This window comes from Corynebacterium vitaeruminis DSM 20294, from assembly GCF_000550805.1.
GTDB lineage: Bacteria > Actinomycetota > Actinomycetes > Mycobacteriales > Mycobacteriaceae > Corynebacterium > Corynebacterium vitaeruminis.
Window position 1 is genome coordinate 2,454,724 of the sequence record NZ_CP004353.1, and the last position, 115,343, is coordinate 2,570,066.

Here is a 115,343-nt window from a genome sequence, read left to right on the forward strand (position 1 = left end):
CATGACCGCCAGCCGCATCCGGCTGTTCGCCCACGTCGGCGGCAACTCCCACCACCCGGTGGCCCACGTGCGCGTCATGCGCGGCGGGGCCCAGGACTTCGATCGGCTGGAGAAGGTCGACCAGCTCATCCGCGACATCCACGCCGGGCGCTGCTCGCCGGCCGAGGCCCGGGACCGCCTCGACGCGATCGAGTCGGCGCACGCGCCGCTGGGCCTTGCCGGGGTCACCGCCGCGTGGGCGGGCATGGGCGGCGCGGTGGCCTTCCTGCTCGGCGGGGACTGGCCGGTGGCCGTCATCTCCACGCTCGCGGCCGCCGTCATCATCCTCATGTCCGCCTTCCTCGGCCGCCACGGGCTGCCCCTGTTCTTCCAGAACACCGCGGGTGGGGTCTTCGCCTCCCTGCTCGCCTCCGCCAGCTACCACCTGGGCAGCCACGTCGGGCTCACGCTGCGGCCGAGCATGGTCATCGCCACCTCCATCGTGGCGATGCTCGCCGGGCTCACCCTCGTCCAGGCCATCCAGAACGGCGTGACCGGCGCGCCGGTCACGGGCACCGCGCGCTTCTTCGACACCGCGATGATCACCGGCGGCGTGGTCGCGGGCGTGGGCATCGGCATCGTCGCCTCCGGGCTGGTGGGCTTCAGCCTGCCCCCGATGGAGACGACCGCGGCCCCGAACCTCGCCTCCGCCACGGTGCGGGTGCTCGGTTCGGTGGGCGCCACCGCCGCCTTCGCGCGCGCCTGCTACGCCGCCTGGGACTCGGTGTTGCTCTCCGCCGCGACGGCGGCCATCGGCTCGAGCCTGTATTACTTCCTTCTCATCCCGCAGGGGTTTGGCTACATCTCCGCCAGCGCGGTGATGGCCATCCTCATCGGCCTCATCGGCGGCCTGCTCGGCCGTTTCTTCCGCGTGCCGCCGCTCATCATCGCCATCGCGGGCATCACCCCGCTTTTGCCGGGGCTGTCGATCTACCGCGGGATGTACGGCCTGCTTCACGACCAAACACTCATCGGCTTCGGAAACCTCACCGTCGCGCTGGCCACCGCCACCGCGCTGTCCGCGGGCGTCGTCCTGGGCGAGTGGATAGCCCGCCGCTTCCGGCGGCCCCGCTTCGCCAAGCGCGGGCAGAGCTAGATCCGAATCCCGCCGCCTCCGGCCACCGCGTCAAAGAAACGCTTGTTTGACCACAACCGCGCCGCAAACGCCCAGGCGGTCACATCTGAAGCCCGTCAACAAAGCGCTCCTTTGCTGGCGGGGGGCACCGCGACACCGGTGGGAAGCTCAGCCTGCCTCGGGCACCCCGGAAACGCCGTCGCAGGACAGGAACTGCCCAGCTGAAAGCGCCCGCCGCTAAAAGCCGGAGGGTTTTCGTGGGCGTGCACGCCACCAGGCCACAGCGACAACGCTGTGGCCTGCGGATTTTGGAGCTGAAGATGGGACTTGAACCCACAACCTACGGTTTACAAGACCGTTGCGCTACCAATTGCGCCACTCCAGCACGGTCATCGGCCAAGGTAGCGGCCGCGACTGCCCCATGATACTAACCCACGGCCTGCAAAAGAACCAAGGTGCCAACACCGCCCTCGCGCGGCGCGGGGATTCTCTATTAGGTTAGGGGTGGTCAGGCCATAGGCGTCGGAAAGCGAAAGCGATGGGAATGAGTCTTAGGGAAACACTGCGCGGCCTCAGCCAGCGCGCGGGGCGCATCGCGACGATCGATGCGATCAAGGCCGCGCCGCCGCCGTCGCCGCTGGCCCCGGTCGATCTGACGGATCCGGGGCAGGTCGCGGCCGTGATGGACGTGGCCGCGCGCGTGGGCGACATCCTCTTGTCCTCCGGAACGTCCAACCGCGACACCGTCGTGCAGATCCACGCGGTGACCTCGGCGTACGGCCTCGTGTACTGCCACGTGGACATCACGCTCAACACGATCACGGTGTTCGCGAACATCGGGCACGAGAAGAAGACGCCGGTGAGCGTGTTCCGCGTGGTCAGCAAGATGACCACGGACTTTTCCAAGCTCACGGCCGTGGACCGGCTCATCCGCTCGATCCAGGCGGGCGCCACCCCGCCGGACGTGGCCGCGAAGATCCTGGACGACCTCTACGCGGCACCGGCCAGCTACGGGTTCAAGACCTCGCTGGTGGGCTGGGGCGGCATGGGCGCCTCGGTCGCGGTGCTGCTCGGCGGCGGGTGGCTCCAGGCGGTGCTGGCGCTGGTCGTCGCCGTGCTGATCATGGCGGGCAGCGCGTGGCTGGCCAAGCACTCGCTGCCGCTGTTCTTCCAGAACGTCTACGGCGGGTTCGTGGCCACGCTGCCCGCGGCGATCGCGTACTTCGTCGCCACCGGGCACGGCCTGCACGTGGTGCCCAGCCAGATCGTGGCCTCGGGCATCGTGGTCATGCTGGCCGGGCTGACGATGGTGCAGTCGCTCCAGGACGGCATCACGGGCGCGCCGGTGACGGCGTCGGCACGGTTCTTCGAGACGCTGCTGCTCACCGGCGCGATCGTGGCGGGCGTGGGCATCGGCATCCAGGCCGCGGAGCTCATGGGGATCTCCCTGCCGCCGCTGGAATCGGCCGCGGCTCCGAACTACGCGTCCTCGCTGGCCAAGGCGCTGGCGGGCGCGGTTGCCTCGGCGTCGTTCGCGCTGGCCTGCTACGCGGAGCTGGGCTCCGTGATCGTCTCCGGGCTCACGGCGCTGGCCGGTTCCGTCCTCTACTACTTCGTGCTCATCCCGCTCGGCATCGGCGAGGTCATCTCCACGGCGCTCGCCGCCACGGTCATCGGCCTCGCCGGCGGCCTGCTCGCGCGCCGCTTTCTCATCCCGCCGCTCATCACCGCGATCGCGGGCATCACCCCGATGCTGCCGGGCCTGTCCATCTACCGCGGCATGTACGCCGCACTCAACGAGCAGATGCTGGTCGGCTTCACCAACCTGGCGCTGGCCCTGTCGCTGTGCTCGGCGCTGGCCGCGGGCGTGGTCCTGGGCGAGTGGGTCGCGCGCAGGCTTCGCCGCCCGCCGCGCCTGAACCTCTACGGCGCCTTCCGCCGCGCGCGCCGCAACCCGTTCCCCGCCACCGACACCGGCAGCTTCAAGGTGGTCAAGGCCCCCAACGAGGGTCGCGGTTAGCGCGTGTGCTTTTCGCTTGTCGACGCCTTCGGCCCCCGCCGCTATCCCTCCCCTGGCCGCTCGCGGGCGGCGGCGATGGGCTACAATAGGCGACCTAGACTGTCTATAGCCCGTCGCTCATTCGCACACAGGAGGGGACCCTTGCCACCCAAGGTCACTGACACCCGCACCACTTCGGCCGAGGCGCTGCACGCCGTGGAGGCCGAGACCGGAGCCGCCGCCCGCCGCATCGTGGCAACCTACGCTGAGGACTTCTTCGACGGTGTCACCCTCATGTGCATGCTCGGCGTGGAGCCGGAGGGGTTGAGCTACCGCAAGGTCGCCGCCGAGTTCGAGGAGGCCGCCGCCCCGAAGAAGGCCGCCAAGAAGGCTGCTAAGAAAACGACCAAGAAGGCGGCGAAAAAGACGACCAAGAAGGCGGCAAAGAAGGCCACCAAGAAGGCGACCAAGAAGGTCGCGAAGAAGGCTGCCAAGAAGACCACAAAGAAGGCGTGATTCTTCCATGAGCGGTGACAACACATTCGTGGTGGTGGCCAACCGGCTGCCCGTGGACATCAGTGTCGCCGCCGACGGCACCCGCACCTTCAGCCCCTCGCCGGGCGGCCTGGTCACGGCGCTGAGCCCCGTGCTCGAGCGCCAGCAGGGCTGCTGGGTGGGCTGGCCCGGCACCGTCGAGGAGGTGCCCGAGCCCTTCTACACCGACGGCGGGGTGCTGCTCCACCCCGTGGCGCTCAACGCCCACGACTTCGAGGCCTTCTACGAGGGCTTTTCCAACGCCACCCTGTGGCCGCTCTACCACGACCTCATCGTCCCCCCGATCTACGACCGCGAGTGGTGGGTCTCCTACCGCGAGGTGAACCTGAAGTTCGCCCACGAGGTCGCCGAGGTCGCCGCCGAGGGCGCGATCGTGTGGGTGCAGGACTACCAGCTCCAGCTGGTCCCGGGCATCCTGCGCCAGATCCGCCCGGACCTGACCATCGGATTCTTCCTGCACATCCCATTCCCCTCGCCCGACCTGTTCCGCCAGCTGCCCTGGCGCGAGGAGATCGTGCGCGGCCTGCTCGGCGCGGATCTCCTGGGGTTCCACCTGGTCTCCAGCGCCACCAACTTCCTCGACCTCACTCGCGAGGTCGCGGGCGGCATCGGCTCGCACACCGGCCAGCCCGACGAGCTGGAGGTCTCCGGCCAGGCGAGCGTGCGCGAGGTGACCGCGCACATCACCACCAACGACAACCGCGAGGTCGGCGTGGCAAGCTTCCCCATCTCCATCGACGTCGACGAGGTCCTAGGCCTGCTCCCCACGCCCGAGAAGGTCGCGGAGGTCCGCCACGACCTGGGCGACCCGCAGACCCTCATCCTGGGCGTCGACCGCCTCGACTACACCAAGGGCATCCTCCAGCGACTGCTGGCCTTCGAGGAGCTGCTCGAGGCGGAGGCGCTGGACGCGAGCAACACGGTGCTCGTGCAGGTCGCCACCCCCTCGCGCGAGCGCATCGACCACTACAAGCGCACCCGCTCTCAGGTCGAGGAGGCCGTGGGCCGCATCAACGGCCGCTTCGGCTCGCTCGGCAAGCCGGTGGTGCACTACCACCACCAGTCGCTGTCCAAGAAGGCGCTGCTGGAGCTCTACTCCGCCGCCGACATCATGCTGGTCACCCCGTTCAAGGACGGCATGAACTTGGTGGCCAAGGAGTACGTCGCCTGCCACGGCGACGGCAGCGGCGCGCTCGTGCTCAGCGAGTTCGCGGGCGCGGCCCACGAGCTGTCCGAGGCGTTCCTGTGCAACCCCTTCGACATGGAGTCGATCAAGCGCCAGCTGTCCAACGCCGCGACCATGCTGCAGGCCGACCCCGAGACCGCCGCCCGCCGCATGAACGCGCTGCACGAGCAGGTCATCGAGCACGACGTCAACCTGTGGGCGTCCTCGTTCCTGGGCTGCCTGCACGACATCCACGCGGAGACGAAGCACTGATGCGCGGCGGAATGCGGCTGGCCGCCGCCGGGGCGATCGCGGCCGCGGCGGTATCCCTTGCCGCCTGCTCCAACGACACCCAGCAGGTGTCGGACTCCAACTGGCAGGTCACGGACGTCTACACCACGCCGGGCACCCCGAGCGCCGTCGACGACTCCGTCGCTGGCGCGGTGACCTTGAACTTCGGCGACAAGACGGTCTCCGGCTTCACCGGCTGCGCGCCGCTCAACGGGATCGTGAAGTTCACCGGCGGCGACGGCGACCAGCTGGCCGCGCCCGAGGACGCGACGAAGGTCGAGTTCACCCAGGTAAAGTTCAAGCCCATCGAGGACGACCAGTGCCAGGGCAAGGTGCGCTACATGCACGACGCGCTGGTGAACATGCTGGTCGACGGCTCCTTCACCATCCGCCACGAGGGCGACGGCGTCATGGTGCTCACCGAGCAGTCCGACGCGGTGGACCCGCGGGCCATCCGGCTCATCGTCGGGTAGCGAGCCACAAGCGGCCACGAGCACCTCGCGCGTAGGATTGCCTTCATGAGTGCAACCCTTCTCGAGCTAGCTTCGACCCCCCACCTCATGGTGGTCACCGACTTCGACGGCACCCTCGCGGGCATCAGCAAGGACGCCTACAACGTCCCCATCAACCAGCGCTCCATCGCGGCGCTGGAGGCGATGGCCGACCTGCCGCTGACCACGGTGGCCATCCTCACCGGCCGCCACCTCGAGGGGCTGCGCCAGGCCAGCGGGTTGGTCCCCGGCAAGCTCATCATCGCCGGCTCCCACGGGGCCGAGTCGAGCGACCAGCCGATCGCGCTGACCGACGCCCAGGTGACCGCGCTAGCCGCCATCACCAAGGAATTCGACCGCCTCGCCGACGGCATCCCCGGCGTCTTCGTCGAGCACAAGCCCTACCACCGCGTCCTCCACGGCGTGCGCGCCACCGACCTCGAGGCCCGCGACAAGGCGATGGAGGAGGCCCTCAAGCTGAACATCGATGGTGTGACGATCAAGCCTGGAAAGTTCATGGTGGAGGCCAGCGTCACCGACGTGACCAAGGGCGTGTGGATCCAGCGCGCCATCGAGTCCCACCAGCCCACCGCCACCGTGTTCATCGGCGACGACACCACCGACGAGGACGGCTTCAAGGTGCTCGGCGACAGCGATCTCGCGGTCAAGGTCGGCGAGGGGGACACCGCCGCCGACATCCGCGTGGCCGACACCGACGCCGTGGGCGACTTCCTCACCGAGCTCGCCCGGCTGCGCTCGGAGAACTTCGCCGCGAAGTAACCCCTACTGCGCGACCTCGATGCCGTGGGCCTGGGCCCAGCGCAGGATGGGGCCGCGGATCTCCACCACGTCGCCGACGGTCTTCTGCACGAGGACCGGGTCGTTGGGCAGCTTCCGCGAGGGGTCGCCCACCGGCAGCACGTCGAGGACGGCTGGCTCCGTGAGGTGCAGGACCGCCAGCCCGATCATCTCGACGTTGGTCTGCTCGCAGACCGCCCACGTGTACATGGTCTCCTGCGCCCACTTCTCGCGCAGGGAGTCCACGCTCTCGGGCTCCATCGCGCCCGGGTTGCAGACGGCCAGCGCCGGGGTGTCGTCGATGCGTTCGTCGTTGTGGAGCGGGCGGGCGTAGAAGCGCCCGCCGTTGATCTCAGTTGGTTCCATAGCTACCTAGCTTAGAGCGCTTTCGCGCCGAAAGTGAACGTTGTTCAATTTCGATTCTGCGAGGCCTGCTAGGCACGGGGCGCGGCGATCGTGGCCCCCTCGTTGTAGGTGGTCTCCAGCAGCACGCGCTTCGCCGCGGTCTCGTCGTCGAGAAGCGAAGCAAGCATGCGGCCGGCATTGAGGCCCTTTTCCTTGTTCGGCTGGATGACCGTGGACAGCCCCATGGCCAGCGCGGGCTCGATGCCGTCGAAGCCGGTGACGGAGAGATCCCCCGGCACGCTCAAGCCCTTGCCGCGCGCGTACTCGAGCACGCCGAAGGCCATGGTGTCGGTGCTGCACAGCACGGCGGTGAGCTCGGGGTTGGCCTCGAGCAGCTGGCGGGCGGCGTCGACGTTGTTCCTCGGGTCGTTGATGTGGCGCTCGACCACCGGCACGGAGGCGCGGTCGATGCCGGCCTCGGCGAAGACGTCGAGCGCGCCGAGCACGCGGGAGCGCTGGACGTGGTGGTGGGCGTTATCGAGGCGCTCGGCGCTACGGGGCCGTTGTTGGGCACGGTGTCGAGGCGGATGCACAGGATGCCGATCTTGGTGTGGCCGGCGTCGACCAAAGCCCGGGCCGCCGGGGCGATCGCCGCGCGGTCGTCGATGCCCACGAACGGCAGCTCGAAGTCGTCGGCGGGCTGGTCACAGATGACGATGGGCAGACCGCGGGTCTTGGCCGCCTCCAGGTAGGGGTCGTTCTTGGCCACCGAGTAGACGACGAAGCCGTCGACCACCGCGGAGTTGACCAGCTGGCGCGCGGAGAGCACGTCGGTGGTGTTGGGCCCGACCGGGACCAAGGTCATCGAGGTCTGCGAGCCGTAGGAGGCCTCGGCCATGCCCGCGAGGAAGTCCAAGGATGCCCGGTCCTCGAAGGCGTAGGTGAGGTGCTCGGTCAGCAGCACGCCCAGGGCGTTGACGCGCTTGGTACGCAGGGATCTCGCCGTGGGGTCCGGGCCCGGGTAACCCAGGCGCTCGGCGGTCTCCAGGATGCGCTCGCGCAGGCTCGCGGAGAGCTGCTCCGGGTGATTGTAGGCATTGGACACGGTCGTCCGAGATACCCCCAGCTCCTTGGCCAGGGACGCCAGGGACGTACGCTTTACTCGCTTCGACATGAATTCAACCTAGCCCACCTCCGAACTTTCTCCCAGATGCTGAAGCGTTTAGTGACCTGCTTTTCCCTCATTCGGGGGCAAATTGTAGAGCAATTACCATTCTTAACTCAGGTTCTTTCTGTCCGATTCGGGGGAAGATTCTCAGGTTTCTTCTCAAGCAGCGCGCGGAATAGGATGGTTCGGGTGACCGAGATGAGCCATTCCAAACCGATCAAGTGCACCCTCGACGTGGGCGGCTAGGAGCGAAAATTCCTGCGCATCGAGCCGGAGTCGCCCACCGGCGAGCTGTTCATCTGGTTCCACGGGTCCACCCAATCGGCGTCCGTGACCAGGCGTTTTACGGACAACACCTTCGACCGGCTGGCCGCGCACGGTACCACCGTCGTCTACCCGGAGGGCATCGCGCGCCACTGGAACGACTCCCGCGCGCAGCTTCCTGAGAAAACCCGCGAGTTGGGCACCGACGACGTCGCCTTCGCCCGCGCGCTCGTCGAGGCCCACTCCCCCACCCGCGTCGTCGCCGCCGGGTATTCCAATGGCGGCCAGATGGTCATGCGCTTGCTTCACGACGCCTACGGCTTGCTGGACGCGGCCGCCATCGTCGCCGCCAACCAGCCAGCCCCCTCGAACTTCCTGTCGAGCGCGGAGGGCTTTCGCCCGACACCCATCCTGCTCATGCACGGCACCGCCGACCCCATGTCGCCCTTCGGCGGCGGCATCGCGGCGCCCAAGACCGGCCACGAGCGCTGCGACGTCCTCTCCTTCGCGGAGACCGCCGACTACTACGCTGGCCTCAACGGCGCGACGCTCCGCGAGGTGCGCAGCTACGCGGACTCCCTCGAGCAGGCCGCGGTGGTGGCCACCTACGAGGGCGCCGAGGGCGCCGAAACCACAGCCTCGGTCGAGGCGTGGGCGCTGCACGGCGTGGGCCACGTCGTCCCCGCCCCCAAGCAGGTGCCTTCGCGCTACCTTGGGCCGTCGACACGCCTGCTCGTGGCGGCGAAGGAGATCGCGCGCTTCTGCGGCCTGGAGTACTAGCTCCTACTTCGCCGCGCGGCGCTGGCGCGCGAACTCGCTTAGGACCACGCCCGCCGCGACCGAGGCGTTGAGCGACTCGACCCAGCCGGTCATCGGGATGGACATGATGGTGTCGCAGGTCTCGCGCACGAGGCGGGAGATGCCCTTGCCCTCGGAGCCGACGACGATGACCACGGGGCCGCGGCCGTCGTAGGTGTCCAGGGTGTGCTCGCCGCCCGCGTCGAGGCCGACGACCTGGTAGCCGTTCTGTTGGAACTCCTTGAGCGTGCGGGTGATGTTGGTGGCCTTGGCCACCGGCAGTCGCGCGGCCGTGCCCGCGGAGGTGCGCCACGCCACGGCGGTGACCGACGCCGAGCGGCGCTCCGGGATGACCACGCCTTGGCCGCCGAAGGCCGCCACCGAGCGGATGACCGCGCCGAGGTTGCGGGGGTCGGTGATGTTGTCGAGCACCACGATCATGCCCTTCTCGCCGGAGTCGTTGACCTTGGCGATGAGGTCGAAGACCTCGGCGTACTTGAACGGCGGGATCTGCAGGCCGATGCCCTGGTGCAGCCCGTTGCCGGTCATGCGGTCCATCTCGTGGCGCGGGACCTCGATGAGCGGGATCGAGCGCGAGTGCGCGATCTGCACGGCCTCGCTCAGGCGGTTGTCGTTGCCGGTGCCCTCCACGATGTACATCGCGGTCGCGGGGACGCGGGCGTGGAGGCACTCGATGACCGGGTTGCGGCCGACAACGAGCTCGTTCTGCTCCTCCTTGACGTGGCGGCCGCGGTCGCGGCGCTCGCGCTCCTTCTTGCGCTTGTACGCCGCGTGGTACTCGCGGTCCTCCGCCTTCGGGGTCGGGCCCTTGCCACGCAGGGAGCGGCGGGCGTGCCCGCCGGTGCCCTTGACGGCACCCTTCTTGTTGGTCTTGCGCAGGCCCGGGCGCTTGGGATCGTTACCAGCCATGAGTCCTTCTTCTCTTCTTCTCGGGCGCTCGCGGCGAGTGCCCCTTGTGGAAAGCGCCCGGGCCGGTATCGACAACTAACCTCGGCTTCAGGGCCAAAGCGTGAATGTTACTTCCTCCCGCGCGAACGCACAAGCCCGCGCGGGGTGGCGAGCTTGGTACTACTTCTCCTCGAGGGACCAGGTCGGACCCTCGGCGGTGTCGGTGACCACGATGCCCGCCTCGGCAAGCCGGTCGCGGACCTCGTCGGCCACGGCCCAGTCCTTCGCGGCGCGGGCCTCCGCTCGGCGCACCAGCTCCGCCTTGACCAGCACGTCGAGGGCGTCCTCCGCCTTCGCGGAGGTGCCACCTGCCGCCGCGCCCTGCCACTGCTCGTCGAGCGGGTCGAAGCCCAGCACCGCGGCCATCGCCCGCACCGAGGCGGCGAGCGCGCGGGCCTCGTCGGCGTTGCCCTCGGCCAGCGCGCGGTTGCCCGCGCGGACCGTGGTGTGGATCTCCGCCAGCGCGCGGGGCACCGCGATGTCGTCGTTCATGGCGTCCTCGAAGCCCTGCGTCCACTCGCCCGCCTCGAGCCCCTCGAAGCGGGCGACGAAGTCCTCGATGCGGCGGTAGCCCGCCGCGGCCTCCTTGAGCGCCGCCTCGGAGTACTCGAGCACGCTGCGGTAGTGGGCGCTGCCCAGGTAGTAGCGCAGCTCGACCGGGCGCACCAGCTCCAGCATGTTGGGAACGGAGAGCACGTTGCCCAGCGACTTGGACATCTTCTCGCCCGACATGGTCACCCAGTGGTTGTGCATCCAGTAGTTGGCAAACTTGTCGCCCGCCGCGTGCGCCTGCGCGATCTCGTTCTCGTGGTGCGGGAACTGCAGGTCGAGGCCGCCGCAGTGGATGTCGAACTCGCCGCCCAAGTAGTAGGTGCTCATCACCGAGCACTCGAGGTGCCAGCCGGGTCGGCCCGCGCCCCACGGGGTGGGCCAGCTCGGCTCGCCGGGCTTGGCGCCCTTCCACAGCGCGAAGTCGAGGTGGCTGCGCTTGCCGCCGCCGTCGGTCTCGCCCTGCTCCATCTCCTCGACCTTGTTGCCGGACAGGGAGCCGTAGTCGGAGCCCTCGGCGGCGGTCCAAGCGGCCACGTCGAAGTAGACGCTGCCCTCGGACGGGTAGGCGAAGCCGGCGTCGATGAGCCGCTGCATGTACTCGACCATCTGGGTGACGAATCCCGTGGCGCGCGGCTCGACCGAGGGCGGCAGAACGCCCAGGGTGTTGTAGGCCTTGGTGAACTCACGCTCGTAGGTGGACACCCACTCCCACCAGGGGCGGCCGTTCTCCGCGGCCTTGGTGAGGATCTTGTCGTCGATGTCGGTGACGTTGCGGACGAACGCGACGTCGAGCCCCTGGGCCAGAAGCCAGCGGCGCAGGATGTCGAACGCTACGCCCGAGCGCAGGTGGCCGATGTGCGGCTGCGCCTGCGGGGTGGCACCACACAGGTAGATGGAGGCGTGCCCCTCACGGACGGGCACGAAGTCGCGCTGGCTACGGGTTGCGGTGTCATAGATGCGTAGGTTGCTCACCCGTACAGTCTAAAGCACGCGGGCGACGAGTCCGCCCAAACGCCGCCGCGCCGGCCTAGGCCTTCCAGACCACCGCCGTGGCCACGGCCGCCCGCCCCTCCGAGCGCCCGGTGAAGCCGAGGTGGTCGGTGGTGGTGGCGGAGACGGACACCGGTGCGCCGATGATGTCCGACATGACCTTCTCCGCCTCGAGGCGGCGCGGCCCCATCTTCGGGGTCTGGCCCACCAGCTGTACCGCGCCGTTGCCGATGGTGAACCCGTTGGATTCGAGCAGCTCGCGGCACTCGCGCAGCAGGCGCTCGCCGGAGACGCCGTCGTATTCCTTGCGCCCCACGCCCACGAAGGAGCCTAGGTCGCCGAGGTTCGACGCCGAGAGGAGGGCGTCGACAAGCGCGTGGGCGACGACGTCGCCGTCGGAATGGCCTTCGCAGCCATCGGCGCCGTCGAAAAGCAAACAGGCGATCCAGCAGGGCTTGCCCTTCTCGATCTGGTGGGCGTCGGTGGCGATCCCCACGCGGGGGATGATCGGGTTACTCATCGGGCACCTCGAAGATGGTCGGCTCGGCCTCGTCGGTGACCGCCTTGGCCAGCGCGTAGTCGAGCGGAGTGGTGATCTTGAACGCCATGGGATCGCCCTGGACGCAGGCGACCGGCGCGCCGAACCACTCCATGAGGCTGGCGTCGTCGGTGGCGGCGAAACCGGGGTTCTCCTCGGCGAAATAGGCCTCGTTGGCCGAGCGCAGCGCCCGAAGCGAGAACCCCTGCGGGGTCTGCACCGCGCGCAGGTCCTTGCGGGCCGGGGTGTCCACCACCTGGTCGTCCTGGACCCGCTTGATGGTGTCGGCCACCGGCTGGACCGGGATGACCGCGGGGCGGCCCTCGAGCACGGCGCGGGCCACTCGGGCGATCATGCCGGGCGGGGTGAGCGCGCGGGCGGCGTCGTGGATGAGCACCACGGCCTCCTCGTCGGCGACGGCCTTGAGCCCGGCCCACACGGAGTCGGCGCGCTCCCCGCCCCCGTAGACCAGCCGCACGGGGATCTCGGCGTCAAGCAGCCCGGCGTTTCCGAGCAGCGTGCGCGCGTAGCCCTCCATCTCGGGGCTGACCAGCACGATGACCTCGTCGACCACCTCGGAGGTGATCATGGCCTGCACGGAGCGCACCACGAGGGCGCGGCCGCGCAGGGCGACGTAGGCCTTGGGGATCTCGGCACCCAGGCGGGTGCCCTTTCCGGCCGCCGCGACGAGCGCGATGACCCGGGGCGCGGCGTCGGCTGCCGTGGGCATTAGCGCGCGTTCCTTACTAGTCTTCGTCGTCGAAGTTGAGGTCGTCGAGATCGACGTCGAAGTCGTCGTCCGCGGCCTTCTTCTCCTCGACGTCGGCGCCGCCCGCCGCGCGGTGGCGGTCGATGGTCTCCTGGACCTGCGCGAGCAGCGCGTCGGCCTTCTCGTCGTCGACGTTGTCGGCCAGCGCCAGCTCGCCGACCAGCACCTGGCGCGCCTTGGCAAGCATGCGCTTCTCGCCGGCGGACAGGCCGCGGCCCTGGTCGCGGCGCCACAGGTCGCGCACGACCTCGGCCACCTTGTTCACGTCGCCGGAGGCGAGGCGCTCCTGGTTCGCCTTGAAGCGGCGGGACCAGTTGCCCGCCTCCTCCACGTCGGTCTCGCGCAGGAAGCCGAAGACCTTGCGCAGGCCCTCGTCGTCGACGACGTCGCGCACGCCCACGAGCTCGGCGTTCTTGGAGGGAACGCGGACGACCAGATCCGACTGGTAGATCTGCAGCACGAGGTACTCCAAGGTCTCCCCACCCATTTCGCGATTCTCAATCGCCGAAATGACAGCCGCACCGTGGTGCGGATAAACGACGGTATCGCCGACCTTGAATTCCATCTACACTCCTTGTTAGGCGTTTTCAGACTGACCCATTCTAGCACGTCAGCGCCCGCAGGCTCCGTTGCGGTCGCCCCGCTTGCGCACGCTTGTCGACGCCTACGGCTCGCGGCCTCCCGGCCCTTACCGCCCGCGATACGAGCACTAAAGTGTGAATCACGCCACCCAGCCGTAGGCGTCGACAAGCGAAAAAGCGGCCTTTAGCGGGCGTGACCTGCACGTTCACAAAACCACATTTTGCGTTTGATTGGCTCGCGAATGCGTCTTTCGTTTCCCCCCGTTTGGCCACCTTCGTTGGCGACTAAGTGTGTGCCGAAAGACCAAAGATACTAGAGTGATAAAGGAAAAACTGGCTTAGAAAAGGCATTCCCTCGTTGCCCGCACCGGTGCTGAGGTCCCCCTCTTCTACACCTTTACACATACTCTCACCCCCGATGGAGGACGAACACGTGAAGTCCCTGAAGGCCACCGCCCGCCGCGGCGCACTGATCTCTGTTGCTGCAGCTTCTGCCCTTGCTCTGGCATCCTGCTCCGCAGGCCAGATCACCCAGACCTCTTCCCAGGTCGCCGCCGTTGATGGCGCCGCGGGCAGCACCAGCGACAACGCTGTCGCCGTTCGTGACGTCACCGTCATCGTGACCTCCGAGGGTGAGACCGGTCTGAAGTTCACCGCCGTGAACCAGGACCCGTCCGACAAGGACCACACCCTCAAGTCCGTCACCGTCGGCGGCGAGAAGGTCACCCTGAGCGGCGACACCACCTTCGCCTCCGACACCTCCCTGGTCGCGGACGTCGCCTCCCAGATCGAGAACCTCCCGCAGGGTGACACCGGCAACCTGAAGTACGTCAAGACCTCCCTGACCAACAACGGCCTGGCCATCGGCGGCACCAAGGACGTCGTGTTCACCTTCGATGACGGCGAAGCCAGCGTCACCGCCACCATCGCCGAGCCCCCGCTGAAGTCCGGCACCGAGGACCGCGACGTCACCGGCGGCGAGGAGTAATCCTTCCTACAAAGTGCAGATGGCGCCCCTCGGGGCGCCATTTTTCTTATTCTCGTGCCGCCAGTATCTCGCCAAATAGCAACGTGGCGGCACTCTAGTTAGCGGACGACGGTGACCAGCGCGGCGACGCCGCCGACGACCACGACGAGGGCCGCGACGTTGAGAACTAGGTCCACGACGGGGATCTCGAACCCGCCGATCTCGACGGTGCGCGCCTCGTGCATCTCGGCCGCCGAGTCCTGCGGCTTCCCGGTGTCAGGCTGGGGCTGCGCGGGCTGGGTCGCGGGCGCGGGCTGCGTGGGTTGGGGGGATGCCGGGGCCACGGTGGCGGAGGCGCTGCGCAGCACCGTCACGCGAGGGGCCACAGGGACGGCGTTCTCGGCGGCGATCGCGCTGGTCACGGGAGCTGGCGCAGGCGCAGGAGCAGCAGGCGCGGGCGCCTCTGGGACGGTCACCGGCGCGGCGGGCTCCGGCTCGCGGGTCCGCTTCGGATCCGGCTCGGAGTCCTCGGTGGTAGTGGTCGTCGTCTTAGCGCTCGTGGTGGGCTGCTGGGTCTCGGTGAGCGCGGGCTCCGTGGTGGTGGGCTCCGGGGTCACCGAAGGGGCGTCTTCGACGTACGTTTGGCCGCGCAGCCAATTGCCCAAGACGTCGTTGCCCACGACGACGCCCGCCTTCGGACGGGAGCCGTCATGGTTGGTGGCGGTGCCCGGAATCGTGATCGTCCTAGACTCGCCGGCCGCCACCTTGTCGACGGACAGCACGACCTCCTTGTCGCTGACGCTCACGACCGTCACCCCGGGGCCGAAGTCGTAATCAGCGATGGCCGCCGGATCGAGCTCCCAGTTCTTGCCCAGCGGGGTGAGCGTGACCTGCACGTTCTCGGCGTCCTCGCTCGGGGCGGGGATGACCACCTTCCACTCGATATCGTCCCCGGTTCGGGTGCCGGTGAACCCCAGATCCTCGTTGGCGGCCGCGGAGGTCGACGCTGCGGTGGCCGGCGCGGTTGCCGTGGCGCTCACTGTCGGGGAGGCAGCAGTGGTGGCGGAGACAGAGGTACCCGTCGACTGCGGAGCAACCACAGCCTCGGTTGTTTCCGGGGAGTTAACCTGGGTCTCGTCGGGCGCGTCTGTGATTTTCTCAGCAACCGCGGGCTCTTGGGTGGCCTGGGCGGTCTCATCGGCGAAAGCGTGGGGGGCGATGGCGGGGCTGAAGGCAAGCTGAAGCGACATTACCGCACCCAGTGCGGCAATTCCGGCTACCTTTTTGCCCATTCTGTTAACCACCATTGTTTGAGGAACCCGAAGCCTGCGCAGAGAAAAGCACACAAACTCTCAGGGGAAAGTGTACCCCTCTAGCACCTTTTCCTTAAAGTATATTAAGTTTTTGCTGCCACGAGGAACGCCAGCAAACATAGAACGATTCTAAATCCTATCTTAATTACCGAAAAACGAACAACTATTTAGTTAGTTGAGATAACACCTATCTAATATAAGAATGTAGTCGACAATTCATTGCGCGCCAATACCAATAAGGTTAAAAGTTAAGACCTATGGACTGCTGGTAGCGGCTTTTTCCTCACAACTCCCGTGACCTACGCTTCAGTAGCAAACACTGTTTTCGATAGCAAAAACACCATCCCACCTATCAGATACCGTCCCATACCTGAGACGCACCGGTGACGAAACCACTTCCGGCCCGCGCTCAGGGGCCACCTCGCGCGCCTGAAGAATCGCCTCGCCCACTCCCCACGCAACCCCGGCGACGCCGCAAATGAACCTTAATCCTCTTCTTACAAAAGCCCAGCGCAATACGGCGAAACTAAGCAAACCGGGCGTCCGCCCAGCCGGTGTCGGGTGCACCCTCTAGGGTTTAAGGCATGGCAAAAAAGGTACGCAGCATCCACACGTGCTCGGAGTGCGGTTATTCCTCCCCCAAGTGGCTCGGCCGGTGCCCCGAGTGCGGCGCGTGGGGAAGCATGGAGGAAAAGCGGGCGGTTTCGGGCGGCGCAACAGCCGCGCAGGCCGCCCAAACGGGGGTAGCCCCGGTCGGGCTTACGCCCACCTCCCCGGCGCGGGCGATCACCGCGATCGACCCCACCGTCGCCACCGCCTGCACCACCGGCATCGGCGAGCTCGACCGGGTCCTAGGCAACGGCGTGGTCCCAGGTTCTGTCATCCTCTTGGCGGGCGAGCCGGGCGTGGGCAAGTCGACCCTGCTGCTGGAGGTGGCCAACCGGTGGACCCAGCAGAAGGAGGCGGATGGCACGGCCCGCACGGCGCTCTACATCACCGCCGAGGAGTCCGCGGGGCAGGTGCGCATGCGCGCCCAGCGCACGGGCGCGCTGCAGGAAACGCTCTACCTCGCCGCCGAGTCCAACCTGGATGTCGCCTTCGGGCACGTCGAGCAGCTAAAACCCAGCCTGCTTATCGTGGACTCCGTCCAGACCATGCACGCGGCCGGGGTGGAGGGCGTCGCGGGCGGCGTCGCCCAGTCCCGTGCCGTTACAGCCGCGCTGACCACCTTGGCCAAGACGAGCGGGATCCCGGTCCTCCTGGTCGGGCACGTCACCAAGGACGGCAACGTCGCAGGCCCCCGCGTGCTCGAGCACCTGGTGGACGTCGTGCTGCACTTCGAGGGCGACCGGCACTCGAGCCTGCGGATGCTGCGCGGCATCAAGAACCGCTTCGGGGCCACCGACGAGGTCGGCTGCTTCGAGCAGCAGTCGGACGGCATCAAGGAGGTGCCGGACCCCTCTGGGCTCTTCCTCTCCCACCGCGGCACCACGCCGGACGGCACGGCGGTGACGGTGGCCATGGACGGCGTGCGCCCCATTGTCGCGGAGGTGCAATCACTCGTGGTTCCTACTGAGTCGAAAAATCCCCGGCGCGCGGTGACGGGCCTCGACGTGCAGCGGGTGCCCATGGTGCTCGCGGTGCTCTCCGCGCGGGCGGGCAAGCGCACCCACAACCAGGAGGTCTACGTGGCCACCGTGGGCGGCATGAAGGTGGGCGAGCCCGCAACCGATCTCGCCGTCGCGCTGGCCACCGCGAGCGCGATGATGAAAAAACCGCTGCCGCCGAAGTCCGTCGTGCTCGGCGAGGTGGGGCTCGCGGGCGAGATCAGGCGGGTACCCAACGCCGAGCGCCGCGTGCAGGAGGCCGCGCGGCTGGGATACACGCGGGCCTTTGTCCCGGCGGGATCGGGCATCAGCCGCATCGAGGGCATCGCGGTCACGGAGGTCGCCGACATCAACGACGCCCTCGTGGCCACGCTCAAGGCATGAAAACGGCCCCTCTATGAAAGAGGGGCCGGAAGGCGCGTGTCTACTTCAGCGTGAAGGTGGCGGGCTGGGAGGCGTTAATTCCCACGACGGTGTGGAGGTAGTAGTCGGCGGCGGGGACGGCCGGGCGCTGGGAGCACTGCTGGGGCGCGGAGGAGGTGCGCGACCACTTGGCCTGGAAGTAGATCTCCTCCCCCGCCTTGAGCACCTGCTCGCCGGTCTTCACGGCCGGGTTGCAGTCCACGTCGGACCAGACTCGCTGGTTGGTGGCCAGGTCGTAGACCTCGAAGCGCAGCGTCTCCTGGTCGAAGTTGATCGTGCAGTCCGCGGGGGCGTTGTTCTTCAGCGCCATGTAGAAGGTGGGCAGCTCGCCTGCCGCGTAGCTGGAGTGGTCGGTGCTCGCGGTCATGACCAGCTGGTCGAGCTGACACGCGACGCCTGCCGCCTGGGGCTCGGACGTCGTAGAGCTGTGCGCCGAGCTGGATTCCGCCGCGCTCGAGCTGGCGGAGGAGCTCGCATGGGAGGACGAGGTGGCCGACGAGGAGGTCGGCGTCGTCTCGGCCGCGGTGGTGGCCACGTCTGCGGCGTTGTCGCTGTTGTTCCCGCCGAGCGAGGACAGCAGCCACACGAGCAGCAGCACGACCACGACAAGCACGACCACCGCGGCTACCCGGCGTCGCTGGTAGTACACCTCGGGCAGGCGGTCACTGTTTCTATTCTGCACGCGTCGATCCACGCCTTAAGCCTAAAGGCATCTGGTGGCAGAAAAGGTCAAGCGCCGCGGTGTGTCTCCACCGCGGCGCTGCATGAGGCGCCTTTTGGGGGCGCTCGAAGTGGGGTTAGATCCCGATGGTCTTGACGGTCTCGACTGCGCCGTCGCTCAGGCGGTAGCGCGCGGCGACGAGCGCGGTCTTGCCCTCGTCGACGGCCTGCTTGATGGCCGGGGAGATCTGCAGGATCTTGGACACGGTGGCCGCCGCGTGGTGACGCTCGTAGTCGGCGTGCTCGGTGTGGCCGGCCACGCGGGCCTCGAGGATCGACGGGGCGATCTGCTCGACGAGCGTGCGCTGGTGCCCGCCGGGGACCTCCGCGCCGTCGAGGACGTCGGTGGCCGCGCCGACCGCGCCGCAGTTCTCGTGGCCGAGCACGACGAGCACGTCGACGCCCAGGCCGAGCACGGCGAACTCGAGGGAGCCCATGACGCCAGCGTCCACGACCTCGCCGGCGGTGCGGACGACGAAGAGGTCACCCAGGCCCTGGTCGAAGAGGATCTCAGCGGGAACGCGGGAGTCACCGCAGGTGAACACGCACGCCCGCGGGTACTGGCCGTGGGTCAAAGAGGCGCGGCGTTCGAGATCCTGGTTCGGTCGCTGCGGCTTGCCAGCGGCGAAACGCGCATTTCCCTCGAGGAGGGCTGCCCATACTTCCTTGGGGTAGTGAGATGTGTCAGCAGTCATACTTTCATTCTGGCACTTTCGCTGCTAGTTTTAACATTTTTGCACCGTCGCGCGGCCCGAAGGGTGTATGACTTCGGTGACACCGCACCATCGACGCGACACCCGCTCAGCACCGCAAACCTTCAGGGCATCCTACTTGATGAAAGACATTACCAAATACCGTTCTACCCCCGCGGAAAACGATCCAGACGTGGCCAGCCTCCTCATCGACTGGTACGAGGCCAACGGCCGCGACATCGCCTGGCGCCACCCGGGCACCAGCCCCTGGGGCGTGCTCCTGTCCGAGGTCATGAGCCAGCAGACGCCGGTCGTGCGGGTGGAGCCGGCATGGATCGCGTGGATGGATCGGTGGCCGACGCCCGCCGCCTTGGCGTCGGCAAGCAACGCGGACGTGCTGCGCGCGTGGGACAGGCTGGGCTATCCCCGGCGCGCGCTGCGCCTGAAGGAGTGCGCGCAGGCGATCGTCGAGGGGTACGGCGGGGAGGTGCCCTGCGACGTGGACGCGCTGCTGGCGCTGCCGGGGATCGGCGACTACACCGCGCGCGCCGTCGCCGCCTTCGCCTTCGGCCTGCGGGTGCCGGTGGTGGACACGAACGTCCGCCGCGTCTACGCGCGCCTCATGAAGGGACAGCTGCTTCCCGGCCCCGCGCGCAGGCAGGACCTCGCCGACGTCGCGGCGCTGCTCCCCGAACGCCGCGCGCCGGAGTTCTCCGTGGCGATCATGGAGCTGGGCGCTCTGGTGTGCACGACCAAGCCAGCCTGTTCTTCTTGCCCGCTTATCGACGTCTGTAGCTGGCAGCGCGCGGGCCGACCCGAACCGGCCGCGCACGAGATTGCCGCGGCGAAGAAGCGGGTGCAGAAGTTCGAGGGCACCGACCGCCAGGTGCGCGGCAAGATCATGCGGCTGCTCCGCGAGGCCCACTCCCCCGTGCCGCTGGCCCAGATCGACGCAGTCTGGGAGGACGCGGCCCAGCGCAGCCGCGCCCTGTTCTCGCTGGTCGAGGACGGGCTCGCGGTGCAGGTGGGCGAGCAGCACTTCGCGCTGCCGGACTAGTCACTACAATGGCGTTCGTTTAACATCCCTTCACTTTCCTTAGGAGGCAGACGGTGCGCTTTCTCAACGACGCCCAGGCTCCCTACGAGTTGACCTACTCCGACGTGTTCATGGTGCCCTCGCGCTCCGACATCGGATCGCGCATGTCGGTGGACCTGTCCACCCACGACGGATCGGGCACGACGATCCCGCTGGTCGTGGCCAACATGACCGCGGTGGCGGGCCGGCGCATGGCGGAGACCATCGCCCGCCGCGGCGGCATCGCCGTCCTGCCGCAGGACGTCCCCGCCGACATCGCGGCGGAGACGATCGCCAAGGTCAAAGCCGCCGACCTCGTCGCGGACACCCCGATCACGGTCAAGCCGCACCACACCGTGGGCTACGCCTCCAACCTGCTGCACAAGCGCGCCCACGGCGCGGCCATCGTCGTCGACGGCACCCGCCCGGTCGGGCTTATCACCGACGGCGACCTCGCGGACAACGACAACTTCACCCAGGTGGGCACGCTCATGAGCTCCGACCTCATGACCCTGCCGGTGGGCATCGACCCGCAGGAGGCCTTCCGCCTGCTGCGCGCCTCCTCCCGCAAGCTCGCTCCGGTCATCGACGCCGAGGGCAACCTCGCGGGCATCATGACCCGCCGCGGGGCGCTGCGCGCCACCGTGTACACGCCCGCCACCGACGGCGAGGGCCGCCTGCGCGTGGGCGCGGCGATCGGCATCAACGGCGACGTCGCAGGCCGCGCCCGCACGCTCGTCGAGGCGGGCGCGGACGTCCTGGTCGTGGACACCGCCCACGGCCACCAGCTGTCCACCCTGCGCGCCATCGAGGCCGTGCGGGCGGTGGGCGCGGACGTGCCGATCGTGGCGGGCAACGTCGTCTCCGCCACGGGCGTGCGAGACCTCGTCAACGCGGGCGCGGACATCGTCAAGGTGGGTGTGGGCCCGGGTGCCATGTGCACCACCCGCATGCAGACCGGCGTGGGCCGCCCGCAGTTCTCCGCGGTGCTCGAGTGCTCCGCCGCCGCCCGGGAGCTGGGCGCGCATGTGTGGGCCGACGGCGGCGTGCGCGACCCGCGCGACGTGGCCCTCGCGCTCGCCGCCGGCGCCTCCAACGTGATGATCGGGTCCTGGTTCGCGGGCACCTTCGAGTCCCCCGGCGACCTCAAGGTCGACGGCGACGGCCGCTTCTACAAGGAGTCCTTCGGCATGGCCTCGCGCCGCGCGGTGAAGAATCGCAACGCCGACGTGGAGGCCTTCGAGCGCGCCCGCCGCGAGATGTTCGAGGAGGGCATCTCCACCTCCCGCATCTACCTGGACGAGAAGGACGGCGGCGTGGAGTACCTGATCGACCGGATCACCTTCGGCATACGCTCCTCCTTCACCTACGCGGGCGCGGCGTCGATCGAGGAGTTCCAGGACAAGGCAATCGTGGGCATCCAGTCAGCGGCGGGCTTTGCCGAGGGCATGCCGCGCGCGACGAATCGTTAGGTCCGGGGCGGTACGCCGTCGACAAGCTGCTTATCGAAGTCGATGAGCTTGCCGAGCGCCCAATCGCGGTCGGTGAGCATGCGCGACATGACCAGCCCCATCGAGATCGCGAGCACCGTCATGGCCGCCGTGGCGGTGTTGCTGAGCGCGTCGTTCATGTTTCCGGCGTTGAGGTAGTAGACGGCGCGGAACATCGACGTGCCCGGGATCAGGATGACGGCGGCGGGCACCGTGGTGGTCACGCGCGGCAGGTCTGCCTTCTTTGCCGCCACCGCCCCGATGAGGCCGATGACCATGCCCGCGCAAAACGCGGCGAAGTAGCCGTTGGCGTCGAGCTCCAAAAGGAGCATGCGCAGCGTGTTCGCCACCGTGCCGATGCTCGCCGCGACCACCACCATGCGGCGCGAGGAGTTGAACAGGAACGCGAAGCCCGCGATGCCGAGGAAGCTGGCCACGGCGGCTAGGGCCAACCACGCGGGGTCGATGGAGCCCGAGGGAACCGCCACCGGCTGCGGGTTGAGCCCGGTCGCGCCGCTGACGAGCGCCACGGAGAAGGTGGCCGCGAAGATGACCACGAGCGCGTAGGCCAGGCGCGCGAGCCCCGCGTCGAAGTCGAAGCGGCCCAGGTCGATCATGGCGCTAAACAGCGGGAAGCCGGGCACGAGGAACAGCACCGCCGCGACGTATCCGGCCGTGAGCGAGCCGATGCCGGGAAAGCCCAGCGGGACGAGCCCCGCCGCGAGCAGGTAGAAGACGAGCGAGGCCACCATCCCGGAGGCCACGACCCCGCCGAGCTGGTGGACGTGGTGGCTGGCGAGCACGGAGCGCACCCACTGGCCCGAGCCCGCGGCGACGGCGACGAGCGCGACCTCGGGGAGGGTGAAGTGGTTGAGCACCGCGAAGGCGGCGCAGGCGACCGCCGCGGCGCACACGAGGATGAGCCTAGACCAGCGGCGGCGCACGGTGGACTCGATTCGGTCGAGCTCCGCGTTGAGCTCCGCGGCGTCGATCTTCCGGTCGAGGTTGTGGGTGAAGTTCTCCAGCGCCTCGATGCGGGAGGCGTCCACGGCGAGGTGGTTCTGCTGGCTGGCCACGGTGCGGAAGCGCTCGCCCTTGTGGAAGGTGCAGGTGATCTGGGTGACCCCCACCACCGCGTCGAGGTAGTCGAATCCCATCGCGCGGGCGGTTCTCTTCATGCCGCGGATGACGCGGTAGCCGCTGGTGCCCGCGCCCATGAGCATCATGCCCAGGCGGAGCACGGCGTCGGCCGCCACGCCCATTTCAAACTGTTCCCGTTCAGTCACAAACACAACCATAGTGCCCGAACGGAAACTGACAAGTGCCTGTTTGTGCCTACTTCCAGCGTCCGCGGAAGTTGAGGCCGCCCGGAAGCTTGACGTAGATGCCGCCGCGGCTGTTGAAGGTCACGGGCCCTACCTTGGTGCTTGCGGACACACCCGAGCCGGAGACATTGATCCAGCTGTTCTTGCCGAGCTTCTGGCGCTTGCGGAAGGTAATTCCCATCACTGTCTCCTTAATTACTTTCTTGAAATTCGGGGAACTCCCTTAGTCTACTGCGCGGGCGGTGGCCGTGGGGCAGCTTGCGGAGGCTTGCGGAGGCTTGCGGAGGCCCAGAACAGCACAGAAGGCCGGCTCCCTAGGGTATTTCCTAGGGAGCCGGCCTTCTGGCCTTGCTACGCGCCGCTACTCGGCGCGGTGGGCGCCGCCAGCCTCCTCGGGCAGGCCGTCGGTGTCGAGCAACTCCGGTACCTCGACGCTGTCGGCCGCGTCGATCACGGCCTGCTGGGCGTCGATGACCGCGTTCTCGGCGGACTCCAAGTGCGCACCCGGCTTCGGGCGCGGCGTGAAGGTGAACTGCGCCTTGTCGGTGTCCTTGGACTCGCCGTCCCAGCCCTCGACATCCACGGTGACGATCTCGCCAGCCGCGACCTCGCCGAAGAGGATCTTCTCGGACAGGGCGTCCTCGATCTCGCGCTGGATGGTGCGGCGCAGCGGGCGCGCGCCGAGCACCGGGTCGAAGCCGCGCTTGGCCAGCAGGTTCTTGGCCTTCTCGGTCAGCTCGATGTCCATGTCCTTGGCCTTGAGCGCCTTGGCCACGCGACCGACCAGCAGGTCGACCATCTCGACGATCTGCTCCTGGGTGAGCTGGTGGAAGACCACGATGTCGTCGATGCGGTTCAGGAACTCCGGGCGGAAGTGCTTCTTCAGCTCGTCATTGACCTTCTGCTTCATGCGCTCGTACTGGCCCTCGGCGTCGGACTCGCCGACGCTGGAGAAGCCCATGCCCACGGCCTTGGAGATGTCCTGGGTACCGAGGTTCGAGGTGAAGATCAGCACGGTGTTCTTGAAGTCCACCACGCGGCCCTGGCCGTCGGTCAGGCGACCATCCTCGAGGACCTGCAGCAAGGTGTTGTAGATCTCCTTGTGCGCCTTCTCGATCTCGTCGAAAAGCACGACGGAGAACGGCTTGCGGCGGACCTTCTCGGTGAGCTGGCCGCCCTCCTCGTAGCCGACGTACCCCGGAGGGGCACCGAAGAGGCGGGAGGCGGTGAAGCGGTCGTGGAACTCGCCCATGTCGATCTGGATGAGCGCGTCGTCCTCGCCGAAGAGGAACTCGGCGAGCGCCTTGGACAGCTCGGTCTTACCGACGCCGGACGGGCCAGCGAAGATGAACGAACCGGACGGGCGGCGCGGATCCTTCAGGCCCGCGCGGGTGCGGCGGATGGCGCGGGAGACGGACTTGACCGCGTCGTCCTGGCCGATGATGCGCTTGTGCAGCTCGTCTTCCATGTGGAGCAGCCGCGAAGACTCCTCCTCGGTGAGCTTGAACACCGGGATGCCGGTCCAGCTGGCCAGCACCTCAGCGATCTGCTCCTCGCCGACCTCGGCGATCTCCTCGAGCTCGCCCGAGCGCCACTGCTTCTCCTTCTCCGCGCGCTCCTCGCCGAGCTGGCGCTCCTTGTCGCGCAGGCCCGCTGCCTTCTCGAAGTCCTGGGCGTCGATGGCGGCCTCCTTCTGGCGGCGCACCTCGGCGATGCGGTCGTCGACCTCGCGGATGGAGGCGGGCGCGGTCATGCGCTTGATGCGCATGCGGGCACCGGCCTCGTCGATGAGGTCCACGGCCTTATCCGGCAGGAAGCGGTCGTTGATGTAGCGATCCGACAGCTGTGCGGCCGCGGCCAGCGCGCCGTCGGTGATGGACACGCGGTGGTGCGCCTCGTAGCGGTCGCGCAGGCCCTTGAGGATCTCGATGGTCATCTCGACGGACGGCTCCGGGACCTGCACCGGCTGGAAGCGGCGCTCGAGGGCCGCGTCCTTCTCGATGTGCTTGCGGTACTCGTCCAGGGTGGTGGCGCCGATGGTCTGCAGCTCGCCGCGGGCCAGCTTGGGCTTGAGCAGGGAGGCCGCGTCGATGGCGCCCTCGGCGGCACCCGCGCCGACCAGGGTGTGGATCTCGTCGATGAACAGGATGATGTCGCCGCGCTGGTTGATCTCCTTGAGCACCTTCTTCAGGCGCTCCTCGAAGTCACCGCGGTAGCGGGAGCCCGCGACCAGGGAACCCAGGTCGAGGGAGTAGAGCTGCTTGTCCTTCAGCGTCTCCGGGACCTTGCCGTTGACGATGTCGAGCGCGAGACCCTCCACCACGGCGGTCTTACCAACGCCGGGCTCGCCGATGAGCACCGGGTTGTTCTTGGTGCGGCGGGAGAGCACCTGCATGATGCGCTCGATCTCCTTGTCGCGGCCGACGACCGGATCCAGCTTGCCCTCCTTGGCCGCCTGGGTCAGGTTGCGGCCGAACTGGTCGAGCACCAGCGAGTTGGAGCGCTCGCCCGCGTTGCCGGAGCGGCCGCCGGTGGTGCGGCCAGCGCCGGTGCCAGCGCCCGCGAGGTTCTCGCCGCCCTCGTTCTCCGGGCTGTTCTGCCCGCCCTCGTAACCGGAGAGCAGCTGAATAACCTGCTGGCGCACGCGCGGCAGATCCGCGCCGAGCTTGACCAGCACCTGGGCGGCCACGCCGTCGCCCTCACGGATGAGGCCGAGCAGCAGGAACTCGGTGCCGATGTACTTGTGGCCCATCTGCAGCCCCTCGCGCAGCGAGAGCTCCAGGACCTTCTTGGCCCGCGGGGTAAAAGGAATGTGGCCGACCGGCGGCTCGGCGCCGTGGCCGATGATCTCCTCGACCTCCTGGCGCACGGCCTCCAGGGAGATGCCCATGGACTCCAGCGCCTTGGCGGCAACACCCTCACCCTCGTGGATGAGGCCGAGCAGGATGTGCTCGGTGCCAATGTAATTGTGGTTAAGACCTCGCGCCTCTTCCTGCGCGAGCACGATGACGCGACGTGCGCGATCGGTAAACCGCTCGAACATGCCTTCTTCCCCTTACTGTCTACTTTTGTTTAGTGTCACCCACTCTAACGCGCCCACGCGACATTTCCTTGCACTCCGGGAAATTGAGTGCCAGACGCCCGCTCAGATTTCCGCATTTACGCAGGTAAATAGCATCTTTTCGCCCTGTACGCCGGTAGCGAACACGTGCGGTTCTCGCCGCTTCAGGTGGCTTCTTGCTTGTCGACGTTCAGCCTTCGGCGGGCATGCCAAAGCCCCCGGCGGATCGTCGTCTTCCGGGGGCTTGGAAAGTAAGGGGCCTAGTTCTCGGGCTTGACCATCGGGAACAGCACGGTCTCGCGGATGCCGAGACCCGTGAGCGCCATGAGCAGGCGGTCGATGCCCATGCCGCAGCCGGCCGTCGGCGGCATGCCCTGCTCCATCGCGGCGAGGAAGTCCTCGTCGAGCACCATGGCCTCGTCGTCGCCGCCGGCGGCAAGTCGGGCCTGGTCCTCGAAGCGCTCGCGCTGGATGATCGGGTCGACCAGCTCGGAGTAGCCGGTGGCCAGCTCGAAGCCGCGCACGTAGAGGTCCCACTTCTCGGTCACGCCCGGCAGAGAGCGGTGCTGGCGGGTCAGCGGCGAGGTCTCCACGGGGAAGTTCTTGACGAAGATCGGACCGTAGAGCTGGTCCTCGCAGAGTACCTCCCAGATCTCCTCGACGAGCTTGCCGTGGCCCCAGCCGCCCTTCTCCGGAACCTCCAGGCCCACCACCTTGGCGAGCGCCTTGAGCTCCTCGACGGTGGAGTCGATGGTGACCTCGGGCTGGCCGGGGAACTTGCGGGCCAGCGCCTCGTTGAGGGAGGGGTACATCTCGATAACCTTCCATTCCCCGCCGAGGTCGTACTCTGTGCCGTCGGCAAGCGTCACCGTCGTGGAACCGAAGACCTCCATGGCGACGTTCTGGATCAGGTTCTTGATGGTGCGCGCGCCGTCCTCGTAGGTGCCCCACGCCTGGTAGGTCTCGAGCATGGCGAACTCCGGCGAGTGTGAGGAGTCCACACCTTCGTTGCGGAAGTTGCGGTTGACCTCGAAGACGCGCTCGATGCCGCCGACCACGCAGCGCTTGAGGTAGAGCTCGGGCGCGATGCGCAGGTAGAGGTCGATGTCGAGGGCGTTGGAGTGGGTGATGAACGGGCGTGCCGCGGCGCCGCCGTGCAGGGTCTGCAGCATCGGGGTCTCGACCTCGAGGAAGCCCTGAGATTCGAGGTAGTTGCGCAGCGCGCGCATGACCTTGATGCGGGTGAGCGCGTTGGTGCGGGCCTGCTCGCGCATGATGAGGTCGGTGTAGCGGTGACGAACGCGGGAGTCCTCGCTCATGTCGGCGAACGCGACCGGCAGCGGGCGGATCGCCTTGGACGCCATGTGCCAGGTCGTGGCCATGATCGACAGCTCGCCGCGGCGGGAGGAGACGACGCGGCCGCGGATGGAGACGATGTCGCCCAGGTCGACGTCGGCCTTCCACGCGGCGAGCTGTTCCTCGCCGACCTCGGCCAACGAGAGCATGGCCTGGATCTGGGTGCCGTTGCCCTCCTGCAGCGCGGCGAAGCAGAGCTTGCCGGTGTTGCGCACGAACAGCACGCGGCCGGCGACGGCAACCTCGACGTCGGTCTCCTCGCCCGGGGTCAGGTAGGTAACGCCTTCCGCCGGGTCCTCCGGCTTCTCGGCGACCGCCTCGAACTTCTGACGCAAATCGGTGATGCTGATGGTGCGGTCGACCACAACCGGGTACGCCTCGCCGCCGTTGTCGATCAGGCGCTGGCGCTTCTCACGGCGGATGCGGAGCTGCTCAGGTACATCATTTGCTGGGGTCTTGTTTGCGTCAGTCACGGCTATCAAGGGTAGTCGATGCCAGCGCGATTGAGTAACACAAGGCCTGCATTTGCTTTTCGACGTCCTGCCTTTGCTTTTACCCCTCTCCCGAAGGGTAGGAAACAGTAGACTGGGAACCATGACAAACGCCAGCACAGTCACAGTTTGCGGCGAGGGTCTGGTCGACCTCGTCCCCACCGCCGCGGGCGGCCTGAGCCCGCTGGTTCCCGCCCTCGGCGGCGGCCCTTTCAACGCGGCCATCGCGGCCTCCCGCCTGGGTGCGCCGGTGAAGTTCCTCTCCCGGCTGTCCACCGACGGCTTCGGCTACGAGCTGGTCTCCCGGCTCGAGGCCGAGGGCGTGGACACCGCGCTCGTGCAGCGCGGCCCCGAGCCCACCACGCTCGCGCTCACTTCCATCGGCGCAGACGGCTCCGCCAGCTACACCTTTTATATCGAGGGCACGGCGGACCGGATGGTCCAGCCGCCGGAATCGATCGAGACCGACATCGCCTGCTTCGGCACGGTGTCCCTGGCGCTCGACCCCGGCGCGAGCCGCTACGGGGAGCTGCTCCACCGGCTGTCGGCCGCCGGGACCTTCATCGCCCTGGACCCGAACATCCGTCCCTTCTACGCCAACGACGCGCACAAGGCCTTCCTCGAGTCCCTGTATCCCTCCGTCGACCTGCTCAAGCTGTCCGATGAGGAAGAGGAGTTCCTCGACTCCCCCACCGCCCCGATCAAGGTGATCACCCGCGGCGGCGACGGGGTCTCCATCATCGTCGACGGCAAGGACCCGATCGAGGTGCCGGGCAGGAAGATCACCGTGGCCGACACCATCGGCGCGGGCGACACCGTCATGGGCGCGCTGCTCGCACAGATCGCCCGACGCACGGGCGGCCAGGACGTGCGCGCCGCAGTGGCCGCCTTCAGCGCCGATGACTGGGCCGAGATCGGCGCGTTTGCCGTCACCGCCGCGGGCATTACCTGCTCGCGCGTGGGGGCCCAGCCTCCGACGGCGGCGGAGGTAGCCGAGTTCTAGAACCGCGAGAGCGCGTCCGCGAGGGAGGCGACCAGCTCCTCGCGCCACCAGGCGAGGTCGTGACCGCCGTCGATCAGCCGCACGCTGTTGCGCCAGCCGATCGAATGCATCTCTCTGCTCAGCGAGAGGACGTGGGCGACGCTGTGACCTTCACGCAGGCCGACCGAGAGGTAGGCCTGCGGTAGCTGTTCGCCGTCGTCGAGGGTCTCGATGACCTCCTCGACCAGCCACGGCTGGATCTGCGCGGCGAGATCGTTTGGGCTGGCGTCGTGCGCAGGCGTCCACCACAGCGAGGGCGAGGTGGCGATGAGCGCGCGGAACCGCTCGGGCTCCTGGGTACCGATGACCAACGCCACGAGCCCGCCGAGGCTCTGGCCCGCGAGGATCTCGCCCGACGGCGCCGCGACGCAATGGCGTTCCTCCAGCCTTTCGCCCGCCCAGGCCCGAAGGGGATGCAGTACCTCGTCGACCAGGTTCCTCCCGGGATCGAGGATGTTCCTTCGCTGCTCGGTCGAGCGGAAGCCGACCCCGACGACGGCGCAGGCGGGCAGCAACCCGGTCGAGATGGCGCGCTCCAGCGCGGATGCTAGGTGCATCTGATCGAACCAGACGTCGGCATCGAAGAGGATGACCAGGGGTAGCTCCCCCTTCGCCCCGGCCGGGGCGTAGAAGTAGCCTTCGAGTTCATGCGGCCCGATGACGCCCCTGCCGAATGAAGCCTCAGTTTCCGCTAGACATTCCCACGCCACGCCCACATGCGCCCGCGCGCCGAGGAGCAGGCTGGTTCCCAGCGGCGAGCCAGCCTCGCCGACGAGCCGTCCGCCGCGCGCGTGGGGATCCGCGAGGTGCGGCCCCGTCGCCCGGCGAAAGCAGTAGGAGGCCATGAGGTCCGGCGGCACGGTGACGGTCTTGGCCCAGTAGGGCAGGCCCTCGGCCTGCAGCATCACGCCGTGCCGATGGCGCTCCTTATCGGTGAGCCGGTTGATCCACAGGTGCACGGGTTCGTGCGATTCAAAGAGGAACGTCATACGCCGTGAGCCGGGATCCGCAAGCGGCGTCCCCGCGGACACGAGCTCGCTCCAGGTGCGTGCGGGGTCGGCAGCCCTCTCGAGGAGGGCCGCTACCTCGTGATCTTCGTAGAATCGGTCGGCCACCGCTCGGGAGTGATCGCCTTGAGGCACGTTCATGTCCTTTCGTAACCGTCGCGCGGGAGGCCGCGCGTTCAATTCCAAACACTTTAGGGTAGCCTTTCCTAGCCATTTACATGGGGTGGGATTAACTCAAAGTTCATGTAGGGGTCCCTTGCCCGCCATGTGGCGACCGTAGGTTCTCTTTTCGTCGTAAAGCGACGCAAACCTCACCTTTATCTCTCGCAAAGGCCCAAAAATCCATGATCGGCAAGAACCTGCTTAACCTGTTCGCTTCCTCGCGATCCACCACCACCTGCACCTACAAATGCGGCAACGCCTGCTTCGGTGAGGACGAGAACAGCTCCTCCAACCTCTACTTCGGCGAGATCTCCCGCCGCAGCGCGCTCAAGGCGGGCGGGCTGACCGTCCTCGCCGTCGGCACCGGAACCGCCATGGCGCGCGGCACCGCCGCCGCTCAGGGGCTCAGCTCCTCCTCGAGCATGTTCGGTTCCTCCGGATCCTCCACCGGCGGCGCGACCGACGGCGCTTACCAGGGCATGCAGTTCGACGCCGTCGAGCCGAACAAGGAGGACGCTATCGTCGCCCCCGCGGGGTATGCCTCCTCCGTGCTCATCGCCTGGGGCGACCCGGTCATCGAGGGCGCACCGGAGTTCGACTTCGACAACCAGACCCCCGAGGCCGCTGAGCAGCAGTTCGGCTTCAACAACGACTTCGCGGGCCTCATCGAGCACCCCTCCGACCCCAGCCGCATGCTGTACATGTGCTCCCACGAGTACACCACCGAGCCGATGATGTTCCACGGCTACGACGCAGCCAGCCCGACCCTCGAGCAGTTCAAGATCGGCCTCGCCGCGCACGGACACACGATCCTCGAGGTCTCCAAGGTTCCGGGCTCCGGCGACCTGAAGCGCGAGTTCGGCCCGCTCAACCGCCGCATCACCGCGTCCACCCCGTTCGAGCTCCGCGGACCCGTCGCTGGCTCCACCTACGCCAAGACCGACACCGACCCCGCGGGTACGACCGTGCTCGGCACCCTCAACAACTGCTCCGGCGGCGTCACCCCGTGGGGCACCATGCTCTCCGGCGAGGAGAACGTCGATCAGTACTTCGGCAACGCCGAGTTGCTTTCCGACGCTGACGTGAAAGACAAGCTCAAGCGCTATGGAATCGCCGGCGGCGAGACCCAGCGCAAGTGGGAGCGCTTCGATTCCCGCTTCGACGCCTCGCTGACCCCGAACGAGCCGAACCGCTTCGGCTACGTCGTGGAGATCAACCCCTTCGATCCCACCTCCACCCCGGTCAAGCACACCTCCATGGGCCGCTTCAAGCACGAGGCCGGCAACATCTACGTCACCGGCGACGGCACCGTGGTCTGCTACTCCGGCGACGACTCCCGCTTCGAGTACCTGTACAAGTTCGTCTCCACCCGCAAGATGATCCCGGGCGACATGGACAACAACATGCGCATCCTCGACGAGGGAACCCTCTACGTGGCCAAGCTCGAGGGCAACTCGCCCGCCTCCGAGATCGACGGCTCCGGCCAGCTTCCCTCTGACGGCGCCTTCGACGGCACCGGCACCTGGATCCCGCTGGTCACCGTTCCCGAGCACGGCCCCGCCGTCTCGCACGTCGACGGCATGGACGCCGTCGAGGTCTGCGTGTACACCCGCCTGGCCGGCGACAAGGTCGGCGCCACCAAGATGGACCGCCCCGAGGACGTCCAGGCCAACCCGAAGAACGGCAAGGTCTACGCCGCGCTGACCAACAACTCCTACCGCGGCGCCGCCGGCAAGGACGACGTCGACGAGTCCGCGCCGATCCGCGAGAACAAGAACGGCCTCGTCCTCGAGATGGACGACGACCACGCGGGCACCGCCTTCACCTGGAACCTGCTGCTGGTCTGCGGCGACCCGAACATGGCCTACTCCTACTTCGGCGGCTTCGACAAGACCAAGGTCTCGCCGATCTCCTGCCCGGACAACGTGGCCTTCGACTCCTTCGGCAACCTGTGGATCTCCACCGACGGCAACGCACTGAAGAGCAACGACGGCCTCTACGCCGTCGCCGTCGAGGGCGACCGTCGCGGCGAGGTCAAGTGCTTCCTCACCGTCCCTGCCGGTGCCGAGACCTGCGGCCCGATCGTCACCGACGAGCGCGTCATGGTTAACGTCCAGCACCCGGGCGAGTCCGACAGCGCCACCGCCGAGGCTCCCACCTCCCACTGGCCCGACGGCGGCAGCTCCCAGCCCCGCCCGGCCGTCGTGGTGGTCTTCCCCGAAAACGGCGGCAAGGTCGGCATCGCCTAAAGATCCGGCGTTCGTGGGAGCCCCGGGCCTTGGTCGTCGCTAGTTCTCTTCGACGTTCTTGAAACCAATGCCGACGGGGACGCCCACGTTGTCGATGAGGCGCACGCCGCCGATCTCTGCCGCGACGAAGAGGCGCCCGTCCCCTTGGGCCGGGGCCTCCTCGAGCCCCAGTGAGCGCAGCTCGACGTACTCCGGGGTGATCCCGGCGGCGTCGAGGACCTGCCTACACGTGTCGAGGATCGCCTCCTTGCCGCCCTCCGCGGCGTGCGCCCCGGCGGTGAGCGCGGCGGACAGTACAAGCGCCTGCTCTCGGGCCTCGGGGGCCACCTCCGCGTTACGCAACGATATCGCCAGCCCATCGGGCATGCGCACCGTCGGCACCGAGTGCACGGTCACGGGGACGCGCAGATCGGTGACCATGCGCTGGACGCCCACGAGCAGTTCGTAGTCCTTCTCGCCGATCACCACGTCGCTGGGGGCGACGATGTGCAGCAGCGTGAGCAGCTCCGTGGCCGCCTGCGACAGCTCCCTGGCGGGTTCCATCCCGTGATCCGGGATCGTCACGATCGTGCGTGCCCCCTTCGGCCACAAGTCCTCGATGCGGTAGCTGAAGACCGCATCGACCTTCTCCTCGCGGAGGATCTCCAGCGAGTCCGGTTTCGCCTCTTCTAGCGATGCGATGACGACCGAGCCAGGGATCCGCTTCGCCGCCCTGATGAGTGCGCGGTGGCCTGCGTGAACCCCGCCGCCGAGCGGAACGAAGACCACCGGCTTGCCCTGCTTGCGAAACGCGCTGGCCACCATGCCAATCTGACGGGATTCCTCAAAGACTCGCGCGGTTCCAAATTTAAACGCCACTGCGTTACTCCTTGTCCATTCCTTCGTTCATCGCCCACCACTCCACGTCATGCGCGCGGTAGGCCTGCGCCATCCGCTTGGCTAGGTGGCGGAAGGTTTCCCGATCCGCTGGCTCCGGTATGACCTCCACACAGCGCTCGAGGGTTCCCACGTCCATCAATGCTCGAGACCCCGCCGCGTTGTCGACGATCTCCACCTGGGTTTCCGTATCCGTCACCGCTTGGTCCAGCAGCTGGTAGGCGATGATCTCGACCTGGTTCCGGAAACTCGCGAAGGCCACCCCGGCGACGAATTCCTGCAGCTTCGACTCCGGCACCGAAATCGACCTCAGCTGGCATTCCGCGAGCAGCAGCTCCCCCACCGTCGCCGTGACCTCGTCGCTAGCAGTGACCGACCACGCCTCATGCGTGGTCTCGATGCTGACGAAGCACAAGGCGCCCAGCTCCACCAGAGGGCGGAACACCTCCAGCGTGTAACGAGGGCACGAGTGCAAGAAGAGTTGTCCACGCTTTGCAAACACAGCAAGCTTCTCGACGAAAAACTCCATCTGCTCGGGCGACACACCCAAAACGACGAGCTGCGCCGACTCGATCTCCCTCGGCTCACTGGCCTGAAAGACCTCATGCCCCGCTTCTCGCAGCCGTTCGCTCAGCTCGCTGAAGCCGAACACGGCAATCCTCATGCGAGGCGCCTGCACAGCTTAGCTATCCTTCCTGCTTCGCTTGAGCAGGTCGGCCACGGACACCGCACCGCTGTGCTCGTCTCGGCGGCGCCGGCCATGGGAAGCTGCGACGTCCTCGGCCGCATCTTCTTTTTGATCCGCGGCAGGCTTCTCACTTGCAGGAGTCACGGGGCTTTCCTCGCCACTCCCTTCGGGTTCCGATAGTGGCTGAGCCTTCGGCTTGGTGGAACTTGCCTTCACGTCCTTTGCCGCGTCGTCATTGCTTGCGGGGGCGGATACCGACGGCGACGGCTGTTCCTTGGAAGGCTCCTCGCCTTCATTGGCTTCATTGCCTTCATTGTCGGCACTCAGCGAGGAATCGGTGTCCTTGTGGACGCCGCCTTGCACCCAGTCGAGCTTGGGCATAGAACCCGTATCGAATCGGGGCGCCGCCTTTTCCTGAGTGGAATCAGTTTGTTCTTCGGCTTCGTGGGTTCCTTCAAACTCCGGTTTAGCCTCAGGTTTGCGGCGCTTGCCGCCGATGTAGGGAGACTTGGATGCCGCCGTCGCCGCAAGCTGAGAGACGGAAAGCTTTCCTTCTTCTTTCTTCTCATCGCTTCGGTGCTCCGCATGCTTTTCTTCCACCGGCTCTTCACGCTGAGCTGTGGCTTTGGCTGGCTCGCGCACCTCGGAGGAGCGGCGCGGAGGCTCCGGGGCAACGACCTTGTCGATGATCGTGGTCTCGGAATCTAAGTCGACCTTGGGGATCACGGTCGTCTCCGCTTTGTCAGTAGCAGTCTCGATCTCCATGATCCGACGTGCCTGCGCCCGAAGCATTCCGGGTTCAGCCAAAGACTGACCGGTAAGGTACTCGAGCTGCGCGCGCAAATCTTCCAATTGGGAGCGGATAGCCTTGAGGGTTTCCTCTTCGTTCTCGCGGAGCTGCTTTTCAAGGTCCACCTTCAGCTGGGCCTTATCGGCCGCAAACCGCTGCTCTGCCTCATGCAAACGAGCCTCGCCGAGAGCCTTCTCAGACTCGAGCGCTGCTTGCGACCGAGACGCTTGGACGCGATAGCGGCTAACGAGGAACAGCCCAATGATGGCGGCCCAGAGAGCGGCCAGTAAGGCCAACTTGAGCACGCCGACGCTTCCCGTAAAAAGCATCACGATGCTTGCCAGTAGTGCCAGCACCACCAAGGCGACGAGCAGGCGCTGTCCCTGCTCCGTTGCGGCATCCTCGCGCTGTGCGGCGTCCGATGCAGTCATGTCGTTCCCCTGATTCTCGGCACTCATGGCTACCAAACTACCCCACACCCCCACTTCACGGGTGTTGACGCACGACGTCACCATCCAGAAACCCCTTCAAATTCCCCGATTTCACACGATCGCTGCCCCAGCTAACGCAAAGATAGCACACATGTTCTAAATTGTCTATTGACACCAGTAATCATTCCCCATATTATCGAATGTATGAACGAATGGGGTGGGGATCTCAACGTAACGTCCGACGGCATTAAGGCAATGCTCAAGCAGGCGTGCGCCGCGTTTCAAGCAACGGTTGGCGCCCTCATTCCGCAGTTGTTCGCGGATGAGCTCACTCTCTCCGACCACGAGGAAATCTCCACGATCATCGGCGCGATCACCAGTACCGCCGACCGGCTTCAACTTGGTTACATAGAGGCGTTCGACAGGCGCATTGAGCCTGGGACCGGCGCTCAACTCAAGAAGGAGATCGCGGCCAACCTGCGCATTCCGGTTGGCAAGCTCCGCTACCTTACAAACGTCGCTAATAACGCCAATCTCAATGGCACAACGGGACGTCCTCGCCTAGAACGCGCAGATGTTCTCTTCAACGACTCAGTCATTGGCTTGCCCGCGCTCAGCGCGATCACTGAGACGCTGGCGAAGATCCCGGTTAGCGAGTACGAGGCACGAAAGGGCATCGAGGAAAAGCTCTGCCTCCTAGCAGAGGCTAGTGCGCCGGAAGGGCTTCGTACGGCAGGTATCAAGTTGCTGCAGGATCATGGTTTTGGTGCGGACGAGGAAGCCCGCCGCGAACAGGCCAGCTTCCGTATCGGGACGCAACGCCCCGACCTCATGACTCCGGTGCGAGGCCTACTTGAGCCACGTGCGGCGGCGCTTCTCAATCGGGTTTTCCACGACTATGCGGGGCCGGGTGATCTGCTGGAAGAGAAGGCTGACGATGATCGCTCGCCTGATCACCGGCGCCACGATGCTCTCGAAGCCGCCCTTCGCAGCGCGGTCGATCATGAACTGAAACCAAGCCGGCCGGGCTGCGCGGCAGTGGTCGCAACACTTACTCTGCAGGAACTATGCGAGTTCAACGGAGTCGCGGTTACGGATGTCGGAACAACCCTGCCGCTGGACGAGCTGCTCAAGATGGGGGCCGAAAAGCACTGGTACCTGGCCATCTTGGATCACAAGAACGGAAATCTCCTCCATCTGTCTCGCACCAAGCGCACCGCTGACCTCCACATGTACCTCGGTCTGCTCGCATCGCAAGGAGGGGATCAGACCCCGGGTTCCGGGTTGCCAGCGGCGGCGTGCGAAGTCCACCACGTCGAAGCATGGGCCGACGGTGGCCTCACCACCCCGGATAACCTCGTCTTCTTGAATCCACGCACCCACCGCCAAGTGGACGAAAACCGGATAGACAGAAGCTGTTACTGGACAGTGCAAACGGGTGACCGCACAGTCGCGGTGCGAAGACCATGGGGCCAAGATCCGTCGCGATCGGCCTGCTCCAACATCCATCCGGCGCTGTGGTTGGTACCGGGGATCAGGCTAAAACACGGAGTCAGACCCCCACCCCTCAAGCCAAGCGTCCTTAGCCCTCCAAAGTTGAAGGGGGTCAGTGGCTAATGCGAGAGCAACCAGAACACCTGCTCAGGTGTCTACTTGGTATGCCCAAGAAGGGGCTGCAGGTCCTAAGCAGGCTCGCCGTCGGTAGGCGGTGGCACCGAGCAATTTCGCTCCAGCCACACGCCAGCCGCGGACATCGCCATCCCTCCCAGCGCGGCCGCGATGACTACCGGCGCTTCCTCGGCAGCGGCACTGAGCTGTCGGATCTGGGAGACAACGTAGACCGCCATGCCCAGGTACACGCCCCCGAAGATAGAGCCCGTCCAACCCGAGGCCTTCCCGATCACCATGAACAGGGCTGCAGAAAGTGGGTTCAGTTGGCTGCGATCCATGCCGATCCGATTCTCATCGATCCGGTCCTTCACCCGGTAGGCGAGGATCACGCACAACACTGCCATTGCCCACAGTGTTATCGCGACAGTGACGGGTACGGGCCCCAAGAGCCCATAGAAGCGAGACACCACGATGAAGCTGGCTGCTGCACAGAATCCTCCCGTGGCAACGAGCGAGGCGATGGTGGTTGGCTGCATGGGTTGCATAAGCGGCTACTCCGAATCAGTGGGGACAACCCCGTCGACCTCTGTCTGCGGAAGCCCAGCGACAAGCTCCGCAACGGGCGTCTCCCGGAGCCTCGCCTGAGGATCGGCGTCCAACCACGGCACCAGCACGAACGCACGAGCATGGGCCCACGGGTGAGGCAGGGTCAGTTCTGGGGAATCAGATACCACCTGCTCCCCGTCCACCCATGCGCAGACGATATCTACGTCGAGGGTTCGCGGGCCCCAGTGACGAAGGCGCTTCCGTTCGGCCTTCTCTTCAAGCTTCTGGCAGCGACGAAGCAATTCCATCGGGGTCAGGTCCACCTCGACGATGAGGATCGCGTTAAGGAACTCGTCCTGGTCCTCAACACCCCACGGCGGCGTCGAAAAGATCCTAGAGCTGGCCACCAGCTCGTTCCTGAACTCCTCGAAGACGCTGAGGATCAACCCGTAGCGGTCGTTCATGTTCGACCCCACGGACAGAACTGCCCGAAGCACGATCTACACCCTTCCTCGCGAGCGGCGCGCCACCACGGCGACGTCTGCAAAGTCCAGCGGAATCGGCGCGCTTGGCTTGTGAACGGTGACTTCCACCGCAAAGAGCTGGCCAAAGCTCTCCATCACTCGATCCGCTATCGTCGCCGAAACCTTTTCAATCAGATCATACGGTTCTCCCGTGATTACGTCATGGGCAATCTGCGCGAGCTCTGCGTAGTTGATGGTGTCGGCGAGATCGTCGCTCTTGGCGGCGGCAGAAAAGTCCAGCCAGCAGACCATGTCCACGACGAAGTCCTGACCCTCACGCTTTTCGAAGTCGAAGACGCCGTGGTAGCCGCGCGCTTTGAGGCCTGTGAGTTCGATGCGATCTGCCATGCTGATTATCTTCCCATCTTCCAGCGGGCCGCGACGTCCACGGCATCGCGCGACACGGCCACGTCGTGGACGCGCACGCACCAGGCGCCCTCCGAGGCGGCGATGGCAGTCACAGCCGCGGTTGCTGGGTCGGCATTTGCGGCGATGTCCTTGGCGTCGACAAGCGAAGAAGCAAAACCGCGCTCAGGGCGCAACGCGGCGAGGAAGCGCTTGCGGGAGGCACCCACGAGAACGGGGAACTCACCCGCGATGAACTCGGGGAGTGCCTTGAGGAGGGCCCAGTTGTCCTGCGCTGACTTGGCAAAGCCGAGGCCGGGATCGAGCGTGATGGCGGATTCCTTCACCCCTGCGGCCAGGGCCTTCTCGACGAGGCGATTGAGCGTTGCGCGCACGTCGGCCACCACGTCGCCGCCGTGGTCGGCCTGCCCCGCGGCGTCGCCAAAACGCACGGTCTTCCAGTGCATGAGGCAGACCGGCACCTTCGCATCCGCCATGACAGCGAACATCTCGGGATCCGCGAGCCCACCGGAAACGTCGTTGATGAGATCGACGCCAGCCTCCGCTGCCGCGGCCGCGACAGACGCGCGCATGGTGTCCACAGAGGTGCGGATTCCCTCAGCGTGCAGCGCTTCGATCACCGGAACCACGCGTTGCTTTTCGACGCCCGCCTCCACCCGGCTCGCCCCAGGACGGGTGGATTCGCCGCCGACGTCGATGATGTCCGCGCCCTCGGCCACGAGCTGCTTCGCGTGCGCGACCGCCTTGGCGGGGTCAAGGTACCGGCCCCCGTCCGAGAACGAATCTTCGGTGACGTTGACGATGCCCATCACGAGGCAGCGATCGGGCAGGGTCGTTTCAATTCCAAGGACGGGATCACGCATAGAAGGTCATGTTACTAGCCGAGGTCTAGCTGCGAATCAGCGCGAGCGCCTCTGCGCGGCTGGCGGCGTTGCGCTGGAAACCGCCTCGGACCGCGGAGGTGGTCGTCGTGGCGCCCGGCTTGCGGATGCCGCGCATGGCCATGCACAGGTGCTCGCACTCGATGACCACGATGACGGACTGTGCCTGGAGCTTCTCCACCAGCGCATCGGCCACCTGCGAGGTGAGGCGCTCCTGGACCTGCGGGCGCTTGGCGTACAGGTCCACCAGCCGCGCGAGCTTGCTCAGCCCGGTCACCTTGCCGGAGTCGCCGGGGATGTACCCGATGTGCGCCTTGCCAAAGAATGGGACCAGGTGATGCTCGCAGGTGGAGTAGATCGGGATGTCGCGCACGAGGACGAGCTCACGATGTTCCTCGTTGAACACCTTGCTGAGCACCTCCTTCGGGTCGGTGCGCAGGCCAGCGAAGCACTCCTCGTAGGCGCGGGCCACGCGGGCGGGGGTCTCGATGAGCCCCTCGCGGTCCGGATCCTCGCCGACGGCGATGAGCAGTTCACGAACAGCAGCTTCAGCACGCTCGCGGTCAAAGGTTCCGGTGGCCATTAATGTTCTTCTTTCTCGTCATCAATCTTGGGGATCACCTGGGTCTCGTCGTTTTCCCGGGCGTGGGGGGCGCGGTGGCGCCCGCCCTCGTCCCCGTCTTCCTGCCCATCCTGCTCACCCTGCTGGGAGGGCTCGTCGTTCCAGGCGTGCTCGGTGCGCTCGTTCTCCGGAAGCCGGAAGCCGATCTCCTCCACGGGTGCGGCGGGTTGAGCGGGCGCGGCGGGAGCCTCCGGAGCCTCTTCGCCATACGCCTTCAGCCCTGGGTGCGGCTTGGCGGCGTAGGGGTTCTTCTCCGTCTGCCCCTCGGTCGGCGCTGGCGGCCACCCCGGCGCGGTCCAGCCTGCGGGCGGCGGGGTCCCGCCGTAGCGACGCTGGGGATCCGGCTGTTCGGGCAGGACAGTATCGGCAGGCATCTCCGGCTGCGCCATGGAGCCCAGCCCCTTCTCCTCCTCGGTGGCTGGCCCCTGGACGGGAGCGACCGGGGACAACCCCTGGTTGCGGGCGGCGAGCTCGGCCTCGCGCTTGGCGCGGGCGGCCTTGGATGCCTCGAGGAGGCTAAACGGCTTCGGCGGCTCCTCGCCACGCTCGAGCGCGAGCTCCGTCGGGGTCTTGACCGGCTCGCGACCAACCTGACGCGGGAAGCGAAGGTCCTCGTTCGGGAAGACGTCGCCGACCTCGCGCGGGGTAATCCCGTCGAAAAGGGCCTCGAGATCGGGGCGGCGCAGGGTCTCCTTCTCCAGAAGCTTCTCGGCAAGCTTATCCAAGTAGTCGCGGTGCTCCGCGAGGATGTTGTAGGCCTCCTCGTGCGCCTTGTCCATCAGGTACTTCATTTCCTGATCGATCTGCGCGGCGGTCGCCGGGGAGTACTCAAGGGTGCCCTGGCTGCCTCGGCCGGAGAACGGGTCGCCCTGCTCGTCGCCGTACTTGACCAGGCCGAGCGACGGGCTCATGCCGTACTCGGTGAGCATGGACTTGGCGATCTTCGTGGCCATTTCGATGTCGGCGGACGCGCCGGTGGTGGGCTCGCCGAACACGAGCTCCTCGGCGGCACGGCCGCCCATGGCGAACACGAGGCGAGCGTAGAGCTCGTCGCGGTTGTACATGCCCTTGTCATCCTCGGACGCGGTCATGGCGTGGCCGCCGGTGCGGCCGCGGGCCAGGATGGTCACCTTGTACACGCGCTCGATGTTCTTCAGCGCCCACGCGGCGAGGGTGTGGCCACCCTCGTGGTAGGCGGTGACCTTCTTCTCCTTCTCGGAGATGACCTTGCTGGAGCGGCGCGGTCCGCCGATCACGCGGTCGGTGGCCTCCTCGAGGGAGTCGGCGGTGATCACGTTGCCGCCGATGCGGGCGGTGAGGAGGGCGGCCTCGTTGAGGACGTTGGCGAGGTCGGCACCCGACATGCCAGCGGTGCGGCGGGCCAGCGCCTTGAGGTCGGCGTCCTTAGCCAGCGGCTTGCCCTTGGCGTGGACCTCGAGGATCTGCTCGCGGCCCTTGAGGTCGGGGTTGCCCACCGGGATCTGGCGGTCGAAGCGGCCCGGGCGCAGGAGCGCCGGGTCGAGGATGTCGGGACGGTTGGTGGCCGCCATGAGGATGACGCCCTCGCGGTCGCCGAAGCCGTCCATCTCCACGAGCAGCTGGTTGAGCGTCTGCTCGCGCTCGTCGTGGCCGCCGCCCATGCCGGAGCCGCGCTGGCGGCCCACGGCGTCGATCTCGTCGACGAAGATGATGCATGGGCTGTGCTCGCGGGCTTGCTTGAACAGGTCGCGCACACGAGAGGCACCGACGCCGACGAACATCTCCACGAAGTCGGAGCCGGAGATCGAGTAGAAGGGCACCCCGGCCTCGCCGGCCACGGCGCGGGCGAGCAGGGTCTTACCGGTGCCGGGCGGGCCGTAGAGCAGCACGCCGCGCGGGATCTTCGCGCCCAGCTCCTCGTAACGAGACGGATCCTGCAGGAAGTCCTTGATCTCCTGGAGCTCGTCCACCGCCTCGTCGGCGCCCGCGACGTCGGCGAACGTGTTGGTGGGCATGTCCTTGTTGAGCTCCTTGGCGCGAGAACCGCCGAAGCCGAACATGCCCATGCCGCCGCCCTGCATGCGGGAGAACACGAACATGAACACACCGAAGATGATGAGCATCGGCAGGATGTAGCTGAGCATGGACATGATGAAGCTGTCCTGCGTCACCTTGGTGGTGTACTTGTCCGTCTGCGAGCTCTGGACCTTGGAGAAGATGTCATCCGCCGAGCGGGCGGGGTACTTCGCCATGATCTCGGTGATGTTGTCCTGACCGTCCTCGCTGATGCCGCTCTTCAGCTTCAGGCGCAGGCGCTGCTCGCGGTCGTCGATCTGGGCTTCGGAGACGTTGTTCTGCTCGAGCTGAGTAATGGCGACGCTGGTGTCTACTTCCTGGTACCCACGCGCGTCATTGCCAAAGAGCGTCAACAGATACAGCGCGATCAGCACGATCGCTGCGGCCGCGCCGATCCGGAGTGTTTTCTTGTTCTTCATTCAGCCTTCAACTGCCGCAGGAAGCCTGCAGCCCTTTCTCGTGTAACGCTTGAAGCAATCCTCAAACAATACCCTAACGCCCGCCTGAGGCTTTTCGTTCCCCAGGCGGGCAGTAGAAGAAGGAGTCCCCGAACCCAACCCTCGTCCGCTTCTCGGCCGAAACGCAGCTTCGATATCTCGGTTGTGAAATGTGAGCAATGCTGCTTACACGTGTACCCAGTTCGGCGCCTGCACTTTGTGTGTTACTCCGTGCGCGATGGAGCTGATCAATGGGTGGTACGCTTCGCCCGCGTTCCATGGGCTAGATATCCGCCAGATGCGCCGTCGATAAACGAACTACCGACTCTCCTATTGCAGCTCTGTCATCCAGTTGAGCTGCTGGATGCGCGTATCGAGCAGGCGATACTCCTTCGACGCCTGATCCGCCTTCGTGCGCAGCTCAGCCACGTTGAGCGCGGAGACGTAGCGGATCTCGTTGCGGCTGAAGCGGTCCTGGCGGGTGGAGGAGGTGTCCGCCATCTGCGTGTAGAAACGCCGCTTGAGCAGGGCCGAATCGCGCTGGGCGATGGCATCGGTGAGCGTGCGGGTCTCGTCGAAGGCGGTGTTGAGGTTGGTGGCGTTGATGCGGCGAATGAGCTGTTCGATCGTGCCGAACAGGGCCTCCGCCTCCTCGAGCAGCGCCTGCGGGTCCTCCTCCGGGGTGTCCCCCTCCTGCACGCGCGCGACGGCCCCCAGCCGCTCGGTGAGCTTCTTCAGCCGGTTCTGGGCCTCGGCGCGCTCGGCGAGCGCCTCTGCGAGCAGCATCAATCCTCCCTAGTTGTCCCCGTAGACCTGCGGGTTGAGCGTGCCCACGTACGGCAGGTCGCGGTAGCGCTCGGCGTAGTCGAGGCCATAGCCGATGACGAACTCGTTGGGGATGTCGAAGCCCACGTCGAGCAGGTCCACCTTCGCGGTGACGGCCTCCGGCTTGCGCAGCAGGGTGACCACCTCGAGCGAGCGCGGGCCGCGGTTCTTCAGGTTGCGGATCAGCCAGCTGAGCGTGAGGCCCGAGTCGATGATGTCCTCGACGATGAGCACGTCCTGGCCCGCGATGTCGCGATCCAGATCCTTGAGGATGCGCACCACGCCGGAGGAGGAGGTGGAGTTGCCGTAGGAGCTCACGGCCATGAACTCGAGCTGCGCCGGGATGCTCAGCTTGCGCGCGAAGTCGGTGATGAAGAAGACGGCACCCTTGAGCACGCACACCAGGACGAGGTCGCCCTCGGTGTCCCTGTACTTCTCGGAGACCATGTCCGCGAGCTCCTGAATGCGGGCGTGCAGTACCTCCTCGGAGATGAGGATGGATTCGACGTCATTGCCGTAGCGGTTTGCCGGGACATTGAAGTCTTTGGTGTCGTGCATTAGCTGGTTGCCTTTCTCCTTGCGATAACGCAAAGTTTGCCATCTTTGCGCACTATCTCCAACCTCTCACGCGAATTTCCCCCGACCGCGACTCCGCCCTGCCCAGACCAGCTGGTCACGAGCGAGTCAATCGATTGCAAGATGGCGGCAGAGACTTTCAGCTTCCGCTCGTGGAGGTACGCGGCCAGAACCCGTCGCCGTAGCGCTGGCGCAAGCTTTCTTAGCTTGTCGACGACCAACCCCTCCCCCTGGCTGGCCTCCGCGAAGGCGCCGGCCGCGAGCTCGTCCAAAAGCTCCCGGTCCTCCGCCACGAGCGCCCCGGCCGCCGCCAGCGCCTCGACGGGGTCCCTGCCCGCCAGCTCTCCGAGCAGCGGAAGCACCTCGCGGCGCAGGGCCACGCGCAGGAAGGCGGGGTCCTCATTCATGGGGTCGTCCCAGGGCTTGAGCCCCAACTCGGCGCAGGCCCCGCGGGTATCGGCGCGGCGCACGCGGAGGAAGGGGCGGGTGATCTCGCCGTGGACGCTCATCGCGGAGAGCTGGCCGCGCAGGCCGCTGAGCAGCACGGTCTCGGCCTGATCGTCGGCGGTGTGGGCGACCCAGAGGGCGCGGCCTCGCGCTCGGGCGGCCTCCCGCAGCGCCCGGTAGCGGGCCTCGCGGGCCCTGGCCTCGACGTTGCCCTCCCCCACGATCACCGGGACGACCTCGGCGGTGGCGCCGAGCGCCTGGGCCTGCGCGGCCGCCGCGGCCGCCACCTCGGTCGATCCGGGCTGCAGGCCGTGGTCGACGACCACCGCGTGGACCTCCCGGCCCTCGGCCCGCGCCGCGGCCACTAGGGCCAGGGAGTCGGCCCCTCCCGAGAGCCCGATCACGGGATTGCCGGGGACGTCGCGAAGCGACCGTCGACAAGCAAGGAAAAACGGCGAGTGACGAGGCCAGAACGGCTGCATCTACGACTCGCGAATCGCCGAGGTGAAGCGGTCGAGCGCCTTGCGTGCGGAGTCGACGTCGGAGCCGTTGGACATGAGCCCGAAGGAGTAGATGTGGCCGGTGGCGTTGGGCACGATGCCGACCAGCGCCGACGTGCCCGTCAGCGTGCCCGTCTTCGCACGCACCCAGCCGCGGCCGGAGAGATCGGCGTAGCGATCCGCGAGCGTGCCCGTGGCACCTGCCACCGGCAGCGTCTCGATGAGCGGGCGCAGGGCGCTCTCCTTCACCGTGGCCGTCATGAGCTGGGACAACAGCGCCGGGGTGACGACGTTCGCCGTGCTCAGGCCCGAGGTGTCCTCGATGTAGGTGTTGGTGAGGTCGAAGCCCGCGTCCTTCAGGATGCTCTGCACGCGGCCGGCCGGATCGGTGGCGTCGAGCTCGCGGCCGATGGCCTCGGCCATGACGTTGTCCGACTCCGCCATCATCATCGTCAGCCGCTCCTCCAGCGTGGGCGACTGCGTGCTGGCGACCTCGTCGCCCTCGGAGGAATCGGTGTAGCCGATGGTGTTCGTGCCGAGCCGCTGCCCCAGCGCCGCCGCGACGTCGAAGGCCGGGGTGTGGCTGCGCGGGACCTCGCCCTCGGTGGCGCCGATGCGCGCGCCGTAGAGCATGATCGGCTCCATCGGCGCGATGTACCCGGCCTCGATGTCGGCCGAGTCCCAGCCGCTGGCAAAGCTGGGTGCCTTCCACGCGGAGGTGTCCACCAGCACCTGATCCACGGTGGGCACCTTCTGCTTGATCTGGTTGGCAAGGTCGTCGAGGCGCTCGGAGGTCATCCACACATCGCCCGCGGCCTTGATGGTCACCATGGTTCCGCTGGCCACGACCGTGGTGGTGATCCGGTCCTGCGAGCCCAGCGTCTTGAGCGCCGCGACCGAGGTCAGCAGCTTGGTGGAGCTGGCGGGCTGCAGGGCGTTCATCGGGACCTTCTCGTAGACGACCTCGCCGGACTGCACGTCGACGACGCGGGCGCCGAAGGTTCCCAACGCCGGATCCTGCGCCAGCTGCTGGAGGGTGACGGCGAGCTGGGTGTTGTCCACCGGCTGATCCTGGGCGAAGGCCTCGATCTGGCGGGTGGGCGTGGGCAACGCCTGCGCCTCGCCGTGATCGAGCGCCATGCGCTGGGAGAAGTAAACCCCGCCGGTTACTGTTGCTGCCACCGCGACGGTCGTAACCCCCGTCGCTACCCACCACTTCGTGCCTTTCATCCCCACTAGCCTAACCCGCAGGGCCGAGCGGGTAGGATATTGACAGATAATCCGTCTCTCTTTTGACACAAGGAGTATTCCCACATGAGCATTGAGGTCACCATCGAGATCCCGAAGGGCTCCCGCAACAAGTACGAGGTCGACCACGAGACCGGCAAAGTCTACCTCGACCGCTACCTGTTCACCCCGATGGCTTACCCGCTCGACTACGGCTTCATTGACCACACCCTCGGCGAGGACGGCGACCCGCTGGACGCCCTCGTCATCCTCCCGGAGCCGGTGTTCCCGGGCGTGATCGTCAAGGCCCGCCCGCTCGGCGTGTTCAAGATGACCGACGAGGCCGGCGGCGACGACAAGCTCCTCTGCGTCATCGACGACGTCCGCTGGAACCACCTGCAGGACATCGCGGACGTCTCCGACTTCCTCAAGGACGAGATCGAGCACTTCTTCGTTCACTACAAGGACCTCGAGCCGAACAAGGAAGTCACCGGCTCCGGCTGGGGCGACAAGGCCGAGGCCGAGAAGATCCACGCCGAGGCTATCGCTCGCTTCCAGGGCTAGTTTTAAGGGCCGCCCGGCGCGCCGCGAAGGTGCGCCGGGCGGCTTTTTCGTGCGCTCCCGTGGGCTCCCGTGGGCTCGGTCGAAGTCAGTCGGTCGAAGGCACGGTTTTTCAATACCCCCCTGGGGTATATTTTTCCTTGAGTTCGACCCACTGAGTTCGACCGAACCCCGTTCCCCATGCGATTCCCCTCCCACCTCGGTACCCTGACAAGGGCACCAACGACTTTTGGGGGAATCTCGTTGAATCGACCGCGCCTTGCTCCGCAATTTCTCAGGGATCGCCGCACTGGCAAGCTCCTACCAAGCCGGAGCAATTGGATAGAAGAATATGGCCTGATCGAGCTCCGCAAGAAGCCTTGCTCCGACGCACAGTTTTGGGCCGAACGCCGGGAAGGCAAATGGCCTGCGCTCATACCCGAAATCGCGCATGACCCGGATCGTCACCGCGAATTGCCGCCTTGGGAGAGGATGCGAGCTCTAACCGCAGCCCAGGCCCTCGTTACCACCAGCGCGACTGTCTGCAGCTTGAGCAGCGCACTCCTGTGGAACCTATGGGTGCTGGGCACTCCCAAGAAGGTTGAGCTGAACTACGTCGGCAGCGTGAAGCCCCCAGGGAAAAGCACACGGCGCGATTATCAGCACTACCGCAGCGCCTTCCTCCCGGAGGAATCAGTGATCACCGTGGGCGGCGCTCGGATGACCTCGCTGCCCCGCACGCTCATCGACGTCACGAGGTTCCACGGCGTGACCGCGGGAGTCGTGGCCATGGACTCGTTGCGGGCAAGCCTGCCGCGCTTCGACCGCAAGGCCCTAGAGAAACTCCTCCTCGACGGCCAGTCCTACCGCGGAAAACCCAAGGTCCGCGAGGCGATCGCGCTGTCGACGGGGAAGTCGGAAAGCCCGCTCGAGTCGCGGGCGCGCGTGGCACTGCTCACAGCCAAGGTCAAGGGCCTAGAAACCCTAGAGTTCCAGAAGGAGATCACCGTCGCCCCGCACCTGTTCCGCGCGGACTTCCTTATCAACGGCTGGCTCGTCGTCGAGGTCGACGGCAGGGCGAAGTACGACGGCGCCACCTTCTCGCAAAGCGCCGAGCAGGCCATCCGCGAGGAGCGCGAGCGCGAGGTCCACCTCTCGAGGCAGGGGTTTCGCGTGCTACGCGTCCACGACGAGGACATCGACAACCCCGCGCGGCTGGTCGCCCTCGTGGAGCGCGAACTCAGCTCGCTAGCATCCCCGAAACCAGCCCGACCAGCGTGAACCACACCCCCAGGGCCAGCACCACGATGAGGGCGGGCTGGCCGGGAGCCACGACCAGACCAAGCACCCCGACGATATCCCCCGCGACGCCGAGCCATAACAGGATGCGGGGGAGGCGGTCGATCGGGACCCGGAGCGCCCAGCAGGCGGTCGCGAGCAGGGCCAAGGGGGCGGACAGGCCGCTGATGGTCGCGAGCGAGCCGCCGATAGGCGTCGACAAGCGAGAAAACAGGAACGCAGCGGCGACGGCGCCGGTGACGAGAACCACGACCCACAGGCGCCAGGCGAGCTGACCCGTCAGGCGCCGCTTGTCGCGCGCGGTGGGGCCGACGAGGCGGGCGAGCAGCGCCTGTTGCTGCGGGGTCAGCTCTTTGCTCATGGGCTAATAGCTTAGCCCTGGACCCACTTGATGAAGTTGGTGGAGGCGTCGCCTTCGAGCTCCGCCATCGTGTGGCCGAGGCCCCAGATGGTGCCGAAGTCCACGTCCGAGATACCCATCTGCGTCAGCGCGAGCGCAATGTTGAGCTCGACCGGGGTGGCCGTGTCGCCCTGCTTGATGCCGGTGCGGATGCGCCACCGCGGGGCGACGGTCGACTCGCCGAAGCCCGGGTAGGTCTTGTTGATGTAGTACATCGGGTTGTACATGTCCTGGCGGGTGGTCACGTCGATGCCCACCGCGTCCTTCTTGGCGAAGTCGGAGTCGTAGCCGTCGGCGCCGTAGTCGCTGGACCAGTCGGAGTAGCTGGAGTAGTCGGCCTTCTCGATGACGTCGCGCGACGGCTCGGAGAAGTGCAGCGGGTCGGAGGCGCCGATGCCCATCACGGTGTTCTCGGTCTGGCCGCGGGAGACGCCGTCGAGCGCGCCGACATCCTTGGTGGCGTTCTTCTGGCTGTTGATGAATCCGCGCAGGTTATCCACCTTCGCCGTGTTGGTGGCGGAGTCGTAGATGGCCCAGGTCTCGGACTCGTTGAGCTTGGCGAAATACTCCTCGACCGTGTTGTAGGTGGTCGTGTCTTCCTCCTGCTGTCCCATGCCGGCGGGGGCACCGCCCCCGGACGGCATCGCGCCCGACGCCCCGGCAGCACCTGCGCCAGCCGCGTCAGACGGCGAGGCACCCGAGGAGGAACCGCTCTGCGCCGCAGCACCAGTCCCGCCGACCCCGACGCTCATGCCCGCCATCGTCGTGTTCGACGGCGTGTACGGGAACGTGGTCACGGACAGGAAGTCGTTGAGCGACTTCTCCACCACGGCGACGATCTTGTCGTAGTAGCTGCCCGCGAGGAAGTAGCCGTCGCCGGACTGCTCAAGGGACATCCGCTTCCCGCCGTCCTCGAGTCCGAGCCCGTTGAGGTAGTCGCCGAAGGCCTTGGCCAGGTCGTTGGAGTAGGCCTTGGTCCAGGTTCCGTCGGCACGCGTGCCGGTGGTGGCAAACTGCCCCATCTGCCACTCGTAGGCGAGGTTGGCAAAGTCCAGGCTGGTGATCGGGCACCAGCACATGGCGCCGGCGATGGCGTCGGAAAGCTTCTCGCCGTTCGCGCCGGTCATGGCCGCGCCGATGGTCTCGAGGTACGGCGTGTACAGGTCAGAGTCGCCGGAGGCGCCCATGACCGCCGACTGCGCGCCGCCGCCGGAGTGGCCGAAGGTGTAAACCTTCGAGGTGTCGGCGGGGATGAACTCGGCGTTGAGGCGGATGAACCGCACCGCCGCCTTGAGGTCGGTAACGCCCCACGGCGCGTTGCCCACGTAGGAATCGGACATGGAGTCCCTACCGCGCATGCCCGCGTGCGCGTACACGAGCCCGGCCTCGATGTACTCCGACACCGTGTCCCAGGAGTACTCGGTCATCGGCGCCTGCGCCGCGTAACCAGGAGTGTTCAACGGCATGACCACGGCGGCGGTCGTCTGCTTCGGCTTCAGCGAGTAGGTGCCGTCACCATTGTCGGTGGCGTCCACGCTCGCGCCCGGCACGATGAGCGACAGCGTCTCATAGTCGGTCGCCTGCGGCTTGGAGCAGTACGTGAGCCCCAAGATGTAGTAGGCGTTATTGGTCTCGTCGTAGGACCAGCCCTTGCCGTCCATGGAGAGCTCGGTTGCATTATTGCTTGCCGACGTCGTGCCTGCGGCGGAGGTCCCCGAGGACGAGGAGTTGGACGAACACGCCGCCAGCGCCCCCGCCCCGGCGACGACGGCCGAACCAAAAAGGAAATTTCTGCGGTTGATGAGAGTGGTCATTTCTGCTCCTCAGGCGGATGAGATTGTGCGAACGAAACCAGTTAAACACCCAATTTGCCCGATTCAGCCCGGTTGCACACTCCTCCCAGCAACCTTCTTTAGCATTCACAGGTTTGTTTCTGGCTAAGATGTCCCACATGAGAGAAGTCACCGTCACCGAAGTCCCCGAGAACGCCCAGCTTATCGACGTCCGCGAGGTCGATGAGTTCGCCGCCGTCCGCGCCCGCGGCGCCAAGAACATCCCGCTGTCCGAGTTCGTCTCCCGCGTCGGCGAGATCGACGACGAGCAGGACATCTACGTCATCTGCAAGGCCGGCGGCCGCAGCGCCAAGGCCTGCGAGTACCTCGCCACCCGCGACATCGACGCCATCAACGTCGCTGGCGGCACCGACGGCTGGGTCGCAGCTGGCCTGCCGACCGAGAGCTAGGATTCGTACGAACGCTGCCCGTCCCGGTCTTCCGGGACGGGCGTTTCGGCGTTTAGGATGCAGTATGTTCCTCCTCACAAGGAGTCACTTATGCGCCGAACCCTCTTCGCCCTCCTCGCCGCCTGCGCGGCGCTGGCCCCCACCAGCGCGAACGCGCTGCAGATCGTCCCCAACACGGACCCGGGCGGGTTCTATTCCACGGTCCCCGCTCCCAGCAGCGAGGCCCCCGGCGCGGTGCTGAGCGTCCAGGACGTGCCAGCCGGGGTGCTGGACGGCGTCGTGGAGGCCAAGCGCTTCTCCTACGCGTCGACCCACCCGACCGGCCGAACGGTGCCGGTCACGGGCATCATCATGGTGCCGTCCGCGCCATGGACCGGCCCCGGCGGGCGCCCGGTCGCGCTGTTCGCCCCCGGTACCCAGGGCGCGGGCGACGCGTGTGCCCCGTCGAAGCTCATCGGCTACGGCACCGAGTACGAGGAGCTGCCTGTCTCCGTCCTTTTGCAGCGCGGCTTCGCGGTGGCCATGACGGACTACCAGGGCATCGGCACGCTCGGCGCGCACACCTACATGAACCGCTTCGCGCAGGGCGCGGCGGTGCTTGACATGGGCCGCGCCATTACCCAGCTGGGGATCCCGGGCATCGACGCCTCGACCCGCCAGGTCACCTGGGAATACTCGCAGGGCGGCGGGGCGTCCGCGGCCGCGGCGGAGATGCACGCGAGCTACGCGCCGGACGTCAACCTAGTCGCGGGGTTCGGGGGCGGCGTCCCGGCCGACCTGCTCACCACGGCGCGGTCGCTGGAGGGCTCGCCGCTCATCGGCGCGGTTGGCTACGCCGTCACGGGGCTCTACGAGGTGCACCCCGAGCTGCAGCAGATGGTAGAGAGCACGCTTAACGACGCTGGCGTGGCGTGGCTCCATCAAGGCGGGAGCGACTGCATCTTCGAGACCTTCGCCACCATGCCCGTCCCAGACTCGAGCATCTACACCCGCTCCGGGCAGCGGATCACGGACGTCCTCGCCGAGGAGCAGTTCCGCCCCTACTTCGAGGAGCAGCGCCTGGGAACCGTTGCGCCGGACATCCCGATGTTCATCATGCAGGGCACCAACGACGACATCATCCCGGCCGCCCAGGCGCGGGAGATGGTGGCGGGCTGGCGCGAGCGCGGCGCGGCCGTGGACTACCAGGAGGACCCGGCGCCGCTCCTCGTGCGCATGCAGGGGCACGTAGGTCCGCTGGCGTCGTCCTTCGAGCCCGCTTTCGCGTGGGTCATGGGGCAACTCGCCGAAGGCTAGGCGTCGATAAGCAAAGAAAATGAAATAAAAGACCCCACAAAAGGTGGGTTCGCCCCATCAATCCCAGCGAAACCTCAGCTCCTGCCTTAACGTATGGGGCATGACATTTCCCACCTTTCCCGCAGACCTGCTCGAGTCGCCGTCGTTCCAGCTCGAGAGACTGCGCCGACGCACCCGCGACGAGGTCGAGGCGGCGCTGGGCCAGAGGGGGCTCACGCTGCGCGAGTACTGGGTGCTCACGTGCCTGACCACCAGCCACGCGTCGAGCCAGTCGGCGCTGTGCGAGGTGCTGGCCATCGACGCCTCCGACATGGTGCGGCTCATCGATTCGCTGGAGAACAGGCAGTGGGTCAAGCGCGAGCGCGACCCCAAGGACCGCCGCCGACAGATCGTCACCTCGACGAAGAAGGGCCGCAACAACCAAAAGAACCTGCTCGTACTCGTCCGCGAGGCCGAGGACCGCGCCCTCGACGAGTCCACCTCCAAGCAGCTCAAGCACCTGCGCAAGCTCGCGCAGTCGATCATCGGGGCGCCTGTTGAGAACACTGAGAATACTGCGACCACAGCGCCCGCAGAGACCACAGGCACCCCTGAGGAAAACACGCCCGCCTAGCCCCGTTACTTTAAGGACGCCCCTCTCCCATGCGCATGTCTTCCTACCCCTCCCAGTACCTGCGCGGCAGCCATGCACCCGCGCCCCGCACGCTCTACGACATACTCCTTGCCACCGCGCGCGAGCACCCCGAGGCCGCCGCCATCGACGACGGCACCGTCATCACCTACTCCGAGCTCATCGACGAGGTCAACAACCTCGCCGCCTTCCTGCACAAGCAGGGCATCAAGCGCGGCGACCGCATCGGCGTGCGCATGCCCAGCGGGCGCAAGGAGCTCTACATCGCGATCCTGGCCACCATCGCCGCGGGCGCCGCCTACGTGCCCGTCGACGCCGACGACCCCGACGAGCGCGCCGAGATGGTCTTCGGCGAGGCCGCGATCAACGGCGTCTTTACTGCCGCCGGGTTCCAGATGCTTCGGCCCACCCCGGGCGGCGACACGCGCACGCCGCGGCTGGACAATCACGCCTGGATCATCTTCACCTCGGGTTCGACGGGCAAGCCCAAGGGCGTTGCCGTCTCCCACCGCAACGCCGCCGCCTTCGTCGACGCCGAGGCGCAGATGTTCCTCGTCGACTCCCCCGGTGGCCCGCTCGGCCCCGAGGACCGCGTGCTCGCCGGGCTGTCCGTCGCCTTCGACGCCTCCTGCGAGGAGATGTGGCTGGCCTGGGGCCACGGCGCCTGCCTCGTGCCCGCCCCGCGCTCGCTCGTGCGCTCCGGCATGGACCTGGGCCCCTGGCTCATCCGCCGCGACATCACCGTCGTATCCACCGTCCCCACGCTGGCCGGCATGTGGCCGGCGGAGGCGCTGGACAATATCCGCCTGCTCATCGTCGGCGGCGAGGCCTGCTCGGCGGAGCTGGTGGAGAAGCTTTCCACCCCGGACCGCGAGGTGTGGAACACCTACGGCCCCACCGAGGCCACCGTCGTGGCCTGCGGCACGCAGCTCTACCCCGGCAAGGACGTCTCCATCGGACTGCCGCTTCAGGGCTGGGACCTCGTGGTCGTCGACGCCGAGGGCAACCCGGTGCAGGTCGGCGAGGTCGGCGAGCTCATCATCGGCGGCGTGGGCCTTGCCCGCTACCTCGACCCGGAAAAGGACCGGGAGAAGTACGCGCCGATGCCCTCGCTCGGCTGGGCGCGCGCCTACCGCTCCGGCGACCACGTGCGCCTTGAGGAGGACGGCCTCTACTTCGTCGGCCGCATCGACGACCAGGTCAAGATCGGCGGGCGCCGCATCGAGCTGGGCGAGGTCGACGCGAACCTCGCCGCGCTGCCCAACGTGCGCCAGTCCACCGTCGTGGTCCAGGAGGCCGCGGGGCAAAAGGTGCTGGTCGGCTACGTCTCCCTCGAGGACGAGCGGGCGGGCTTCGACCAGGACGACGCTCACGCGCGCCTGGTCGACACCATGCCTGCGGCCCTCGTCCCGCGCATCTGCGTGATGGAGGACCTGCCGGTGACCACCTCCGGCAAGGTGGACAAGAAGGCCCTGCCCTGGCCGCTGCCTGGCACCACCGTCGAGGCGGAGGGGCTTCGCCCCACGGAGAACTGGCTGGCCACCCTGTGGGTCGACGTGCTCGGCGCCTCGGTGGCGGACGTCGACGCGGACTTCTTCACCTTGGGCGGCACCTCGCTGGCCGCGGCCACGCTGGTCGGCCGCATCCGCGAGCGCGTGCCCACCGTCTCCGTCCGCGACCTCTATGACCACCCGCGCCTCGGCGCCCTGGCCGAGCGCGTGGAGGCCATCGCCGAGGAGTCCGGCTTCGAGCTCGCCTTCGACGACGCCAGCGATGCCGACGGGGCCGACGGAGCCGCCCACCGGGAAAGGAAGGACCTGCGCGCGGTCAGGCCCGTGGGGGCCGGCACCCGCATTGCCCAGGCGCTCATCCAGGTCCCGATCATGACGCTGCAGGCCACCAACTGGCTGGCCTGCCTGCTGCTCATCAACAACGTCGCGGCCGCCGTCGGGGTGACCTGGGCGAAGGCGGTCCCGTGGTGGCTGGTCATCGCCGCGCTTCTCGTGTTCTCCACCCCGCTCGGCCGCCTGCCCATCGGCGGCTTCGGAGCGCGCGCCCTCACTGCCGGCATCGTCCCCGGCGACTACCCGCGCGGCGGCAGCACGCACCTGCGCATCTGGGCCGCGGAGCGGCTTTCCGACGCCTCCGGTGCCCGCGCCATCTCCGGCGCGACCTGGGTGAACTACTACGCCCGCGCGCTCGGGGTGAAGATCGGCCGCGGGGTCGACCTGCACTCCCTGCCGCCGGTCACCGGCCTGCTCACCCTGGGCAAGCACTCCTCCATCGAGCCCGAGGTGGACCTGTCCGGCTACTGGGTCGACGGCGACGTCGTGCACGTGGGCCGCGTCGAGGTGGGCAACAACGCCCGCGTCGGCGCGCGCTCCACCCTCCTGCCGGGCACCGTCATCGGCGCCGACGCCCACATCGAGGCGGGCTCCACCGTCACCGGCGACAAGCACGTCAAGGCGGGCGCGCGCTGGTCGGGCTCGCCCGCCCACAAGGTGGGCCGCTCCAAGCACCGCTTCCCGGACATGCACCCAGCGCGGCGCTCCCGGTGGGTGCCCATCTACGGACTGTCCTCGCTGCTGCTCGCACTCCTGCCGCTGGTGGCGCTCGCGCTCGGCGGGGCGGCGATGGTGGCGGCCACCCACGCCCTCGGCGGCAATCCCTTCCTGGGCATGCTGGTCTTCTCCCCGGCGGGCGCGCTCGTGGCCTTCGGCTCCTACATGGTCCTCATCTGGGTCATGGTTCGTTTGCTCTCCATCGGCGTCAAACCCGGCGTGAACCCCGTGCGCTCGGCGGCGGGCTGGCGCGTCTGGCTCATCGAGCGCCTCATGGACGACGCTCGCGGCCACCTCTTCCCGCTCTACGCCTCCCAGCTCACCCCGGTGTGGCTGCGCAGCCTAGGCGCGAAGATCGGCAAGGACGTGGAGATCTCCACCGCGGTCATGGTGCCCCGGCTCGTGGAGGTGCGCGACGGCGCCTTCCTCGCCGACGACACCCTCATCGGCGGCTACGAGCTCGGCGGCGGCTGGATGCTCTCGGGCGAGACCCGCATCGGCAAGCGCTCGTTTGTGGGCAACTCCGGCATCGCGGGGCCCGAGCGCAAGCTGGGCAAGAACTCGCTGGTGGCGGTGCTATCGTCCACCCCGAAGAAGGCGAAGGCGGGCTCCAACTGGTGGGGCTCCCCGCCGGAGCGCATGCGCCGCGTGGAGGTCACCGCCAGCGAGGGCGAGCAGCGCACCTACAACCCGAGCGCGCGCGTCAAGCGCCTGCGCGGCTACGTGGAGACCCTCCGCCTGCTCGCCCCCATGACCTCCGCGGTGCTGGCCACCGCGTTCATGGGCGCGCTCCAGTGGCTCTACCTGAACTTCGGGATCCTCGTCGCCTGGCTGCTCGGCGGGCTGGTGCTCATGGCGCTCGGCGTGGTCGCGATGGCGATCACCATCGTGGTCAAGTGGCTGTGCGTCGGCCGCCACACGACCGCCGACCACCCCTTGTGGAGCTGGTTCGTCTGGCTCAACGAGTTGCAAGACACCTTCGTCGAGGTCGTCGCCGCCCCGTGGTTCCTGCTACCCAACCTGGGCACGGGTTCCCTCAACAACGCCCTGCGTCTGCTCGGCGCGCGCATCGGCCGCGGCGCGTGGATCGACTCCTACTGGTTCCCCGAAACCGACCTCTGCCGCGTGGGCAAGGCCGCGACCGTCGGCCCCGGCTGCGTCGTGCAGACGCACCTCTTCCAGGATCGCGTCATGAGCCTCGATGCAGTCACGCTTGCCGACGGCGCAACGCTGGCAGCCCACTCGGTGGCGCTGCCCGCAGCCTACATCGGGGAATCCGCCACCGTCGCCCCCGGCTCGCTGGTCATGCGCGGCGACCAGGTGCCCGCGGGGACTAGGTGGCAGGGCAACCCGATCGAGCCGATGCAGGCGTAGGTCTAGCTCTCATCGCCTTCATCCTCTACGATTTAGGACGCAGTGGCGGCGTTGAAACACACGTACCGCGCTAATTCCGGCGGCCAAATCACCTCGTATGGTTTGGCCGCTGAGCTTTGCGTCGTCAGATTGGCTACCCCAAGCGCGGCACCAAAAAGCGGAACCTCTCGGAAAAGAGGTTCCGCTTTTCTTGTGATCTCCTAGCCCTTACGGCAGCGCGCGATCACGAGCGCCCCGCCGATGATGAGCGCCACGGAGATCCCGAGGATCCCCAGCACGCTCGCGCCGGTCGTCGCGAGCCGAACGGCGGGCGACGTGGGCGTGGGGGCAGGAGCAGAGGTGGTCGCGGCCTCCACCGGCGCCTGCGACGAGGCCGGTGCGGCCGGCGAAGCGTCAGCGGCGGCGGAGCCAGCAGGCGCCGACGAACCCGAAGATCCCGAAGAACCAGGCGACACAGCCGACCCGGCCAGCAGCGCACCACCGATGAGCGCGCCGCCGATGGCCAGCGGGATCACCCAGCCGAAGGCCTCCTTCTCGCTGGCGACCATGATGGTCTGCGTGGCGGCACCGAGGTCCTTGTGCGAGGCGGCCTCGAGGTGGTCGGGGTCGATGATTGTTTCTAAGACGACGAGGTCGTGGCCCGCCCACTCGCCGCCGACGGTGAAGTCGAGGGAGACCTCGCCGTCGGGGCCAGAAAGCTCGTCGACGTCGAACTTCTTCTCCGCGGTGATGCCGGTGGAGGCGCCGGTGCGCTTGTCCATGAGCTCGCCGCGCAGGGTGTAGGTGTGCCCGGCCTCCAGGCCGGTGTAGGTCACGGTGTCGGTGATGCTGCCGCCGCTGGCGGGCAGGATGTTGCTTGCGGAGTCGCCGGTCACGGTCGCCTTAGTCGAGATCGCCGCGGGGATTTCGGGCGAATCCACGAGCACGGTCTGCGCGGCGGAGTCGCGGTCGGCGTGCTGGACCACGACGCGGCTTTCGTCGTCGGCGGCGTAGATCGCCTCGTAGGCCACGAGCGAGGTCCCCGCGAGGGAGGCAGGCACGTCGAAGGTTACGGTGCGGCTGCCGTCGGCGGTCTCAGCGACAAAGGTTTCTTGCTTCTCGACGCCTGTCGGCTGGCCGGTCGCCTTGTCCACGAGCTGCCCGCGGACGACGTAGATCTTGCCCGCCTCGAGCCCGGTGTAGGTGAGCGTTTCGGCGACCTGGCCGCCGGTCGACGGCAGCAGGTTGTCGCGATCGCCGCCTGCCGCGTCGTAGGCGTTGGTGACGAGCGTCGGCTGCGACTGCTTCTTGTTATTCACCACGAGGGTCTTGCCCTCGAGCGCGACAAGCGGCGAGTGCTCGCCGAGCGTCACGGTGCCGTCCTCGGCGATGGTGACGGTGGCCAACGGAGCGGTGCCCGGCTGCTCGCAGCCGGCGGGCGCGGCGGTCTCGGAAAGCCGGTACTCGCCCGGCTCCAGCTGGAGGTTCTCCTTGGTCGCGGCGCTGTCCCACGCGTAGGTGTCGCCGGCCGCAGAACGCAGCTGCAGGCTCGCGCCCGGCAGGGTTTCCTTGGTTTCGGCGTCGCGTTTTTCGACGCTAAAGCTCTCCTCGCGAGGGACGATGACCTCGCGGGGGGACGGGTGGCGGAAAGAGGCGCCGAGCAGCGTCTGCCAGCGGGTGCCGGAGTCGTTCGGGGTGTAGACGTAGAGCACCGCGTCCGACGGGTACTCCGCAAGCGTCATCTCCTCGCCCGCCCTGGCCTGGTGGGTCATCTGGCGGTAGAGCTTCGCGGACTCGGAGGTGCCGTCGAGCAGGCCCTGTGAGATGTAGCCGTCGGTGTAGTACCACAGCGACTTCTGGGTGACCCGGCGGAGCTCATCGGCGGTGAGCACACCGGAGTCGACCAGCCCCAGGGCGTCGTTGGGGGCGTCGTTCCAGAGGATGGTCAAGAGCTTGGAGTCGAGGTCGCCCTCGCCTTTCTTCTCGGTGTAGGCGGCGAAGTCACCTGTGGCGTCGACACGCGAAAACTGCGGGAGGGCGGCCTCGGGGTTCTGTGTCGGCGGCGGGGCGAAGTGGACGTTCATGCAGTAGGCGATCTCGGCGGCGTCCTGGCCGAGCGGGCGGACGTTGTAGAAGCCGTCCTGGGTGGTGCCGGTGGCGTAGGCCTCGTAGGTGCTGTCGGCGCGGGCCAGCGCGGGCTGCACGACGGCGGCGACCAGCACGATGACGAGCGCGATGAGCCCGGCGAGGGTGAGGCCGCGGCGCGTGGCGAAGGGTGGGGCATCGAAGTTCACGAATACCTGCCTTTCTGTGCTTGGGGATTCCTTGTGAGAAAATCGAGGGCTGACTATCAGAAAAGAAATATACAGACATCACTTTGTGGAAAAAAACCCCATTCACCCAGCTCACAGGCGTGCCAGCATTCCCAACCGGGCCGCAAATCGGGCCCCCATTTCCGATAGCTAGGACTACGGTTCCACCCGGCAGCTTCGATCCTCGCCAATATAACGTGCCCACACCCCTTGTGGTCCGACCATAAATGACCGCGGCCGCCTGCCCCCGCATCCGATCACTCCGACGCGCCGCCACCCCCGCAACGGCCAAGAAATTGGCACAAGAAAATCCCCCACCCCTCCCCCGCGCGGCACCCAAGCTGACCGATGGGGCACCGCGCGTGCGGAATGAGGTGGGGGCCAATCCCCCAAAGGGTTAGTCGCCGATCTGGTCGCGACCGCGCATGACGATGAGCGGGTCCGGCTCGCCGACGACCTCGTGGTCCTTGTTCGTGTACTCGAACTTGGAGAGAATGTAACGCATCGCGTTGATGCGGGCGCGCTTCTTGTCATTCGAGCGGATGGTGATCCACGGCGACTCGTCGGTGTCCGTGTAGCGGAACTGCTCCTCCTTGGCGCGGGTGTAGTCGTCCCAGCGATCGAGCGAGGCTAGGTCCATCGGGGACAGCTTCCACTGGCGGACCGGGTCCACCTGGCGGATGGCGAAGCGGGTGCGCTGCTCCTTCTGGGAGACGGAGAACCAGAACTTGGTCAGCGAGATGCCGGAGCCCAGGATCATGTTCTCGAGCATCGGGACCTCGCGGAGGAACTCCGCGTGCTGTGACTCGGTACAGAAGCCCATGACGCGCTCGACGCCGGAGCGGTTGTACCAGGAGCGGTCGAAGAAGACGATCTCACCGGCGCACGGGAAGTGCTGGATGTAGCGCTGGAAGTACCACGAGGTGGACTCGCGCGGGGACGGCTTCTCTAGCGCCACGGTGCGGGCACCACGCGGGTTGAGGTGCTCGTTGAAACGCTTGATGGAACCACCCTTGCCGGCGGCGTCGCGGCCCTCGAAAAGAATGATGTGGCGCTGGCCGGTGTCCTTGGTCCAGTTCTGCCACTTCAGCAGCTCGATCTGGAGCGCGCGCTTGATCTTTTCGTACTCATCACGCGACATGCGCTCTTCGTAGGGGTAGTCCTGACGCCAGGTGTTGATGGGGGACCCATCGGGGGCGAGCAGTACCGGGTCATCCTCATCCGAGTCGTCGACGATGTAGCCTTCCGTCGCAGCAAGGTCGATGACGGGGAGATCAGTATCAGAGTCAGCCATGCTTAAAATTTTAGCGCCCTACGCCTAGCAATGTTCGCCTTCCACCCGAAGTCGCAACCACCCCCTAGCCGATTACCCCCATAGGTAATACGAGGCACACAATCCCTCCCCCACACGGCACCCGCCCCTTACGCTTTTCACTTTCCGACGCCCATGGCCCCCACCACACGCCACAACCCCGGCACAAGGCCGGGGTTGTGGAAGCTTAAAGCTGAAACGTCAGCGCATCACTTAAGCGAAGATGCCGATCAGGTCAGCGATAGCACCAGCGATAGCGCCAGCAGGCGCCAGAACCTTGAAAATGTCATCGAAAGCAGAGGACAGCGCGATGAGAGACTCCATTTTGACTCCTATGTCTATGAAAGTTGATTTTGATCAGACAGAAACTAGCCAGAGGCTAGAATCAGACTACTCAGCAGAGGAAAGACCCTTGACGGTGGAGGAGAGACCCTCGAGGTTGGAAGAGAGGGTATTAGACGGAGTCTTAGACCCATCCAGACCGAAGAGGTTGGCAATGAACTGCGGAACCTCGGTCAGGGTGTGGAAGGCAGCCAGGCCGTCCTTGAAGTTGTCGAGCTGATCAGCAATGTTAGAAAGATCCATGAAAATCTCCTCTGATGGGGGCCAGCGAACGCTGGCAAGTTTTCCAGTTTCCTGACACCCCACCGGGGCGTCACTCCTGTAAGTGTGCCACAGATTCACAACATTTCAAGTGGTGCGGCGAAAAAAGTTTTGTGATGAATCCGTGAGGGTGTGAAGGTTTCCCATAACAAAATTAACTTTGTCGAAACATGGGGTGAACTGGGACTATAACAATAGAGTCAAGGTTACCCTAACCTGCAGTTTATGGGAATGTTACCGAAAGTGTAACGATTGTAAATGGCAATCCGATTGTGAACTTTCTTGCGAAACCCTTCGGAAATTCCTATGCAAATTGTTTTCAAAATACCCTCAAACGGGGGACATTTTGTGGATAGTTTGACTTAAATGAAAAACAAAAAATCCCCGCGGGTGTATGGCACACTCGCGGGGATTGGCGCTTGGGGCGCGGGACTAGAAGCCCATGCCGCCCATCTCGTCGGCGCCCGGCATAGCGGGCGCGGCAGGCTCCGGCTTGTCGGCGACGACGGCCTCGGTGGTGAGGAACAGGGCCGCGATGGAGGCGGCGTTCTGCAGGGCAGAGCGGGTGACCTTCACCGGGTCGTTGATGCCAGCGGCCATGAGGTCGACGTACTCGCCGGTGGCGGCGTTCAGGCCCTGACCGGCGGGCAGGTTGGAGACCTTGTCGGCCACAACGCCCGGCTCCAGGCCAGCGTTGAGGGCGATCTGCTTCAGCGGCGCGGACAGCGCCTCGCGGACGATCTTGACGCCGGTGGCCTCGTCGCCAGCCAGGTCGAGGTCATTGTCGAGGACGTGAGCGGCCTGCAGGAGTGCCACGCCGCCGCCGGCGACGATGCCCTCCTCCACTGCTGCCTTCGCGTTGCGGACGGCGTCCTCGATGCGGTGCTTGCGCTCCTTGAGCTCCACCTCAGTGGCGGCACCGACCTTGAGCACTGCGACGCCGCCGGCCAGCTTGGCTAGGCGCTCCTGCAGCTTCTCACGGTCGTACTCGGAGTCGGAGTTCTCGATCTCGGTGCGGATCTGGTTGACGCGACCCTGGATCTGGTCGGCGTCGCCAGCGCCCTCGACGATGGTGGTGTCGTCCTTGGTGACGACGACCTTGCGTGCGCGGCCGAGCAGCGGGATGTCAGCGGTGTCGAGCGACAGGCCGACCTCCTCGGAGATGACCTGGCCGCCGGTGAGGATGGCCATGTCCTGCAGCTGAGCCTTGCGGCGGTCACCGAAGCCCGGCGCCTTGACGGCGACGGACTTGAAGGTGCCGCGGATCTTGTTCACCACGAGGGTGGACAGGGCCTCGCCCTCGACGTCCTCGGCGATGATCAGCAGCGGCTTGCCGGTCTGCATGACCTTCTCCAGCAGCGGGAGCAGGTCCTTGATGTTGGAGATCTTGCCGGAGACCAGGAGGATGTACGGATCCTCGAGGACGGCCTCGAGGCGCTCCATGTCGGTGGCGAAGTAGCCGGAGATGTAGCCCTTGTCGAAGCGCATACCCTCGGTGACCTCGAGCTCAACGCCGAAGGTGTTGGACTCCTCGACGGTGATGACGGACTCCTTGTTGAGCTTGCCGCCGCCGACTGCGTACATAGCCTTGGCGATCTGCTCGCCGATGGCCGGGTCGGCCGCGGAGATACCTGCGGTAGCGGCGATCTCCTCCTCGGTCTCGATCTCCTTGGCGGAGCCGAGCAGCTGCTCGGTCACGGAGGACACTGCCTTCTCGATGCCGCGCTTGATGCCCATCGGGTTGGAGCCGGCGGCAACGTTGCGCAGGCCCTCGCGGACCAGTGCCTGGGCGAGGACAGTAGCGGTGGTGGTGCCGTCGCCTGCGACGTCGTCAGTCTTCTTGGCGACTTCCTTGACCAGCTCGGCGCCGATCTTCTCGTACGGATCCTCGAGCTCGATCTCGCGAGCGATGGAAACACCGTCGTTGGTAATGGTCGGGGCGCCCCAGCTCTTCTCCAGGACGACGTTGCGGCCCTTCGGCCCCAGGGTGACCTTCACGGCATCCGCCAGGGTGTTCAGGCCACGCTCGAGGCCGCGGCGTGCTTCCTCGTCAAAGGCAATGATCTTTGCCATGTGTTTGTGCTCCTTATATATGGGACGACACTCACGTCTGTTCTGCCCTTTTCCAGCGCCCGCGACGGCACGGAATGGTTGAGTGTGAACCTTTCCTCACAAGAAAAGAACATGCAGAAAATCAACGCCCTAACGTAGGGGATGGTTCCTGCGCGTGTGCTGTTATTTAGCACTCCATTTAGTCAAGTGCTAACTTCGTTTTTAGCAGTCGACCCTTGCGAGTGCAAGGTGGCGCGGTACGCCGAGAGCAAACGCCGGGGATGGGGCGCCGAGGCCGTAGGCGTCGGAAAGCGACGGCATGGGGAAACTGCCTACACTGGGAAACTATGAGTACCGACGAGACGAACAACCTGGAAGCGCTTCGCGCCCGCATCGAAGCCGACCGCCCCGCGATCTGGAGCGACCTTTCGCAGATCACCTCCTTTAACTCCGTGCACTCCGTGCCCGAGTGCGCCGAGGACCACGCCAAGGCCTGCGCGTGGGTGGTGGACAGCATGAAGAAGGTGGGGCTAGAGGTCACCGAGTACCCCTACGAAGGCGGCGCGACCACCGTCTTCGGCACCAAGCCCGCGGTCGGCGACGCGCCGACGGTGCTGCTCTACTCCCACTACGACGTCGTCCCCGCCGGCGACCCGGCCAACTGGACCGCCGACCCGTTCACGCTCACCGAGCGCGACGGCCGCTGGTACGCGCGCGGCGCGGCCGACTGCAAGGGCAACCTGGTCATGCACTTCGCGGCGCTGCGCGCGATCAACGAGGCGGGCGGCACCGACCTGGGCATCAAATTCCTCGTGGAGGGCTCAGAGGAGCAGGGCGGCGCGGAGCTGACCGCGCTCATCGAGAAACAACCGGAGCTCTTCGATACCGACGTCATCCTCATCGCGGACTCCGGCAATGCCGCCGTCGGCGAGCCGACGCTGACCACGACCCTGCGCGGCGGGGCGCAGCTGACGGTCACCCTCAACACGCTCAAGGCGGCCGTTCACTCCGGCTCCTTCGGCGGCGCCGCGCCCGACGCGGTGGCGGCGCTCGTGCGCCTGCTGGACACCCTGCGCGACGAGCACGGCCGCACCCAGATCGACGGCGTGGACTGCACCGCCAAGTGGGAGGGCGCGCAGTACGACCCGGCGACCTTCCGCGAGGACGCGGGCATGCTGGACGGCACGGAGATCATGGGCACCGCCGACGACAACCCAGCCGACATGGTCTGGGCGCGCCCGGCCGTGTCGATCACCGGCTTTACCTCCACCCCGGTGGACAAGGCCGTCAACGCCGTGCCCGCCACCGCCTCCGCGCGGCTCAACCTGCGCGTGCCGCCGGGAATGGACGCCGCCACCGTCGCCTCGGCGCTCGAGGCGCACCTGCGCGCGCACGTGCCGTGGGGCGCGCACATCGACGTGCTTGTCGAGGACATCAACGACCCGTTCACCGCGGACATCACCGGGCCCGCCATGCAGGAGTTCGCCGCCTGCCTGCGCGCCGCCTACCGCGACAAGGAGCTGACCATCATCGGCTCCGGCGGTTCCATCCCGCTGTGCGCGGAGCTGCTCGAGGCCGTGCCGGGCGCGGAGCTCGCGCTGTTCGGCGTGGAGGAGCCGCAGTCGACCATCCACTCCCCCGACGAGTCCGTCGACCCCCGCGAGATCGTCGACATCGCCGTCGCCGAGGCGTCCTTCCTGTTGAACTTCGCCCGTTCCTAGGCATCGCCGCCGCCCCTGCCCCAGCGCCCGCTGTGAGCAGGGGTTTTCGCTTTTCGACGCCAAGGTCCCCATCGGGCGGGTGTGGTCATACCATGGGCGTTTTTACCCCCGAATGTCAACCCCCATGAGGCGTAGTTGCACGCTCGTGTGACCGTGGTTACTATTCAACTTGTGACTTACACCATTGAACTCTCCAAGCGGGCACTAGTGCTCGGCGACGCCGCGCGCGTAGCCCGAGTGCTTAAGGCTACGTACCCGTTTGTGGGATAGGGACTGACTCCCCACATTCGGGGAGTAGTCGTTATAACCCAAACCCAGAGAGTCGGTCCACCTTAACCGAATGATCCCCGCTCAGGACCTCACCCTAGGCCGCCGGGCGGAACGGATCGCTAAGCTTTACCCTCATTTTTTTGAGACCTATATATAAGGACCGAAATTCAATGTCTGCTCCGATCTTCACCCGCACCCGTTCCGGCTTCACCTCCACCTTCACCAACTTCCACCGTCCGCAAGTCACGCCGGCGAGCCAGGAACCCCAGCAGTCGACTACCCGAATCTTCGCCGACGACCCGTTCCGGGCTCGCTTCGGCCACAAGCTGCCAACCGGTCTGCGCCAGGAGGCCCGCGGAATGCAATGGCGAACCTTCGTCTCTACCTACGCACCAGCTACCGACCTTCGGATCCAGTTCACCGACATCACCAAGCTGCGCGGCTCGCACCTGCGCTACACCGCTGACATCACCCGCACCGACGGCGCGGGACGCACCACCGAGACCCGCGAGATCGTCGCCTCCGGCCCGATCTCCGCGTGCACCAACCTGCTGGCGGACATGGGCCGCCGCATCGAGATCCACTCCTTCCACCAGTTCGAGATCTTCGAGGCCACCGTCACCTTCATCTACGCCGGTAACAACAACAAGAAGCACTGGGCCATGGGCTTCGGTGGCACCCCGGAGCAGTCCGCGGCCGCCGCCATGGCCTCCGCCGCGGAGCTCATCTACGGCTAGGCTTCCCCGTTTTTATTCCTCCCCGAGCCTTCTGGGTTCGCGGGAGGATTTTTGCTGGCTGCGTAGCGTCGATAAGCAAGGGCAATAACAACGGCCGCAAGCGATAATAGCTACCTTTCGCTAGACTGGGGCAGGTGTAACAACCCTCGATCCCTCGGAAGGACCCCCGTTGCTCCCGCTGCTCATCGCGCTCGCCGCCGCCTCGCTTGCCGCCCCGCTGCTCGTGCGCGCGCTGGGGCAACGAGCGTTCGGGGTGCTGGCGCTGGTGCCGGCGGCGGGATTCGTGTGGCTGGCGCGGGAGTTTGCCACCGGCCGCTTCGCGCATGGCGGAGCGATCACCGCGCACTACGGCTGGCTGAGCTCCGCGCACCTCGATCTCACCTTCCGGCTCGACTCGCTGGCGGCGCTGTTTAGCCTCATCATCCTAGGCGTCGGCACGCTCGTGCTCGTCTACTGCCAGGGCTACTTCGGGGCGGCGCCGAGGCGCCTGCGGTTCTTCGCGGCGCAGATGACCGGGTTCGCGGGCGCGATGTACGGGCTGGTCATCGCCGACAACCTCCTGCTCATGTACGTGTTCTGGGAGGTCACCTCCATCCTGTCCTTCCTGCTCGTGGGCTACTACGGCGAGCGCGCCTCCTCCCGGCGCGCGGCGGAGCAGGCGCTCATGGTCACCACCCTAGGTGGGCTGGCGATGCTCGTGGGGATCATCGTGCTGGGCCGCCAGACCGGCGCGTGGAACCTTCACGAGCTGGCCTTTTCCCACCTCGCCGGCACCCACCACATCACCTACGCGGTGGTGCTCATCCTGGCGGGCGCGCTGTCGAAGTCCGCGATCGCGCCCGCGCACTTTTGGCTGCCGGGCGCGATGGCCGCGCCCACCCCGGTGTCGGCCTACCTGCACTCCGCGGCGATGGTGAAGGCGGGCGTCTACCTGGTCGCGCGCCTCGCGCCGGACTTCCACTTCACCCCGGCCTGGCACCTGGTCATCCTGCCGCTCGGGGTGATCACCATGGTCATGGCGGGCTGGATGTCGCTCAAGCAGAAGGACCTCAAGCTGGTGCTGGCCTACGGCACGGTGAGCCAGCTGGGGTTTATTGTGTCGATCGTGGGCATCGGCTCGCGGGAGGCGCTCCAGGCGGGCCTGGCGCTCACCTTCGCGCACGCACTGTTCAAGGCGGCGCTGTTCATGGTGGTCGGCGCCATCGACCACGCCACGGGCACCCGCGACTGCCGGGAGCTCTCCGGCCTCGGCCGCACCCAGCCGGGGCTGTTCCTCCTCGCGCTGGTCGCCGCCGCCTCGATGGCGGGGCTGCCGCCGCTTCTGGGATTCGTGGCCAAGGAGACCACGCTCGCCGCCGTGCTCGACGAGGGGCTGCTCGCGGGCATGCCGGGGAAGATGCTGCTGGTGGGCATCACCGCGGGCTCGATCATGACGGTGGCCTACTCGCTGCACTTCCTCCACGGGGCGTTCGCCACCAAGCCGCCCGCGCACGCCTCGGGCGGCGGGGTCTCCTCGGCGGTGGCCGGGATGCACGGCATCGGGCCCGCGCTGTGGGTACCACCCGCCGTCCTCGTGGCGGCGTCCGTGGTGCTGGGCGTTGCGCCGGGGCCGCTGGATTTTGTCATTTCCGAGCACCTCGGCTCGGTGTTCCCCGCAGAATCGGGCGAGCACCTCGCGCTGTGGCACGGGCTCACCGTGGCGCTGGCGATCACCGCGTTCGTGCTGCTCGCGGGTGCGGTGATCTTCTGGCAGCGCGCGCTGGTGTCCAGGCTCTACTTCAGCGAGCCCGCACTCGGCAGCGCCTCGGCGGCCTACGACAGGGTCATCGACTTCCTGCGCTTCCTCTCGCTCAAGCTCACCGCCTCCACGCAGCGCGGCTCGCTCATGATCAACCTCGCCACGATCTTCATCGTGCTCGCCGTGGTCCCCATGGCGCTGCTGCTCACGGGCGAGCGCACGGACATCCGCATGCGACTGTGGGACTCGCCCATCGAGGGCGTGGTCGCGGGCATCATGATCGTCATGGCGATCGCCGCGGCCGTCACCCACAACCGGCTCTCGGCGCTCGTGTTGGTCGGCGTCACCGGCTTCGGGCTGTCGTTCATCTTCGCCACCTACGGCGCGCCCGACCTCGCGCTCACGCAGCTGCTCGTGGAGACGGTCACGGTGGTCGTGTTCATGCTGGTCCTGCGCCGCCTGCCGCCGTCGACGCAGTGGCGCTCCGGCCCGAAGCTGACCAGGGCGCGGGCGTGGCTGTCGGTCGCCGTGGGCGTCGCCGTTGTCACCTACGTCGTCTTCGCGCAGAACGCGCGCACCGCGGTGCCGGTGTCGGAGTGGATCCCGGGCCTGGCGCACGAGATCGGGCACGGCCGCAACGCCGTCAACGTCCTGCTCGTGGACATCCGCGCGTGGGACACCGTCGGCGAGATCACCGTGCTGGTCATCGCGGCCATCGGCGTCGCCTCGCTCGTCTACCGCACCCGGCGCTTCGCCCGCGACTCGCGGCGCCCCACCCTGCGCGTCGCGGGCCGTAGGTGGCTGGCCGTCTCATCAAGCAGCGAGAAGGCACGCAATCGCAGCTTGCTTGTCGACGTCACTACGCGGGTGCTCTTCCCGTCGATGATCGTGCTCAGCCTGTACCTCTTCTTCGCCGGCCACAACGGCCCCGGCGGAGGGTTCGCGGGCGGGCTGGTCGCGGGGCTGGCCATCACGCTGCGCTACCTCGCCGCCGGGCGCGAGGAGCTGGAGGAAACCCTGCCCGTGGACGCCTCGCGGGTGCTCGGATCGGGGCTTGCGCTCAGCGTGATCACGGCGCTTATGCCTTTGGCCGTCGGAAAGCCAGCTCTGACGAGTCTGTACCAGCAGCTCGACCTGCCGCTGGTGGGCCCGGTGTCGCTGACGAGCGCGATGGCCTTCGACGCGGGCGTGTACCTCATCGTGGTGGGGCTGACGCTGCGGATCCTCGACTCCCTTGGGGGGCAGCTCGACCGCGACGAGGACATGCGCAAGCAGCGCGCCCGCGACCGCGCGCGGACGCTGAGAAAGAACGCCCAACGGCTGGAAGGACGCAAGAAATGATCGCGAACCTCTCCCTCTTGCTCGCCGCGGGCGTGCTCGTCGCCGCGGGTGTCTACCTCGTGCTCGACCGCGCGATGACCAAGATGATGCTGGGGCTGCTGCTTTTGGGCAACGGCATCAACCTCATCCTGCTGCTCAGCGGCGGCGACCCCGGCTCCCCGCCGATCGAGGGGCGCGCGTCCGCGCTATTCGGGGACCGGATCGCCGACCCGCTGGCCCAGGGCATGATCCTCACGGCGATCGTCATCTCGATGGCGATGACCGCCTTCATCTTGGCGCTCGCCTACCGGCAGTACCGCTACCGCACCGAGGACCTCATCGAGGACGACACCGAGGACGCCGCCATCGCCGCGCGCCCCAGGGCGGCCTCCGCGGCGCCCGACCACGACGCCTCCGCCGACCCGGACACCGGGCGCGCGACCAGCCAGGGCGACGACTTCGGCCCCCGCTCCTTCGAACAGCCGATCAAGGAGGACACCAGTGACTAGCCAGCTCTACGACCTCCTCGTGTCGATCCTGCCCGACCTCATCCCGCTGCCCATCCTGCTGCCCGCCCTCGGCGCGGCGCTGGCGCTGATTTTCGCGCGCTCCCCGCGGGCGCAGCGGGCGATCACCGTGGGCATCCTGTTCGCGCTCATCGCGCTGTCGGTCACGCTCGTGCTGCTCGTCGACCGCGAGGGCATCCAGACCCTGCAGGTCGGCGGGTGGGACGCGCCCGTGGGCATCACGCTGGTCGCCGACCGGCTCTCCGCGCTCATGCTCGCCGTGAGCTCGCTCGTCTTGTTCTGCGTCATGTGGTACGCCATCGGCCAGGGCGTGCGCGACGGCGACGAGGAGGACCCGGTCGCGGTGTTCCTGCCCACCTACCTGCTGCTTTCCATGGGCATCAACGTCTCCTTCCTCGCCGGCGACCTGTTCAACCTCTACGTCGGCTTCGAGATCTTCCTGGTGGCCTCCTACGTCCTGCTCACGCTCTCGGCCTCCCCGGCGCGCGTGCGCGCGGGCGTGTCCTACGTGATGGTGTCGATGGTCAGCTCCGTGGTGTTCCTCATCGGCCTGGGGCTGGTCTACGCCGCGGTGGGCACGCTCAACATGGCGCAGATCTCCCAGCGCATGGCGGACGTGCCGGGCGGGACGCAGTCGATGATCTTCGCCGTCCTGCTCGTGGCGTTCGGCATCAAGGCGGCGGTGTTCCCGCTGGACAGCTGGCTTCCCGACTCCTACCCCACCGCCCCCTCGCTGGTCACCGCGGTGTTCGCGGGACTTCTGACCAAGGTGGGCGTCTACTCGATCATCCGCATGCGCTCGGTGGTGTTTACCTCCGGCACCCTCGACACCCTGCTCATGTGGGTCGCGCTGGCGACGATGCTCGTGGGCATCCTGGGCGCCATGGCGCAAAATGACATCAAGCGCCTTTTGAGCTTCACGCTGGTCAGCCACATCGGCTACATGATCTTAGGGCTGGCGCTCGGCACCGCGCAGGGGCTGTCCGGCGCCATCTTCTACGCCATCCACCACATCCTCGTCCAGACCGCGCTGTTCCTGGTGGTGGGGCTCATCGAGCGCCAGGCGGGCTCCTCCTCGCTGCGCAGGCTGGGCTCGCTGGCCAAGGCGTTCCCGCTGCTCGGCGTCTTGTACATGTTCCCGGCCATGAACCTGGGCGGCATCCCGCCGTTTTCCGGGTTCCTGGGCAAGGTCATCGTGCTGGAGGCCGCCGCCAGGGCCGGCGGCCCGCTGTCCTGGCTGCTCATCGGCGGCGCGGTAGTCACCAGCCTGCTCACCCTGTACACCATGGTCGTGGTGTGGTCGAAGGCCTTCTGGCGCGACCGCGCCGACGCTCCCGAGGGCGACACCGCGCTCGTGCGCCCGACCGTGCTCTCGGACGTCACCGCCACCACCACCGTCGCCGAGCGCGCCGACGTGGGCCGCGCGCCCGCGGGCATGCTGGCCGCCACCTCGGTGCTGGTGGCCTGCTCGCTAGGGCTGACGATCGTGGCCGGGCCGGTCACCGCCGTGACCACGCGCGCGGCGGAGTCCGCGCAGGACACCAGCATTTACCAGGAAGCCGTGCTGGGCATCAACCCCGTGCCCTCGCGGACCGTGGATCAGGAGTCCAACTCCGAGCGCTCCGACTCCCTCGATGAGCGCAGCCAGGCCGAGCGGCAGGCGTCGACAAGCAAGGGGGCGCGATGAACGGGATCCGGCGACGCTTCCGCCCGTACTTCACGGCCTGGGCGGTGGTGATGTGGGTGATGCTGCAGGGCGAGCTGACGGTGGGCAACGTGCTCGCGGGGCTGTTCATCGGGCTGGCCGTGTCCCTGCTGCTGCCGCTGCCCGCCATCCCCAGCGGGGCCATCCACGTGCACCTTCGACCCCTGATCGGGCTCGGGTGGCACTGGCTCGGCGGGCTGTTTCGGGGCGCGTTCGCGGTCGCGTGGATCTCGCTTCGGCCCGCCCCGCCGCCGACCACCGCCATCGTCACCGTGCCCATGCGCGTGGAGTCCGAGCTCATCCTCGCGCTGGCCACCGCGCTGTACAACCTACAGCCCGGCGGCACCGTCACGGACATCGACGTGGGCAACCGCGAGTGGACCATCCACCTGCTCAACGCCGGGTCGGACTCCGACATCGAGCGCCAGAAACGCGCCGTCGCCGAGCTCGAGCGGCGGCTCATCGCCACCTTCGAAAGGGGACTTAAGTGAACCCGACCGCCTACAACGCAGCGCTTCTGGTAATCGCCTGCGTGTTTGCCTCCTCCTTCCTGTTGACCAGCTACCGGATCCTCGCCGGCCCCAACTCGATCGACCGGCTGCTCGGCATGGACGCGATCGCCGCGATGATGCAGTGCGCGCTGGCCACCTACATCTGCTGGACGCTGGACACCTCGGTCTCCTACGCCATGATCGTCGTGGCCCTAGTGGGGTTCATCTCCACGGTGGCCGTCGCCCGCTTCCGCAAGAGGGACGATGCCTGATGCTCACCGACGTCATCTCCCTCGTGTTCATCGGGCTCGGCGCCTTCTTCGTGTTCTCCGCGGCGGTGGGGCTCGTGCGGCTGGGCGACACGCTATCGCGAGTGCACGCGGTGACCAAGCCGCAGACGGTCGGGCTCATCCTCACCGTCATCGGCGCGATCGTGCGGGTGGTGGGCTCGCCGTCCTTCGACATCAGCCAGCGCGGGGATCTGGGGATCTTGGTCCTGCTCGTGCTGTTCGCGCTCATGACCGGGCCGGTGACCGGCCAGCGGCTCGGGCGCGTGAGCCGCCGCGAGGGGCTCTACGGGCCGCCGGATCACTTAAGCGCGAACGAGGCGCCGGCGCAGCGGGCGGTGCGGAGGAAGCCTTAGGCCTTTCGCTGGGTGTTTTCCGGGACGCGGTCCTTATCCCCGGGCGTTCCTAATCCCCGGGCGCGGTTCCACGTTTCGGGCGCGGTTCCGTTCCCCCGGGCGCGGTTCCGTTCCCCCGGGCGCGGTCTGTGACCGCGCCCCTCTCAGGTGCGTCGGCTATCCTGTAGTTCATTTCCCTCACGTGCTTATTTGGAGCAGATGTCCGTGCGTTCCCTCCGCAGCCTCCCCACCCTCCTCGTCATCTTCGCGGCGATCGCGGCCTTCGTGATCTACCGCGAGGCCTTCATCTACGACGAGGCCCACGCCTTTCAGGCCGCGCCGATAGACCTACAGGTCTACCGGCTCGCGGGCCAGCAGGTGGCAAGCGGCGGCAACCTCTACGACGGCGACTTCATTCCGGGCCTGCCGTTTACCTACCCGCCGTTCGCGGGCATGATCTTCTCTTGGTTCGCCTCCTGGTCCACCACGGCGACCACCTGGGGCTGGCAGGGGCTCAACTTCTTCTCGATGGTGGCGGTCATCGCGATGGTCTTCGGCACCAAGGTGCGCGCGGGCTTCGGCGTGTGGCTGCTCGCCGTGCTCATCGCGATCAGCTCGTTTGGCCTCGACTCCATCCACGGCAGCTTCTTCTACGGCCAGATCAACCCGCTGCTCATGCTGCTTGTCGCCCTCGACTTCCTCCCCAAGCGCAACCTGGGCGGCATCGGCGTGGGGCTGGCCGCGGGCCTCAAGCTCACCCCGGCCTTCTTCGTCATCGTCTTCCTCGCGCAGAAGCGCTACCTGGCCGCCCTGACCAGCTTCATCACCTTCCTGGCCACCGTGGCGCTCGGCTTCGCCACGATCCCGGACGCCTCGAGGTTCTGGACCAACGCCATCAGCGACTCCTCGCGCGTGGGCGAGCACACCAACCCCGGCGCGCAGTCGCTGCGCTCGGTCATGCTGCGCGTGTTCGGCGTCGACAACATGGCCGCCTGGCTGGTCGCGGCGATCATCACCGTGGTGCTCATCTGGGTGGGGCTGCGTTATGCGACCAAGCACCACTCGCCCGCCGTGGCCATGTCGCTGGCGGGCATCGGCGCGTGCCTCATCTCCCCGTTCACGTGGTTCCACCACTGGGTGTGGGTGGTCCCCGCGATGGCGTGCCTCATCGTGTGGGTCGACGGCCTCGCCACCCGCGCGTCGAGCGGGCTTGTCCGCCAGGCCAGCGCGTTCGTGGGCGCGGGCGCGGTGGTGGCGATCACCCTGCCGCAGCTGACGTGGATCATCTCCAAGCCGCTGAACTTCTTCTCCCAGGCCGACTACCCCGATCGGCTCTACAACGCGGCGTTTAGCGCCGTGGGCGCGGCGATCATCGTGGGTTACGTCGCCTTCAACGTCGCGCTGACGCTTACGCGGCGGTTCGGACGCAAGGCGGTCGTCGCGGGAGCGGCGTCCGCGGTGGCGCCCAGCTAGGCGGTCGCCTCCCGCGCGATGATGCCGGCCAGCCGCGCCGGGTCGGCGTCGAAGTAGGGGCGCTCGCCGCGCGGCAGCGCGGTCACGGATGCGTCTTCCAGGCCTTGGCCGTCGACAAGCAACGCCAGCGTGCGCTCCGGTAACGGTTTTCCTGGCCAATCGATGTCGGCGAGCAGCTTCAACGCTTTTCGACGCTCACCAAAGGCGGGAACGAACCGCAACCCGGCGCGGCCGGGCAGGATGCCCGCGGGGTGGGAGAGGACGAGCGCGCGGACGCGGCCCGGCGAACGGACCGCGACGGTGGCGACGACGTCCGCGCCCGTGCCGTGACCTGCGAGGACCACCCGGCGCAGCTCGTTCTTGTCGAGGAAGCGCTCCACCGCCGCGACCTGCTCCTTAAACGACAGCCCGAAAGTGGAAGGCAGCCACGGCTTCACCCCGTTCGGCAGCGCCTGGACGACCTGAGTCCAGCAGTCCGGGTGGCGGCCCGAGGGCGAGACGAGGACGACGTCAGCGCTCATCTGCGTCTTCCTTGTGGCCTTGCCCGCTGGCTACCTCGCCGCCTGCGAGCGGGCGCAGCGTGTTCATCTCCGCGCAGGTGGCGTCGACGGCGGCCTCCCACGAGCCGGTCTGCTGGAAGATCGCGCGCTGGCGCTGGTAACCCGCGCCGCGCTCCATGATCTCGCGGACGAGCCCCAGCTCGCCCTCGCAGTCGAACTCCTTGGCCAGGGGGGCGAGCTTTTCAAGCCAGTCCTCGAGGTCCTCGGTGACCAGCCGCTCGTCGGTGTCGCGGGAGGTGATGATGAGCGCCTCCATGCCGTAGCGGGCGGCGCGCCACTTGTTCTCGGCCACGTGCCAATCCTGCAGGCTGGGCAGGGCCTCCCCGCGGTCGATCATGCGGTCGAAGTAGATCACGAGCAGGTGGGTGAGCGCCACGACGGCCGAGAGCTCGCGCAGGTTGCTCGTCGCGTCCGAGACGCGCACCTCGATGGTGCCCCACTTGCCCGCCGGGCGGATGTCGAAGTGCATGGAGCCGGTGTGGTTGATAACGCCCGACTTGTCCTGGTCGTCCATGTAGGACTCCCACTCCTGCCAGTTGCGGAACTGGTACGGCAGGCCCGCGGTGGGAAGCTGCTGGTAGAGCATGGTGCGGTTGGAGGCGTACCCGGTGTCGATGCCATCCCAGCCGGGCGAGGAAGCCGTGAGCGCCAGCAGGTGCGGGTACATGGTGAGCATCGCGTTGATGATCGGCCAGACGCGGTCCTTGTCGGAGATGCCGACGTGGACGTGGATGCCCCAAATGAGCATCTGGTTGCCCCAGTACTGGGTGCGCTCGATGATCTCCTTGTAGTGGCCCTTCTCGCTCACCGGCTGCGTGCGGAAGTCGGAGAACGGGTGCGAGCCGGAGGACCAGAGCTTGAGCCCCAGCTCGTCGGTGGCCTCCTTGATGGCCCGGAGGCAGGAGTCCAGGTAGGCGGTGGCCTCGCCCGCGTTGCGGCAGACCGGGGTGACCAGCTCGACGGTGTTGGCGAGGAACTCGCGCTCAAGGTGGATCTCCGGGTGGGCGGCGGCGACCTTCTCGATCACCTCGCCCGCGCGCGGGACCAGGTCCCGGGTCTGGGGATCGACGAGCGCGATCTCCCACTCCACGCCCAGGGTTGGCCGTGCGGAGGCGTGAAACGGCTGGGGCATGTGCGTCACCTTCCGGTTGAAAATCCCAGTAGAAGTTCCCAGTTAAGGGGCCTTAAAGAAAACTCTAGGCCACTCGTTCACACTGTAACGAGTGGCCTTGGGTTTCGGGGCATCGGGGAAGCAATTAGATTCACTCCCCCACCCCGGTTGCGCGGCGGCCGCTACTTGACGGTGGTCTCCGTCGCCAGCACCAGAACCAGCGAGTTCGGGTCGTCCGTGCCCGCAGGCAGGTTGTCCGGGCGCACGGCGGCGACGCCGCCCACCTTGTCCGCCAGGGTGCGCGCGGCCTGCTCGGCGGCGGCGTTGCCCGCGGTGTAGTAGACGGTGTTCTCCGGGACGATGGTGTCGGGGAAGTTGCCCACCTCGCCGGTCTCGTAGCCCTTGGCCTTGAGCTGGTCCGCGACGCTGGCGGCCAGCCCCTGGACGGTGGAGTTGTTGAGGACGTGGACCTGCTTGATCTCCGACGCCTGGGCGGCCGGGGCCTGGGCGTCGGTGGCAGGTGCCGCGGCGGCGGAGGAGGCGGGCGCGGGGGCCGCGCTGCTGGCCGGGGCCTGGGCGTCGGTGGTGGCCGCCTGGCTTGCTGGCGCGGCGGTGCTGGTGGCCGGCGCGGTGACCGTCGGGTCGTCCGAGTTGTCGCGGGTCATGGAGTAGGCACCCCACGCGGCGAGCAGCAGGGCAACGGCGATGAGGATCATGGCCATCCCGCGGAGCGGGAGGCGCTGGTCCTCGGATGGTGCAGGTTGTGGGGAAGAGTTAGTCACGGCTACTCATATTAGTCGCTGTGGGCCCCTGACCTGCGATCGGCGCGAGAATCGCGCTTGCGGCGCAGCCTGGCCGTGAGCAAGGGGAACTCCTGCATCGCCTCGGGCGTATCGATGGCCCGGTTGAGCTTCTGGTAGTAGCGAATGGGGGAAATCCCCAGCTCAGCACGGATGGCGTCCTCCTTGGCGCCCAAGGTGCGCGGCGCGGTGGACTCGAAGCGGAGCAGGTTGGTGGCCGAGAGGAGGTCCTCGACGCGGGAGGGTTGCTGCTCGCGGGGCTCCGCCGGGCTGGGCTCTCCAGTTTGCTCCGCTTCCTTTCTTGTCATTCTTCACACTTTAGGCGATGACCTCGACGCGGGATGTGTCGCTTCCATCCACGCGACGACGTCGAAGACCCTCAGCAGCGGGACGCTGGCTGGCAGCGCTGCAGCCTCGCGCAGCGCTGCCAGCTTTTCCCCGAGGTCCGTCTCGCGCAGTGTCCGGTGCAGCGGGTGCAGGTAGTGCCTGCTGGGTAGGGCGAGCGCCGCGACCTCGCGGTCATAGACGGGATAGATGTGCGGCAGTTTGTGAGCGATGAGCTTGCTGGCGGAAACCGGCCCGATCCCACGGATTGCGCGGAGCATGCGTTCGAGTTGCAGCGGCGCCCACCTTTCGTCCGGGGGAAGGGCACCTTGGATCTCTGGGTCGGTCAACTCGAGGGGGACGTCCTTAAGCGTGGCGTAGTCCGTGCACTCGACGACAGCGCGGGCGAGGCACTCGTTAAGTTCCGGCGCGCGGAACTCGAGCAGCTCCACGATCGCGCGGGCCGGGATGACCACGCTCAGGTAGCTGACCGCGACGATGTCCTCCGCGGTGAATTTGCTCGCACGCTGGGGAATTGGCTGGTCGTTCCACTCGTCGAAGAAGGCACCCGTGAAATACTCGCCGTTTTCCGGCCAACCCTCCCGGCGCACCCGGTAGTAGCGCTCAAGCAGGCGTAGAGCGTCAGATTCCGGGGCGGTGAGCATGGCGACGGAACCCGTGAGAGCCGCGGGCAGGCGCAGTGCGCGAGGTGTGCTCATCTTCTCGATGCTACCCGCGTATGTGGCACCGGAACTTCCTGACCTGCAACGTCCTTGCATAGACTGTATGCATGACTGTTCGTCCCATCGTTATCTACGGCGACCCCGTACTGCACAACCCCACCGAACCCGTGACCGAGGACGTCGCCGAGCTGCGCGAGCTCATCGATGACATGTACGAGACCATGGACGTCGCCAACGGCGTGGGCCTCGCCGCGAACCAGGTGGGCGTGGCCAAGCGCCTGTTCGTCTACGCCTGCCCCGACGTGGAGGGCCCGAACGGTGAGCTTCTGCCCGAGGACCAGCAGGTCATCCGCCGCGGCTGCGTGATCAACCCGGTGCTCGAGACCTCCGAGATCCCCGAGACCATGCCGCGGGTCGACGGCAGCGACGAGGAGGGGTGCCTGTCCCTGCCGGGCCTGGGCTTCCCCACCGGCCGCGCCGACTGGGCGCGCGTGACCGGCCTCGACGAGGAGGGCAACGAGGTCAGCATTGAGGGCTACGGCTTCTTCGCCCGCTGCCTGCAGCACGAGGTGGGCCACCTCGACGGCTTCGTCTACGCCGACGTGCTCATGGGACGCTGGAAGCGCGCGGCGAAGAAGGCCGTCAAACGCAACGGCTGGACCGAGGCGGGGCTGACCTGGATGCCGGGCGTGGACCCGGATCCCTTCGGCCACGACGAGGACGAACCAGACACCCAGGACACCCAGGACAACTAATAACGCCGGAAAGGCAGGCTGAATGTCCTACATCTTCCGCTCCGACGAGGTTTCCCCCGGCGAGCGCGTGGTCGTGCGCCGGGTCATCGAAAACGCCCACACCGACGTCATCGGCCACGTGGTGTCGGTCGGCGACGACGAGCTGGTCATCCGCCCGCAGGAGGTCGGCGGCTACCCATCCTTCCTCCCGGAGGTGCGCATCCCGCGCGCGGAGATCCACATCGTGAAGAAGCTCTCGCCCAGGCGCGTGCGCAACTCCGAGATCCGCGACATCGAGATCGCCTACTCGGAGGCCTTCCCCGGCATCGAGCACGCGTGGGCCAGCGACGGGCAGTGGCTCTTGCGCGCGGGCGACGGCATCACGGAGCGCTCCAACTCCGCCGCGCCGCTGGGTCCCTCGGTGGTGTTCACGCCCGTGCCGGTCGACGAGATCACGGCGTTCTACGCCCGCCACAACCTGCCCGCGAAGGTGCTCATCCCGGAGCGGATCGGCAAGCAGGCCGAGCGGCTCGCGCTCGAGCGGGGCTGGGAGCTGGGCCCGGAAATCATCGTCATGACCCGCGACCTCACCGACCTACCTCAAGCCGACGAGGGCGCCGCCTTCCGCATCGACGCCCAGCCCGACCGCGACTGGCTCGACCTCTACCACTTCCGCGGCCAGCCGCTTCCCGAGCAGGCGCTCAACCTCCTGCGCGAGAAGATCAACGGCCACATGGGCTTTGGCCGCCTGCTCGCCCCCAGCGGCGAGACCATCGCGATCACCCGCGGCACCATCACCACGGCTGGCAGCACGCAGTACCTCGGCTACTCTGCCGTCGAGGTTGCTTCCGCTTATCGACACCAAGGCTTCGGAACCCAACTCGGCATCCATATGCTCGCCTGGGGCGCCCAAAGCGGTGCGACCAAGGCCTACCTGCAGGTCATCGCCTCGAACGCCGCGGGCATCGGGCTGTACGAGAAGCTTGGCTTCGTCGAGCACCACCGGCACCGCTACGCCAGCATCGCCTAGGACGGGCTTTGGCCGCCCGCCGTAGGCGTCGACAAGCGCAAGCAGCAAACTTCTAGGCGCCGCGCTTTCTTGCGGCGAGGGCGCCGATGCCAACCAGCAGCAGGCCCGCGGCCACGAGCGGCCACTGCCCCATACCACCGGTCTTGGGCAGCATCTCGACGACGCGGCCGATGTCGGTGATCGCGCCGATGTCAAGGTCGGCCTTGTCCGCGGTCAGCTCCCCTTCCCAGGCCGCCTCAGGTAGGAGCTCGTAGCCCGCGGGCGACTTCGTCTCGATGAGCGTGTAATCGCCGGTGGGAAGATCGGTGATCTTGAACAGCCCGGCTGCCGGATCCTTGTCCGGGCCCGAACAGGCCGCCGCGCTGTCCGCAATACAGTCTGTGATGACGAGATCGATCTTTGGGTCGCGCGCACCGCCCGTGAGCTTCCATTCGGAGCCCGACAACGGGTTCCCGCTGGGGTCGACCTTCTTCCACGTCACCGAACCCAGGGTGTTGGTGATCTTTCCGCCCTGCGTGGCGTTGACCTGGCCGTCAAGCTTGTCCAGCGCGATCGTTCCGGTAAAGGAATCCTTGGCGGGAACAAAACCGGTCGGCGGAGTTTTCTCCGTCACCGTGTACGTACCCGTCGGGAGTCCCTCGAGCTTGAACACGCCCGGCGCCGGGTCCTTGTCGAGCCCGCTGCATCCCACCTGGATACAGTCCTCGACATCGCCCACGGGCCAACCCGCCTCGGGGCTCTTCACGGTAGCCGGATCAGGGCCGGAGACGGTGAACACAGCACCGCCGACCGGGTTGCCCGAAGGATCGACCTTCGTCCAGTTCAGAGTGCCCTGAACAAACTTGACCTTCGCGTCATCCGGGCCGTCGAGACGCTTGATATCGCTGAAGTTACCGTTCGGCTTGCCGTTGGTGTATTCCTTCGACTCCAGAGAGGTGACCTTCACCTTGATGTCGCAGGACTTCTGCCCCTGGTTGAGGACGCCTCCGGTCACGCTCAGCTTGCCGGTGGCAGGATCGACGGTGATGCTGCTGGCAGTGCAGGTGGACTCGTAACTGTTGCTTGTGAACTGCAGCCCCGCGGGCAGGGTGTCGGTGAAGGCCCAGCCGTCCTTCTTGCCCAGATCCGTGCGATTGACGATGGAAATCGTCATCGTCGACTCGCGGCCGATCGACTCCGTTGCGGGGTCGAAACTCTTGACCATCTTGGGGGTCACATCCACGATGCGGATGTTGTCGATGGCGCCGTCGTTGCCGTTCGCAGAACCCACAGTGTACGACGAGGTCCACGGCGCTACGTACGTCTTCCCGTAGGGGAGTTCGGGTAGGTCCCCGAAGACCCGTTTGCAATGCCACGACCGGTCGAGCTCGCGTAGGAGCTGTTCTGCAGAATCAAGCCGACGGACGCGCTGTTGTCGAGGGCAAAGGCGCCACTGTAGAAGGTGCCCACCTTTCCGGTGGCGATCCACCCGCTTTGGGTGCCCCACGACCCACCTTGGTATCCATACTGGGCGGTGACATCGAACTGCCTCGAGTCGGGGCTCGAGCACGGGTCGATATTGCCGTTGTTGGGGAGTGAAATGGTCTTCCCACCCTGAACCATCTGGAAATACATGTTAGGGTTGACCTGCCCGCTGTTGCCGGAGCCGGTGTTCGAGCAACCGGTGACAGCGGCGTCGACGGAGAAGGCATAGAATCGCCCGCCCGAGGAGCCAGGGAGCACGATATCCTTCGTCGTCTGAAACATCACACCCGACGGAGTTCCGCCGGAGGTATTAGTGGACAGCGCGTGGTTGAACTTTCCAGTTGCGGACTCGTTGCCAGTGACGATGGTTCCTGCGGGAACGTTGCTAAAAGAGCCCAGCGCAAGCACCTTTGATCTAACCGCCCAGTAGTCGCCTGGGTCGAAGCCGCCGTTCCTACCGCAGTACAGCTTGTCGATGTTGTCCTGGCTGAGGTTGGTGGCAAAGCTGGTGATGAATCCGTTGCAGTACCCCGGGTTCAGCCAGTAACCGGACGCTGAGTAGGTAGTGCTGTTTGTTGCTCCTATGTAGTCTGACAGCTTCGTCGGCGTCGTGTTGTTCGTGCCGTTTTCGAAGTCCTCCGTGAACACGGGGGTCGGGGCAAAGGGATCGGTCACGGCCATCGGCGCGACGAACGCCAACTGTGGGCCAAAAGCAAGGCCCGTCGCGGCATCCAGCTCTCCGATGCTCTGTCCCACGCCTTGTAGCGACTGGTCGATAAGGGCGGCGGCACCGGGATCGACGGAAACGGCCTCCGCCGAATCGGTGATATCAGCTGCGTCCACCGAAGCCGAGACATCGAGTCCGGTGGCGTCCGTGGTGTCGGCCGCGTTCTGGTCGTCGAGCGCCGTAGCGAGATCAGTAAGGGCATCCCCCAGCGAAGGATCCGTGAAGGAATCCTGCGCACTGGCGCTGGCTGGGGAAAAGACCGTCAATCCGGTGACCATCACGCTGAGCAACAGCGCGGTGGTTTTCCTTCGCAAGCCCTGTGACTGAAAAGGGCGCGTCGAACGTGACCTGCGGGGCATGAAACCTCCTCGACTTCCATTCCCGGCACGTCGCGTGCCGGGACGTTGCATCGGGGCCCTAATCAGCCCCAAATGAAACTATTTAAGCACAATTCAGCTGCATTTCCATTCCCGCTCATCGCACACCAATGTCCCATTTGGTCTGTTTTCGGCCCCGCCGAAGGGAAGGCTTGGCACCAGACCGGAAAATAGCTCGTGGATACTTGATCAAAAAGGCCTACACACTGCCATGATGTGGAATCCAACGAAAAACAACCACCATCACCATGTGGCGGCTGCCACCTCCCAACGTGACACAGGTTGTACCCATTCGGGGCTGAATTCCCCTTTCAGTTTCCCTCTTCCGGCCCCGAGGTAACCACGGCAAGCAAACCAGGCGCCGCAGCTACCTAACCATTAGAAACGCGACTATGAACGCCATCGTCAGTCGATCCAACGCCTGTCTGGTTGACGCCAGCGTCGTTTTTGTCGTCTTCCTTGTTATGTGGGCCATTGCCTTCCTGGTCGGCGACGAGAACTAGGCAGCCCTCGTCCCGGCGTGTTACCAGTGTTGTCCCTCTACCGCGCGGCGGGGATACGCTTGAGCGCAAGGTCCTTGGGCTGCACGTCGAGTATGGCGACCATCGAACTTTAGTAAGCGTCGTCAAGCGAAATGCGTGGGTGCTAATCGCCGCGACGCTGGCGACGGTCTGGCACACCGTCGACGTCGCCTTGTGGGTGCTGCTCGTGGCAAACGTCGCGCTCGACCGCGACCACCGCCACGTTTTCGAGCGCTGGGCAGGTACTGTGTAAGCCATGCGCATTGTGAATTGGAACGTCAACTCGATGAGGACCCGTGTGGAACGCGTGCAGGCCTTCCTCACGCGCCACGACGTCGACGTTCTCGCAGTGCAGGAAACCAAGTGCAAGGACGAGCAGTTCCCGTACCTGGCCTTCGAGGAGCTCGGCTACGAGGTGGCCCACTTCGGGCTCAACCAGTGGAACGGCGTGGCGATCATCTCCCGCGTCGGCATCGAGGACGTGGCCACCTCCTTCCCCGGGCAGCCGGGCTTTAACAAGGACCCGGGGAAGAAGCAGGCCATCGAGGCCCGCGCGCTGGGCGCCACGTGCGGCGGGGTGCGCGTGTGGAGCCTGTACGTGCCCAACGGCCGCGAGATCGCCGACCCGCACTACGACTACAAGCTGCGCTGGCTCTACGCCCTGTCCTGCTACGTCGGCGCCGCGCCCGACGAGCGCATGGTGCTGCTGGGCGACTACAACATCGCCCCGCGCGACCAGGACGTCTGGGACATCCGCGCCTTCGAGGGAAAGACGCACGTCACCGAGCCGGAGCGGCAGGCCTTCGAGTCGCTTCTCGACGCCGGACTTGACATCACCAGCCCCCTGGAAGGCTATTCCTACTGGGACTACAAGGGCGGGCGCTTCCAGCGCGGCCAGGGCATGCTCATCGACTTCCAGCTCTCCCGGGGGCTCAGGCCCACCAACTCCTTCATCGATGTCGACGAGCGCCGCGGCACCGGCGCCTCCGACCACGCCCCCGTCGTGGTGGACTACGAGCTGGCTTAGGGGGCGTGCATGATGATCTCCTGGAACCTCGACCTATCCACCTGGCAGACGATCGGGCTCATCGTCGACTACACCCTCAAGGTTGCAGCGGTCGGCTTCGTACCGGAGGGCCGCCGGCCGAGCTCCTCGACGGCGTGGCTGCTGGTCATCTTGCTGCTGCCCTACATCGGCCTGCCGCTGTTCCTGCTCATGGGCAGCCCCTACATCAACCGCCGGCGCCACCGCATCCAGCAGGAGGCGAACTCGGCGATCACCGACGTCCAGGCCATCGAGCCGGACTACCCGGAGGGCTCGGTGCAAAACACGGAGATCGCCTCGATGATCCGGCTCAACCGCAGGCTAACGGCGATGCCCGCGGTGAGCAGCACCAACCTGGGGCTGCACACCAACTACCGCGAGTCGATCCTGCAGATGGCCCGTGCCGTCGACTCCGCGACCAAATACGTCCACGCCGAGATCTACATCATCGCCTGGGACCCCACCACCGAGGTGTTCTTCCAGGCGCTCGAGCGCGCGGTCAAGCGCGGGGTGGACGTGCGCGTGCTCTTCGACCAGGTGGGCAGCTGGAAGTACCCGGGCTACCTCAAGCTGGGCAAGCGCCTCGACTCGATCGGCGTGAACTGGCAGCTCATGCTCCCGCTGCAGCCGCATCGCTGGCGATTTAGGCGCCCCGACCTGCGCAACCACCGCAAGATGCTCATCATCGACGGCGAGCGCGGCTTCCTCGGCTCGCAGAACATCATCGACTCCAGCTACCTCAAGCGCGCCAACGTCAAGGTCGGCCGGCACTGGGTCGACGTCATGGTGGAGCTGTCCGGCCCCGTGGTGGCGTCGATGAACATGGTCTTCGCCGTGGACTGGTACCTCGAATCCGAGGAGCTCATCCCCATCGACGATGACATCCTGGGCCCCGGGATCCCCACCACCCACAACTCCTCGACCAACATCGTGCAACTCGTGCCGTCGGGCCCCGGCTACACCACGGAGCCGAACCTGCGCCTGTTCAACTCGATCATCCACCACGCCAAGGAGCGGCTGGTGATGTGCTCGCCGTACTTCATCCCCGACGAGTCCATGCTCGAGGCCGTGACCACCGCCTGCTACCGCGGCGTGGAGGTGGAGCTCTACGTGAGCGAGAAGGGGGATCAGTTCATGGTCCACCACGCGCAGTCGTCCTATTACCAGGCGCTCCTGGAGGCGGGCGTGCGGATCTTCATGTACCCCAAGCCCGCGGTCCTGCACTCGAAGTACATGCTCGCCGACCCGGAGTCCGGGTCCGCGGCGGTGGGCGTCGTTGGCTCGTCGAACATGGACATGCGCAGCTTCGGCCTCAACTACGAGGTCTCGCTCATGGTCACCCGCGGCAATATCATAGGCGAGCTCAACGAGCTGACCAAGGAGTACAAGGAGCTTTCCGACGAGCTGACGCTGGAGGAGTGGAACCAGCGCAGCTGGGGCCGCCGGTACGTGGACAACGTCATGCGGCTGACCTCGGCGCTGCAGTAGCGCGCGGCGCGCTAGCAAAAAGGCCGACTTCACTCACTAGACTTCACCCCGTTTGTATACCCACCCGGGGTATTTTTTGGCGTGAGGTCGAATGTGCGAAGTCGGCCGTAGGCGTCGACAAGCTAGCTGGCGCGGGAGGCGACCCGCAGGCCGGCGACGGCAACCAAGTAGGAGATGATCATGCACACCGCCATGGAGAAAGCGCGGTTGCTGCCGATGCCCACCAGCGGCGAGACGATGCCCGCCAGCATGAACTGCGCGCAGCCGAGCACCGCGGAACCGGCACCCGCGCGCTCGCGGACGAGCCCGGTGGCCAGCGCCGTGGCGTTGCCCATGACCATCGACATCGGGGCGATGGCGAAGAACAGCGCGGGCAGCATGACCCACGAGGTCAGCGCGAACTTGGAGCCGAAGGCCAGCACGATGATGGCCACGCCGATGACCGCGATCGCGGCACGCAGGATCTGCGCCGGGGAGTAGTGGTCCATGAGGCGGTTGTTCAGCGCGCCGCAGACCATCATGCCGATCGCGTTGAGCGCGAAGATGAGCGAGTAGGTGGTCACGCTAAAGCCCAGCTGGTTCTGGATGAGGAACGGCGAGGCCGAGATGTAGGAGAACATGACGCCGAAGATGAACGCGAAGGTGATGCCGTAGCCCACGAAGCCGCGGTTCTTCAGCACGTACGGGTAGCCGCGCAGGGTGTTCGCGAACGACGCGCCCTTGCGCTTCTCCTTCGGGTGCGACTCCTTGACCTGGAACACCGCCACGAGCAGCTGCAGCGCGCAGATCCCCGTGAGGACCCAGAAGACGCCGCGCCAGCCGATCGGCCCCACCAGCAGGCCACCGAGCACCGGCGCCAGCACCGGGGCGATGCCCTGGATGATCATCATGAGCGTGAACGCCTTCGCGGCGGCCACGCCCTTGGCGAGGTCGGGGATGACGGTTCGGGCGAGCACCACGCACGCGCCGGAGCCAAGCCCCTGCACGAGGCGGGCCGCGATGAGGATGCCCACGTTGGGCGTGATCGCGCAGACCACGGAGGCCGCCACCGCGAGCGCCGCGCCGCCGATCATGAGCCCGCGGCGGCCGAGCGAGTCAGACAGCCCGCCGATGACGAGCTGGCCGATCGCCATGCCGACCATGAACCCGGACAGGGTCAGCTGCACCAGCGCGGCGGTGGTGCCGAGGTCGGTAACGATCGTCGGCAGCGCCGAGAGGTACATGTCGGTGGCGAAGGGGCCGGAGGCCGACAGCAGCGCCAGGCCGGTGAGGAGGGCGGGGGTGAGCTTCTGTGGAGAAGCGGAAGTCAATAGGGGTGCCTCGTTTCCAAGAGATCCGAAAGGGGCCGCACATTAGGCGACCCAAACATTTTAGTCCGCTTGGCTGAAAGTGCCAGTCGGCCGCTGCGCCATTCGGGTTGGGGGCCGATGTTTCCACTTCCGCCGCCAACTGGGTAAGTTTTAGATGAACGGGCTGAGAAAAGCTCATGAAGGGAAGGAGAACGCGCGGATGTCGTACACCACCTCGCGCTCGTCCTCCCTGGACCCCTCCCACTTCACCCGCTACCAGGAGTTTCAGCACCCCACGCACATCGACGTCCACGACCTCGACCTCAACGGGCCCACCTCGTGGACGCGCGCCGGCGCGCTCCTCAACTGGGCCACCATCGTGGCCGCGTTCGCGCTCATGACGATCGGCTTGCACTTCATCGTTGACGCGCTGACCGCACTGTTTCCCACCACCCAGGGAACCGTCTTCCGCGAGGGGCTCGGCCCCTTCACCGGATTAGCCGCAGGCATCCTGGCCACGGCGCTGCTGCAGTCGTCCTCGGCGGTGACCGTCTCCCTCGTGTACGGCGTGGGCACGGGGATGCTGAGCACCGAGGCGGCCATCTCGGCGATCTTCGGCGCCAACATCGCAACGACCATGAGCCCGCTCTTCCTCACCTTCTGGCTGGGCCCGGACCGCGAGCGCGCCGAGCGAGCGCAGCGGATGGCGTTCATGCACGTGTGGTTCAACATCCTCGGCGTGGCCGTGTTCTTGCCCCTCGAGCTGGCTTTCCATCCCCTTGAGACGGTTGCCCACAGGTTGGTTGCCCCGGTCAATGACCTGGTTCAGTCCGAGGACGTCTTCCAAGGCATCTCCCGCCACTATTGGGGAAACTCCTACTCGACCGGATCCGGCATGATGTGGCTGGAGTTCGTGGGGGGATCCGTGCTGGCGGTCGCTGCGGTCGTGCTGTTGCAGCACCGGATCAAGGCGCTCATCGGGGGTACGGGGTTTGCCATCCTCGAGCGCGCGGGAGGGATCACCGACGTCGCGGGGCTCACGCTGGGAGTGCTCGCAACCATGGCCTCCGGGTACTCCTCCGCGACGGTCACGGCCGTGGCGGGCGCCGCCAGCGTCAAGGCGATACGCGACCGCGCGGCGCTTCCCATCATCATGGGCGCGAACATCGGCACCACGCTGACGGGCATCCTCATCGCGTTCCAGCTCGGCTCGCCCGCGGGGTCGGTGGCGCTGCGCGTCGCGCTCGTGCACCTGCTGTTCAACCTGACCGGCACGCTCGTGGTCTTGCTCGTCCCGTTCGCGCGCCGGCTCATCGTCGCGCTTGCTACGCGGTCCGCTTCCGCTTTTCGACGTTCCTACGCGGCCGGACTCGCGATCATGGTCCTTACCGGCTGGGTCATCCCGCTCATCATCTTGAGCGTGTTCCGCTAGGCGTCGCGACGGTTGAGCAGGACGAGCCCCACGATGTAGAAGCCAACGGCCCACGCCGCGAAATAGAGGCCGCTTCCGGCAACCCCCCACGGGCCGTCCGCGATGGCGGAGTCGGTAATGAAGGCCGACATGTTGCTCATCGGGCCGTACTTGCCCACGTAGGTGCCCACCTTCGGGACCAGCGTGAGCAGGCTCTCGAGCGTGGTCATCCAGAGCAGGAGCAGCGCCACCGCACCCGCGGTCTGGCGGACGATGAATGCGATGGCCTGGCCGAGCACGGTGAGCAGGAAGGCCACCAGCGGGTAGGCCCACATGATGCGGCGGGCGGCGGGGTCGTTCCAGACGTCGAGGGTGGCGCTTTCCTCCGCCGTGGCCAGCATCTTAGCCAGGTAGAAGGACGCCAGGACCGTGAGGAAGGTGAGCACTGCGGCGATGACACCGTAGAGCACCAGCTTGGCGAGTGCCACGACGGTGCGGTTCGGGGTGGCCATGAAGGTCACCGACTGGTACTTGTGCCGGTACTCGGCGGTGACCACCATGATCGCCTGGATCGCGATGACGATGATCGACATCCCCTGGACGCCGGAGACGGCGTCCTTGGCCTGGAGCATCTTGACGCCCATGATCTCCGTGACGTTCTTGCCCACAAAGGCCGCCAGGATGAGGCCGAAGGCGACGATGAGCAGCGAGGTCCACCAGAATGCCTTGGTGGTGTGCAGCTTGGTCCACTCGGCGCGAAGCGTATTGAGAAACATGTATTGATTCCTTCCCTGTTACTTTCGCACCCGGTGGCTGCCCGCCCGGCGGGGCGCTGGCTTGCCTGCGAGGCTGCCCTGCTCCGGGGTGATCGTCGAGTGGTACTGGACGGCGTCGCCGGTCAGCTGCATGAACGCTTCCTCCAGCGAGGCGTGGCGCTGCTCGAGCAGCGCGAGCTCTATGCCCTTCTCGAAGGCAATGGCGCCAACCTCGTCGGAGGTGCGCTCCGGGATGGTGAGCGTGGGGCGCTCCTCCTCGTCGGTGCCCTCCTGGACCTCGAAGCCGCGGCTAATAAGCTCGTCTCGGAGCGTGCCGAGGTCGCCCGCGCGCACGACGACGGCGGTGCTGGCGTAGTTCTTGATGAACTCGTACGTCGTGGAGTTGGCCACGAGCTTGCCGCGGCCGATGACCACGAGCTCGTCGGCGGTCTGCGACATCTCCGACAGCAGGTGGGAGCTGACCAGCACGGTGCGTCCCTGCTCCGCGAGCGAGCGCAGGAAGTCGCGCACCCAGCGGATGCCCTCGGGGTCGAGGCCGTTGACCGGCTCGTCGAGGATGAGGACCTCGGGGTCGCCGAGCAGCGCGGCGGCGAGGCCTAGGCGCTGGCCCATGCCGAGCGAGAACCCGCCCGCCTTCTTGCCCGCGACGTCGCTCAACCCAACCAGCCCCAGGACCTCCTCCACGCGGGAGGTGGGGATGCCGTTGGTCTGGGCGATCCACTTGAGGTGGTTGGCGGCGCTGCGATTGGGGTGGACTGCCTTGGCGTCGATAAGCGCCCCAACGGTGCGAAGCGGCTGCTTGAGCCTGCGGTAGGCGGTGCCGTCGATGGTGGCGGTGCCGGCTGTGGGCGTGTCGAGCCCCAAGATCATCCGCATCGTGGTCGACTTGCCCGCACCATTGGGGCCGAGAAAGCCGGTGACGATGCCGGGTTTCACGTCAAAGGTGAGGTCGTCGACGGCACGCACCGCGCCGTATTGCTTGGTCAAGCCGCGCACTTCAATCATGCCCACCAGTCTGGCACAGGTTAACCCGCGCCCGCCGGGGCGAGCTGAAGGTTTCGCTCACAGCGAACGCCGCGCTAGGCGCCGAGCGCCTCGATGAGCAGGTCCTTGACCCGCGGCCACGACTTGGCGAAGGCGGGCATGAGGTCGAGCGCCGCCACCTGGTCGACGGGCACCCAGCGCAACTCGCAGGACTCCTCGTTGGCGGTGGTGGCGAGCTCGCCCGGCGCGAGCGCGAAGACGGTGGTGTAGGTCCAGCCGCCCGCGAGCGAGGGCCGGGCAGGGTCGGAGGCGAAGGGCCCCGCGGTCACGGCCCAGGACAGCACGCGGTAGGAATCGGGGCTGATGCCGGTCTCCTCCTCGACCTCGCGGCCCGCGGCCTCGGCGACGGTCTCGTGCTCCTCGCGCGCGCCGCCCGGCAGCGCCCAGGTGTCCCCGTTGCTGGTCCAGGCCGCGCGGTGCTGCATGAGGATGACCCAGCCGTCCTCCCCCGGCGCGGCCAGCGCGAGGCCCGCGGCGCCGTGGCGCCCCCACATGCGCGCGCCGCCCGGGCCCGCCGCCCAGCCTTCCCCGTGGAAAGACGCGCTCAAGCTCTCGATTCCAGCCATGTTTCCCAGCATAAGCGTTTTCGCTTGTCGACGGTTACCTTCGGCTTGCGGCCGAACGCGTCACGATTAACCCCATAGCATTACTCCCGTCACATCGGTATCGGTTATGCTGGGGAAAAGCGCGTCCCCTCCCCGGAGGGCGCAAGTTTTTCTATCCTGGTAAGAAGGTGTCGGCCACGGTGGGCTCACACCTAGTGAGAAAAGTAGGCATGGATGTCCGAAGATGAGGATTTCGGTCAGCGCCGGAGCCGCGAGGACCACGACAGCTTCAGCCCCGGTGTGGGAACCCCCACCGGGGATTTCATGCTGCATACCTTGAGCCCCATGCGCCCGGTGCCCACCAACGCCGAAGACAACTGGATGGACCGCTTCGCGGACACCCGCGCCCAGCGCCGCACGCTGGCCCAGGAGCTGTGGCACGACTCCATCACCATGCCAATCAACTGGGCCACCCGGTTCTTCGAGCTCCTGCGCACCACGCCCGGCAAGATGACCTTCATGGTCGTGACCGTCTCCCTCGCCATCGTGGCCGCGGGCCTGTCCATGTCCCAGACCTCCGCGGATCGCCGCGCGGCGCTCGACACCCTCATGAATAACACCGAGCCGGTCAGCTACACCGCCCACCGGCTCTACACCTCGCTCTCGCTGGCGGACACCACCGCGACCGTGGGGTTTGTGCGCTCGGGCATTCAGTCGGAGAGCACGCGCACCCGCTACACGCAGGCCTATCAGGAGGCGGCGACGGCCGCGGCGCAGACCGCCAGCGGGCTGTCCACGGATAACACTGAGGCGATGGCGCTCATCACGCACATCAACCAGCTGCTGCCCACCTACACCGGCCTGGTGGAAACCGCCTGGGCCAACAACCGTCAGGACAACCCAGTCGGCGTGGCCTACATGTCCGAGGCCAACGCGCTCATGCGCAACGACATCCTGCCCGCGGCCAACGAGCTGTACACGATGATGTCGGACGAGGTCATCTCCAGCCAGAAGGCGCTGGCGACCCCGCTGTGGTTCCCCTTGTCCGGGCTGTTCGCCGCCCTCGCCTTCCTCATCATCGCCCAGATCTGGTTGGCCTCGGTCACCCACCGAAGGCTCAACCGCGGCTTCGTGTTCGCGACCTTCCTCATGGTCTTCGCCACGGTGTGGGTGACCACGGCGAACATGCTCACCTGGTCCGCGGGCGCCAAGGCCTACGAGGAGGCCTCCACCCCGCTCGAGCAGCTCACCAACGCCCGGATCCTCGCGCAGCAGGCCCGCACCAACGAGACCCTCGCGCTGGTGCGCAGGCAGGCCGCGGACAGCTCGACCACCTCCTTCGACTCGGCCGCCCAGAGCGTCGAGGACGCCCTCGACGCCTTCGGCGGGTCCCTGCTCGCCGACGCCGGCGACAACCAGACCCACCTGCGCAACGCCCGCGAGGCGCTGACCCAGTGGGAGGACAACCACGCCAAGCTCGTCGATGCGCTGGGCCAGGGCGACTACGACCAGGCGCTCACCCTCGCGCTCGGCGACAGCCAGCAGACCCAGGCGCCGGTCTCCTCGCAGTTCGACACCACCACCGGCGTGGGCACCGACAACGGGTCGGTCTCCACCGCCTACGAGGTGATGGACTCCGAGTTATCGACGCTGGTGGGCGACACCCGCTCGACGCTGCGCACCTATATCGGAAAGGGTGCCAACGCCTCCGACTTCGTGAGCATGGTGGTGCTCATCTTGTCCATCCTGTCTGTGCTGTCCATGTGGATCGGCATCCGTCAGCGACTGCAGGAGTACCTGTGATGACCAAGTTCTATGCCCTCACCGCGCTCCTCCTTACCGCCGCCACGATTGCCGCCTGCTCCACGCAGAGCAGCGCGCCCGATCCCCTGCCCTCGGAGGAGAGCAGCGCCTACATGCCGCTGCCCGAGGGCTCGTCGCTGGAGAAGGCCGGCTCCCAGGAACCCACCGACGTGGTCACCACCGGGCTTGTGGGCTCGCTGCGGCCGGATAGCCGCACCGCCAAGGAGCGCGTGCCCGGCATCCTCCAGCGCGGCCGCCTCATCGTGGGCATCGACCAATCGCAGAACCTGCTGAGCTTCCGCGAGCCCTCCTCCGGCGAGATCAAGGGCTTCGAGGTGGACATCGCCCGCGAGATCGCCCGCGACATCTTCGGCGACCCGACGAAGGTGGAGTTCCGCTTCGTCAACAGCTCCACCTGGGTCGATTCCGTCCAGTCCAACCAGACCGACTTCGCCATCCGCGCGATCTCGATCACCAAGGACCGCCAGGACCAGGTCACCTTCTCCGCGCCCTACCTCACCGGGCTCACCCGCATGCTCGTGGAGAAGAACTCCGGGATCACCTCGCTCGACGACCTCGCCAACAAGACCGTCTGCGTGACCACCGAGTCCACCGGGCTGCAGCGCACCCGCGCGAGCGCGCCCACCACCGACATCCTCGTGGCCACCTCCGCCGCCGACTGCCTGGTCGCCCTCCAGCAGAGCCAGGTGCAGGCGATCATCTCCGACGACACCATCCTGTCGGGCATGGCGGAGCAGGACCCCTTCACCGAGATCGTCGGGGACTCGATCGGCACGGAAAACTACGGCATCGCGATGGCCACGCCGGGCCCGGGCCACGACACCGACGGGCTCATCCGCCAGGTCAACTCCACGATCGAGCGGATCGACAGCGACGGAACCTGGTACCGGCTCTACAACGCCTGGTTCGGCAGCTACCTTCCCAACCAGCAGCCGCCGGCCATCAGCTACCGTGAGGAAACCGGCTCCTAGAGCCGTAGGCGTCGACAAGCGAAAAGGAGGATAGACATGGAACCTGACGACCAACTGCCAAACACCGAGGGACAGATGCACTCGGAGGGCAACCTCATCGACCCGGACCACCCCGAGGGGAACCCGGGCACGCAGGCCGTGTTCTACGACCCCTTCGCCGACGACGATGACGACGCCGAGGACCTCGCCAACACCGACCCCGAGCTCATGGCGCTGCTGCACAACCTCGAGCACCTGCGCTACGACGCCTCCACCTCGGGAAAGCCGCGCACGCCGCAGCAGGCCCGCGCCGCCGAGACCCACGACCCGATGGCCACGGGCCCGACCCCCGCGGGCATGTTCTCGGACGAGTCGCTGCGCACCGAGACCGGCATGATGACCACCGGCATGCCCGCGACCGCCAGCACCAGCGAGGTCCAGGGAACCAGCGCGGTCATGTACGACCCCTTCGCCGACGACGATGACGACGACCTCATCGAGATCTCCGTGCCGCTGCCCCGCGACGCCTCGCCCGCCCCTACCAAGCAGCCTTCCCAGCCGACCCCGGAGGAGGTGGGCAACCGCGCCCGCGAGGAGGCGCTGTCCACCTTCCGCTCGCGGCGCGGCACCTCCCGCCAGGCGCGCGCGGTGGCCAACGGCATGGTCATGCTGCCGTTCATCCCGCTGATCCCCGAGGACCTCGCGCTGCGCGACCCCGCCGACGAGCCCGAGGTCGAGCCCCCGGCGCTGCACCCGGGCGACGTGGTCGCGGGCCAGTACGAGATCGCGGGCGTGGTCGCCCACGGCGGCATGGGATGGATCTACCTGGCCAACGACCGCAACGTCTCCGGCCGCATGGTCGTGCTCAAGGGAATGATGGACAAGGACAACCCGCACGACTACGGCGCGGCGCTCGCCGAGCGCGAGTTCCTGGCCGACATCACGCACCCGGGCATCGTGAAGAGCTACAACTTCATCGACGACGAGCGCGTCTCCGGCGGCCTCATCGTCATGGAGTACGCGCCGGGCCCCTCCCTGCGCGAGCTGAAGAAGCAGCAGCCCGGCGGGGTGTTCGCCATCGACATCGCGATCGGCTACATCCTCGAGGTGCTCCCCGCGCTCGACTACCTCCACGCCCGCGGCGTGGTCTACAACGACCTCAAGCCGGACAACATCATCGCCACCGAGGACCAGGTCAAGCTCATCGACCTGGGCGCGGTCTCGGGCATCAACGCCTTCGGCTTCATCTACGGCACGAAGGGCTTCCAGGCGCCCGAGGTGTCCACGAAGGGCCCCAGCGTCTCCAGCGACATCTACACCATCGGCCGCACGCTGGCGGCGCTGACCATCAAGCTGCCGATCAAGGACGGCGTCTACCTGCCGGGGCTGCCCGGCCCCGACGACGAGCCGGTGTTCTCCCAGTACCTGTCCTTCTACCGCCTGCTCAAGCGCGCCACCGACCCGGATCCGGCCAAGCGCTTCAACTCCGTGCGCGAGCTCGAGACCCAGCTCTACGGCGTGCTGCGCGAGTACCTCGCCGTGCGCTACGGGCGCCAGTACCCGGCCCAGCACTCGCTGTTTTCCCCGCAGCGTTCCACCTACGGCACCAAGCACGTGGTCTTCCGCACCGACCAGCTCATCGACGGCATCGAGCGCTCGGTGCGCATCACCGCGCCTGAGATCGTCGCCGCACTCCCGGTCCCCCTGCTCGACCGCGACGACCCCGGCGCCATCATGATCTCCGGCTCCTCCTACACCGAGCCCTCCGAGGCGCTGGAGACCATGCGCCAGGCGATGGCGCAGGACGAGTTCCGCGAGTCCAAGGAAATCCCCCTCGGCGTGGTCCGCTCCCTGCTCGACCTGGGCTTCACCTCCGAGGCCCGCGAGTGGCTGACCACCCTCGAGCCCCGGCTCGGCAGCGACTGGCGCTTCCAGTGGTACTCCGGCATTACGAGTTTGCTTCTCGACGATTACCCCACCGCCCAAACAGACTTCAACCAGGTCTTTTCCCTGCTCCCGGGCGAGTCGGCGGCGAAGCTGGCGCGCGCGGCGGTCTGCGAGATGCTCCTCCAGCAGCAGGGCCTGGACAGCGAATCCCTCCTCGAGCCGGAGAACGCCATCGCCGCCGCGAGCCTGAAGAGCAACATCATGGGCACCTTCAACGGCATCTGGAACAACCTCACTCAGGAGCCGCGCTCCCTGCGGTTCAAGGCCCTGTACCTCTACGCGCTCATCTGGGCGACCAACCCCACGACGGTGTCCTCGGCATTCGGCCTCGCGCGCCAGCTCATGGCCGAGAACCAGGTGGAGCTGGCGGTCAAGTCGCTGGACAGGGTGCCGCAGTCCTCGCGGCACCACCGAATGGCGCAGCTCACGGCGATCTTGCACCTGCTGTCCGGGGACCTCTCGGAGTCGAGGGTCCGCCGCGCCGCGCGCCGGCTCGAGGAGATCCCGACCAACGAGCCACGCTTCCAGCAGATCCGGATCGCGGTGCTCAACGCGGGCCTGACGTGGCTTCGCGAGTCGAACCTCAAGGAGTCCGCCTCCTCCAACGACCTCTTCGACTACCCGTTCAGCCAGGAGGGCCTGCGCACCGGGCTGGCGGAGTCCCTGCGCATCCTCGCGCGCTCCACGACCCACGCCCACCACCGCTACCAGTTGGTGGACATGGCGAACAAGGTCCGCCCGACGACCTGGTTCTAGGGCCCGGTCGAACTCAGCTGGTCGAACTCACGGCATAAAATACCCTGGTGGGGTATAAGAAATCCGTGAGCTCGACCGAATGAGTTCGACCGAACGCCAAAAGGTCGACTTCACTCAGAAGACCTCAGCCCCAAAAATACCCCCATAGGGTATCAATTTTGGGTGAAGTCCTACGTGTGAAGTCGACCCTAGCGAGAAACCCCTACTGCGGCGGCTGCGGCGGGGTGCCCGAAGGCATCGGCATACCGGAGGGCATCCCGTCCGGCATGCCAGCCCCACCGGGACCACCAGGTCCACCGGCCCCGCCAGCCATGGACACCTGCTGCGCGGTGGTGGTGTCGATCGGCACGTCGATCGCGAACGTGTAGCCGCCGGTCACCGAGCCGGTGACGGTGGGAATCTGCTGGTCGTATCCGTCGCCGAACACGTTGTCGGTGTCGAGGGTGACCTGCTTGAGGTTGTCCGTCGAGCCGTCGTAGCCCGCGGTCTGGTACACGGCGGTGGCCACGTCCTCCGGCACCGCGATCTGCGAGGTCAGCACGTTCTTGGTCGAGTCCGAGATGTCGTCGACGCTGGTGAACACTTCGAAGTGGATGTGCGGCCAGCGCCCCGTGTAGCAGCCCGGCACGATGGTCTTGAACGTGACCAGCCCGTCCGAGTCGCTGACCTGCACGCCGCGCAGCCACGTCTGGTCGGTCACGCCGTCGGAGTACATGGAGTACTTGCCCTGCGCGCTGCAGTGCCACACGTACACCGCGGCGTTCGCCATCGGCTTGTTGCCGTTGGTCATGTCGATAAGGTTCATCTCGAGCGTGAGCGGCACGCCGTCGACCTTGCCCGAACCGTCGATGTTCGTGGTCAGATCCTGCCGCACGATGCCGGACTCCTCCAGCACGTCGGGCCCGTTCGAGCCGTCGCCCGGGTACGGTCCCGCGGTCTCAGAGACCATCTCCGTGTAGCTTTTTTCGCTTGCCGACGCCGATGGCGCCGCAGCCGAGCTGCTCGTCGAAGCGCTGCTGCTTCCGTTCGCCCCGCAGGCGGCGAGCGCGATGGAGCCGGCGCCGATGCCGAGCCCCGCCAGCACGCGGCGGCGGGAGAGGATGGTGGCCACGTCGAAGGCGAGGCCCTGATCTTCAATGTCGTCGTTGGGGCGCGCGAGCGGGCGCCCCTCAAAGCTGGTGAGTCGTGTCATGTCCACAACTATTGAAAGTCCAGCTGGCAATCAGCTGGACTTTCTATGTGGGTTGCCGTAGGCGTCGACAAGCGTGCTAGAGATTGTCGGCGATCTGCTTTGCCTTGCGCGCGATGGCGAGCTCCTCGTTGGTGGGGACGACGAAGACCTTGATCTGGGACTTGTCCGTGGAGATCTCGCGGGGGCCGTCGTTGGGGGCGGCGTTGCGCTCGGGGTCGATCTGGATGCCGAAGTTCTCGAGGTCGGCAAGCGCGTCCGCGCGGACGAAGCGGTCGTTCTCGCCCACGCCGGCGGTGAACGTGATGGCGTCGATGCGGCCGAGCGCCACCATGTAGGAGCCGATGAAGCGGCGCAGCTGGTGGATGTAGACGTTGTAGGCCAGCCAGGCGTCCTGATCCTCGTTGTGGATCATCTCGCGCAGGGTGCGGAAGTCGTTGACACCCGCGATGCCCTTCACGCCGGAGCGCTTGTTGAGCAGGTTGTCGATCTCGTCGATCGACATGCCCGCCTCGCGGTAGAGGTGGAAGATGATGCCTGGGTCGATGTCGCCGGAGCGGGTGCCCATGACCAGACCCGCGAGCGGGGTCATGCCCATGGAGGTGTCCACCGGCTCACCGTGGCGGATCGCCGCGGCCGAGGCGCCGTTGCCCAGGTGGAGGGTGATCTGGTTGACCTTGGACGGGTCCTTGCCCAACAGCGAGGGCACGTGCTGGGAGACGTACTCGTGGCTGGTGCCGTGGAAGCCGTAGCGGCGCACGCCGTAGCGGCCGGCGGTCTCGTTCTCGATGGCGTAGAGCGCCGCGGCCGGGGGCATCGCGTGGAAGAAGCCGGTGTCGAAGACGGCGACGTGCGGGATGCTAGGCAGCATCTCGCGGGCGACCTCGATGCCGGAGATGTTGGCCGGGTTGTGCAGCGGCGCCAGCGGGATGAGGCCGCGGATCCACTCGACGATCTCGTCGGTGATGAGCTCCGGTTGGGAGAAGATCTGGCCGCCGTGGACGACGCGGTGGCCCACTGCCTCGATCTCCACGTCCTTCGGGCCGCAGCCGTGCTCGCCCATGAGGGCAAAGGCCATGTCGAGCCCCGCGGAGTGGTCCGGGATCGGGGCCTCGGTGGTGAACTTCTGGCCGTCAAACTTGAGAGTCACCTGGCCCATCGGCTCGCCGATCTGCTCGACGAGGCCGGAGGCGAACGGGGTGTCGGTGGCGTGCTGGGTGGGATCCACCAGCTGGAACTTGATCGACGAGGAGCCGGAGTTTAAGACAAGAATCAAGGACATGTTTAGTTTCCTCCAGCCTGGATTGCGGTGATGGCGACGGTGTTGACGATGTCGTCGACGGTGGCGCCGCGGGAAAGGTCGTTGACCGGCTTGTTGAGGCCCTGCAGGATCGGGCCGACCGCCAGCGCGTGGCCGGTGCGCTGGGCCGTCTTGTAGCCAATGTTTCCGGCCTCGAGGTCCGGGAAGATGAACACGTTGGCTTGGCCCGCGACGCTCGACTCCGGCATCTTCTTCTTGGCCACGACTGGGTCGACGGCGGCGTCGAACTGCAGCGGGCCGTCGAGCTTGAGCTCCGGCGCACGCTCCTGGGCGATGCGCACGGCCTCGACCGCGCGGTCGACGTCCGGGCCGGTGCCGGAGCTGCCGGTGGAGTAGCTGAGCATGGCCACGCGCGGGTCGATGCCGAACTGCGAGGCGGTGTCGGCGGAGACGATGGCGATCTCGGCGAGCTGCTCGGCGGTGGGGTTCGGGTTGACGGCGCAGTCGCCGAACGCCCACAGGCGCCCGCGCATGACCATGAGGAAGATCGAGGAGACCACCGAGGTGCCCGGCCGGGTCTTGATGATCTGGAAGCTCGGCTTGATGGTGTGCGCCGTGGTGTGAGCGGCGCCGGAGACCATGCCGTCGGCCAGGCCCAGGTAGATCATCATGGTGGCGTAGTAGGAGATGTCCTTCATGGTCTCCCGCGCCTCGTCGAGGGTCACGCCCTTGGCCTTGCGCAGCTCGGCGAACTTCTCCGCGAACTCCTCGGCCTGCGGGTCGGTGTTCGGATCCTTCAGGTGTGCCTTGGAGATGTCGAGGCCGAGCTCGGCGGCGCGGGCGGTGATCGCCTCGGGGTCGCCCAGGATGGTCAGCTCGCAGATGTCCTTGGCCAGCAGCTGGTCGGCGGCCTGCAGGATGCGGTCGTCGTCGCCCTCGGGCAGGACGATGTGGGAGCCCTGGGTCTTGGCGCGCTCGAGCAGCCAGTTCTCGAACAGGGCGGCGCTCATGACGGTGTCCACCTCGACGTCGAGGGCCTCGCGGATCGCGGCAATCCCCTCGGCGGTGGTGGCCTCCTCGGCGGTGAAGCAGCGGGCCATGACGGCGCCCAAGCCCTCACACTCGGAGCAGGCGAGGTCGATGTGCAGGCCGTCCTGGTCCTTGAGCAGCAGCATCGGGATTCCGAGGGCGGAGGCCGCCTTGGCGTCGAAGTCGACGTTGCCGGTACCCACGAACAGCGCCGGACCCTCGTCGAGCGGGTGGCGGGACAGGATGGCGGAGAGATCCGCGGCATCCTGAACCAGTTCTCGGACCGGCAGCCCTAGGTGGTCAGCGAAACCGTCGATGTTAAAGCCGTCGAAGTTTCGCCCTGCACGGGTAAGGAGTGCGTGGCGCGCGCGGGCTGCGGTGGAGTCAGTCACTGCTCGGGGTCCTTTCGTTCGGGTTGTGCCACAGGGCTCGGGCTTCGGTCAACCTATGTGGCCTAGGGGACCGAATTAAACAGCCCATCAGCGCGTGACACGCGCCGGGTCCGCCGCAATTTTCGGGCGCCTACCTGCACACGGTTTCAAGTGTGTGCTGACACGTGATGCCTCAAGGCTGTGATTCACCGCATAAGTCTACCTTGTTAGTGCCGATTTAACAGCCCCTGTAGAATACTGAGGAAAGATTTACCCATCAAAGGACGTTTGTACCCAAAAGTGTGCAGGTCAGGCACGATAAACAAATGTGATCGTGTTCTAGGTCACACTTCCCACAGGGGTTATTGCAATCTTAGCAAGCGTGCAGATTGTCCAACACATCCCTTCACCGCCGCTTTAAAAGACAGATTCAAAAGCGTAGAGTGGAGGGTTGACTAACTTCTGCATAAAACTCCGCCGACCACCCCGCGCGATGCCGCCTTCCAGCGGCCTTTTCCGCATCATCGCGGGGGTTCACCGGCGGGGCGCAGCCACCGCTTGAACAGACACTATTAAAAGGGGAACGAACCGTTTATGAACGCACCCGTGCGCGTCGCCGTCGTGGGCGCCGGCCCAGCTGGCATCTACGCTTCTGATCTGCTGATCAAGTCCGGACTGGAGGTCAGCATCGACCTCTACGAGCGCATGCCCGCCCCGTTCGGCCTCATCCGCTACGGCGTGGCCCCCGACCACCCGCGCATCAAGGGCATCATCGCCTCCCTGCACGCCGTGCTGGACAAGCCTGAGATCCGCCTGCTGGGCAACATCGACATCGGAAACGACGTCACCGTCGACGAGCTGCGCCAGTTCTACGACGCCATCATCTTCTCCACCGGCGCCACCGGCGACCGCAACCTCAACATCCCCGGCGCCGAGCTGAAGGGCTCCTACGGCGCGGGCGAGTTCGTCGGTTTCTACGACGGCAACCCGGACTTCGAGCGTACCTGGGACCTGTCGGCCAAGCAGGTCGCCGTGGTCGGCGTGGGCAACGTCGGCCTCGACGTCGCGCGCATCCTGGCCAAGACCGGCGACGAGCTGCACGTCACCGAGATCCCGGACAACGTCTACGAAACGCTCAAGACCAACCAGGCCGAGGAGATCCACGTCTTCGGCCGCCGCGGCCCGGCCCAGGCAAAGTTCACCCCGATGGAGCTGAAGGAGCTCGACCACTCCCCCACCATCGAGGTCGTGGTTAACCCCGAGGACATCGACTACGACGAGGCCTCCATCCAGGCCCGCCGCGACTCCAAGTCCCAGGATCTGGTCTGCCAGACGCTGGAGGGCTACGCCATCCGCGAGCCCAAGGGCGCCCCGCACAAGCTGTTCATCCACCTGTTCGAGTCCCCGGTGGAGATCCTCGGCGAGGACGGCAAGGTCGTCGGGCTGCGCACCGAGCGCACCGAGCTGACCGGCGACGGCAACGTCCGCGGCACCGGCAAATACACCGACTGGCCGGTCCAGGCGGTCTACCGCGCGGTCGGCTACCGTTCCGAGCCGGTCAACGAGGTCCCCTTCGACGAGAAGAAGCACGTCATCCGCAACGATGGCGGCCACGTCGTCGACGTCGACGGGGAGATCGTGCCCGGCCTGTACGCCACCGGCTGGATCAAGCGCGGCCCCGTTGGCCTCATCGGAAACACCAAGTCCGACGCCAAGGAGACCACCGGCATGCTGGTCGAGGACTGGAACGCCGGTCGGCTCACCCCGGCCCCGCAGCGCGACCCGCAGCAGGTGCTCGACTTCCTCCACGGCCGCAACATCGCCGTGACCACGTGGGACGGCTGGTACCAGCTCGATGCAGCCGAGAAGGCTCTCGGCCAGGCCGAAGGCCGCGAGCGCAAGAAGATCGTCGAGTGGGACGAGATGGTCTCCCACGCGGCGCCCGAGTACCACATTTAAGCGCGTAAAGCCGTAGGCGTCGGAAAGCTTGCTTTTGCTTTTCGACGCCTACGGCTTTTTCTGTCAGACCAACGCGAGGAACTGCTCGTGGATGGTGCTGTCCCCGGTTAGCTCCGGGTGGAAGCTGATGCCCAAGGCGGTGGGGGCGGACACCCCGACCACACGCCCGTCGACGCGGGCGATCACCTCGATGCTCTCGCCCACGCGCACGACCTCGGGCGCTCGGATGAACGCGGCCTCGACCACACCGAAGGTGGTCTCGATGCGCTCGACCGCCGAGTCGCGCTGGGGCCCGAAGGCGTTGCGGCGCACGTCGATGTCGAGCACGTCGAGGGTCTCCTGGCCGGGGGCCGGATCCTCGAGGTGGTGGGCCAGCATGATGAGCCCGGCGCAGGTGCCCAGCACGGGCAGGCCTTCTTGCAGCTTCTCCGCGAGCTGGTCGCGCATGTCGAAGCGGCGCAGGATGCGGTCCATCGTGGAGGACTCGCCGCCGGGGAGCACGATCCCGTCGATCTCGTCGAGCTGGGAGGCCTTCTTCACCAGCGTCACCTCGCAGCCTAGCCCGCGAAGCATGTCCGCGTGCTCGCGCACCCCACCCTGGAAGGCGAGGACGCCTACGCGCTTAGCCATTACCAGCCACGCTCGGCCAGGCGGTGCGGTGCGGGCAGGTCGGAGACGTTGATGCCGACCATGGCCTCGCCCAGGCCGCGGGAGGCCTCGGTGACCACGGCGATGTCGTCGTAGGCGGCGGTGGCGCGCACGATGGCCTCGGCGCGCTTTGCGGGGTTGCCGGACTTGAAGATGCCGGAGCCGACGAAGACGCCGTCGGCGCCGAGCTGCATCATGAGGGCGGCGTCGGCCGGGGTGGCCACGCCACCGGCGGTGAACAGCACGACCGGCAGCTCGCCGTTCTCTGCGACGTACTTGACCAGCTCGTACGGAGCCTGCAGCTCCTTGGCGGCGACGTAGAGCTCGTCGGGCTGGGAGGCCTGCAGCGCCTGGAGGCGGGCGATCTCGGAGCGGATGGTGCGGATGTGCTTGGTGGCCTCGGAGACGTCGCCGGTGCCAGCCTCGCCCTTGGAGCGGATCATGGACGCGCCCTCGTTGATGCGCCGCAGGGCCTCGCCCAGGTTAGTGGCGCCGCAGACGAAGGGCACCTTGAAGCCGCGCTTGTCGATGTGGTTGACGTAGTCGGCGGGAGAGAGGACCTCGGACTCGTCGATGTAGTCCACACCCAGGTGCTCGAGGATCTGGGCTTCGACGGCGTGGCCGATGCGGGCCTTGGCCATGACCGGGATGGAGACGGCGTCGATGATGGACTCGATGAGATCCGGGTCGGACATGCGGGCCACGCCGCCCTGGGCGCGGATGTCGGCGGGCACGCGCTCGAGCGCCATGACGGCGACGGCGCCGGCGTCCTCGGCGATCTTGGCCTGCTCCGGGGTGACGACGTCCATGATGACGCCGCCCTTGAGCATCTGGGCCAGGCCGGAGTTCACGAGGTTCTGGTTGTTTGATTCAGTCATGCAGGCTAGTTTCCCACCCAAACTGGACGATTCCTAGTGCCAGTATTAGCCTAATTCTTTAGTCCAGTTGCGCGGCAAGGACCCGTGCCGCCGCACACGCCCCATTACATAGGAAACCCCGTGCCCCTGCTCCGCGCCGACCTCCCGCTCGCCGTCGACCGCGCGATTCCGCACTCGCTGCCCGCACAGATCGCCGCCCAGGTCCGGGCGCTTATCAACGACGGCGCGCTCAAGCCCGGCGACGCGCTGCCCGGCACGCGCCGGCTCGCCGAGCAGCTCGGCGTCTCGCGGGGGTCGGTGACCACGGCCTTCGACCAGCTCCACGCCGAGGGCTACCTGCACTCCTCCCCCGGCGCGCCCACGCGCGTCAACCCGGAGCTGCTCACCCCGCCGCCCGAGCCAGCTCGTACCCGTCCCCAGCTCGCGCTGCCGCGCCCGAAGATCCGCATCTCGCTCAAGCCGTCGACCGCCTCGCCGCAAAACGTCCGCCCGGCCGCGTGGCGCGCCGCCTGGCGCCAGGCCGCGGGCGTCCCGGAGAAGAAGCTGGAGCAGGCGGGCCAGCCGGAGCTGCGCGAGGCCATCGCCGAGCACATCCGGCTCACCCGCTCCATGGCCCTCTCCAGCCGCTCCGTGCTGGTCACCGGCGGCAGCCGCGAGGGGTTCATGCTCATTCTCATGGCGCTTTCCGACGCCTACGGCCGCCCGCTCACCGTCGGCGTGGAGGACCCCGGCCACCCGGGCCTGCGCGGGATCATCACGCTCCTGGGTCACGCGACCCGCCCGTGCGCCACCGACTCCCAGGGCGTGCTGGTCGATGCGTTGCCCAGCGATCTCGACGTCCTGCTCGTCACGCCCTCGTATCAGTACCCGCTGGGGTCGACGATGCCCGCCGCCCGCCGCGCCGAGCTCATCCAGTGGGCGAACGCGCGCGGCACGGTCGTCGTGGAGGACGACTTCAACGCCGAGCTGCGCTATCGGCTCGCCCCCGAGCCCGCGCTGGCGGCGCTGGGCCAGGCGAGCACCGCGCAGGTCATCGTGCTGGGGACCTTCTCAACGCTGCTCTCGCCCAGCCTGTCGGCAGGCTACGTGCTCGCCCCGCCCTCGCTCGTCGATGGGCTGTTGGCCACCCGCGCGCAGCTCGGGATGCCCGTCGCGGGCGTTACCCAGCGCGCGATCGCCCAGCTTTTGCACAACGGGTACGTGCGCAAGCACACGAAGGCGATGCACGCGCGCCTTGGCCGTCGGAAAGCGACAATCGCACGCACGCTGAGGCCCGAAGGGGTCGAAATCACGACGATGGGAAGTGGCGCGGATTACTTTTTCGGCTTCGCTGATAGCGAACGTGCCGCGAGCTTCGAGAAGCGCCTGCTCGAGCAGGGCATCGGGCTCGGGCACGCGGAGAAGCTGTGGAGCACAATCGGCCCTGAGCAGGGCTTTATCTTGAGTTTCGCCCACCTCGAGGACGAGGAATTCGCCTTCGCGCTGGGCGCCGTCGCGGACGCCCTGGAGGACGAAAAACTGTGATCTGTACCATCAAGATTTTCGTGCTGTGTAAATAATCCCAGCTCACACGGCCGCGAAAAACTGGCATCCGCCCAAAAGTGGGGTTAATATCCACTGCCATGAATGCTATGTATGCTGTTTCCCCGCTGAGCGAGCTGAGCCCGCTCGAGGTCCACCGCCTGTACAAGCTGCGCGTGGATATCTTTGTCAACGAGCAGAAGTGCCCGTACTCCGAGATCGACGACATCGACGCCACCCCGTCCACCCTCCACGTGCTCGCGTGGTCCGCGGACCCGGAGGAGCATCACCACCTGCTTGGCACCACCCGCCTTTACCCCGACACCGTCGAGGGCAAGCCGGTCAGCCACCTCGGCCGCCTGGCGATCCTGCCGGAGGCCCGCGGCACCGGGCTCGGCGCCGACCTCATGTTCCAGACCCTGCGCCTGGCCTACGAGAAGTACGGCGAGCAGGACGTGTTCCTTACCGCCCAGTCCCCGCTGGTCGAGTACTACGCCGCCTTCGGCTTCACCGTCGCGGGCGAGGAGTTCGACGACGAGGGCGTCCCGCACACCCCGATGATCCTGGCCGGCTCGAAGCTGGCGTCCATCATCGACGCCCGCTCGTAGCTCTTGCCGCGGGCAGGGCGAAAACCTACGCCTGGATAACCGCCCGCGCCACGGCGGCGGCGCCCTCGCGCGCCTCGTCGACGGTCTCGGCCGTCACCAGACCCACGCCCACCGGGGCGTGGGTCTTCGCGTTCGCCGGGTCGAACACCCGCACGTCGGACTCCGGGTGGGTGAGCGCCGCGACCATCGCCGGGTAGCTGACCTCCTTGAGCTCCTCGGTGCGCGGGATCGCGGCGGCGGCGCCGGGGGTGATGAGCGTGACGTCCAGCGGCAGCCCGAGGATCGCGCGGGCGTGGAGGTCGCAGTCGTTAAAGCGCTGGGTGGCGTCGGTGACCACGCCGGTGCGGTGTGGGAAGGGGGTAACGCCGACGAAGTAGACGTCGTCGCCGGAGACGCTCAGCTCCACCGCGTACACGCCGCGGCCGCCGATGGCTCCGGCCACGCGGGCGGCCAGCGAGCGGGCGTTCTCCAGGGCCTGCGCGCCCAGCGCGCACGGCTGCCACGACTCGGCCAGCTCGCCGTTGGACAGGCGGTAGCCGATCGGCTCGCAGTACCAGGTGGCCAGCTTGCCCGTGTGCGGGTCGATGGAGCGCGCGGCAACGAGCGTGATCTCGAAGTCGGCCTCGACCGGGCGCTCGACCAGGACCTCGCCCGCGCCGAAGCCCGCCCAGACGGCGATGGCGTCGTCGATGGAGGCCACCGGCGTAGCGTCGAGAAGCGAAATGCGCGACAGGGGGCCGACGTACACGGGGAAGCCCAGCTGTTCGCAGGCGAGCGTGAGCTCCTCGCGGGAGGAGACCTTCTGGAAGCGCGGGGTGGGAACGCCCAGCTCCCTGGACGCCATGGTCAGCGTGCGCTCGCGGTCGAAGACGAACTCGAGGCTCTTGCGCGAGGGCACCACGCAGCCGCTGGAGGCCGCAAACGACTCGAGGACGGCCAGGTTGATGCCGGTGCTGCACGGGACGACGTAGGTGGGGTCGACCTTGTCCACCAGCGCCTTGAGCGTTCCCGCATCGCGCAGGTCGAAGGCGAAGGACTTCGGCGTGGCCTGGGCGGCGGCGGAGTTGCCGTAGGAATCGGCCACGAAGACGTGGACCCCCAGCTTGCTAAACGCGCCGACCATCTCTTTTCCACGCGCGCCTGCGCCGAGGATGAGCACGCGCGGTGCCGTATCGCTGCCGGTGTCGGAATGCGTGGGCTGAGCAGTTTCCATAACGAATTAGTATAACTCCTTTTAAGCTTTCGCTTGCCGACGCCTACGGCGACCACCCCTAATGCGAAAGCGCCGGCCACCTCGCGGTGACCGGCGCTTGAGCTTTATTCAGGTTTAGCTCTCCATGACGTCGTTGACGACGATCGTCTGGTCGCGGCCCGGGCCGACGCCGATGTAAGAGATGCGGCAGCCGGACAGCTCCTCGAGGCGGCGGACGTAGGCCTGCGCCTTCTCCGGGAGCTCCTCGAAGGTGGTGCAGCCGGTGATGTCCTCGTCCCACGCGGGCATGGTCTCGTAGATCGGGGTGGCGTGGTGGAAGTCCGACTGGGTCATCGGCATCTCGTCGAAGCGGGTGCCGTCGACGTCGTAGGCCACGCAGATCGGGATCTCGCCGATGCCGGTGAGCACGTCAAGCTTGGTGAGGAACAGGTCGGTGAAGCCGTTGACGCGAGAGGCGTAGCGGGCGACCACGGAGTCGTACCAGCCGCAGCGGCGCTTACGGCCGGTGTTGACACCGATCTCGCCGCCGGTGGTTTGCAGGAACTCGCCCCACTTGTCGTGCAGCTCGGTCGGGAACGGGCCAGCGCCCACGCGGGTGGTGTAGGCCTTGATGATGCCCAGCGAGGCCGTGATCTTGGTCGGGCCCACGCCGGAGCCGACGCAGGCGCCGCCCGCGGTCGGGTTCGAGGAGGTCACGAACGGGTAGGTGCCGTGGTCGACGTCGAGCATCGTCGCCTGGCCGCCCTCGAACAGGAGGTGCTTGCCCTCGGCGAGGCCGCGGTTGAGCTCGAGCTCGGCGTCGATGACCATGGGGCGCAGGCGGTCGGCATAGGAGAGGAAGTACTGGACCATCTCCTCGGCGACGATGGCCTTGCGGTTGTAAAGCTTGACCAGGATCTGGTTCTTCACGTCGAGGGCGGAGTTGATCTTCTGGCGCAGGATCGACTCGTCGAAGATGTCCTGGACGCGGATGCCCACGCGGGAGACCTTGTCCGCGTAGGTCGGGCCGATGCCGCGACCGGTGGTTCCGATGGCGCGCTTGCCCAGGAAGCGCTCCTGGACGCGATCGAGCACCTGGTGGTACGGGGCCACGAGGTGGGCGTTGGCCGAGATCTTCAGGCGGGAGGCGTTGGCGCCGCGGGCCTCGAGGCCGTCGATCTCCTGGAAGAGGGCCTCGAGGTTGATGACCACGCCGTTACCCAGGATCGGCAGCGCGTTCTCGGAGAGCACACCGGCGGGCAGCAGCTTGAGCTCATACTTCTCGCCGCCGACGACGACGGTGTGGCCGGCGTTGTTGCCGCCGTTGGGCTTGACCACGTAATCAACCTGGCCGCCCAGGATGTCGGTGGCTTTGCCCTTGCCCTCGTCGCCCCACTGGGCACCCACGATCACGATTGCAGCCATGGAAAACACATTCCTTTGTTTGCTAGGGAATTTAGGCCACCGCGCGGCGGCCTCAAAGACGATTAAATATTCTACATTGCAGTACTGTCTTAAGACATGCGCATGACCATTCTTCGCTGCGGAAACCTGGCCCGGGAGGTCAATTTCACAGCCGCAAACGATGTCTTCGACCTCTCCGAGGCGCCCACGCGCCAGGAGCTCAAGCCCATCGACGCCATCGCCCGCGAGGTCCTGCCCGTCGACCCTACGCCCTCGCTCGACGAGATCGCCATGCAGCCGGACGTCGCCCACCTGGGCACGCCGGGCCCCGCGCCCCAGCCGGTCCCGGACCCGTGGCGCATCGTGGTCATCGGCACCGACGCCTCCCTGTCCGCCGTGCTCACGCGCCTCATGCGCGCCGACAACCTCTGGGCCGAGATCGGCTTCGTCCCCGTCGGCCCGTCGCTCGCGGCTACCAACTGGGGCATCCCTTCGCTTGTCGACGACAGCCTTCGGCTGGCGACCGAAGGCGTCGTGAAGCCTGCCCCGCTCATCCGCGACGACACCGCGGTGGCCGTGGCGGGCTCGGCGACGGTGACGGACTGGGACGACAAGGAGATTTCCGCCGAGGTCATCGTCGACGACGACGTCATCCTCCGCCACGCCGCGGGCCCGCGCACCCCCGCGCGCGGCGTGTTCGGCGCGAAGCTCGTACCCATGACCGACGCCCCGGGTCTTGCCGCGGTGGTTGCCGACACCCCCATCCACGAGGTCCCCGCCCGCGGGCTCGGCCGCCTGCTCGGGCGCACGGCCCCGCACGGCACCGCCGTGGCCGCTACGCTCAAGACTGGGCGCGCGCTGCAGGCCGGAGGGGAGAACCTGCGCATCGAGGTCGACGGGGTCTCCCGCAAGCGGCCGGTGGACCGGGTGACGTTCTACCGGCACCTGCGCGACCTGCAGATCGTGCGGCCGTAGGCTTTCGTAACGTTCGACTTCACACGCAAGACTTCACGCTAAAACAGCCGAAATTTGGCCGGTTTTCGGGTGAAGTCTTCTGAGTGAAGTCGAATGTATCTACTCGCCGTCGTTCCACAGCTCCTCGACGGCCGCGGGCGAGGCCGCGATTGGCACGAGCGCCTCGATGGCGGAGCGGCGCGACTGCCCGCAGATCTGCATGAGGTCCACGCACAGCGAGCGGGTTTGCGCCAGCACCGCGTGCCCCGAGAGCCCGCTGCCCTCGGCGACGCTCAGGTCCGCGGCCCCGGAGATCTCGCGGAGCGTGGCCACCAGCTCGGGGATCTCCCGCGACTCGTTGACCTCGCCCTTGCCGTAGTAGAGGTCGGACAGCCGCGCGGTGACCCCGGCGAGCCCCTCGATGAGCTCGATCTGCTTGGGGCTGGCGGTCTCGTGGTCCTCGGTGAGCACCAGCGCCTTGCGGGTGAGCACGCGGGTGTCGCGCATGGCGTTGTCCACCGGGTTGAGCACGCGGATCATGGACTTGATGCGGCTGCGCTGGTGCCACAAAAGGGGCGAGACGGTGACGGTCTCCTTGCCGAACTTTGTCGCCGCGATCATGTTGTTGATGCCCGCCTGGGAGCCGCGGGCGTCGGTGAGTGCGGCGGCCAGCGCCGCCGCGTCGGCGGTCTTCAGCGCCGCGGCCACCCGGAACTGCACCTCGGAGGTCAGCCCCAGGATCTTCGCGATCTCCTTTCGCCCCATCTTCAGCGGCGACTGCGGGAACAGCCCGATGACGATGAGCCCCACGACGCCGCCGGTGAGCGCGTCGATCATGCGGTCGAAGCCGCCGGAGGTCCCCGGCGGGAGGATGGTGGCGATGAGCACGGCGGCGAACGAGGCCTGGTTGGCCACGAGCACGCCCTTGTCCACGAGCATGCCGAGCGCGATCGACGCCGACACCGCCACCGCGATCTGCCAGGTGCCGGGCCCCACGACGGAGATGAGCAGGTCGCCCATGCCCACGCCGAGGCTGACGCCGAGGACCAGCTCGACCGAGCGCCTAAAGCGCTCGCCCCCGGTGGTGGACAAGACGATGACGGTGGCCATGGGCGCGAAGAAGGGCTCGGCGTGGCCGAAGACATTGAGCCCCACCCAGTAGGACAGGCCCGCGGCGAGCCCCGCCTGAAGCACGTAGACCCAGTTCGCGCGCAGGCGCAGCAGGCCCTGCCTGAAACGATTCATCGAGCGAATCTGCTGCCACGTCGAGGCAACCATGAACTTTTCCCCTTGCGCTCCGCCACCGGTTCTTCCAAGTTTCTAGTTTTGCCGCCGCCAGCTGGGAGTTTCAAGTTTCTGGGCGGATGTCACACACTTGGCAGAATCATGGTCAGGCCACATAGGTCCACGGCCGCCTAGCCCCCGAGGAGGACGATGAGCAGCGAGGCGAAAAAGGGCGCGGAATTGAAGACCATGTGTGCGACGAGCACCAGCCACAGGTTGCGTCGCCACAGGTAGACCAGCGAGAAGAACAGGCCCACGACCATGTAGGGGACCGTGGCCAGAAGGCTGCCGTGGAAGGCGAAGAAGTGGCTCGCGCCAAAGAGGAAGGCGTTCAGCAGGACGAGCAGCGCCTTCCCTGCCGTGCCCACCCGCCAGAAGATGGCTGGGCGCACGAGCAGCGTGTGGCGGAAGACGGTGTCCTCGACGAAGGCGAGGACGATCGGGCTCAGCGAGGCAAGCAGCGCGATGAGGGTCAGCCAGAAGCCGTCGACGTCTTGCACCTCGAAGAAGCGCGCGCTTTCGGTCAGTTTTCCCTTCTCGATGCCGCCGCCGTCGACAAGCCGGATAAGCCACAGCAAAATGTGGGTGCCGATCACCAGCGCGACGACGAGACCCAAGTTCGTCCACAGGTGCGCCCGAAACTCCCGCCAGTGTTGCCGGTAGAGGTCTCGGTAGGCCCCACGAGCGCTATCAGGCTCGCTATCGGCAGGATGCCGAGCAAGAAGGTGAAGGGGTAGTCGTTGGTAACCCCCATGTAAGCGTAGGCGACGGTGAACGTGGAGAAGACCAGCGTTGCTACCGCGACCCAGTCGCTCCTATTTAGCCCCGTGGACTCCTGGCGCGCGGAATTCGCCTTCAGTGCTTGGTTACTCATAGTTGGGTCTTTTCTTGGAATCCCCTTAAACGGGGAAACGATTTCATGTTCAGCGATTCTAACATGTTGACATGTCCCCTATCCAAGTTGTTCAACATAGCCCTTGCCACAAAGTAAAGTATATTTTACATTCAGTAGTAGATAATAAACACCAAGGAAAGGAGGCCACCCTTGGAACAGCAGGAGAACATGGTCCGCAAGTGGCGCCGCTGGCTGGAGCTCTCGCAAGCTGAGCTCGCCGAGCGAGTCGGGGTTTCACGGCAGACCATCGCAAACATCGAAAAAGGCAACTACTCCCCCTCCGTTCACCTCGCCCTCGCCATCTGCCACGAGCTGGGCAAGACGGTGGAAGAGGTTTTTGGAAAGGAACAAGAACAATGACCATCACCGACCGCCTCGCCGACTTCGCCTTCCGCAACGTCCGCGACAGCGCCGAGGACGAGTACCAAGAAAAGATCCTTTTCCAGTCGCTCGCCGTCGGCCACTACACCCTCCCCGTCACGCTTCTCACGGTGGGCGCGATCCTCGCCTGGGCCATCCCCGGTAAGCTCTCCGCGCTCTCGCTCCTCGTCGCGGTGCCGATGCTCGTCGACGTCCAAGTCACCAAGAGCTGGCTGCGCGACAAGGCCCCCGGCTTCAAGGCCATACGAAGCCCCCTCTACTACACGCTCGGGCTGATTGCGGCGGTGGCCATGTTCGCCGGCATCGGCTACCGCGTCTACGCCGAAACCGGCGACTTCGGCCCCGGCTTCCTCGTCGGCGCGATCATCGGCATCGCCGCCGCCCTCATCTTCATCCCCCGCAAGCTGCTCCGGCAGCGCGCGGCCGACAAGGCGCGTATCGAGGCGAGCCTCGAAGACTAATCGCTTTTCAGGCTTTATCGACCAACGCGTCAGACATTCGATCCCAACACCACTTGACCAATCAGCAGCTGGGAGGCGGACAAGAACGACGCGACTAACCACTCCCCTTTCCTTATCCCGTGAATGAGGAGGTCACCCACGCCGATTTCCAGCACGTAGCCGATGGACGACTCGGACGCACGCCGGAAGTGGTTGCCGCAAGACGGGTCCAGCTTGATGACCGCGGCCATGTGCGCAAAACTGATGCTTGACCGATTGAAGCGCACATTTCACCACTACCCAAATTCGGGGTTGACCAATTGAAATTGGCACTATACCTAGTTAATCTGCTGCCATCACGACTAGTCGACCTTTCTGTATAGAGAGGCGGCTAGTTTTTTTATATGCCCAAGCTGCAAGCAAGACGCGATCCGCAATACAACAGTCGTTACGCGAAACCTTATATCTTCCCCGAAGATCAGATTCAGAAGCTCAGCTCTCACGGGTTGATCTTCTCCGATAGGGACCAAGCTAAAGCATTTATCCGAACCTGCGGCTACTTCCGTCTATCTGGATACACCTTTTATTTCAAGCGCGGAAAAGACTTCCTCCCTGGGACAACCTTCGAACAAGTACAATCCCTCTATCAGTTCGACACGGAAATCGGGAATAAGCTGGTTGAAGCGCTGGAAAAAATCGAGCTCTCTCTCCGGTTTCATGTCAGTAACCGATTAGGCTTCTACCATCCTTTTGCACACAGAATCAACAAATTCCTGCGCCAAAGCCACACTGTCTGGATCGCCTCCCCCGAGTGCATCAAACTCCCCAAGCATCAAGAATGGCTCGAGGATTACACTCGCGAAGAAATGAGAAGTCAAGGAGACTTCGTCAGGCATTTCACCAGCAACTACGGACTACACTTGCCAGTCTGGGCGGCCACCGAAGTGATGACTTTCGGAACCTTGAGCCGACTTTTCCAACAGATGCCCGAAGAGGATTGCAAGCTCATCGCGGCACGAATGGGAATCATCGACAAGACGGGAGGCGGCGATGCAAAAACTTTCTCAAACTGGATCAACCACTTCCGTTACCTGCGCAACTGCTGCGCGCACCACTCCAGAGTATGGAATCGCGTCTTTGACCAATCCCTTTCGACACCGCAGGTAGCCGCTCTTCCGGACTTATCAGAATTCAGTCGGCTCCCTCACAAGCTCTATAAATCCATCATGGCAATACGGTTCATACTTGCGCGCATCGAACCGGACTCTAGCTGGCATATTGAAATCCTTGCGCAAATAACCGCCTTCACTCAGGCAAGCGGAATCCCGCTTGGCGATATGGGTTTTCCGGAAGATTGGAAAAACCAGAAAATATGGCAGGCTCCACCAGCCGAGAAACTACGAGCCTGCAGGGCCGCAGACTTTGTCACCGAGCTCGACATCATCCACCAAGCACAGCTCCTGCAAGATTTTTGCAAAGACCGACTCCCTGCTGAACGCAAGAACTTCTTAAGATACTTGTGTAAAAAGAAGGCCATCTTTTTCCATCAAATCGGGGACGCCAAGTACTACCCCCTCTTCCAATTCTCCGAAGAGAAAACCCATATCAAGCCCGAGGTTGCCGACGTAAACGAGGTACTTCTTGACAAATACGCATACTCACGAGATCGCACTCCCGAGCAATGCGCCCAAGACTGGTGGCTGTCTCCCGATATGGCAAATGGTTTCAGTACTCCTCCAATCGCAGAGATCGAACAGAACCCTCACGATGTCTTGAAAGCGGCGCACAGACTTCCCTCTAGCTGCCGAATCATCGCGAGAGCTTATGCTGCACCGGGGAACTAGGAGTCTGAATCCGGTGGCGGATGCTGACATGTCTGTGAACGAGCAATGGAAGCGTTCTGGGAAAAGTTCTTCCTCGCCGCTGCACTGTTCTTCGTCTCACGCAGCCTGCTCCGGCAGCGCGCGGCTCGAGGCGAGCCTCGAAGACTAGTCGCTTTCAGGCTTTTCGACGACCTCCGGCGGGAACGCCGGAGTCTTCGTCGTCGGCGCCAGCGCCGCCGCGGCCGACTCCCTGGACATGCCGCACACCTGCAGCAGATCCACGATGATCGAGCGCGACTGCGCCAGGATCACCTGCGCCGACAGCACTCCCCCTTCGGCGACATCGAGGGTGCATCGCGCCCCTAGGTAGCGCAGCTTCCGCGTGAGCTCCGGGATCGCGACGGCCTCGTCGACTGGGGCCTCCTTGAGGTAGACCTCGGCCAGCAAGCCAACGGCGTCGGAAAGCTCGTTAATGATCTCGATCTGGTCGTCGCTGACCTTCTCACCATCCTGGGTGAGCACCTCGGCACGCCGGGCAAGAACCCGAGTATTGCGCACAACGTTATCCACGGCGGGCAGGATCCGCACGAACGAACGCACCCGGTGCTTCGACGCCCACAGCAGCGGCGACAAGGCCGCGTTTTCCTTGCTCGACTTCGCCTCGAGCAGCATCGCGTTGATGGCGCCCTGGGAGCCGCGCACCTCCACCAGCGCGGTGTGGATGGCCTCGGCATCGTGGGCGGCGAGCGCGTCCGCGACGTCGGCGAGCACGCCCTGGGCGATCTTGAGCACGCGCGCCACCTCCCGGCGACCGCCTGCGAGCGGCGACTGCGGGATCATCGCCATGACCAACAGCCCCACCGTGCAGCCGACAACCGCGTCAAACATGCGCTCGTAGGTGCCGGAGGTCCCCGGCGGGATGATCGTGGCGATAAGGATCGAACCCACCGCCACCTGGTTGATCAGCAGCTGGGAGGTGGACAAGAACGACGCGATGAGCAAGGAGACAAACACCGCCAACGCGATCTGCCAGTCCCCGCTGCCGATCCCGTGGATGAGGAGGTCGCCCACGCCGATGCCCAGCGTGCAGCCGATGGACAGCTCGAACGCGCGCCGGATGCGGTTGCCGCTGGACAGCCCAAGGATGATGACCGCGGCCATGGGCGCGAAGAAGGGGCGCTCGTGGCCGAGGAGCGTGTGGGTGAACCAGAAGGCGATGCCCGCGGACAGCGAGCCCTGCACGATGCTGACGAAGTTGCGCCGGACGCGCAGGGAGCGGCTGTTGAGCTGGCCTTCGAGCTCCTTTAGCTGCCGGAGCGTGGCGGAGGTCTTCGTTGCCATGGCTTCCACCTTAGACACTCCCGCCGACACGCGTGCCCGCGCGGGCCTAGGCCTCCTCGGCCGCCTTCTTGGCGTCCCGGCGCAGGCGGCGCAGCCACATGATGAGGAAGAGCAGGATGAGGGCGGCCGCGGCGAGGATCGCCCACATCCACCACTGCATGTGCAGGCCCTTGTTGGAGTCGAAGACCGCCTCGTCGCTCGGGTCCATCGGCTCCTGGTGCCCGCGCACGAGGAGCCGATGGGTGTTGATGCCGTACGGGGTGCACGTGATGAGCGTGACGTAGTCCTGCCCGTCGACGCGGCGGAGGTCGTCGGTCTCTGAGGGGAGCACCACCTTGATCTGGTCGACCTGGTACTTGAGCTTGTGGCCCGCAACCTGGATGTAGAAGGCGTCGCCCTCCTTCACCTTGGTGAGGTTGTCCCACAGGGTCGCGTTCTGCATGCCCGTGTGCGCGGAGAGCACGGCGTGGCGCCCCTCGCCGCCGACCGGGAGGTCGGTGCCGTACAGGTGACCCGCCCCCTTGGCCAGCGTCGCCTCGGAGGTGCCGTGGTAGATGGGCAGGTCGGAGTCGATGGACGGGATGATGATGCGGCCCATCGCCTCGGTCTCGGCAAGCTCAGAAAGGTAGCGCTGGTACTGCTGGTAGGCCTCGGAGTTCTCGTCCGCGCGGTCGTTCCACGCGTCCATGACGTTTCCGTCGTAGGGGCGCTCCTCGTTGTACTTCTGCGCCTCGTTCCAGGCGGTGTCCAGCACCTCTTGCGGGGCCTGCTTCTCCAGCTTGGAGTACTCTTCGGATGCCCGAAGCTGGGAGAAGTTGTTCCACTGCGTCGCGATGACCGGGTACAACAGCACTCCAAGGCCCGCGACGATGAGCAGCAGCGCGATGAGCGCGTTGGACTTCTTCTTGCCCGAGGCCCGCTTCGCGCTGTGCTTGCCCTCCGTAGTTCGTGATGCCACGCCGGGTGCCTTCTACTTCTCTCCCGGCGCAAGGAGCTGGTCCTGCCCCTTGCGCTTGCGGCTGAGGAGGATCATGAGGAAGCCTCCGCCGATGAGGATGGCGGCCGCGATGACCAGGCCGATGACCTGCACGCCGGTCAGCGGCAGGCTCGAGATACCGCCGCCTTTGTTGCCGGGGTTGGTCGGGCCGCCCGGCGTGCCTGGCGTGTCGGTTGCCGGCGGCTGGGTCGGGGTCGTCTCGGAGGTACCACCGGGGGTTCGCGGCGTGGTGGGCACCACGGGCGGGTTGTCGTCCGGCGGCGTGATCGGGGACTTCGACTTGGCCAGGATGACGCCCTCGACGGGGCTTTCCTGGTAGTCGCCGGTGTGGAACGGCACCGCCACGAGGAAGGGGCTCACCTCGCGGTACTCGCCGCCGTCCGAGGGCGCGACGGAGGTCACGAGGTACACGCCGGTGGGCAGCTCCTCGAAGCTGACGGTTCCCTCGCTGTTGGTGACCTTCTCAAAGTGGAGGTCCTTGGGCCAGTTGTTCTGGATGTCGGCGATGTCCGCGGCCTCAAACCGCTTCATGTCCTCGGCGTTGGCCGGGTCGATCCCCGCCAGCCGGTCGAGGGTGATGGTCACGCCCGCCACGCTGCCCGCCGAGGGGTTGCCGTTCTCGTCGGTCCCCTTCACCAGCGTGATCTTGAGGTTGTTCGTGCCCGTGAGCTGCTCGGCACCGGCGGAGCTGCCCGCGCCCACCACGTGCGCCGCCAGCGCCGGGGCGGCACCGAAAACCCCGCCCGAAATCGCCATCGTGAGGGCGACCGCCGCGGTGAGCTTCGCCG

102 protein-coding genes, 1 tRNA gene and 2 pseudogenes (2 of these 105 only partly in view) are annotated in these 115,343 nt (G+C 66.6%); 45 read left to right on the top strand and 60 right to left on the bottom strand.

What is annotated here, in order from left to right; genetic code table 11:
- Positions 1-1,135, top strand: a pseudogene (gene thrE / locus B843_RS11155) (threonine/serine exporter ThrE); it begins 247 nt to the left of the window's first position.
- Positions 1,136-1,423: 288 nt separating this feature from the next.
- On the opposite strand, the gene B843_RS11160 reads toward thrE (B843_RS11155), so the two are convergent.
- Positions 1,424-1,499 (bottom strand) — tRNA-Thr (locus B843_RS11160).
- A gap of 159 nt (positions 1,500-1,658) precedes the next feature.
- Here B843_RS11160 and thrE (B843_RS11165) point away from each other — a divergent pair.
- The 5 genes from thrE (B843_RS11165) (at position 1,659) to otsB (ending at position 6,395) form a co-directional block, all read left to right on the top strand.
- Positions 1,659-3,134, top strand: a complete 1,476-nt coding sequence (gene thrE, locus B843_RS11165; RefSeq protein ID WP_025253576.1) for a threonine/serine exporter ThrE — start codon at positions 1,659-1,661, stop codon at positions 3,132-3,134.
- Positions 3,135-3,275: 141 nt separating this feature from the next.
- Positions 3,276-3,629 carry a hypothetical protein gene (locus B843_RS11170; protein ID WP_038595490.1) on the top strand — a complete coding sequence of 118 codons (354 nt, stop codon included), beginning with the start codon at positions 3,276-3,278 and terminating at the stop codon, positions 3,627-3,629.
- A gap of 7 nt (positions 3,630-3,636) precedes the next feature.
- The gene (locus B843_RS11175; RefSeq protein ID WP_025253577.1) at positions 3,637-5,106 is read left to right on the top strand and encodes an alpha,alpha-trehalose-phosphate synthase (UDP-forming); all 1,470 of its coding nucleotides are present in this window, start codon (positions 3,637-3,639) and stop codon (positions 5,104-5,106) included.
- Positions 5,106-5,597 (top strand): META domain-containing protein, encoded by a 492-nt coding sequence (locus B843_RS11180; RefSeq protein WP_155895154.1) that lies wholly within the window; start codon positions 5,106-5,108, stop codon positions 5,595-5,597. Before B843_RS11175 ends, B843_RS11180 begins: the two co-directional genes overlap by 1 nt.
- Positions 5,598-5,642: 45 nt before the next feature.
- Positions 5,643-6,395 (top strand): trehalose-phosphatase, encoded by a 753-nt coding sequence (gene otsB, locus B843_RS11185; RefSeq protein ID WP_025253579.1) that lies wholly within the window; start codon positions 5,643-5,645, stop codon positions 6,393-6,395.
- 3 nt (positions 6,396-6,398) lie between these two features.
- On the opposite strand, the gene B843_RS11190 is transcribed toward otsB, so the two are convergent.
- Positions 6,399-6,779, bottom strand: coding sequence for a GNAT family N-acetyltransferase (locus tag B843_RS11190; RefSeq protein ID WP_025253580.1), 381 nt, complete (start codon positions 6,777-6,779; stop codon positions 6,399-6,401).
- Between the two features lie 68 nt (positions 6,780-6,847).
- Positions 6,848-7,932: pseudogene (locus tag B843_RS11195) on the bottom strand (LacI family DNA-binding transcriptional regulator).
- A gap of 324 nt (positions 7,933-8,256) precedes the next feature.
- On the opposite strand from B843_RS11195, the gene B843_RS11200 reads away from it, so the two are divergent.
- Positions 8,257-8,970 carry an alpha/beta hydrolase family esterase gene (locus B843_RS11200; protein ID WP_244877329.1) on the top strand — a complete coding sequence of 238 codons (714 nt, stop codon included), beginning with the start codon at positions 8,257-8,259 and terminating at the stop codon, positions 8,968-8,970.
- A 3-nt stretch (positions 8,971-8,973) separates the two neighbouring features.
- Here B843_RS11200 and rlmB read toward each other — a convergent pair whose 3' ends face one another.
- From rlmB to B843_RS11225, 5 genes are all read right to left on the bottom strand, one after another.
- Positions 8,974-9,918, bottom strand: coding sequence for a 23S rRNA (guanosine(2251)-2'-O)-methyltransferase RlmB (gene rlmB, locus B843_RS11205; RefSeq protein WP_025253581.1), 945 nt, complete (start codon positions 9,916-9,918; stop codon positions 8,974-8,976).
- A gap of 159 nt (positions 9,919-10,077) precedes the next feature.
- Positions 10,078-11,481: a cysteine--tRNA ligase gene (gene cysS / locus B843_RS11210; protein WP_025253582.1), complete on the bottom strand. Its 1,404-nt coding sequence runs from the start codon at positions 11,479-11,481 to the stop codon at positions 10,078-10,080.
- A 55-nt stretch (positions 11,482-11,536) separates the two neighbouring features.
- Positions 11,537-12,019 carry a 2-C-methyl-D-erythritol 2,4-cyclodiphosphate synthase gene (gene ispF / locus B843_RS11215; RefSeq protein WP_025253583.1) on the bottom strand — a complete coding sequence of 161 codons (483 nt, stop codon included), beginning with the start codon at positions 12,017-12,019 and terminating at the stop codon, positions 11,537-11,539.
- Positions 12,012-12,767, bottom strand: a complete 756-nt coding sequence (ispD, locus tag B843_RS11220) for a 2-C-methyl-D-erythritol 4-phosphate cytidylyltransferase (RefSeq protein WP_025253584.1) — start codon at positions 12,765-12,767, stop codon at positions 12,012-12,014. Before ispD ends, ispF begins: the two co-directional genes overlap by 8 nt.
- A gap of 16 nt (positions 12,768-12,783) precedes the next feature.
- Entirely contained in the window at positions 12,784-13,371 is a 588-nt protein-coding gene (locus tag B843_RS11225; RefSeq protein ID WP_025253585.1) for a CarD family transcriptional regulator, read from the bottom strand.
- A 434-nt stretch (positions 13,372-13,805) separates the two neighbouring features.
- Here B843_RS11225 and B843_RS11230 point away from each other — a divergent pair, with 434 nt between their 5' ends.
- Entirely contained in the window at positions 13,806-14,375 is a 570-nt protein-coding gene (locus B843_RS11230) for a hypothetical protein (RefSeq protein ID WP_081751579.1), read from the top strand.
- Positions 14,376-14,473: 98 nt separating this feature from the next.
- Here B843_RS11230 and B843_RS11235 read toward each other — a convergent pair whose 3' ends face one another.
- Entirely contained in the window at positions 14,474-15,604 is a 1,131-nt protein-coding gene (locus B843_RS11235; protein WP_025253587.1) for a hypothetical protein, read from the bottom strand.
- Between the two features lie 647 nt (positions 15,605-16,251).
- Between B843_RS11235 and radA the strand changes: the two genes are divergently transcribed.
- Complete coding sequence (gene radA, locus B843_RS11240) at positions 16,252-17,658, top strand: DNA repair protein RadA (protein WP_025253588.1); 1,407 nt, start codon at positions 16,252-16,254, stop codon at positions 17,656-17,658.
- Between the two features lie 40 nt (positions 17,659-17,698).
- Here radA and B843_RS11245 read toward each other — a convergent pair whose 3' ends face one another.
- Positions 17,699-18,391: a hypothetical protein gene (locus B843_RS11245; RefSeq protein WP_025253589.1), complete on the bottom strand. Its 693-nt coding sequence runs from the start codon at positions 18,389-18,391 to the stop codon at positions 17,699-17,701.
- Positions 18,392-18,494: 103 nt separating this feature from the next.
- Entirely contained in the window at positions 18,495-19,112 is a 618-nt protein-coding gene (locus B843_RS11250) for a carbonic anhydrase (RefSeq protein WP_025253590.1), read from the bottom strand.
- Between the two features lie 139 nt (positions 19,113-19,251).
- On the opposite strand from B843_RS11250, the gene B843_RS11255 reads away from it, so the two are divergent.
- Entirely contained in the window at positions 19,252-20,166 is a 915-nt protein-coding gene (locus B843_RS11255; RefSeq protein ID WP_051483506.1) for an HhH-GPD family protein, read from the top strand.
- Between the two features lie 53 nt (positions 20,167-20,219).
- Positions 20,220-21,656, top strand: coding sequence for a GuaB1 family IMP dehydrogenase-related protein (locus B843_RS11260; RefSeq protein WP_025253592.1), 1,437 nt, complete (start codon positions 20,220-20,222; stop codon positions 21,654-21,656).
- Here B843_RS11260 and B843_RS11265 read toward each other — a convergent pair.
- From B843_RS11265 to lysS, 4 genes are all read right to left on the bottom strand, one after another.
- On the bottom strand, positions 21,653-22,960 hold the full coding sequence (locus B843_RS11265) for a threonine/serine exporter family protein (RefSeq protein WP_025253593.1): 1,308 nt from the start codon (positions 22,958-22,960) through the stop codon (positions 21,653-21,655). The genes B843_RS11260 and B843_RS11265 overlap by 4 nt on opposite strands.
- Before the next feature lie 49 nt (positions 22,961-23,009).
- Positions 23,010-23,180: a DUF4236 domain-containing protein gene (locus B843_RS13605; protein ID WP_081751580.1), complete on the bottom strand. Its 171-nt coding sequence runs from the start codon at positions 23,178-23,180 to the stop codon at positions 23,010-23,012.
- Positions 23,181-23,360: 180 nt separating this feature from the next.
- On the bottom strand, positions 23,361-26,042 hold the full coding sequence (locus tag B843_RS11270) for an ATP-dependent Clp protease ATP-binding subunit (RefSeq protein WP_025253594.1): 2,682 nt from the start codon (positions 26,040-26,042) through the stop codon (positions 23,361-23,363).
- A 278-nt stretch (positions 26,043-26,320) separates the two neighbouring features.
- Positions 26,321-27,889, bottom strand: a complete 1,569-nt coding sequence (lysS, locus tag B843_RS11275; RefSeq protein WP_025253595.1) for a lysine--tRNA ligase — start codon at positions 27,887-27,889, stop codon at positions 26,321-26,323.
- A gap of 121 nt (positions 27,890-28,010) precedes the next feature.
- On the opposite strand from lysS, the gene B843_RS11280 reads away from it, so the two are divergent.
- The gene (locus B843_RS11280) at positions 28,011-28,910 is read left to right on the top strand and encodes a carbohydrate kinase family protein (RefSeq protein ID WP_025253596.1); all 900 of its coding nucleotides are present in this window, start codon (positions 28,011-28,013) and stop codon (positions 28,908-28,910) included.
- Here the strand turns inward: B843_RS11280 and B843_RS11285 are convergent.
- Entirely contained in the window at positions 28,907-30,097 is a 1,191-nt protein-coding gene (locus B843_RS11285) for an alpha/beta hydrolase (protein WP_025253597.1), read from the bottom strand. The two genes, B843_RS11280 and B843_RS11285, sit on opposite strands and share 4 nt — an antisense overlap.
- 203 nt (positions 30,098-30,300) lie before the next feature.
- On the opposite strand from B843_RS11285, the gene B843_RS11290 reads away from it, so the two are divergent.
- Positions 30,301-32,367 carry a PhoX family protein gene (locus B843_RS11290; RefSeq protein WP_025253598.1) on the top strand — a complete coding sequence of 689 codons (2,067 nt, stop codon included), beginning with the start codon at positions 30,301-30,303 and terminating at the stop codon, positions 32,365-32,367.
- A gap of 39 nt (positions 32,368-32,406) precedes the next feature.
- Here the strand turns inward: B843_RS11290 and B843_RS11295 are convergent, their stop codons facing one another.
- Genes B843_RS11295 through B843_RS13315 form a run of 3 tightly spaced genes read right to left on the bottom strand, consistent with a single transcriptional unit; the run spans position 32,407 to position 35,179 of the window.
- A complete protein-coding gene (locus B843_RS11295) occupies positions 32,407-33,225 on the bottom strand; it encodes a pantoate--beta-alanine ligase (RefSeq protein WP_025253599.1) in 819 nt (272 codons plus the stop codon).
- A 4-nt stretch (positions 33,226-33,229) separates the two neighbouring features.
- Entirely contained in the window at positions 33,230-33,907 is a 678-nt protein-coding gene (locus B843_RS11300; RefSeq protein WP_025253600.1) for a 6PGD fold domain-containing protein, read from the bottom strand.
- An 18-nt stretch (positions 33,908-33,925) separates the two neighbouring features.
- Positions 33,926-35,179, bottom strand: coding sequence for a DUF6779 domain-containing protein (locus tag B843_RS13315; RefSeq protein ID WP_155895155.1), 1,254 nt, complete (start codon positions 35,177-35,179; stop codon positions 33,926-33,928).
- Between the two features lie 177 nt (positions 35,180-35,356).
- Here B843_RS13315 and B843_RS11310 point away from each other — a divergent pair, with 177 nt between their 5' ends.
- Positions 35,357-36,769, top strand: coding sequence for an HNH endonuclease signature motif containing protein (locus tag B843_RS11310; protein ID WP_025253602.1), 1,413 nt, complete (start codon positions 35,357-35,359; stop codon positions 36,767-36,769).
- A gap of 65 nt (positions 36,770-36,834) precedes the next feature.
- On the opposite strand, the gene B843_RS11315 is transcribed toward B843_RS11310, so the two are convergent.
- From B843_RS11315 to dacB, 10 genes are all read right to left on the bottom strand, one after another.
- The gene (locus tag B843_RS11315; protein WP_025253603.1) at positions 36,835-37,299 is read right to left on the bottom strand and encodes a DUF3180 domain-containing protein; all 465 of its coding nucleotides are present in this window, start codon (positions 37,297-37,299) and stop codon (positions 36,835-36,837) included.
- Between the two features lie 15 nt (positions 37,300-37,314).
- Positions 37,315-37,806, bottom strand: a complete 492-nt coding sequence (folK, locus tag B843_RS11320; RefSeq protein WP_025253604.1) for a 2-amino-4-hydroxy-6-hydroxymethyldihydropteridine diphosphokinase — start codon at positions 37,804-37,806, stop codon at positions 37,315-37,317.
- 3 nt (positions 37,807-37,809) lie between these two features.
- On the bottom strand, positions 37,810-38,181 hold the full coding sequence (gene folB / locus B843_RS11325) for a dihydroneopterin aldolase (RefSeq protein ID WP_025253605.1): 372 nt from the start codon (positions 38,179-38,181) through the stop codon (positions 37,810-37,812).
- Positions 38,182-38,186: 5 nt separating this feature from the next.
- On the bottom strand, positions 38,187-39,062 hold the full coding sequence (folP, locus tag B843_RS11330) for a dihydropteroate synthase (RefSeq protein WP_034650834.1): 876 nt from the start codon (positions 39,060-39,062) through the stop codon (positions 38,187-38,189).
- Positions 39,063-39,087: 25 nt separating this feature from the next.
- Positions 39,088-39,663 (bottom strand): GTP cyclohydrolase I FolE, encoded by a 576-nt coding sequence (gene folE / locus B843_RS11335; protein WP_025253607.1) that lies wholly within the window; start codon positions 39,661-39,663, stop codon positions 39,088-39,090.
- Positions 39,663-42,176, bottom strand: coding sequence for an ATP-dependent zinc metalloprotease FtsH (gene ftsH / locus B843_RS11340; RefSeq protein WP_025253608.1), 2,514 nt, complete (start codon positions 42,174-42,176; stop codon positions 39,663-39,665). The genes folE and ftsH overlap by 1 nt, the downstream gene beginning before the upstream one ends.
- 348 nt (positions 42,177-42,524) lie before the next feature.
- On the bottom strand, positions 42,525-42,980 hold the full coding sequence (locus B843_RS11345; protein WP_025253609.1) for a DIP1984 family protein: 456 nt from the start codon (positions 42,978-42,980) through the stop codon (positions 42,525-42,527).
- 9 nt (positions 42,981-42,989) lie between these two features.
- Positions 42,990-43,577: a hypoxanthine phosphoribosyltransferase gene (hpt, locus tag B843_RS11350; RefSeq protein ID WP_025253610.1), complete on the bottom strand. Its 588-nt coding sequence runs from the start codon at positions 43,575-43,577 to the stop codon at positions 42,990-42,992.
- Positions 43,577-44,524, bottom strand: a complete 948-nt coding sequence (gene tilS / locus B843_RS11355) for a tRNA lysidine(34) synthetase TilS (RefSeq protein WP_025253611.1) — start codon at positions 44,522-44,524, stop codon at positions 43,577-43,579. Before tilS ends, hpt begins: the two co-directional genes overlap by 1 nt.
- Entirely contained in the window at positions 44,525-45,772 is a 1,248-nt protein-coding gene (dacB, locus tag B843_RS11360; RefSeq protein WP_025253612.1) for a D-alanyl-D-alanine carboxypeptidase/D-alanyl-D-alanine endopeptidase, read from the bottom strand.
- A gap of 84 nt (positions 45,773-45,856) precedes the next feature.
- On the opposite strand from dacB, the gene B843_RS11365 reads away from it, so the two are divergent.
- Positions 45,857-46,333, top strand: a complete 477-nt coding sequence (locus B843_RS11365) for an inorganic diphosphatase (RefSeq protein WP_025253613.1) — start codon at positions 45,857-45,859, stop codon at positions 46,331-46,333.
- 525 nt (positions 46,334-46,858) lie between these two features.
- Positions 46,859-47,590, top strand: coding sequence for an endonuclease domain-containing protein (locus tag B843_RS11370; protein ID WP_155895156.1), 732 nt, complete (start codon positions 46,859-46,861; stop codon positions 47,588-47,590).
- Here B843_RS11370 and B843_RS11375 read toward each other — a convergent pair.
- Together B843_RS11375 and B843_RS11380 are read right to left on the bottom strand one after the other, a co-directional pair.
- Positions 47,550-47,969 carry a hypothetical protein gene (locus B843_RS11375; protein ID WP_025253615.1) on the bottom strand — a complete coding sequence of 140 codons (420 nt, stop codon included), beginning with the start codon at positions 47,967-47,969 and terminating at the stop codon, positions 47,550-47,552. The two genes, B843_RS11370 and B843_RS11375, sit on opposite strands and share 41 nt — an antisense overlap.
- Positions 47,970-47,980: 11 nt before the next feature.
- On the bottom strand, positions 47,981-49,822 hold the full coding sequence (locus B843_RS11380; RefSeq protein WP_025253616.1) for a subtype A tannase: 1,842 nt from the start codon (positions 49,820-49,822) through the stop codon (positions 47,981-47,983).
- Between the two features lie 137 nt (positions 49,823-49,959).
- Here B843_RS11380 and B843_RS11385 point away from each other — a divergent pair, with 137 nt between their 5' ends.
- The 4 genes from B843_RS11385 to B843_RS11400 all read left to right on the top strand — a co-directional run bounded on the left by B843_RS11385 (position 49,960) and on the right by B843_RS11400 (position 56,112).
- Positions 49,960-50,250 carry a rhodanese-like domain-containing protein gene (locus B843_RS11385; protein WP_025253617.1) on the top strand — a complete coding sequence of 97 codons (291 nt, stop codon included), beginning with the start codon at positions 49,960-49,962 and terminating at the stop codon, positions 50,248-50,250.
- 90 nt (positions 50,251-50,340) lie between these two features.
- On the top strand, positions 50,341-51,546 hold the full coding sequence (locus B843_RS11390) for a lipase family protein (protein WP_244877331.1): 1,206 nt from the start codon (positions 50,341-50,343) through the stop codon (positions 51,544-51,546).
- 100 nt (positions 51,547-51,646) lie between these two features.
- Entirely contained in the window at positions 51,647-52,159 is a 513-nt protein-coding gene (locus B843_RS11395) for a MarR family winged helix-turn-helix transcriptional regulator (protein WP_025253619.1), read from the top strand.
- A 29-nt stretch (positions 52,160-52,188) separates the two neighbouring features.
- Positions 52,189-56,112 (top strand): Pls/PosA family non-ribosomal peptide synthetase, encoded by a 3,924-nt coding sequence (locus B843_RS11400; protein WP_025253620.1) that lies wholly within the window; start codon positions 52,189-52,191, stop codon positions 56,110-56,112.
- 200 nt (positions 56,113-56,312) lie between these two features.
- Here the strand turns inward: B843_RS11400 and B843_RS13320 are convergent, their stop codons facing one another.
- From B843_RS13320 to groL, 4 genes are all read right to left on the bottom strand, one after another.
- Positions 56,313-58,385: a VaFE repeat-containing surface-anchored protein gene (locus tag B843_RS13320; protein WP_025253621.1), complete on the bottom strand. Its 2,073-nt coding sequence runs from the start codon at positions 58,383-58,385 to the stop codon at positions 56,313-56,315.
- A 415-nt stretch (positions 58,386-58,800) separates the two neighbouring features.
- Entirely contained in the window at positions 58,801-59,697 is an 897-nt protein-coding gene (gene ppk2 / locus B843_RS11410; RefSeq protein WP_025253622.1) for a polyphosphate kinase 2, read from the bottom strand.
- 408 nt (positions 59,698-60,105) lie between these two features.
- Entirely contained in the window at positions 60,106-60,300 is a 195-nt protein-coding gene (locus B843_RS11415; protein WP_025253623.1) for a hypothetical protein, read from the bottom strand.
- Between the two features lie 450 nt (positions 60,301-60,750).
- Positions 60,751-62,391 carry a chaperonin GroEL gene (gene groL / locus B843_RS11420; protein WP_025253624.1) on the bottom strand — a complete coding sequence of 547 codons (1,641 nt, stop codon included), beginning with the start codon at positions 62,389-62,391 and terminating at the stop codon, positions 60,751-60,753.
- Between the two features lie 326 nt (positions 62,392-62,717).
- Between groL and B843_RS11425 the strand changes: the two genes are divergently transcribed.
- From B843_RS11425 to B843_RS11465, 9 genes are all read left to right on the top strand, one after another.
- Positions 62,718-64,091, top strand: a complete 1,374-nt coding sequence (locus tag B843_RS11425) for a dipeptidase (protein WP_025253625.1) — start codon at positions 62,718-62,720, stop codon at positions 64,089-64,091.
- A 440-nt stretch (positions 64,092-64,531) separates the two neighbouring features.
- Entirely contained in the window at positions 64,532-65,098 is a 567-nt protein-coding gene (locus B843_RS11430) for a hypothetical protein (protein ID WP_038595509.1), read from the top strand.
- A 169-nt stretch (positions 65,099-65,267) separates the two neighbouring features.
- Positions 65,268-68,177 (top strand): Na+/H+ antiporter subunit A, encoded by a 2,910-nt coding sequence (locus B843_RS11435; RefSeq protein WP_025253627.1) that lies wholly within the window; start codon positions 65,268-65,270, stop codon positions 68,175-68,177.
- Positions 68,174-68,665, top strand: a complete 492-nt coding sequence (locus tag B843_RS11440; protein ID WP_025253628.1) for a Na(+)/H(+) antiporter subunit C — start codon at positions 68,174-68,176, stop codon at positions 68,663-68,665. The genes B843_RS11435 and B843_RS11440 overlap by 4 nt, the downstream gene beginning before the upstream one ends.
- Positions 68,658-70,370, top strand: coding sequence for a Na+/H+ antiporter subunit D (locus B843_RS11445; protein WP_025253629.1), 1,713 nt, complete (start codon positions 68,658-68,660; stop codon positions 70,368-70,370). Before B843_RS11440 ends, B843_RS11445 begins: the two co-directional genes overlap by 8 nt.
- Positions 70,367-70,879, top strand: coding sequence for a Na+/H+ antiporter subunit E (locus B843_RS11450; RefSeq protein ID WP_025253630.1), 513 nt, complete (start codon positions 70,367-70,369; stop codon positions 70,877-70,879). The genes B843_RS11445 and B843_RS11450 overlap by 4 nt, the downstream gene beginning before the upstream one ends.
- Positions 70,876-71,151, top strand: a complete 276-nt coding sequence (locus tag B843_RS11455) for a monovalent cation/H+ antiporter complex subunit F (protein ID WP_025253631.1) — start codon at positions 70,876-70,878, stop codon at positions 71,149-71,151. The genes B843_RS11450 and B843_RS11455 overlap by 4 nt, the downstream gene beginning before the upstream one ends.
- The gene (locus B843_RS11460; RefSeq protein WP_025253632.1) at positions 71,151-71,522 is read left to right on the top strand and encodes a monovalent cation/H(+) antiporter subunit G; all 372 of its coding nucleotides are present in this window, start codon (positions 71,151-71,153) and stop codon (positions 71,520-71,522) included. The genes B843_RS11455 and B843_RS11460 overlap by 1 nt, the downstream gene beginning before the upstream one ends.
- A gap of 198 nt (positions 71,523-71,720) precedes the next feature.
- Positions 71,721-72,974: a glycosyltransferase 87 family protein gene (locus B843_RS11465; RefSeq protein WP_025253633.1), complete on the top strand. Its 1,254-nt coding sequence runs from the start codon at positions 71,721-71,723 to the stop codon at positions 72,972-72,974.
- On the opposite strand, the gene B843_RS13325 is transcribed toward B843_RS11465, so the two are convergent.
- From B843_RS13325 to B843_RS11490, 5 genes are all read right to left on the bottom strand, one after another.
- Entirely contained in the window at positions 72,971-73,495 is a 525-nt protein-coding gene (locus tag B843_RS13325; protein WP_025253634.1) for an alpha/beta hydrolase, read from the bottom strand. The genes B843_RS11465 and B843_RS13325 overlap by 4 nt on opposite strands.
- Positions 73,485-74,666: a glutamate--cysteine ligase gene (locus B843_RS11475; protein ID WP_025253635.1), complete on the bottom strand. Its 1,182-nt coding sequence runs from the start codon at positions 74,664-74,666 to the stop codon at positions 73,485-73,487. Before B843_RS11475 ends, B843_RS13325 begins: the two co-directional genes overlap by 11 nt.
- Before the next feature lie 161 nt (positions 74,667-74,827).
- A complete protein-coding gene (locus B843_RS11480; RefSeq protein ID WP_051483507.1) occupies positions 74,828-75,367 on the bottom strand; it encodes a LytR C-terminal domain-containing protein in 540 nt (179 codons plus the stop codon).
- A 71-nt stretch (positions 75,368-75,438) separates the two neighbouring features.
- The gene (locus B843_RS11485; protein ID WP_038596210.1) at positions 75,439-75,654 is read right to left on the bottom strand and encodes a DUF3263 domain-containing protein; all 216 of its coding nucleotides are present in this window, start codon (positions 75,652-75,654) and stop codon (positions 75,439-75,441) included.
- 102 nt (positions 75,655-75,756) lie between these two features.
- Positions 75,757-76,488 carry a DUF6308 family protein gene (locus B843_RS11490; protein ID WP_025253638.1) on the bottom strand — a complete coding sequence of 244 codons (732 nt, stop codon included), beginning with the start codon at positions 76,486-76,488 and terminating at the stop codon, positions 75,757-75,759.
- Between the two features lie 71 nt (positions 76,489-76,559).
- On the opposite strand from B843_RS11490, the gene B843_RS11495 reads away from it, so the two are divergent.
- Together B843_RS11495 and B843_RS11500 are read left to right on the top strand one after the other, a co-directional pair.
- Positions 76,560-77,207, top strand: a complete 648-nt coding sequence (locus tag B843_RS11495; RefSeq protein ID WP_025253639.1) for a peptide deformylase — start codon at positions 76,560-76,562, stop codon at positions 77,205-77,207.
- A 22-nt stretch (positions 77,208-77,229) separates the two neighbouring features.
- Positions 77,230-78,216, top strand: coding sequence for an N-acetylglutamate synthase, CG3035 family (locus B843_RS11500; RefSeq protein ID WP_025253640.1), 987 nt, complete (start codon positions 77,230-77,232; stop codon positions 78,214-78,216).
- A 52-nt stretch (positions 78,217-78,268) separates the two neighbouring features.
- Here the strand turns inward: B843_RS11500 and B843_RS11505 are convergent, their stop codons facing one another.
- On the bottom strand, positions 78,269-79,486 hold the full coding sequence (locus B843_RS11505; protein ID WP_025253641.1) for a SpaA isopeptide-forming pilin-related protein: 1,218 nt from the start codon (positions 79,484-79,486) through the stop codon (positions 78,269-78,271).
- 23 nt (positions 79,487-79,509) lie between these two features.
- Complete coding sequence (locus tag B843_RS11510) at positions 79,510-80,673, bottom strand: hypothetical protein (RefSeq protein ID WP_155895157.1); 1,164 nt, start codon at positions 80,671-80,673, stop codon at positions 79,510-79,512.
- A gap of 753 nt (positions 80,674-81,426) precedes the next feature.
- On the opposite strand from B843_RS11510, the gene B843_RS14215 reads away from it, so the two are divergent.
- The 3 genes from B843_RS14215 to cls are packed head-to-tail and all read left to right on the top strand — an operon-like array spanning position 81,427 to position 83,838.
- Entirely contained in the window at positions 81,427-81,558 is a 132-nt protein-coding gene (locus B843_RS14215) for a hypothetical protein (protein WP_269319749.1), read from the top strand.
- Between the two features lie 3 nt (positions 81,559-81,561).
- Positions 81,562-82,332, top strand: coding sequence for an exodeoxyribonuclease III (locus tag B843_RS11515; protein WP_025253643.1), 771 nt, complete (start codon positions 81,562-81,564; stop codon positions 82,330-82,332).
- Positions 82,333-82,344: 12 nt separating this feature from the next.
- The gene (gene cls, locus B843_RS11520) at positions 82,345-83,838 is read left to right on the top strand and encodes a cardiolipin synthase (RefSeq protein WP_404825234.1); all 1,494 of its coding nucleotides are present in this window, start codon (positions 82,345-82,347) and stop codon (positions 83,836-83,838) included.
- A gap of 122 nt (positions 83,839-83,960) precedes the next feature.
- Here the strand turns inward: cls and B843_RS11525 are convergent, their stop codons facing one another.
- Positions 83,961-85,148: a multidrug effflux MFS transporter gene (locus tag B843_RS11525; RefSeq protein ID WP_025253645.1), complete on the bottom strand. Its 1,188-nt coding sequence runs from the start codon at positions 85,146-85,148 to the stop codon at positions 83,961-83,963.
- 199 nt (positions 85,149-85,347) lie between these two features.
- Between B843_RS11525 and B843_RS11530 the strand changes: the two genes are divergently transcribed.
- Complete coding sequence (locus B843_RS11530; RefSeq protein WP_025253646.1) at positions 85,348-86,559, top strand: Na/Pi cotransporter family protein; 1,212 nt, start codon at positions 85,348-85,350, stop codon at positions 86,557-86,559.
- On the opposite strand, the gene B843_RS11535 is transcribed toward B843_RS11530, so the two are convergent.
- The 3 genes from B843_RS11535 to B843_RS11545 form a co-directional block, all read right to left on the bottom strand.
- Complete coding sequence (locus B843_RS11535; RefSeq protein WP_025253647.1) at positions 86,556-87,314, bottom strand: multidrug ABC transporter permease; 759 nt, start codon at positions 87,312-87,314, stop codon at positions 86,556-86,558. The two genes, B843_RS11530 and B843_RS11535, sit on opposite strands and share 4 nt — an antisense overlap.
- Positions 87,315-87,332: 18 nt before the next feature.
- Positions 87,333-88,319, bottom strand: a complete 987-nt coding sequence (locus B843_RS11540; protein WP_025253648.1) for an ABC transporter ATP-binding protein — start codon at positions 88,317-88,319, stop codon at positions 87,333-87,335.
- Positions 88,320-88,393: 74 nt separating this feature from the next.
- Positions 88,394-88,924 carry an NUDIX domain-containing protein gene (locus B843_RS11545; RefSeq protein ID WP_051483588.1) on the bottom strand — a complete coding sequence of 177 codons (531 nt, stop codon included), beginning with the start codon at positions 88,922-88,924 and terminating at the stop codon, positions 88,394-88,396.
- Positions 88,925-89,137: 213 nt separating this feature from the next.
- On the opposite strand from B843_RS11545, the gene B843_RS11550 reads away from it, so the two are divergent.
- The 3 genes from B843_RS11550 (at position 89,138) to B843_RS11560 (ending at position 94,380) form a co-directional block, all read left to right on the top strand.
- Positions 89,138-90,706 (top strand): hypothetical protein, encoded by a 1,569-nt coding sequence (locus B843_RS11550; protein ID WP_025253650.1) that lies wholly within the window; start codon positions 89,138-89,140, stop codon positions 90,704-90,706.
- Complete coding sequence (locus B843_RS11555) at positions 90,706-91,698, top strand: glutamate ABC transporter substrate-binding protein (protein WP_025253651.1); 993 nt, start codon at positions 90,706-90,708, stop codon at positions 91,696-91,698. The genes B843_RS11550 and B843_RS11555 overlap by 1 nt, the downstream gene beginning before the upstream one ends.
- 372 nt (positions 91,699-92,070) lie before the next feature.
- On the top strand, positions 92,071-94,380 hold the full coding sequence (locus B843_RS11560; protein ID WP_404825235.1) for a serine/threonine protein kinase: 2,310 nt from the start codon (positions 92,071-92,073) through the stop codon (positions 94,378-94,380).
- A gap of 202 nt (positions 94,381-94,582) precedes the next feature.
- Here the strand turns inward: B843_RS11560 and B843_RS11565 are convergent, their stop codons facing one another.
- From B843_RS11565 to pta, 3 genes are all read right to left on the bottom strand, one after another.
- Positions 94,583-95,572: an intradiol ring-cleavage dioxygenase gene (locus tag B843_RS11565; protein ID WP_025253653.1), complete on the bottom strand. Its 990-nt coding sequence runs from the start codon at positions 95,570-95,572 to the stop codon at positions 94,583-94,585.
- Between the two features lie 76 nt (positions 95,573-95,648).
- The gene (locus tag B843_RS11570) at positions 95,649-96,851 is read right to left on the bottom strand and encodes an acetate kinase (protein ID WP_025253654.1); all 1,203 of its coding nucleotides are present in this window, start codon (positions 96,849-96,851) and stop codon (positions 95,649-95,651) included.
- Positions 96,852-96,853: 2 nt separating this feature from the next.
- A complete protein-coding gene (pta, locus tag B843_RS11575) occupies positions 96,854-98,251 on the bottom strand; it encodes a phosphate acetyltransferase (RefSeq protein WP_025253655.1) in 1,398 nt (465 codons plus the stop codon).
- Positions 98,252-98,824: 573 nt separating this feature from the next.
- Here pta and B843_RS11580 point away from each other — a divergent pair.
- Positions 98,825-100,189: an FAD-dependent oxidoreductase gene (locus tag B843_RS11580; RefSeq protein WP_025253656.1), complete on the top strand. Its 1,365-nt coding sequence runs from the start codon at positions 98,825-98,827 to the stop codon at positions 100,187-100,189.
- Positions 100,190-100,252: 63 nt separating this feature from the next.
- On the opposite strand, the gene pdxT is transcribed toward B843_RS11580, so the two are convergent.
- Positions 100,253-100,819 carry a pyridoxal 5'-phosphate synthase glutaminase subunit PdxT gene (gene pdxT, locus B843_RS11585; RefSeq protein WP_025253657.1) on the bottom strand — a complete coding sequence of 189 codons (567 nt, stop codon included), beginning with the start codon at positions 100,817-100,819 and terminating at the stop codon, positions 100,253-100,255.
- Complete coding sequence (pdxS, locus tag B843_RS11590; RefSeq protein ID WP_025253658.1) at positions 100,819-101,715, bottom strand: pyridoxal 5'-phosphate synthase lyase subunit PdxS; 897 nt, start codon at positions 101,713-101,715, stop codon at positions 100,819-100,821. The genes pdxT and pdxS overlap by 1 nt, the downstream gene beginning before the upstream one ends.
- Before the next feature lie 120 nt (positions 101,716-101,835).
- On the opposite strand from pdxS, the gene pdxR reads away from it, so the two are divergent.
- Together pdxR and B843_RS11600 are read left to right on the top strand one after the other, a co-directional pair.
- Entirely contained in the window at positions 101,836-103,239 is a 1,404-nt protein-coding gene (pdxR, locus tag B843_RS11595; RefSeq protein WP_025253659.1) for a MocR-like pyridoxine biosynthesis transcription factor PdxR, read from the top strand.
- 98 nt (positions 103,240-103,337) lie between these two features.
- A complete protein-coding gene (locus tag B843_RS11600) occupies positions 103,338-103,844 on the top strand; it encodes a GNAT family N-acetyltransferase (protein ID WP_025253660.1) in 507 nt (168 codons plus the stop codon).
- 25 nt (positions 103,845-103,869) lie between these two features.
- On the opposite strand, the gene B843_RS11605 is transcribed toward B843_RS11600, so the two are convergent.
- Entirely contained in the window at positions 103,870-105,057 is a 1,188-nt protein-coding gene (locus B843_RS11605; protein WP_025253661.1) for an ATP-grasp domain-containing protein, read from the bottom strand.
- Between the two features lie 114 nt (positions 105,058-105,171).
- Positions 105,172-106,461 carry an adenylosuccinate synthase gene (locus B843_RS11610; protein WP_025253662.1) on the bottom strand — a complete coding sequence of 430 codons (1,290 nt, stop codon included), beginning with the start codon at positions 106,459-106,461 and terminating at the stop codon, positions 105,172-105,174.
- A 96-nt stretch (positions 106,462-106,557) separates the two neighbouring features.
- Between B843_RS11610 and B843_RS11615 the strand changes: the two genes are divergently transcribed.
- Positions 106,558-107,415 carry a hypothetical protein gene (locus B843_RS11615; RefSeq protein WP_025253663.1) on the top strand — a complete coding sequence of 286 codons (858 nt, stop codon included), beginning with the start codon at positions 106,558-106,560 and terminating at the stop codon, positions 107,413-107,415.
- A 99-nt stretch (positions 107,416-107,514) separates the two neighbouring features.
- Here the strand turns inward: B843_RS11615 and B843_RS11620 are convergent, their stop codons facing one another.
- From B843_RS11620 to B843_RS13945, 3 genes are all read right to left on the bottom strand, one after another.
- Positions 107,515-108,639 (bottom strand): FUSC family protein, encoded by a 1,125-nt coding sequence (locus B843_RS11620; RefSeq protein WP_025253664.1) that lies wholly within the window; start codon positions 108,637-108,639, stop codon positions 107,515-107,517.
- Positions 108,640-108,809: 170 nt separating this feature from the next.
- Complete coding sequence (locus B843_RS11625) at positions 108,810-109,295, bottom strand: CPBP family intramembrane glutamic endopeptidase (protein WP_025253665.1); 486 nt, start codon at positions 109,293-109,295, stop codon at positions 108,810-108,812.
- Positions 109,271-109,552: a hypothetical protein gene (locus B843_RS13945; protein ID WP_025253666.1), complete on the bottom strand. Its 282-nt coding sequence runs from the start codon at positions 109,550-109,552 to the stop codon at positions 109,271-109,273. The genes B843_RS11625 and B843_RS13945 overlap by 25 nt, the downstream gene beginning before the upstream one ends.
- A gap of 189 nt (positions 109,553-109,741) precedes the next feature.
- On the opposite strand from B843_RS13945, the gene B843_RS11635 reads away from it, so the two are divergent.
- The gene (locus tag B843_RS11635; RefSeq protein WP_034651747.1) at positions 109,742-109,933 is read left to right on the top strand and encodes a helix-turn-helix transcriptional regulator; all 192 of its coding nucleotides are present in this window, start codon (positions 109,742-109,744) and stop codon (positions 109,931-109,933) included.
- Positions 109,930-110,415 (top strand): hypothetical protein, encoded by a 486-nt coding sequence (locus tag B843_RS11640; protein WP_025253668.1) that lies wholly within the window; start codon positions 109,930-109,932, stop codon positions 110,413-110,415. The genes B843_RS11635 and B843_RS11640 overlap by 4 nt, the downstream gene beginning before the upstream one ends.
- Before the next feature lie 29 nt (positions 110,416-110,444).
- On the opposite strand, the gene B843_RS11645 is transcribed toward B843_RS11640, so the two are convergent.
- A complete protein-coding gene (locus B843_RS11645; RefSeq protein ID WP_034651722.1) occupies positions 110,445-110,645 on the bottom strand; it encodes a hypothetical protein in 201 nt (66 codons plus the stop codon).
- Positions 110,646-110,798: 153 nt separating this feature from the next.
- On the opposite strand from B843_RS11645, the gene B843_RS11650 reads away from it, so the two are divergent.
- Positions 110,799-112,238, top strand: coding sequence for an Abi family protein (locus tag B843_RS11650; RefSeq protein WP_025253670.1), 1,440 nt, complete (start codon positions 110,799-110,801; stop codon positions 112,236-112,238).
- A gap of 144 nt (positions 112,239-112,382) precedes the next feature.
- Here the strand turns inward: B843_RS11650 and B843_RS11655 are convergent, their stop codons facing one another.
- The 3 genes in view from B843_RS11655 to B843_RS11665 are tightly spaced (at most 46 nt apart) and all read right to left on the bottom strand, a layout consistent with a single transcriptional unit that may run on beyond the window.
- Positions 112,383-113,558 (bottom strand): FUSC family protein, encoded by a 1,176-nt coding sequence (locus B843_RS11655; protein ID WP_025253671.1) that lies wholly within the window; start codon positions 113,556-113,558, stop codon positions 112,383-112,385.
- Between the two features lie 46 nt (positions 113,559-113,604).
- A complete protein-coding gene (locus B843_RS11660) occupies positions 113,605-114,516 on the bottom strand; it encodes a class C sortase (protein ID WP_025253672.1) in 912 nt (303 codons plus the stop codon).
- A gap of 12 nt (positions 114,517-114,528) precedes the next feature.
- Positions 114,529-115,343 carry the 3' portion of an isopeptide-forming domain-containing protein gene (locus tag B843_RS11665; protein WP_025253673.1) on the bottom strand. Its footprint extends 28 nt past the window's final position, so 815 of the gene's 843 nt are visible here — the last part of the coding sequence; the start codon falls outside the window, past its right edge; it ends in the stop codon at positions 114,529-114,531.

Bases quoted from the DNA above. Each gene is read 5' to 3' on its own strand.
- B843_RS11290 (WP_025253598.1), top strand. From the start codon at position 30,301: ATGATCGGCAAGAACCTGCTTAACCTGTTCGCTTCCTCGCGATCCACC.
- B843_RS11460 (WP_025253632.1), top strand. From the start codon at position 71,151: ATGCTCACCGACGTCATCTCCCTCGTGTTCATCGGGCTCGGCGCCTTC.
- B843_RS11425 (WP_025253625.1), top strand. From the start codon at position 62,718: ATGAGTACCGACGAGACGAACAACCTGGAAGCGCTTCGCGCCCGCATC.
- B843_RS11400 (WP_025253620.1), top strand. From the start codon at position 52,189: ATGCGCATGTCTTCCTACCCCTCCCAGTACCTGCGCGGCAGCCATGCA.
- B843_RS11605 (WP_025253661.1), bottom strand. From the start codon at position 105,057: ATGGAAACTGCTCAGCCCACGCATTCCGACACCGGCAGCGATACGGCA.
- cls (WP_404825234.1), top strand. From the start codon at position 82,345: ATGATCTCCTGGAACCTCGACCTATCCACCTGGCAGACGATCGGGCTC.
- B843_RS11235 (WP_025253587.1), bottom strand. From the start codon at position 15,604: ATGTCGCTTCAGCTTGCCTTCAGCCCCGCCATCGCCCCCCACGCTTTC.
- groL (WP_025253624.1), bottom strand. From the start codon at position 62,391: ATGGCAAAGATCATTGCCTTTGACGAGGAAGCACGCCGCGGCCTCGAG.
- B843_RS11535 (WP_025253647.1), bottom strand. From the start codon at position 87,314: ATGTTTCTCAATACGCTTCGCGCCGAGTGGACCAAGCTGCACACCACC.
- B843_RS11180 (WP_155895154.1), top strand. From the start codon at position 5,106: ATGCGCGGCGGAATGCGGCTGGCCGCCGCCGGGGCGATCGCGGCCGCG.
- B843_RS11280 (WP_025253596.1), top strand. From the start codon at position 28,011: ATGACAAACGCCAGCACAGTCACAGTTTGCGGCGAGGGTCTGGTCGAC.
- folB (WP_025253605.1), bottom strand. From the start codon at position 38,181: ATGGCAGATCGCATCGAACTCACAGGCCTCAAAGCGCGCGGCTACCAC.
- B843_RS11550 (WP_025253650.1), top strand. From the start codon at position 89,138: ATGTCCGAAGATGAGGATTTCGGTCAGCGCCGGAGCCGCGAGGACCAC.
- B843_RS11530 (WP_025253646.1), top strand. From the start codon at position 85,348: ATGTCGTACACCACCTCGCGCTCGTCCTCCCTGGACCCCTCCCACTTC.
- B843_RS11315 (WP_025253603.1), bottom strand. From the start codon at position 37,299: ATGCAGCCAACCACCATCGCCTCGCTCGTTGCCACGGGAGGATTCTGT.
- B843_RS11570 (WP_025253654.1), bottom strand. From the start codon at position 96,851: ATGTCCTTGATTCTTGTCTTAAACTCCGGCTCCTCGTCGATCAAGTTC.
- B843_RS11515 (WP_025253643.1), top strand. From the start codon at position 81,562: ATGCGCATTGTGAATTGGAACGTCAACTCGATGAGGACCCGTGTGGAA.
- tilS (WP_025253611.1), bottom strand. From the start codon at position 44,524: ATGCAGCCGTTCTGGCCTCGTCACTCGCCGTTTTTCCTTGCTTGTCGA.
- hpt (WP_025253610.1), bottom strand. From the start codon at position 43,577: ATGCACGACACCAAAGACTTCAATGTCCCGGCAAACCGCTACGGCAAT.
- folP (WP_034650834.1), bottom strand. From the start codon at position 39,062: ATGCGTGATCCCGTCCTTGGAATTGAAACGACCCTGCCCGATCGCTGC.
- B843_RS11475 (WP_025253635.1), bottom strand. From the start codon at position 74,666: ATGCCCCAGCCGTTTCACGCCTCCGCACGGCCAACCCTGGGCGTGGAG.
- B843_RS11480 (WP_051483507.1), bottom strand. From the start codon at position 75,367: ATGGCCATGATCCTCATCGCCGTTGCCCTGCTGCTCGCCGCGTGGGGT.
- B843_RS11415 (WP_025253623.1), bottom strand. From the start codon at position 60,300: ATGGATCTTTCTAACATTGCTGATCAGCTCGACAACTTCAAGGACGGC.
- B843_RS11655 (WP_025253671.1), bottom strand. From the start codon at position 113,558: ATGGCAACGAAGACCTCCGCCACGCTCCGGCAGCTAAAGGAGCTCGAA.
- pdxS (WP_025253658.1), bottom strand. From the start codon at position 101,715: ATGACTGAATCAAACAACCAGAACCTCGTGAACTCCGGCCTGGCCCAG.
- B843_RS11270 (WP_025253594.1), bottom strand. From the start codon at position 26,042: ATGTTCGAGCGGTTTACCGATCGCGCACGTCGCGTCATCGTGCTCGCG.
- B843_RS11500 (WP_025253640.1), top strand. From the start codon at position 77,230: ATGTCCTACATCTTCCGCTCCGACGAGGTTTCCCCCGGCGAGCGCGTG.
- B843_RS11310 (WP_025253602.1), top strand. From the start codon at position 35,357: ATGAACGAATGGGGTGGGGATCTCAACGTAACGTCCGACGGCATTAAG.
- B843_RS11545 (WP_051483588.1), bottom strand. From the start codon at position 88,924: ATGGCTGGAATCGAGAGCTTGAGCGCGTCTTTCCACGGGGAAGGCTGG.
- B843_RS11440 (WP_025253628.1), top strand. From the start codon at position 68,174: ATGATCGCGAACCTCTCCCTCTTGCTCGCCGCGGGCGTGCTCGTCGCC.
- B843_RS11430 (WP_038595509.1), top strand. From the start codon at position 64,532: ATGTCTGCTCCGATCTTCACCCGCACCCGTTCCGGCTTCACCTCCACC.
- dacB (WP_025253612.1), bottom strand. From the start codon at position 45,772: ATGAAAGGCACGAAGTGGTGGGTAGCGACGGGGGTTACGACCGTCGCG.
- B843_RS11490 (WP_025253638.1), bottom strand. From the start codon at position 76,488: ATGAGCACACCTCGCGCACTGCGCCTGCCCGCGGCTCTCACGGGTTCC.
- B843_RS11250 (WP_025253590.1), bottom strand. From the start codon at position 19,112: ATGACTGCTGACACATCTCACTACCCCAAGGAAGTATGGGCAGCCCTC.
- B843_RS13325 (WP_025253634.1), bottom strand. From the start codon at position 73,495: ATGAGCGCTGACGTCGTCCTCGTCTCGCCCTCGGGCCGCCACCCGGAC.
- B843_RS11565 (WP_025253653.1), bottom strand. From the start codon at position 95,572: ATGACACGACTCACCAGCTTTGAGGGGCGCCCGCTCGCGCGCCCCAAC.
- B843_RS13605 (WP_081751580.1), bottom strand. From the start codon at position 23,180: ATGGGAATTACCTTCCGCAAGCGCCAGAAGCTCGGCAAGAACAGCTGG.
- B843_RS11255 (WP_051483506.1), top strand. From the start codon at position 19,252: ATGAAAGACATTACCAAATACCGTTCTACCCCCGCGGAAAACGATCCA.
- B843_RS11190 (WP_025253580.1), bottom strand. From the start codon at position 6,779: ATGGAACCAACTGAGATCAACGGCGGGCGCTTCTACGCCCGCCCGCTC.
- B843_RS11390 (WP_244877331.1), top strand. From the start codon at position 50,341: ATGCGCCGAACCCTCTTCGCCCTCCTCGCCGCCTGCGCGGCGCTGGCC.
- otsB (WP_025253579.1), top strand. From the start codon at position 5,643: ATGAGTGCAACCCTTCTCGAGCTAGCTTCGACCCCCCACCTCATGGTG.
- ftsH (WP_025253608.1), bottom strand. From the start codon at position 42,176: ATGAAGAACAAGAAAACACTCCGGATCGGCGCGGCCGCAGCGATCGTG.
- B843_RS11615 (WP_025253663.1), top strand. From the start codon at position 106,558: ATGCGCATGACCATTCTTCGCTGCGGAAACCTGGCCCGGGAGGTCAAT.
- B843_RS11645 (WP_034651722.1), bottom strand. From the start codon at position 110,645: ATGGCCGCGGTCATCAAGCTGGACCCGTCTTGCGGCAACCACTTCCGG.
- B843_RS11285 (WP_025253597.1), bottom strand. From the start codon at position 30,097: ATGAACGTGCCTCAAGGCGATCACTCCCGAGCGGTGGCCGACCGATTC.
- B843_RS11365 (WP_025253613.1), top strand. From the start codon at position 45,857: ATGAGCATTGAGGTCACCATCGAGATCCCGAAGGGCTCCCGCAACAAG.
- B843_RS11560 (WP_404825235.1), top strand. From the start codon at position 92,071: ATGATGACCACCGGCATGCCCGCGACCGCCAGCACCAGCGAGGTCCAG.
- B843_RS11640 (WP_025253668.1), top strand. From the start codon at position 109,930: ATGACCATCACCGACCGCCTCGCCGACTTCGCCTTCCGCAACGTCCGC.
- B843_RS11375 (WP_025253615.1), bottom strand. From the start codon at position 47,969: ATGAGCAAAGAGCTGACCCCGCAGCAACAGGCGCTGCTCGCCCGCCTC.
- ppk2 (WP_025253622.1), bottom strand. From the start codon at position 59,697: ATGGCTGACTCTGATACTGATCTCCCCGTCATCGACCTTGCTGCGACG.
- B843_RS11635 (WP_034651747.1), top strand. From the start codon at position 109,742: ATGGTCCGCAAGTGGCGCCGCTGGCTGGAGCTCTCGCAAGCTGAGCTC.
- ispF (WP_025253583.1), bottom strand. From the start codon at position 12,019: ATGAGTAACCCGATCATCCCCCGCGTGGGGATCGCCACCGACGCCCAC.
- B843_RS11175 (WP_025253577.1), top strand. From the start codon at position 3,637: ATGAGCGGTGACAACACATTCGTGGTGGTGGCCAACCGGCTGCCCGTG.
- B843_RS11380 (WP_025253616.1), bottom strand. From the start codon at position 49,822: ATGACCACTCTCATCAACCGCAGAAATTTCCTTTTTGGTTCGGCCGTC.
- thrE (WP_025253576.1), top strand. From the start codon at position 1,659: ATGAGTCTTAGGGAAACACTGCGCGGCCTCAGCCAGCGCGCGGGGCGC.
- B843_RS11555 (WP_025253651.1), top strand. From the start codon at position 90,706: ATGACCAAGTTCTATGCCCTCACCGCGCTCCTCCTTACCGCCGCCACG.
- B843_RS11465 (WP_025253633.1), top strand. From the start codon at position 71,721: ATGTCCGTGCGTTCCCTCCGCAGCCTCCCCACCCTCCTCGTCATCTTC.
- B843_RS13945 (WP_025253666.1), bottom strand. From the start codon at position 109,552: ATGAGTAACCAAGCACTGAAGGCGAATTCCGCGCGCCAGGAGTCCACG.
- B843_RS11230 (WP_081751579.1), top strand. From the start codon at position 13,806: ATGGAGGACGAACACGTGAAGTCCCTGAAGGCCACCGCCCGCCGCGGC.
- B843_RS11540 (WP_025253648.1), bottom strand. From the start codon at position 88,319: ATGATTGAAGTGCGCGGCTTGACCAAGCAATACGGCGCGGTGCGTGCC.
- B843_RS11620 (WP_025253664.1), bottom strand. From the start codon at position 108,639: ATGAATCGTTTCAGGCAGGGCCTGCTGCGCCTGCGCGCGAACTGGGTC.
- folE (WP_025253607.1), bottom strand. From the start codon at position 39,663: ATGGCCACCGGAACCTTTGACCGCGAGCGTGCTGAAGCTGCTGTTCGT.
- radA (WP_025253588.1), top strand. From the start codon at position 16,252: ATGGCAAAAAAGGTACGCAGCATCCACACGTGCTCGGAGTGCGGTTAT.
- B843_RS11495 (WP_025253639.1), top strand. From the start codon at position 76,560: ATGACTGTTCGTCCCATCGTTATCTACGGCGACCCCGTACTGCACAAC.
- B843_RS11610 (WP_025253662.1), bottom strand. From the start codon at position 106,461: ATGGCTGCAATCGTGATCGTGGGTGCCCAGTGGGGCGACGAGGGCAAG.
- B843_RS11300 (WP_025253600.1), bottom strand. From the start codon at position 33,907: ATGAGGATTGCCGTGTTCGGCTTCAGCGAGCTGAGCGAACGGCTGCGA.
- B843_RS11395 (WP_025253619.1), top strand. From the start codon at position 51,647: ATGACATTTCCCACCTTTCCCGCAGACCTGCTCGAGTCGCCGTCGTTC.
- rlmB (WP_025253581.1), bottom strand. From the start codon at position 9,918: ATGGCTGGTAACGATCCCAAGCGCCCGGGCCTGCGCAAGACCAACAAG.
- B843_RS13315 (WP_155895155.1), bottom strand. From the start codon at position 35,179: ATGAGTGCCGAGAATCAGGGGAACGACATGACTGCATCGGACGCCGCA.
- B843_RS11650 (WP_025253670.1), top strand. From the start codon at position 110,799: ATGCCCAAGCTGCAAGCAAGACGCGATCCGCAATACAACAGTCGTTAC.
- B843_RS11385 (WP_025253617.1), top strand. From the start codon at position 49,960: ATGAGAGAAGTCACCGTCACCGAAGTCCCCGAGAACGCCCAGCTTATC.
- B843_RS11225 (WP_025253585.1), bottom strand. From the start codon at position 13,371: ATGGAATTCAAGGTCGGCGATACCGTCGTTTATCCGCACCACGGTGCG.
- B843_RS11600 (WP_025253660.1), top strand. From the start codon at position 103,338: ATGAATGCTATGTATGCTGTTTCCCCGCTGAGCGAGCTGAGCCCGCTC.
- B843_RS11450 (WP_025253630.1), top strand. From the start codon at position 70,367: ATGAACGGGATCCGGCGACGCTTCCGCCCGTACTTCACGGCCTGGGCG.
- ispD (WP_025253584.1), bottom strand. From the start codon at position 12,767: ATGCCCACGGCAGCCGACGCCGCGCCCCGGGTCATCGCGCTCGTCGCG.
- B843_RS11580 (WP_025253656.1), top strand. From the start codon at position 98,825: ATGAACGCACCCGTGCGCGTCGCCGTCGTGGGCGCCGGCCCAGCTGGC.
- pdxT (WP_025253657.1), bottom strand. From the start codon at position 100,819: ATGGCTAAGCGCGTAGGCGTCCTCGCCTTCCAGGGTGGGGTGCGCGAG.
- B843_RS11345 (WP_025253609.1), bottom strand. From the start codon at position 42,980: ATGCTGCTCGCAGAGGCGCTCGCCGAGCGCGCCGAGGCCCAGAACCGG.